This window comes from Brevundimonas sp. AVps7 (assembly GCF_058681545.1).
Genome location: NZ_CM178742.1, coordinates 1618118 through 1727220, shown reverse-complemented (window position 1 = coordinate 1727220; position 109103 = coordinate 1618118). Strand labels below are relative to the sequence as shown.

The window sequence follows — 109103 nt, the reverse complement described above, 5'->3', positions numbered from 1 at the left end:
GGCGTCGGCTGCGGCCAGGACGTCGGCGCCCCGCGACGCGTCGGCCTTGGCGTCCAGCAGCCACAGGGTGGCGTCCTCGACCGCGGCGATGGCCGCGGCGAAGCGTTCGACCGGCTTGCCGGTATAGAGCCCGCCCAGCTCCTTCAGCGTCGCCTTCATCTCGGCGATGACCGCCTTGGCCGAGGCGCCGCCGTCCTGTGACAGTTTGCGGCCGACGAGGTCCATGGCCTGTATCCCGTTGGTCCCCTCGTAGATCGGGGTGATCCGGGCGTCGCGATAGTATTGGGCCGCGCCGGTCTCCTCGATGAAGCCCATGCCGCCGTGAATCTGCACCCCGTCCGAAGCCACGTCGCAGCCGACGTCGGTGCCCCAGGCCTTGGCGATCGGCACGAACAGGTCCTCGCGACCCTTCCACTTCTTGCGCTCCTCATCGGTCCCGGCGTGCCGGGCCAGGTCGGCGGCGACCCCGGTGGCGAAACAGATGGCGCGCGCGGCCTCGATCTTCGCCTTCATGACCGCGAGCGTGCGACGGATGTCGGGGTGGTCGATGATCGGGGCGTTGGCCTCTCCGGTCCAGATCGACCGGCCCTGACGGCGCTCCAGCGCATAGGCCAGGGCATGCTGATAGGCGCCCTCGGCCACGCCGACGCCCTGGACGCCGACGGCGAGGCGGGCGTTGTTCATCATGACGAACATATGGGCCAGGCCCTGGTTCGGCTGACCGACCAGCTCGGCGCGGGCGCCCTCGTAGCTCATGACGCAGGTCGGGGAGGCGTGGATGCCCAGCTTGTGTTCGACGCCGACGGGGCGGAAGTCGTTGCGACCGCCGAGTGAGCCGTCCTCGTTCACCGCGAACTTGGTCGCGAGGAACAGGCTGATTCCCTTGGGCCCGGGAGGCGCGTCGGGCAGACGGGCGAGGACGAGGTGCACGATGTTGGGCGTCGCGTCGTGATCGCCCCAGGTGATGTAGATCTTCTGACCATTCAGGGCGTAGGTCCCGTCGCCGTTCGGGGTCGCGGTCGATGTCAGGGCGCCGAGGTCGGAGCCCGCGCCGGGCTCGGTCAGGACCATTGCGCCGGTCCATTCGCCGGAGACCAGCCTGGGCAGGTAGGTCGCCTTCTGATGCTCGGTCCCGACCTGCTCCAGCGCCTCGATCGCCGCCAGCGAAAGCATTGGGCAGAGCGCAAAAGCCATGTTGGCGGACTGGATCGTCTCATAGGCGGCCAGTTCCAGCGCCTTGGGCAGGGCCTGCCCGCCGGCCTCGGCCGAGGCGGTCAGGCCGGTCCAGCCGCCCTCGGCGAACTGGCGATAGGCGTCGGCGAAACCGGGCGCGGCCGTCACGGAGCCGTTCGCATATTTCGCCCCGGCCAGATCGCCCGGACGGTTCAGCGGTGCGAGCACTCCCTCGGAGAACTGTCCGGCGGCCTCGAGCACGGCGCCCAGGACGTCGGCGTCATAGTCGGGGAAGGCGCCGGTGGCGGCGACCTGGTCGATACCGGCGATGGCGGTCAGGCTGAAAGCGAGGTCCCGGACGGGGGCGCGATAGGTCATGGCGGAGGTCTCCGGTCGTGCTGAATCGTCTTCTTACACAAGTCACGCGATGCGTCAGACCTTCTTGCGACGATGCCGTCGCGTCAGGCAAGGGACGGCTTGGCCTGAGCCGTCCGGGGCGCCAAACTGTAGCCTACACGTTGGGGACCTGCATGGCCGAGCCGAGAAACCGCTATTCGATCGTTTCGCTGGCCTTCCACTGGGGGTTGGCTCTGCTGATCCTGGCCCAGGTTCTGCTCATCACGGCGCACGAGGCGACCGACGGACCGATTTCGCGTGAGTTCGTTCAGGTCCACAAGGCGCTGGGTCTGACGGTTCTGGTCCTGACCCTGGCGCGAATCGGCTGGCGGATGGCGAACCCCGCCCTGCCGATTCCGACCGGCACGCCGGATTGGCAGGCCTTCGCGGCGAAGGCGACGCATGTGCTGTTCTATGTTCTCCTGATCGCCATTCCGATGTTCGGCTGGGCTGCGTCGAGCGCGGGCGGGCGCGACATCGACTGGTTCGGCCTGTTCAACTGGCCGCTTCTGCCGATCGAACAGAACCGCGACCTGGCCGGGACCTTGATGGATCTGCACGAGGCAGGGGTGAAGGCGCTCTACGTCCTGCTGGCCCTGCATGTGCTGGCGGCGCTGAAGCATCATTTCGTCGATCGGGACAATGTCCTGCACCGGATGATCCCGCTGATTCCCCGGCGGCCCTGAGATGCGTCGGGCCCTGCTCGCAATCCTGATCGGGGCGGTCTGCCTCGGCACGGGCGCGAGTCGGGCCGAAATCGAACGCTGGGCCGTCGTGCCGGCTGAGTCCGTCATCACCATGCGGGTCGGAACCCCGGTCGGGGCGCGCAGCGGGCGATTCCTGCGCTGGACGGGCGATATCCGTTTCGATCCTGCAGCGCCCGAGACCGCCCATGTGGCCATCGACGTCGAGGCGGCGTCGCTGAGAATGGACGACGCCGGTCTGACCTCCACAGCGGCCGGCTCAGGGTTTCTCGACACCGGCCGCTATCCCCGCATCGTTTTCCGTCTGACCCGGCTGGAACCGGTGGGTGGCGACCGGTTCACCGCCCATGCCGACATCACGATGAAGGGCGTCACCCGGCCCGTGACCTTCCCCGCGACCTTGCGCAGCGCAGGGCGGACGGCGCAGATGGCCGGCGGCTTCTCGCTGGATCGGGCGGCCTTCGGCATTGGAACGCGTGGACCGTGGAACGGACTGATCGGGCGGCAGGTGAGGGTGGACGTGTCCCTGGCGACGCGAACGGTCGGCTGAGCTGCGTCGAAGGCGCCGTTGCGGCTCTGAAGGCCGGTGAGCTGCTGATCCTGCCGACCGAGACCGTCTACGGGCTGGCGGCCGACGCCGGGAACGCCAGGGCGGTCGCGAAGATCTTCGAAGCCAAGGGAAGACCACGCTTCAATCCATTGATTTCACATGTATCGGATGCCATCGCCGCCGAGCGGATCGCTGTCTTCGGCGATGCGGCGCGGCGTCTGGCGACGGCCTTCTGGCCCGGCCCGCTGACCATCGTGGCGCCGTGCCGGGACACGATCGCGGTCAGCGATCTGGCGCGGGCAGGGCTGGACAGTATCGCGGTGCGGGTCCCCGGGCACACAAGAGCGCGGGCCGTGCTGGATGCGTTCGGCGGACCCGTGGTGGCGCCCTCGGCGAACCGGTCCGGCCGGCCGAGCCCCACGACCTTCGCCGACGCGATGGAGGAGACGGGCGCGTTCGCGGGCGCGGCGCTGGACGGCGGACCGTGCGCGGTCGGGGTGGAGAGCACGGTCGTCTCGGTGATGGATGGGCGGGTCTCCCTGCTGCGGCCGGGGTCGGTGACCCGCGAGGAGATCGAGGCCCTGGTCGGGCCTTTGGACGGGGCGGGCGAGGGCCATCGGTCGCCGGGTCGGCTGACGCGCCACTATGCGCCTGCGTCGCCTGTGAGGCTGGAGGCCATGAGCGCCAGTGCCGGTGAAATCCTGCTCGGATTCGGACCCGGCGTCGGTGTCGGGCGCTGGAGCCTGAGTCCGTCCGGCGACCTGCGCGAGGCGGCGGCGAACCTGTTCCGGCTGTTGCGCGAAGCGGACCGCGAGCGGCCTGTCGCCATCGCGGTGGCGTCAATCCCGAGCCACGGGTTGGGCGAGGCGATCAATGACCGACTGCGGCGGGCCGCAGGCTTCGTCGGCTAGCCGAACCGGGCCTGGAGGTCGACGCTCGACCGCACCCCGACCTCAGCCGCACACGTTGCCAGCCATTCGTCGGCGGCCGCGCGGCCGCGCGTCTTGAGGTCGTTCAGGAAGGTCCATTCGGTGTTGAACTTGGACCCCAGCGACAGGTCGCCCAGCCAGCCATCCGCCTCGATGGCGTGCATCAGGATGTGGCGATACTGGTCGCGGGCCGAGGGGGTCAGGCGGCCCTCCTCGATCAGTTCCTGGACGAAGGCGACGGCGCGGAGTTCGGCGACCAGGGGCGCGTTGAAGACGACCTCGTTCAACCGGTCCATGATGTCGCCCGCAGCCTTGGGCGCATCGGCTCGCTCGAAGGCGTTGAGGGTGATCAGGAGCACGTCATCGGGCGTGTCCTGATAGAACAGCGGCCACAGCGGCGGATTGGCGAGGTAGCCGCCGTCCCAGTACGGCTCTCCGTCGATCTCCACGGCCTGGAACAGGTGCGGCAGACAGGCGGAGGCCAGCAGGACCTGGTCGGTGATCTCGGTCGAGGTGAAGACCCGCGACTTGGCGTGGCGGACGGCGGTCGCGGCGACGAAGAACTTCACGTCCGAGGCGCGAACGGCCTCGAAATCGATCGTGGCCTGCAGAACCCGTATCAGAGGATTGTGGTTGAACGGATTGAATTCATATGGAGACATGGACATCGCCAAGGTCTCGGACGCGCGCCACAGGGGCGAGTCCTTCAGCCACGTCGGCTGCAGGACGTTGGACCAGATCGAGGTGTCGCCGAAGACGTTCTTGCCGCCGGACTGGTTGGTCTCGCGCCACAGCTTGTCCAGGGCTTGCCGCGCGCCGTCAGGGCCGCCTGTGGCCAGCCCCGATACGAGCGCCGCGCCGTTCATGGCGCCGGCGGAAGAGGCTGTGACTGCCCGGATGTCGACGATGTCGGCTTCCAGAAGACGGTCGAGCACGCCCCACTGGAAGGCGCCGTGCGCGCCCCCGCCCTGTAGCGCCAGACAGATAGGGCGACGACCGCTCGCGGGCGGTTCAGGCGCTGGGGGCGCCGGGGTCGACTTGCGTTTGAAAAGCGCCATCGTCCCCCGACATCCGTCCTATTGCGCGGTCCAGCCGCCGTCGATCGAGAAGCTGGCCCCGTTGGCCGAGGCCCCCAGGTCCGACACCAGATACAGGAAGATGCCGGCCAGTTCGTCGGTCGTGACGAACCGCTTGGTCGGTTGCGCCGCGAGGATCACGTCCTTCAGGACCTGCTCCTTTGAGATGCCGCGCGTGCGGGCCTGATCGGCGATCTGCTTCTCGACGATCGGGGTCTCGACGAAGCCGGGGCAGATGGCGTTGCAGGTGATGTTGTCCTGCGCGACTTCCAGAGCCACCGTCTTGGTGAAGCCGAGAACGCCGTGCTTGGCGGCGACGTAAGCCGACTTGAACGGCGAGGCGACCAGGCCGTGGGCCGAGGCGATGTTGACGATCCGGCCGCGACCCTGGGCCTTCATGATCGGGATGGCCGCCCGGGTGGCGTAGAAGGTCGAGGAGAGATTGATCGCGATGATCTTCTCCCACTGGTCCGACGGGAACTTCTCGACCGCCTCGACGTGCTGGATGCCGGCGTTGTTGACCAGGATGTCGAGCCGGCCGAGCTGGTGCCTGGCGAAGGCGACCATGTCGGCGACCTCGTCGCCCTTCAGCATGTTGGCGGCGTGATAGCGGACGCGGACGCCGCAGCTGGCCTCCATCTCGGCGCGGGTGCGTTCGATCTCCGAAGGATCGCCCAGACCGTTCAGGACGACATCGCCGCCGCGCGAGGCGACCGCCCGGGCGAGGGCCAGGCCGATGCCGGAGGTCGAGCCCGAGATGACGGCCACCTGGCCCTTTAGGTCGTTGGGATCGCGATAGACGGGGCGCTCGGTTTCCGAGCCGTCCTTCTTGCCGGGCCACTGGAACATGGGTCGTTACTCTCGCTTCTTGCCCCTGTCCGCGCGGATCGGGCGCGTCGCGGGGTCTCTGGTTTGCCGGAACCCTAGCCTTTCGCGACTGCGAAGGCGACCCGGTCTCAGGAATTTCCCGCTCTGGTGAATATCCAGTCGGTCTCCGTCGAGGCTGCCTTCTGGAAGCGGTAGCCGTCGCGGTCGAACGCCTTCAGATCGCTCGCGGTTTCGATCCGCTCGTCGATGGCGAACCGCGCCATGGTCCCCCTGGCCTTCTTGGCGAAGAAGGAGATGATACGGCTCTCGCCGTCCTTTTCCTCGCGGAAGTGCGGTGTGACGACCGGCAGTTTCAGCGCCTTGGCGTCGACCGCGCCGAAATATTCCTGGCTGGCGAGGTTCACGAGGGTGGGGTCGGCCTGCCCCTCCGCGTCGGCGTTCAGCTGTTTCGAGATCCGGTCGCCCCAGAAATCGTAGAGGCTCGACCCGCGCCGGGTCTTCAGCCGGGTTCCCATCTCGAGCCTGTAGGGCTGGATCCGGTCCAGCGGACGCAGCAGGCCGTAGAGGCCGGACAGGATGCGCAGATGGTCCTGGGCGAAGGCAAGGCCGGCCTTGTCCAGGGTCCGGGCTTCCAGCCCCTGATAGACATCGCCGGCGAAGGCGAAGGCGGCCTGGATGCCGGTGTCGAGCGCGTCGGGTTCGAAGGCCTTGAACCGTGCCTGGTTCAGCTTCGCCAGATCTGTCGAGATCCCCATCAGGCGACGCAGATCGGCCTGGGTCTGGTTTCGAGCGGTCTTCGACAGGGTCGCCGTATCGTCGATAAAGCGCCGATGCGTCGCGGCGACGTCATGCGGGGGTTCGGTAAAATCCAGCCGCTTGGCGGGCGAAAGCACGATCAACAAGGGCGGGCGCTCCGTTCGTCAGGCGCGCGGTTTAGGCGCGTTCGGCGACGGTTTGAAGGCCGCGACCTAGAACAACACCGCCGGGTTCATGATCCGCTGGGGATCAATGGCCTTGCGGATCGCCTGCATGGTCGAAATCTCCAGCGGCGACTTGTAGCGGCGTGCCTCATCGGTCTTGAGGCGCCCCAGACCATGCTCGGCGGATATCGAGCCCTCGTAACGGGCGACGACGTCGTGGACGACCCGGGACCCGGCCTCCCAGCGGTCAAGGAAGGCGTGCAGGTCGCCGCCGGGCGGGCACAGGATGTCGTAGTGCATATTGCCGTCGCCGACGTGGCCGAAGGCGCTGACGCGAGCGCCGGGCTCGAAGGCCTCGACGGCGGCTGTAGCCTCGTCGAGGAAGTCGGCGATGCGGCTGACGGGGACAGAAACGTCGTGCTTCCACCCGCCGCCCTCGGGCCGCTGGGCCGCCGACTGTTCCTCGCGCAGCTTCCAGAAGTCGCGGACCTGGGTCTCGTTCTGGGCGATGGCGGCGTCGGTGATCAGCTCTTCCTCGAAGGCTGCGGTCAGGATCCGCTCCATCCCGGCCTCGGCCGCGCCGGGCTCGCCCGAGGTCAGTTCGATCAGGACGTACCAGGGCTGGATGCTGTCGAGCGGCTCGCGGACGCCGGGGATGTGTTTGATGGCGAACTCCACGCCGATCCGCTTCATCAACTCGAAGGCCTCGACCCCGCCGCCGGTCTCGGCCTTGGCGCGGGCGAGAAGTTGGATGGCCGAATGGGCGCTGGCCAGGCCGACGACGGCGGTGGCGCGGCTGCGCATGATCGGGAACAACTTCAGGGTCGCGGCGGTGATGACGCCCAGGGTGCCCTCGGCGCCGATGAGCAACTGTTTCAGGTCGTAGCCGGTGTTGTCCTTCCGCAGGCGCTTCAGGCCGTTGAACACCTCGCCGTCCGGCATGACGGCCTCGACCCCCAGGACCAGGTCACGCATCATGCCGTAGCGCAGGACGGCCGTGCCCCCGGCGTTGGTCGAGATGACGCCGCCGATCGTCGCCGTGCCCTCGGCCGCGAGGCTTAGCGGGAAGAAGCGGTCGGCCTTCGCCGCCAGTTGCTGGGCCTCCAGCAGGGTGATGCCGGCCTCGACGGTCATGGCGTCGTCCAGCGGAGTCACATCGCGCACCGAACGCAGGCGGCGAGTCGTCAGCAGGACCTCGCCGAAGGGGACCTGACCGCCGACCAGGCCCGTGCCGCCGCCCTGAGGGACGATGGCGACGCCGTGGCGGCCGCAGATCTCGACCACGCGCGCGACCTCGGCGGTCGAGGCGGGCTTCATCATCAGGGGCGTATGCCCCTTCCACTTGTTGCGCCATTCGGTGACCCAGGGCGCGATCTCTGCCGGGTCCTCTGTCCAGCCGGAGGGGCCGAGCGCGGCTTTCAATTCGTCGAGGGCGGCGGGGGAGGGAGAGGCCATGGCGTCTTGTCTCAAAGCGTCGCCGTCCGCGCCACTCAAAAGAGGGGCTAGGGTCGGCGCCATGAGCGATTCCCCGATGACTCCCGTGCCTGCCGTCGGCGTTGTCTGTCTGCGCGGCAACGAGGTTCTGCTGATCCGGCGAGGAACCCCGCCCCGCATGGGCGAATGGAGCCTGCCGGGCGGGCGGATCGAACCCGGCGAGCGGGCGATCGACGCTGCGCTGCGTGAACTGCGTGAGGAAACAGGGGTCGAGTCGCGAATTATTGGCCTGGTCGATGTCGTCGACGGCATCTTCGTCGAGGCGGGACGACACTATGTGCTGATCGACTACGTCGCCGAATGGACCGGTGGCGAGCCGGTCGCGGGCGACGATGCGGCGGAGGCTGTCTTCATGACCGTGGAGGCTGCAATGGCCGCGGTGGCCTGGGACCAGACGCGGCGGATCATCGCAGAAGCGGTCTCGCTTCGAAAACCCTGACGGCACTGTCAGGTCCCGTCACTTACCCAACTTGGCCGTAAAGACGACATTTTCTGGCGACGGCCCGGACGATTCTGTTCCCGGTCGCTCTCTTTTGAACTTTGGCCGGCATCCCGCTGGCCTCGGGGGACTACGAAAATGAAGACGAAACTGTTCATGGCGGCCTCGACCGTCGCCATCCTGTTTGCGACGGGCGCCGTCGCTCAGGACGTGGCTTTCTCTCTGACCAACAACAGTGAAGCGACGATGGTCTCGCTGAAGGTCGGCGAATCCTCGAACGAAAACTGGGACGAAGACATTCTGGACGGCGACGAGATCGGGCCGGGTGAGACCGCCAACATCTCGGTCGAGGACGACCTGGAAGACTGCGAATACGACCTGCAAGCCGTGTACGACGACGGCGACACCGAAGAGGTGTTCAACATCGACCTCTGCGAACTGAACGACCTCGACATCGAAGATGACGATGCGGACGAGGAAGAGGAAGAGGACGAAGAAGAAGACGAGGAAGAGGACGAGGAAGAGGACGAGGAAGAGGACGAGGAAGAGGACGAGGAAGAGGAAGAGGACGAGGAAGAGGAAGAGGAAGAGGAAGAGGAAGAGGAAGAGGAAGAGGAAGAGGAAGAGGAAGAGGAAGAGGAAGAGGAAGAAGAAGAAGAAGAAGAGGAAGAGGAAGAGGAAGAGTAATCTTCCGACCCACCTTTTGCGACGCGGCGGCTCCCGGGAGGGGGCCGCCGTTTTCGTTTGCGAGTCCGGTTTCCGTGGCGCGTCGGCCCGTGGCGGGGTAACTTCGGTCCAGGAGGATCCTGAATGACCTATTTCGCCGTCGTGCTGCTGGTTTTCGCAGTCATCTTCGTGTTCAGCATCGTCAAGATCGTGCCGCAGGGCCGTGAGCTGACGGTCGAGCGGTTCGGCAAATACACCAAGACCCTGAAGCCCGGCATCAGCATCCTGATCCCCTTCGTGGAACGGATCGGCCGGCGCATGAACATGATGGAGCAGGTCCTCGACGTGCCCCAGCAGGAGGTCATCACCAAGGACAACGCCATGGTGAAGGTCGACGCCATCGTCTTCATTCAGGTCATGGACGCGCCCAGCGCCGCCTACCGGGTCGAGAACCTGCCCTATGCGATCACCCAGCTGTGCTCGACCAATCTGCGGACCGTGGTCGGCTCGATGGATCTGGACGAGGTCCTGTTCCAGCGCGACAACATCAACTCGCGCCTCTTGACCGTCATCGACGCGGCGACCGAGCCGTGGGGCGTCAAGGTCAACCGGATCGAGATCAAGGACCTGACCCCGCCGGTCGACATCACCAACGCCATGGCCCGGCAGATGAAGGCCGAGCGTGAGCGACGGGCCGTCATCACCGAGGCCGAGGGCGAGAAACAGGCCGCCATCGCTCGCGCCGAGGGCGCCAAACAGGCGGCGATTCTGGAGTCCGAAGGCCGCAAGGAAGCCGCCTTCCGCGACGCCGAGGCCCGCGAACGCGCCGCCGAGGCCGAGGCCAAGGCGACCGCCATGGTGTCGGAAGCCATCGCGCGCGGCGACGTCAACGCCATCAACTACTTCGTCGCCCAGAAATACGTCGAGGCTTTTGCTGAACTGGCCCGGAATCCCACCGCCAAGACAGTCATCGTCCCGGCCGAGATGAGCGGCCTGGTCGGCACCATCGCCGGTATCGGCGAACTGGTCGGACTGGCGAGGGATCAGCAGCAGAACCCACCGCGTCCGCCTGCGCCGCCACGCGCCAGCCGGGCGTCCGTGCCGCCGACCACGTAGTGGAGGACTGATCGATGGACGCCATTTTCGACATCTATGCCTCCCAGCCCTTCTGGATCTGGCTTGCCGTGGGCGTGCTGCTGCTGGCCGTTGAAGCGGCCCTGTCGACCGAATGGCTGTTGTGGCCCGCGGTCGCGGCCGGGGTCGTCGCGGTGTTGACGGCGCTGGGCCTGCGAATGGGGCTGGCCGTCGAGGTCGGGCTGTTCGCGGGCCTGACCGTGCTCGCAACTGCCCTGTCGCGCCGCCTGATCCAGCGTGTCAATCCTGACGACCATCCGGACATCAACGACCGCGATCTGCGCCTCGTCGGACAGCGTGCGCGGGTGGTTCAGCCGTTCGTCGAGGGCAGGGGACGGGTCTTCGTCTCCGGCGCGGAATGGGTCGCCCTCATCGATGGTGACGCCCCGCCGGTGGGCGACAGCGTCGTCGTGGATCGGCTGGAAGGTCCGTCGCTGATGGTTCGCCGCGAGGCCTGACGGCTCAGCCGATGCCGGCGACCGCCCCGACCTCGTCGCGACAGGCGCCTGACGCGGCGTTCAGCTGGTCGGTTTCTTCACCCGCCAGTCTTACAAGCGCTGCGATGTCCTGCGCCGTGATGACGCCGGCATCCAGCACCTCGACCTGCTTGTTGTAGAGCGCCACCCGCTTCTCGCTGGCGGCATAGGCGGCGTCGCTGATCTCGTCGGGGAAGACCATCGTCATCTGCAGGTACTGTTGGTAGATCGACGTCGAGACGGCGTCACCGGCTTCCATGCGCGCGGTGATTTCGGCCCGGACGTCGTCGTCGATCGGTCCCTCGTACAGGGCCGCAGCCTTCTCGCTGTCCGACGAGGCGCGCGCGGTCAGTTCGCTGAACTGCAGGCAGGTCGCCAGCTGGGTTTCGAAGATCTTCTGCCGCGCCGCCGTCCGCGACACGTCCAGCGCCTGGACGGCGGTGAACATCGACGCCGCCGCGACGATCATCGCGGAAATGGCCGAGACGGAAGCGATCGTACCCTCGACGGAGACCCGTTGGGTCTTGCCCTTGGAGCCATTGTCGATCGGGTCGGTTTCCGGGGGAATCGGGGTCAGGTCGGTCATACATCGACCTGACCTCATCCCAAGCTTCGCGGCAAGCCGTCTATCGACGTTCGTCGGAACCCGTCAGGTCGAGGCGGCGCGCATCCGCTCGATGCCGAGATTCGCCAACTGATCCGCGCGTTCGTTCAGCGCGTGGCCGGCGTGACCCTTGACCCAGTGCCACTTCACCTCGTGGCGGGTGCGGGCGATGTCGAGCCGCTTCCACAGGTCGTCGTTCTTGACCGGCTTCTTGTCCGCCGTCTTCCAGCCGCGCGCCTTCCAGCCGTGAATCCAGCCGGTGATCCCGTCCATCACGTATTTGCTGTCGGTGTGCAGGTCGATCTTGCAGGGCCGGGTCAGGGCCTCCAGGGCCATGATGGCGGCGGTCAGCTCCATGCGGTTGTTGGTGGTCAGTTGCTCGCCGCCGCACAGTTCCTTGGTCTTGCCGGACGCCTGCAGGATGGCGCCCCAGCCGCCGGGTCCAGGATTGCCCTTGCAGGCGCCGTCGGTGTGGATTGTCACGTGACTCATTCGCGCGGACTTACAGGTTCCCTTGGCGCGTCGCCATCCGCTGGACTATAGGAGCCGTATGTTTGACGCGGGCCGCATTTGGCCCGTTCGAGGAGAGTGTGCCGTGGGCGCTATCAGCATCTGGCATTGGGCCATCGTCATCGTCGTCGTCGCCCTGCTGTTCGGCGGCAAGGGCAAGATCTCGAACCTGATGGGCGACGCCGCCAAGGGCATCAAGGCCTTCAAGGAAGGCCTGAAGGACGAGGACAAGAAGGACGGGCCGCATGACGGCGTGTCGAGCCTGCCGCGCACCGACGCTGAAAAGGAAGAGCTGAAGCGCTAGGCCTGACAGCGGAAAGAGCCTGACGCATGGGCGGCCTCGGCCCCGGGATCGGGGGCCTCGAATATCTCGTGATCGGCATCGTGGCCCTGCTCGTGGTCGGACCCGAGCGGCTGCCTGGAATGCTGCGCCAGCTCGGCAAGATGGTCGCCAAGGCGCGCGGCATGGCCAACGAGTTCCGCGCCAGCTTCGACGAAATGGCCCGCCAGTCGGAGCTCGACGAGCTCCGCAAGGAGGTGCAGGCGCTGCGTGACGGTCAGGGATCGGTCGGGCAGGGGATGGTTCGCCTCGGTGACGAGGCCAACGCCGCCTTCAAGGACATCAAGGCCGAGCTGGAGGCGCCGACCTATGTGGAGCCGCCGCCGCGCGCGGTGATGCTGGACCAGCCGGAGTTCCCGGAACCGGGGGCGACGCCTCCGACAGTGCCGGCCGCCCCGGCGAAGGCGCGCAAGCCGCGTTCGGCGGTCACGGCGGCCGCACCCGCAAAGACGCCACCCAAACCGGCTGTCGCCAAGCCCGTCGTCAAGACGCCCGCCAGGGCGGCCTCGTCAAAGCCTTCCGGCAAGGCTGCCGCCAAACCGCGCGCGCCTCGTAAACCCAAGACTGCTGAATGACGGACCGCGACGAAGCCGAGATCGAAGCGTCGCGCGCGCCGTTGATGGATCACCTGGTCGAGCTGCGCGGGCGGCTGGTCTGGTGCGTCGTGGCGTTCGGACTGGCGTTCATCGTCTGCTTCTTCTTCGCCGGACCGATCTACATCTTCCTCGTCAGGCCGTTCGCGGCGGCCAGCGCCATCTACGCCACCAACATCGGGCACAATGTTTCGCCGTTCGATCTCATCCTGGTGACGGCGGGCATCCATCCGATCCCGCCGACGACCGAAGAGGCGGCGCAGCTGATCTATACGGCGCCGCTGGAAATCCTGTTCACCAAGATGAAGCTGGCCGGCTTTGGCGCCGTGTTCCTGGCCTTCCCGGTACTGGCGTTCCAGCTCTACCGGTTCGTGGCGCCGGGCCTCTATCGCAACGAGAAGGGCGCCTTCCTGCCCTTCCTCGTGGCCTCGCCGATGCTGTTCCTGCTGGGGGCGGCGCTGGTCTATTTCGTCATGCTGCCGTTCGTGATGTGGTTCTCTCTGAGCCAGCAGATCACCTCGGACACGGTCGCGGTCGCCCTGCTGCCCAAGGTGTCGGAGTATCTGAGCCTTGTGACCGCGCTGGTCCTCGCCTTCGGCCTGTGTTTCCAGCTGCCGGTCGTGATGACCCTGCTCGGTCTGGCCGGTCTGATCAGTTCGAAATTCATGTCCGAGGGCCGCCGCTACGCCATCGTCGGCGTTGTCGTGGTGGCCGCCATCGTGACGCCGCCGGATCCGATCAGCCAGCTGATGCTCGCTGTGCCCCTGGTCATTCTCTACGAGATCTCGATCTGGTGCGTCCGGCTGATCGAACTGCGTCGCAAGAAGGACGAGGACGCGGAAGAGCAGGCGGCAGTCTAGGCCGCAGGCCTAACCATTTCAGCGAACCGGATGCTAACCGGCGCACTGGTTTGATAGCCTCATGGCCCGCCCTCGACCTCGACCCAGGTATCTTTCCCTCGGCGGCGCCGTGTTCGTCGGCGTCTTTTTGGCCACGGCGGGCGTCCTGTGGCGGACGGAAATCCAGTCCCTTGGCCTGGGCAGAACCGAACCTCCGCGCGTCTACGGCGCGCGACCTCAGCCGGCGGCTCCGCCACGCGGTCTCTTCGCGCCGCCGCCAGACCAGCATTTCCCGGGCTGCGACGCGGCTCGGGCCGCAGGACGCGTAAACATCCCCGCGTCTGATCCTTCGTATCGATCGTTCATGGATGGAGACGGCGACGGGCTGGCCTGCGAGCCGTGGCGCTAGGCCTGTGGCCATTCAACAGAAAGCCCCGGACGGCGGACCGTCCGGGGCTCTGTCTATTCGCCGATCGGGTCGATCAGCAGCTGTAATACATGTCGAACTCGACCGGGTGCGGATGGAGGGCGAGACGCATGACCTCTTCCATCTTCAGCTCGATATAGCTGTCGATGAAGTCGTCATCCATGACGCCGCCCTTCTTGAGGAAGGCGCGGTCCTTGTCGAGGTTCTCGAGGGCTTCCTTGAGCGAGCCGCAGACCTCGGGGATCGAGTGACGCTCTTCCGGCGGCAGGTCGTACAGGTTCTTGTCGGCGGGGCCGCCCGGATCGATCTGGTTCTCGATCCCGTCGAGGCCGGCCATCAGCAGGGCCACGAAGGTCAGATAGGGGTTGCCCATCGGGTCGGGGAAGCGAGCCTCCAGACGCTTGGCCTTGGGGTTCGAGGTGTGCGGGATGCGGATCGAGGCCGAACGGTTGCGGGCCGAATAGGCCAGCTTCACCGGGGCTTCGTAGCCGGGCACCAGACGCTTGTAGGAGTTGGTGGTCGAGTTGGCGAAGGCGTTGATGGCCTTGGCGTGCTTGATGATGCCGCCGATGTACCACAGACACTGCTGCGACAGGCCGGCGTACTTGTCGCCCGCGAACTGGGGCTTGCCGTCCTTCCAGATCGACATGTGGACGTGCATGCCCGAGCCGTTGTCGGCGAACATCGGCTTGGCCATGAAGGTCGCCGACTTGCCGTAGGCCGCGGCCACGTTGTGGATGACGTACTTATAGAGCTGAAGCCGGTCGGCCATGGTCAGAAGGTCGGAGAACTTCAGACCCAGTTCGTGCTGCGCCGGGGCGACCTCGTGGTGGTGCTTCTCGGGGTTGAGGCCGAGGTCGCGCATGACGCCCAGCATCTCGCCGCGCAGGTCCTGACCCGAGTCGACCGGGTTGACGGGGAAGTAGCCGCCCTTGTGCCCCGGGCGGTGGCCCATGTTGCCCTCGGTATATTCCGAGCCCGTGTTGGCCGGCAGCTCGATGGAGTCATAGCTGTAGCCGGTGTTATGCGGCGCGGTGTTCCAGCGGACGTCGTCGAAGATGAAGAACTCGGCTTCCGGGCCGAAATAGACCTGATCGCCGACACCCGAGGACTGGACATAGGCCAGGGCCTTCTTGGCCATCGAGCGGCTGTCGCGGTTGTACGGCTCCATCGTGTCCGGGTTCATCACGTCGCAGAACAGGAACATCGTGGTCTGCTGGTAGAAGGGATCGATATAGGCGGTCGTCAGATCCGGCAGCAGCAGCATGTCGCTCTCGTTGATCGCCTTCCAGCCGGCGATGGACGAGCCGTCGAACATCGTGCCCTCTTCGAGGAACTCCTCGTCGACCAGGTCGATGTCGAAGGTGACGTGCTGCAGACGACCCTTGGTGTCGGTGAAGCGGACGTCGACGTATTTCACGTCCTTGTCCTTGATCTCCTGCAGGATTTTCTTGGCGGCGCTCATAGTCGATGATCCTTCTTCGTTTCTTCTGGGGAGGAAGTTTTTTTGCGGAGTTCGGCCTAGACGGCCTGGGCTCCCGTTTCGCCGGTGCGGATGCGGATGACGTCGATCACTTCGGAAACGAAGATCTTGCCGTCGCCGATCTTGCCGGTGCGAGCTGCTGTCTGGATGGCCTCGACCACGGCCGGGGCGAGGTCGTCGGCGACCACCACCTCGATCTTGATCTTGGGCAGGAAGTCGATGACGTATTCGGCGCCGCGATAGAGTTCGGAGTGACCCTTCTGGCGGCCGTATCCCTTGGCCTCCAGCACAGTCATGCCCTGCACTCCGATGTCCTGGAGCGCTTCCTTTACGTCGTCCAGCTTGAACGGCTTGATGACGGCTTCGATCTTCTTCATGGGCGACCCCGAGGCGGCATCAGGTGGGCCAGACGCTCGGGAACCAAAGGGACATCGCATCGCAGCATAAGGCAAGGGGCGATTTGCATTTTCGTCACGGAAGGGCGTTGAGAGAAGCATGAGCGAAACCAACGATCCGACCCTGTGGCGAGACCGGATGCCGTGGCCCGGACCCGATGCGCACAAACATCAGCGTGGTCGGCTGGGCGTCGTGTCGGGCGGAATGCTCAACACCGGGGCGGCGCGATTGGCGGCGCGGGCGGGTCTGAGGGTCGGGGCCGGACTGGTGCGGATCCTGTGTCCGCCGGATGCCGGGCCTGTGATTGCGGGTGCGGTGGAGGCGGTGATGGTCTCCGACTTCGACACGCCGGAAGCGCTGGCGACCCTGGCCGGCCCGCTGGATTGCGTGGTGATCGGCCCGGCGGCGGGGCTGACGGAGGCGACGGCGCGGAACCTGAAGGCGCTGGCGGGGACGAAGGCGGCGCTGGTGGTCGACGCCGATGCGCTGACGCTGTTCAAGGGCCGGGCGGATCAGCTGTTCGCCTGTCTGGACGCAGCTGACGTGATCACGCCGCACGAGGGCGAGTTCGAGCGGCTCTTTCCCGGTCTGCTGGAGCAGGGACGCGAAGCCGCGGCCGTGCAGGCGGCACGGATCAGCGGGGCCCATGTGGTGCTGAAAGGCAGGGAGACCGTCGTCGCTGCGCCGGATGGAGGGTGCAGGGTCAACCGGAACGGCTCGCCATGGCTGGCGACGGCGGGCAGCGGGGATGTGCTGGCCGGTCTGATCGGCGGGCTGATGGCGCAGAAGATGGAAGCGTTCGATGCTGCGTCGGCGGCGGTGTGGATGCACGCGGACGCCGCCGGATGCTTCGGGCCGGGGCTGACGGCGGAGGATCTGCCGGGGCTGATGCCGGCGGTGATGCGCGATCTGAGGTGACGGCGGTTGCCTGATCCGACGGGGTCGCCTAGGTCCGTCCGGTGAGCCTTGAATCCCTTCCCGATGAGGTCGCCAGGGGCGACGTGACCGCCTATCGCAGGGCGCTGGGCGCCTTCGCGACCGGGGTCTGCGTGGTGACGGCCGACAGCACGCTCGGGCCGCTTGGCATCACGATCAACTCCTTTACCTCGATCTCGCTGACGCCGCGGCTCGTCCTGTGGTGCCTGGATGAGCGGTCGGAGCGCTGGCACGCCTTCTGCGAGGCCGAGCGATTCTCGATCCATGTGCTGGACGCGCAGTCGGAAGCGCTGGCGCGGCGCTTCGCCAAGGGCATCGGCCTGATGGAGGACCACGAGTTCCAGAGGGTCGGGGATGCGCCGCCGAGGCTGGGCGCCGCCGCCGCGCGATTCGACTGCAAGACCCATGATCGGGTGCAGATGGGCGACCACATGATGATCATCGGCGAGGTCGCGGGTTTCGAGTCCTCGGACGCGTCGACCCTGACCTATTTCCGCGGCCGCTACGGCGTGGCGGGGGGCCACACGGCATGAGGATCGGTTTCGCCGGGCTGGGCGTCATGGGCGGGCCGATGGCGCGTCATCTGGTCAAGGCCGGGCATGAGGTCGCGGGCTACAACCGGTCGCCCGACAAGGCGCGCGCCTGGGCCGAGGCCAACGGCGGACGGTTTGCCGAGTCCGTGGGCGAGGCGGCGGAGGGCGCGGACCTGTTCGTCCTGTGCGTCGGCAATGACGACGACGTGCGTCAGGTCGTGGGCGAGGCCCTGCCTGCGCTGAAGTCCGGCGCGGTGATCGTGGATCACACGACGACCTCAGCGAAGGTGGCGCGGGAAATGGCCGAGCTGTGCGGCGCCAGGGGCGTGGCCTTCATCGACGCGCCGGTCTCGGGCGGGCAGGCGGGGGCGGAGAACGGCCAGCTCAGCGTCATGGCGGGCGGCGACGCGGTTGCCTTGGAGACGGCCCGGCCGGCGGTCATGGCCTATTCAAAGGCGATCCAGCACATGGGGCCCTCGGGCTCGGGCCAGCTGACCAAGATGGTCAACCAGATCGCCATCGCCGGCGTGGTTCAGGGGCTGGCCGAAGCGGTCCACTTCGCCAAGGTGGCGGGGCTGGATACCGACGCCGCCTACGACGCCGTGTCCAAGGGCGCGGCCCAGTCCTGGCAGATGGACAATCGCTGGAAGACTGCGGCCCGTGGCGAGTTCGAGTTCGGCTTCGCCGTCGACTGGATGCGCAAGGATCTGGGACTGGTGCTGGACGAGGCGCGGGCGAATGGCGCGGTCCTGTCGCTGACGGCGCTGGTCGATCAGTTCTATTCCGAGGTCCAGGGCATGGGCGGGAACCGCTGGGATACGTCGAGCCTGAAGGCGCGGCTGAAGCCCTGAGACTGATTGGACTCGGAAGGGCCGAGTGCACAGAGTCCAAATCGCAGAGAAGAGTAACGTAGTCGACTGAAATTGTTAGACTTAGAGGTCTGAGGCAAAAGTGCGCTCCGGGCGCCTGGAGTCCAAACGATCGGCTGGAGAACGACGATGAGCCTGCGTATCGCGACGATCCTGCTGTTTCTGCTGGTCTGGTGCGGTCAGGCGAACGCCCAGACCCCGCAGACCTGGACGCCGGTTGAAGGCGATGTGGCGATCGGCGACCTGCCGATGGCGCGGGGCCAGACCCTGACCAACGCCCGCATGCACTATCGGACGCTGGGCGAGCCCCGGCGCGATGCGAGCGGCAAGGTGACCAATGCGGTGATGCTGCTGCACGGCACGGGCGGGACCGGCGCGACCTTCCTGTCTCCCCAGTTCGCGGGCGAGCTGTTCGGGCCGGGGCAGCCGCTGGATGTGACCCGCTACTACATCATCATGCCCGACAATCTGGGTCACGGGGCCTCGTCGAAGCCGAGCGACGGCCTGCGGGCCGCCTTCCCCGAATACGGCTACAACGAGATGGTCGAGGCCCAGCGGCGGATGCTGGTCGAGGGGCTGGAAGTCGATCATCTGAGGCTGATCCTCGGCACCTCGATGGGGTGCATGCACGCCTTCGTCTGGGGCGAGGCGCATCCCGATTTCGCCGACGCCCTGATGCCCATGGCCTGTATTCCGACCGAGATCGTCGGACGCAACCGGCTGTGGCGTTCGATGGTCAAGGACGCCATCCGGGCGGATCCGGCCTGGAGCGGGGGCGATTATGTCGAACAGCCCGTGCAGGGGTTGAGGACGGCGGTGGACCTGCTGCTGCTGGCCGGCGGGGCGGTGATGCCGATGCACCAGGATCTGGCCACGCCCGAGGCTGTCGATGCCTGGCTGGCGACCCAGCTGGAGCGGCGGCTGCCGACGCTGGACGCCAACGACTTCTGGTATCAGGTCAATGCGTCCTGGGACTACGACCCCTCGGCGAACCTTGAGCGGATCACGGCTCCGGTGACCTGGATCAACTCCGCCGACGACTTCATCAATCCGCCGGAGCTCGGCCTGGCCGAACGGTTCGCGCCGCGGATCGCCAACGGGACCTATCGGTTGATCCCCAACAGTCTCGACGGCAAGGGGCACGGGACTCACACCTGGGCGCGGTTCTGGAAGGACGATCTGGTCGCCCTGCTCGCGCGCAGCGAGCCCTAGGGCGTGATCCGGAACGCGTAGGCGAAGTCTCTCGACTGGCCCTGAACGCTGACGTTGCGGATCGAGACGTCGTAGGTGACGCCCGGCTGGAGGCCCTCGGCGGCGAACTGCAAACTGTTGGGCAGGCCGTAGGCGTTGTTGTCGAAAGACACGCGGCCGACTTCCACCGCGGCGCCGCCTCTCTGGCGCACCAGGACCTCGGCGTCGGCGTAGTCGACCTGTTCGCTCGCCGTCTTGTCGCGGAGATCGACGAGCACGCTGAAAGAGAGCAGCGCACGGGGGTCCCAGAACTGGGACGGATAGTCGCCGAACGGATAGGCGATGAAGCCGCCCTCAACGGGCTCGGGCACCACGCGGTTGCTGCCGATGATCCGCAGCGCGGCGCCGTCCGTGCGCCGTCCGTCGGGCAGGAGGCCGGCGACGCGGCCAAAGCTGATCGTGGCGAGGAAGGGATCCAGCAGCCAGCGCCTGTGTCCGATGCTGCCCGGGTTCATGTGGCGGACCTCGGTCATCCAGCCCGTGACCATCTCGTCCATCGAGACGAAGATCAGCCGCTCTGACGCAAGGCCGCCGAAGATGTTGCTCAGCCGCGCGCCCGTGGAGGCGTCCTCGGTGAAGCAGCGCCACCAGCTGCCCGGATAGTGCGACAGACTGCCGTTGGCGGCGAAGGTCAGGGCGGCGGCCCTGGCGGTGTCCTCGGTCGCCGGGTCGTAGGTCACCGGGGCGAGACCGTGCAGGGCCCGGACCTCATTGACCCGGGCGGTCAGGGTCGAGATCACCTCCGGCTTCAATCGACCCGGGCGGCAATGGTCGATATCGGGCGCCTCGGCATAGAGGGCGGCGGCGCGGGCGGCGAAGTCAGGGTTGCGATCCTGGGCGACGGCGGGGGCGGCCAGACAGGCGGCCGCCAGCGGCAGGGCGGCGAAGAGGCGCATCAGAAGGCCTGTTCCCGCCAGGCCTGGAGGATGGTGATTTTCGGCTCCAGCATCTGGCCGCGCATGAAGCCTTCGCCCTCGGTCGGGGAGGTGGGGCTGGCGAGGATGGCGCGGACGACGTCCATGCCCTGAACCACGCGGCCGAAGACCGCGAACCCGTCGGGATCGACCGAGAAGGAGCGTCCTGCATCGTAGGACAGGGTCGGTCCCACCGACACGAAGAAGTCGCCCGTGGCGGTGCCCGGAGCGTAGCGGGCCATCGAGACCGCGCCGTCGATATGGCTGAGGCCCGTCTGCGTCGTCGGCTCGTGGGCGATGGGCGGCAGGACCCGCTCGGGGTCATTGTTCACCCCGCCCTGGACCAGACCCATGCCGGGGCCGGACTGCATGGCGCGGTAGAAGGTCGCGCCATCGAAGCGGCGCTCGTCGACATACTTCAGGAAGTTGGCGGCCGTGATCGGGGCCTTTACGGTCTCGACCTCGATGACGATGCGACCGGCGGAGGTCTCCATCTGCACGCGGGGCAGAGGCGGGGCGGCATTGCCGGCGTCCTGAGCGGACGCGTGAGCGGGCCACAGAAGGAGGGCGGCAAGGGCGAAGAGGCCACGTCTCAGCATGGGGCTACGCTAGCGATGTCGTGGCGGACCGACAAGCGAAGGGCCTTCAGGCGGTCTCAAGACCCGGACGTCACGAGAGGGGATGCAGTCCCGGCCTCCACCGCGCCTGCTGTTGACAGGGGTTGCGCAGGCCCGTTAGCGTTGTCACCTTGGGTTGTAAAAGGGCGTGCGGATGCGGATCTTCAGCGAAGAACTCAACGCCTGGGTCCGGCACAAGCCGCTAAGCAGCATTGTTTTTTTCGTGCTGGCCATGGCGGCCTTCGGTGTGATTGGCGAATTCAGCGTGGGCTTCCTCGACGGGTTCATGGAAGAGATCACCGACGCGGACTGATCAGCCCCCCAGCAACCTCGCCGCCTGGGGCGCGAAATAGGAGAGCACCCCGGCGCAGCCCGCGCGTTTGAAGCCGTGCAGGGTTTCCAGAATGGCGCGGTCCTGATCCAGCCAGCCGTTGGCGATGGAGGCCTGCATCATCGCGTACTCACCGCTGACCTGATAGGCGAAGGTCGGGATCCTGAAGGTCTCGGACACGCGCTGGACGATGTCGAGATAGGGCATTCCCGGTTTGACCATGACCATGTCGGCGCCCTCGGCGATGTCCATGGCGACCTCTTTCAGGGCCTCGTCGGAGTTGGCGTAGTCCATCTGATAGGTCTTCTTGTCGCCCGTCAGCATCTTCGCCGAGCCGACCGCGTCGCGGTAAGGGCCGTAGAAGGCCGAGGCGAACTTGGCGGCGTAGCTGAGGATCAGGGTGTCGTGGAAACCGTTGGCCTCCAGCGCCTCGCGGATGGCCTGGACCCGGCCGTCCATCATGTCCGAGGGGGCGACGACGTCAGCGCCGGCGTGGGCCTGAATGAAGGCCTGTTCGGCGAGGCGATCCAGCGAGGCGTCGTTGACGATCTTGCCGTCCTCCACGACCCCGTCGTGGCCGTGGTCGGTGTAGCAATCCAGCGCCACGTCACACATGACGCCGATCTCGGGCGCCGCGTCCTTGATGGCCTTGATGCAGTCGGGGATCAGGCCGTCGGGGTCGGTCGCGCCCGTGCCGATCGCGTCCTTGGTCGCGGCGTCGACATTGGGGAACAGGGCGACCATGGGGATGCCGAGATCGCGGGCCTCGACGGCGGCGGCGGCGGCGGCCTTCGGCGACAGGCGGAAGACGCCGGGCATGGACGGGACGGGGACGCGGTCCTCGGCGCCGTCGTGGACGATCAGGGGCCAGATCAGGTCGGATGGGGTCAGGGTGGTCTCGGCCACCAGACGGCGCACCCAGGGCTGGCTGCGCAGGCGGCGAGGACGGGCCATGGGGAAGGCGGCGGGCGCGAAGGGGAGGGTCATGGGCGCTGCTTACCTTCCTTCTCCCATTGCGAGAAGGATGCGGATAGAAGCCAAAGAAAACGACTGACCGGGAGACACCATGGATTTCGCCCTCACCGAGGACCAGCGCGCCATTCAGGACGCAGCGCGCGCCTTCGCCGATGCGGAGCTGGCGCCCCATTCGGCCGAGTGGGACGAGACCAAACACTTCCCCGTCGATGTCATGCGACGCGCGGCCGAGACCGGATTCGCTGCTATCTACGCATCCGAGGACCACGGCGGCATGGCGCTGGGGCGGGTCGAGGCGGCTCTGATTTTTGAAGAACTGTCCAGAGGCGACGTGTCGACGGCGGCCTTCATCTCGATCCACAACATGGCGACCTGGATGATCGACCGGTTCGGGTCGGAAGACCTGCGGGCTCGCTACGTGCCTCGTCTGGCGACCATGGAGCTGATCGCCTCCTACTGCCTGACCGAGCCCGGTTCGGGGTCGGACGCGGCGGGCATGCGGACCTCGGCGACGAAGGACGGCGACGACTGGGTCTTGAACGGGTCCAAGGCCTTCATCTCGGGCGCGGGGACGTCGGACGTCTATGTCGTGATGGCGCGGACCGGCGAGCCGGGGCCGAAGGGCATCTCCGCCTTCGTGGTCGAGAAGGACACGCCGGGACTGAGCTTCGGGGCGCAGGAGAAGAAGATGGGCTGGAACTCCCAGCCCACGGCCATCGTCCAGTTTGACGACTGCCGGGTGTCGGCGGCCAACCTGCTGGGCAAGGAGGGCGACGGCTTCCGCTATGCGATGATGGGGCTGGACGGGGGGCGGCTGAACATCGCGGCCTGCTCGCTGGGCGGGGCGCGGCTCGCGCTGGAGACCGCCCAGGCCTATGTCGCGACGCGCAAGCAGTTCGGCAAGGCGCTGGCCGAGTTCCAGAATACCCAGTTCAAACTGGCCGACATGGCGACGGCGCTGGAGGCCGCCCGGCTGATGGTGCTGCGCGGGGCCTGGGCCCTGGACACCCGCCATCCGGAGGCGACCAAATGGTGCGCCATGGCCAAGCGGATGGCGACCGACGCCTGTTTCGAGATCGCCGACGAGGCGCTGCAGCTGCACGGCGGCTACGGCTATCTGAAGGACTATCCGCTGGAGCGGATCGTGCGCGACCTTCGGGTGCACAGGATCCTGGAAGGCACCAACGAGATCATGCGCGTCATCACCGCGCGGGAGATGATGCGGCAGTAGCTGCATCGCCATCCGGGTGTTATCCTGACCAGAATAATGGTCAGGAGATTACTGTGCGCACGGTTGGTGTTCTGGAAGCCAAGACAAATCTCTCGGCGCTCATCGACGAGGTGGAGGCCTCTGGCGATGAAATCGTGATTACACGCCACGGCAAGCCGGTGGCGCGTCTTTCCCCGGAGCGTTCGGGCCGCCGGATGCCGGCTGCCGGACTGGCGGAGCGCGCGCGCGTTTTTCGCACGAGGCAACCGACCGATCCGGACTGGGCCTCCCTGTCGTGGGAAGAGCTGAAGGCGATCGCGCGTGACTACCCTGATCGTTGACGCTTCGGCCGCCGCCTCCTGGCTCCTGGCCTCACAGGAGACAGGCTCCGCACTGGAACTGCTCGACCGCCTCGATTCGTTCGACCTGATGGCTCCCCACATCTTTCAGTGGGAGACCGGAAACCTGCTGGTCCGTCAGACGCGTCGTGACCCCGGGTTTGATCTGCAGGAGGCGTTCACGCTTCTCGAAGACTTCGAGATCGTCTTGGCGCCAGCCTGGGAGCGCAACGACCTGAGGCTTCTGGGCCTGTTCGCGGCGGGCCGGGGGCTCAGCCTCTTTGACGCGAGTTACCTGTGGTTCGCGATGGCGGTCGACGGGGCGATTGCGTCCCGTGACAGGGAGCTTCTGGACGCTGCGACCGCCGCCGGTCTTCCCGTATTCGATCTTCGCGATTAAGCGGGCGCCATGATCCCTGAACCTGAAATCCTGGCCCGCGTCGAGAACGGCGTCGGGCGCATCACCCTGAACCGGCCCAAGGCGCTGCATGCGCTGAATCTGGGCATGTGCGAGGCGATGACGGCGGCGCTGCTGGCGTGGCGGGACGATCCGGCGGTGATGTCCGTGCTGATCGATCATGCGGGCGAGCGCGGGTTCTGCGCCGGGGGCGACATCCGGATGATCGCCGAAAGCGGGGCGACCGATGCAGTGGAGGCGAAGGCCTTCTTCCTGACCGAGTACCGGCTGAACCACCTGATGGTCGAGTATCCGAAGCCGATCAGCGCGATCGTGGACGGGATCGTCATGGGCGGCGGGGTCGGGATTTCCGAGCCGGCCGGGGTTCGCATCGCCACGGAACGAACGACCTATGCGATGCCTGAAACGGGGATCGGCCTGTTTCCCGATGTCGGCGGGGGCTGGTTCCTGCCGAGGCTGCCGGGCGAGACCGGGACCTGGCTGGCGCTGACCGGGGCGCGGCTGAAGGCGGCGGATACGGTGGCGCTGGGGATACATACCCATTTCGTGGCGTCTGCCGGTGTCGAAACCCTGAAAGCGGACCTGCTGGCGGGCGCGCCTGACGCCGTCGCCGGCCATTCGGCGGATGCAGGGCCTTCGCCGCTCGCGCCGCATCGCGAGGCCATCGATCGGCTGTTCGCCTTCGACACGATCGAGGACATCTTCGCCGCGCTCGAAGCCGACGGGTCGGACTGGGCGCTGGCGCAGCTGGCGACGCTGAAGACCAAGTCGCCGCAGTCGATGAAGGTCACCCTGCGCCAGCTGCGGGCGGGACGGGCGATGAAGACCTTCGCCGAGGTCATGGCGATGGAGTACGGGCTCGGCGGCCGGGTGGTGCGGACCCACGACTTCCAGGAGGGGGTGCGGGCCGTCATCGTCGACAAGGACAATACGCCGAAGTGGGCGCCCGCGACGCTGGAAGGAGTCACCGACGCCGACCTCGACGCCCTGTTTGCGCCATTGCCTGCCGACGAGGAATGGACGCCGCTTCCCTGAGCGCTTGCATCCTGTGAAGCTCTCGCGCGTATGTGCGTCGAACCGCTGTTCGAGGACCGTCCCATGCTGAAATCGTCGCTGCTGATCGCCGCCTCCGCCCTGGCCCTGACGGCGTGTGCGCCCACGATGTCCGGGGAGACGCCGACCGATCCGGCGGAGCGGCCGTCGGCGACCGTCAACGACTACGCCCTGGCCATCGCCGATCCGTTGCGTCCCGCCGGCGAGGTGGCGCGGGATCCGCTGCGGAAGCCTGCCGAGATGCTGGCCTTCGCGCAGATCGACGGCGGCGAGCGCATCGCCGACGTGCGGCCGGAGGAGGGCTATTTCTCCCGCCTGTTCGCCCGCGCCGTGGGGCCGGAAGGGCGCGTCTATGCCTTCGTGCCGAACCAGACGGCGGCGCGCGAGAACGCCTTCGGCGACACCCTGGCCACCGACTATCCCAACGTGACGCGGGTCACCGGCGCACTGGAGGACCTGAGCTTCCCCGAACCGCTGGACGTGGTCTTCATGGGCCAGGAATACCACGACTTCGTCATCGACCGGTTCAATGTGGACGTGGCGGCGATGAACCTGGCGGTGTTCCGTGCGCTCAAGCCCGGCGGCCTCTATGTCATCCTGGATCACCAGGCGGCGGCGGGGGCGGGGACCTCGGTCGTCGGCACCCTGCACCGGATCGAGGGCTCGGCCCTGCGCGCACAGGTCGAGGCGGCGGGCTTCGTCTTCGACGGCGAGACCGGGGTGGTGCGTAACCCCGAGGACGACCACAGCCTGTCGGTTTTCGACGAAGCTATCCGGGGTCGCTCCGACCAGTTCGTCTACCGGTTCCGCAAGCCCGGCTGACGTCGGTCGCCGGACGCGGTAGTCTGTCCCAGCGCCGCCAGAGCACAAGGGAGAGAACCATGCGTCGTTCGCTGATCCTGGCCGTTTCGGCCGCCGTCCTGATCGCCACCGGAGGCTTCGCGTCTGCGCCCCAGGACGCCGGGGCCTATGCCGCCGTGCTGGCCGACGCGGACCGGCCCGAGGCAGACACCGCCCGCGACGCGGCACGCAAGACCGCCGAGGTCCTGGCCTTCGCCGAGGTCGGGCCGGGCGAGACGATCGGCGACATGATCATCGGCGGCGGTCATTTCACCCGCGTCTTCGCCAGCGCCGTCGGCGATGAGGGCAGCGTCGTCGCCTGGCAACCGGCCGAATTCGTCGCCTTCCAGGCCAGCTACGGCGAGGCGTTGACCGCCGCCGACGCGATGGACAACGTCTCCGGCATTCGCTCGCCCATCGGTGCGCCGGAGTTTCCGGCCGGGATGGACCTGATCTTCACGGCCCAGAACTATCACGACCTCCACCTGCGGCCCTTCCCGGAGGATACGGCGGCAAAGGTCAATGCGGCCGTGTTCGCGGCGTTGAAGCCGGGCGGCCTCTATGTGGTGATCGACCACCACGCTGCGGCGGGCGCCGGCCTCGGCGTTGCCAACACCCTGCACCGGATCGACATCGCTGACGTCAAGCGGGAGGTCGAGGCGGCGGGCTTCGTTCTGGACGGCGAAAGCGACATTCTGCTGAACGCCGAGGACCCGCTGACGGTCAATGTTTTCGATCCGTCGATCCGGGGGCGCACCAGCCAGTTCATGCTGCGCTTCCGCAAACCCGCGTGAGGGCTCTGGCGGCGGTCGGAGCGAGCGGCTAACCCCGGGCAAACGACAACGTTCAGGGAAACGCCGACATGACCGCCACCAGGATCGCCTTCATCGGCCTCGGAAACATGGGCGGCGGCATGGCCGCTAACCAGGCGAAAGCCGGCCATGCGGTCGCGGCCTTCGACCTGTCGGCGGCGGCGCTGGACCGGGCGAAGGGTGCGGGCTGCACGCCGGTCGAATCGGTCGCCGATGCAGTGCGTGACGCCGACGTCGTCATCACCATGCTGCCGGCCGGGCCGCATGTGCTGAAGGTCTATTCGGAACAGATCATCGGCGTCGCGCCGTCCTCAGCCCTCCTGCTGGATTGCTCGACTATCGACGTGGACACGGCGCGCAAGGTCGCCGGTCTGGCCAGGGAAGCCGGCTACGCCTTCGCCGACGCGCCGGTGTCGGGCGGCACGATGGCGGCGGACGCCGGGACCCTTGCCTTCATGGTCGGCTGTGACGAGGGCGACTTCGCGCGCATCGAGGCGGCGCTGGAACCCATGAGCCGGGCGACCTTCCGCGCCGGGGACCACGGGGCGGGGCAGGCGGCCAAGATCTGCAACAACATGATTCTGGGCATCACCATGCTCGGGACCTGCGAGGCGATCGCCCTTGCCGAGAAACTGGGGCTGGACCCGGTGAAGATGTTCGACATCGTCGCCAAGTCGTCGGGCCAGAGCTGGTCGACGACCACCTATTATCCCTGGCCCGGCCCGGTGCCGACCGCGCCGTCGAACCGCAACTATGACGGCGGATTCGCCACGGCGATGATGCTGAAGGATCTGAAGCTGGCGCAGGACGCGGCGGCCAAGGCCGGAGCTTCGACACCGTTGGGGGCCCAGACCGAGGCGCTGTTCCAGATGTTCGACGGCCTCGGCTACGGCGGTCGGGACTTCTCGGGCATCCTGCAGATGCTGCGCGGCAAGCTGGACGAGCTGCCCCGGCCTTGATCCATCTCAATGCGGCGCATGGCTCATGCCTCGATTGTCGCGCATGCGCACGATCGAAACTGAGAACCGTTATCAATTAGAAGGTTGCGACCATTTTGCAGCCGGCGGCGATAGACTTTCGCGGACCCGGGGCGCAAATACCGCGCGATCCAGAGAGACCACGCGAGTATCAGGGTTGTTCGACTACACCGCCGCATTCCAGTCCGCCGTCGACCAGGTGAAGGGCGAGGGGCGCTATCGCGTCTTCGCCGACCTGAAGCGGGTGCGCGGACAGTTTCCGAAGGCGGTTCGGCGGCTGGATGACGGGTCCGAGCAGGATGTCGTCATCTGGTGCTCCAACGACTACCTCGGCATGGGCCAGCATCGGGTCGTGCTGGAGGCCATGCAGGCCGAACTGGACGCCGTGGGCGCCGGCGCCGGCGGCACGCGGAATATCTCGGGCACGACGCGCTCCGCCGTGGATCTGGAGGCCGAGCTGGCGTCCTGGCACCAGAAGGAAGCCAGCCTGCTGTTCACCTCGGGCTATGTGGCCAATGAGGCGACGCTGACGACGCTGCAGCGGATCCTGCCCGGCCTGATCATCTTCTCCGACAGCCTGAACCACGCCTCGATGATCGCAGGCATCCGCAACGGCGGCTGCGAGCGTCACGTCTTCCTGCACAACGATCTGACGCATCTGGAAGAGCTGCTGGCCGCCGCGCCGGCCGATGCGCCCAAGCTGATCGCGTTCGAAAGCGTCTATTCGATGGACGGCGATATCGCCGACCTGGCCGGGACGATCGCCCTGGCGAAGAAGTACAACGCCATGACCTATCTCGACGAGGTCCATGCGGTGGGCCTCTACGGCGAGACCGGCGCGGGCGTGGCCGAGCGTGACGGCGTACTGGACGGCATCGACATCGTCGAATGCACCCTGGGCAAGGCCATCGGCGTCATGGGTGGCTATATCGCCGCCGACGCGGTGATCGTGGACGCGGTGCGGTCGTGGGCCTCGGGCTTCATCTTCACGACCAGCCTTCCGCCCGCACTGACGGCCGGAGCCCTGGCCTCGGTCCGCCACCTTAAGACCCATCCGGAACTGCGCGACGCCCATCAGGAGCGCGCCCGGACCCTGAAGGACCGTTTCGCCGCCGCCGGCATCCCGGTGATGCCGAGCGAGAGCCACATCGTCCCGGTCTTCGTCGGCGATCCGGTTCATACCAAGATGATCTCGGACATGCTGCTGGAAGAGTTCGGCGTCTATGTTCAGCCGATCAACTATCCGACCGTGCCCAAGGGCACGGAGCGTCTGCGCTTCACCCCCTCGCCGAACCACGACGATGGCATGATGGACGCCCTGGTCACGGCGATGGACAGGCTGTGGACCCACTGCAACGTCGCCCGGATGCCCGCGGCGGCCTGAGACCTCCATCCGCCACCTTGGATGACCACCCTCGCCGAATCGTGTTCGACCAGACGGGAGGGAGAACAGCTCATGCGCATCATCGGCGTCTTCACGGCGGCCCTGCTCGTCACGGCCTGCGGCGGCGAGGCGGGCGATAGCGGCGGGCCTGTCTCGCCGCTTGGCGTCTACGTCTGCGATTCCACGCAGATGATCGGTGGCATGGTGATGCCCCAGCCTGAGCCCGTCTTCATGTTCGGCGTGACCGGACCGGGCCGATATCGCGCCTTCGACGGGGGCAGCGGGCGATTCGGGATCACCGGCGGAATCCTGATTATTACGTCTGGGCCGCTGGAAGGGACACGCTATCGTCAGGACAGCGAAACCTACTTCCAGCCCATAGACGACGACGGTCAGCCGAGCGGAATCCGGTGCGTTCACAGCGCCACCAAGGACATCGACCAGCCATGGTGAGGCGAGGTCCCGCGCCGCGACTCTGCGCTGATGTCTGACGATCCGGGCGAAGTCATCATCGAGGCGATCCGCAACGGGACCTATCTGAAGGTCACGGCCGTCCATGTCGCGACCGGGCGGGAAGCGACGGCGGTCGGGCCCGCGCATGAACCGAGGGCCGTCGAACGCCTCGCCATAGCCAAGCTAAAGCGGCTTCTCGACGCCTCCTGACACAAGATGTTGTGGTGAACGGGCGCGGGGACTAGACAGGCGGCCTCCCGTTTCGTCAGCCCGGATCTGCCCGTGACCGCTCCCTTCATTCACGACGCCTATTTCTCCAAGGGTCTGGCCGAGGCCGATCCGGAGGTCTTCGCGGGCGTCACCGGAGAACTGCACCGTCAGCAGGAGCAGATCGAGCTGATCGCCTCCGAAAACATCGTCTCACGGGCGGTGCTGGACGCGCAGGGCACTGTCCTGACGAACAAATACGCCGAGGGCTATCCGGGGCGGCGCTACTACGGCGGCTGCGAATACGTCGACATCACCGAGAACCTGGCGCGCGAGCGGGCCAAGGAACTGTTCGGCGCGGCCTTCGCCAACGTCCAGCCGCACTCGGGCGCCCAGGCGAACCAGGCGGTCTTCTTCGCCCTGCTGCAGCCCGGCGACACCTTCCTGGGCATGGATCTGGCCTGCGGCGGCCACCTGACGCACGGCAGCCCCGCCAACCAGTCGGGCAAGTGGTTCCGGCCGGTGACCTACAAGGTGTCGGAAGACACCCATCTGATCGACTACGACCACGTCGCCGAGATGGCGCAGAAAGAGAAGCCCAGGCTGATCGTGGCGGGCGCCTCGGCCTACAGCCGCCACATCGACTTCGCCCGCTTCCGCGAGATCGCCGACAGTGTCGGGGCCTGGCTGATGGTGGACATGGCCCACTATGCCGGTCTGGTGGCCGGCGGCGCCTATCCGAACCCGGTGCCGCATGCTCACGTCGTGACGACGACGACGCACAAGACCCTGCGCGGTCCTCGCGGCGGCATGATCCTGTCCAACGACATCGAGCTGGGCAAGAAGATCAACTCGGCCGTCTTCCCGGGCCTGCAGGGCGGGCCGCTTGAGCATGTCATCGCCGCCAAGGCCGTCGCCTTCGGCGAAGCGCTGAAGCCGGAGTTCAAGCTCTATGCGAAACAGGTCGTCCTGAACGCCCAGGCCCTGGCCGGGGTGCTGATCGAGCGCGGCCTGGCGGTCGTGTCGGGCGGCACTGACAGCCACATCGTCCTCGTCGATCTGCGTCCCAAGAGCGTGACCGGCAAGGCGACCGAGCTGCAGCTCGAGCATGCCCTGATGACCTGCAACAAGAACGGCGTGCCGTTCGACACCGCGCCGTTCACGGTCACCTCGGGCGTTCGCCTGGGCACGCCGGCCGGCACGACGCGCGGCTTCCGCGAGGAAGAGTTCAAGCAGATCGGTCACTGGATCGCCGACGTCGTGTCGTCGATGAACGGCGGGGACGAAGCCGATCCGGCCGTGGTCGCCGAGGTCGCCGGACAGGTCCGCACCCTGACCGCCCGCTTCCCGATCTACGGATAGGGGCCCGGGATGAAGTGCCCCTTCTGCGGCAACGCGGACAGCCAGGTGAAGGACAGCCGCCCGTCGGACGACGGCGCGGCCATCCGTCGTCGCCGGTCCTGTCCCAACTGCAACGGGCGCTTCACGACCTTCGAACGGGTCCAGTTGCGCGAACTGGTGATCCTGAAGCGGAACGGGCGGAGGACGCCCTTTGATCGGGACAAGCTGGAGCGGTCGCTGGCGATCGCCCTGCGCAAACGCCCGATCCAGCCCGAGCAGATCGAACAGCTGGTGTCCCGCATCGTTCGCCAGCTCGAAAGCCTGGGCGAGACCGAGATTCCGTCCAGCGTCGTCGGCGACTTCATCATGAAGGGGCTGAAGGGCGTCGATGAGGTCGCCTATGTTCGCTACGCCTCGGTCTACAAGGACTTCCGGGCGACCGGCGATTTCGCCCGCTTCCTCGGCGACGAGGGCCTGGACGACGATCAGGGATCGTCGAGGAGCTGATGAGACCGCGGATCACCTGGAAGGTCGCCACGTCGCTGGACGGGCGGATCGGCACGTCGACGGGCGAAAGCCAGTGGATTACGGGCCCGCAGTCGCGCGAGCAGGGTCACCGGCTGCGCGCCGCGCATGATGCCGTTCTGGTCGGGGTAGAGACGGTTCTGGCCGACGATCCGCGCCTGACGGTGCGGCTGCCCGAGGGTGAAACAGGCAAGGATCCGCTCCGGGTCGTGCTGGACTCGAAGCTGCGGACGCCTTCGTTCGCGCGGCTGGCCAAAGCGGGTACGCTGATCCTGACGACGCGCGATCCGGTCCCGGTCGGCGAGGCGGAGATTCTGAAAGTGAAGGGCGACAGCCAGGGGCGGCCGAGCGTCGAGGCCGTGCTGGAAACCCTGTCCGGACGCGGCATCAGATCGCTGATGATCGAAGGCGGCGGCCGGGTCGCGGCCTGTTTCATCACGGCCGGGGTGGTCGATGCGATCGAGTGGTTCCGGGCGCCGATCCTGCTCGGCGGAGATGGCCGTCCGGGCGTCGCAACCCTGGCTCTGGCGCGGCTCGCCCACGCACCGAAGTACCGGCGCCTTGCGGCGGAGCCCATGGGTGACGACCTGTGGGAACGTTACGAGAAGGCTTGAAGCGTTGTTTACGGGAATTATCACCGACATCGGCCGCGTCCGCTCGGTCGCGCAAACGGCGCGTGATCGCCGCTATGAGGTCGAGACCGCCTGGGATGTGTCGGGCATCGACCTGGGCGCCTCCATCAGCCATGCTGGCGTCTGTCTGACCGTGGTGGAGAGGGGCGACCGCTGGTTCGCCGTCGAGGTGTCGGGCGAGACCCTGGACAAGACGACGCTGGGCGGCTGGGCCGCCGGCACGCCGGTCAATCTGGAGAGGGCCACGAAGGTGGGCGACGAACTGGGCGGCCATATCGTCTCGGGCCATGTCGACGGCCTGGGCACGGTCGTGGAGATCGTCCCGGAGGGCGGATCGCACCGGATCGTCATCGAGGCGCCCGAGCCCCTGCACCGTTTCATCGCCGCCAAGGGCTCTATCACGGTGGACGGTGTGTCCCTGACGGTGAACAGCGTGGATGGCCGCCGCTTCGGCCTGAACATCATCCCGCACACCTGGGAGGCGACGACGCTCGGCGCCCTGACGGTCGGCAGCGCGGTCAATCTGGAGATCGACATGCTGGCGCGTTACCTCGCGCGGTGGCAGGAGACGGCGTGATGACCAACACCATCGTCCTGGCCCACGACATGTTCGACAGTCCGATCAGCCCGATCGAGGATATCCTGGAGGACGCCCGCAACGGCCGTCCCTATATCCTCGTCGACGCCGAGGATCGTGAGAACGAGGGCGACATCATCATTCCTGCCCAGTTCGCCACGCCGGACCAGATCAACTTCATGATCCGGCAGGCGAGGGGACTGGTCTGTCTGGCCCTGACCGCCGAGCGCGCGACCCAGCTGCGCCTGCCGCCGATGGCCGCCGACAATCGCGAGAGTATGAAGACGGCCTTCACCGTCTCGATCGAGGCGAAGGACGGCGTCACCACGGGCATCTCGGCCGCAGACCGGGCGCGCACGATCCAGGTCGCGACCGATCCGTCGAAGGGCATGGATGACCTCGTCTCGCCCGGCCACATCTTCCCGCTGGTCGCCCGCGACGGCGGCGTTCTGGTCCGTGCGGGTCACACCGAGGCGGCCGTGGACATCAGCCGGATGGCGGGTCTCAACCCGTCCGGGGTGATCTGCGAGATCATCAAGGACGACGGCGAGATGGCGCGCCTGCCGGATCTGATCGGCTTCGCCCAGCTGCACGGGCTGAAGATCGGCACCATCGCCGACCTGATCGCCTATCGCCGCCGCACCGAGCGGTTCGTCGAACGGATCATGGATCAGCCATTCGAGAGCGTGCACGGCGGCCCGTTCCGTCTGATGCTCTACAAGAACACGATCGAGGGCGCCGAGCACGTCGCCCTGGTCCACGGCCGGATCGAGCCGGGCAAGCCGACCCTCGTCCGCATGCATCAGGTGGACTTCGCCGCCGACCTGCTGGGCCATGTCGAGGAGCGTCAGAGCTATATCCCCGACGCCCTGAAGACGATCACCGCGCATGACGGACCGGGCGTCGTCGTCTTCCTGCGCGACCCGACGCTGCAGGGCTTGGCCGAGCGACTGGCGGGTGTGGACAGGCCCGCGGCGGTCGATCGGTCGCTTAGAAACTACGGCGTGGGCGCGCAGATCCTGCTGGATCTGGGGGTCAAGGACATGATCGTCATGAGCTCCACACGCCCCGAACCCGCCGCCATCGAGGGCTACGGCCTGCGCATCGTCGGCTGGCGCGACATGGACGGAGAAGACCAATCCTGAAGGATCCCCCCCGCGTCCTCATCGTCGAGGCGCGCTTCTATGACGAACTGGCCGACGCGCTTCTGGAAGGCGCGAAGGATGCGCTGCGCTCGCAGGGCGTCGATTTCGACGTCGTCACCGTGCCGGGTGCTCTCGAGATCCCGCCGACCATCGCCCTGGCCGAGGAGGCCGGAAAGTTTCCGACCGCACCGCGCTATGACGGCTATGTCGCCCTGGGCTGCGTGATCCGCGGCGAGACCTATCATTTCGAGATCGTGTCCGATCAGTCGGCCTCGGGGATCATGCTGCTTGGCATCCGCGGGACGATCATCGGCAACGGCATTCTCACCGTCGAGGACGAGGACCAGGCCTGGGCCCGGGCGCGTCTGTCCGAGGGCGACAAGGGCGGCGGCGCGGCGCGCGCCTGCATGGACCTCATTGCGCTGAAGAAGCGTCTGCGCGTAGGGCTCGGGGAATGACCGAACCCAACTCCATTCAGGCCGTCCTCGCCCAGCTGGCCGAGAACGAACGCGCCCAGGCCGAACCGCAGCTGACCAGCCGCCAGCGCCGTGCTCGCACCGTGGCGCGTCTGGCCGCCGTCCAGGCCCTGTACCAGATGGAGCTGGCCGGGGAGGGGGTCGAGACCGTCATCACCGAGTTCTCGAACCACCGCTTTGACGCCGACATCGAGGGCGAACCGCTGGCAGAGGCCGATGAGGCCTGGTTCGCTGACGTGGTGCGCGGTGTGATCGGCGACCAGAAGGACATCGACGCGGCCGTCAAGGCGCGGCTGGCCTCGAACTGGCGGATGGAGCGTCTCGACGCGACCTTGCGGGCCCTGCTGCGGTGCGGAGCCTGGGAACTGATGCACAAGACCGACGTGCCCAGGGAAATCGTCATCGACGAGTATGTCGAGCTGGCCAAGGCCTTCTTCGACGAGGCCGAGGCCAAGTTCGTCAACGCCGCCCTGGACGGCGTGGCCCGCGACGTGCGCCCGAAGGCCTAGGTCATGGCCGCCCTCGACGCCGCCGGCGAATTCGAGACCATCAAGAAGCTGTTCGCCCCGCTGGCCCATCCGGACCACGCCTGGGGTCTGACCGATGACGTGGCGGTGATGCCGACGCGACCGGGCGCGGATCTGGTCCTGACCAAGGACGCGATCGTCGAAGGCGTGCATTTCCTGCCCGGCGACCCGCTCGACACCGTCGCGCAGAAGCTTTTGCGGGTGAACCTGTCCGATCTGGCGGCCAAGGGCGCCGAGCCGTTCGGCTATTTGCTGGCCTGTCACTGGTCGCCGCGCTGCGGCTGGCCGGAACGGGAGGCCTTCGCGGCGGGGCTGGCGGCGGACCAGAAGGCGTTCGGCATCCACCTGCTGGGCGGAGACACGGTGCTGACGCCGGGGCCGGCGTCCTTTTCCGCCACCATGCTGGGCTGGGCGCCGAAGGGCGGCCCGGTCACGCGCGGAGGGGCCAGGCCGGGGCACGGTGTCTATGTCACCGGGATGATCGGCGACGGCTGGTTGGGGCTGCAGGCCGCCAAGGGCCATCTGAAGCTGGAGCCGGAACGGATCGACGCGCTGACGGAACACTATCGCCGGCCCGTGCCGCAGCTGGCCTTCGGTCAGGCGGTGCAGGGACTGGCCACGGCCATCATGGACGTCTCGGACGGACTGATCGCGGACCTCGGCCATATCGCGGCGGCGAGCGGCGTGGCGGCCCAGGTTCAGCTGGAACTGCTGCCCCGGTCGGCGGCGGCGGCGGCCTGGTTCGAGACCCGGACCGATCCCGAGGCGGCGCTGGAGACCCTGGCGACCGGAGGCGACGACTACCAGCTGCTGCTGACGGCCCATCCGTCGGACGAGGCGGCGCTGAAGCGCGAGGCGGACAGGCTGCTGCTGCGCCTGACCCGCGTCGGCACGGTGTCGGCAGGCAGGGGCGTGACGGCCACCTATCTCGGCCAGCCGGTCGAGATCCGAAAGTCGGGCTGGACCCACGGCTGAAACGGTCCCGGATCTCCGCCTTGCTCCGTCCGGGATGACAAGGCCCTGAGCGAAGCAACGGAATCTCAATCGGTTCGCGCGATACAGGTCGCATGCGCCGCAGAGACATCTTCGCCCTTGGAACCCTGGCCCTGGCCGGAACCGCTGCCACAGCCGCTTCGGCTTCCGATGCGCCGTCCGGCGGCGGAGGCGGGGCGACCCTGAACATCGCCGGCGTCGGTCTGCCGATCATCGCGGGCGGCCGGATCCGCAACTACGTCTTCGTGACCATCAGCCTGACGCTTGGCTCCGGAACGACGCCGGAGCAGATGCGGGCCAAGGAGCCGTATTTCCGCGACGCCCTGGTCCGCGCCGCGCATCGCACGCCGTTCGTCCTGGCCGATGACTGGACCCAGGTCGACGCCCCGGCGGTCTGCGCCATGCTGATGCGGGTCGCGCCCTCGATCTCGGGAGCCGGCTCCATCGCCAGCGCCCAGGTTGCGCTTCAGGCGCCGCGCCGCCGCACGGGCGTCAGGCCTACCTGAAGGGCGCTACCGCTCACGTCGCCGTCGTTCGATGCCTGAGCGCGGGCCGCTCCATTCCTGAAAAACGCCGGTTGCGTCGCTCCGACGCAGTTGTAAGCTTCCCGGGCAATTCCCGAGGGGCGCGCTACTGCGTCCAGACTGCGCACGGGGGGACCGGAAGGCGGACAGAGGCCAAAAGGCCCGCCGCGCCAAGGGTCCGCGCGCCTATGCATTAGGTATGGAAACGCCAATGACAAACTATCTGTGGCTAGTGATAGCCGCCGGTGCGCTGGGGGTCCTGTACGGACTGATCCAGACCGCCAGTCTGATGAAGGCCGAAACCGGCAACGACAAGATGCGAGAGATCGCAGCGGCTATTCAGGAAGGCGCCTCGGCCTATCTGAAGCGCCAGTACACCACCATCGGCATGGTCGGAGTGGTCATCCTGATCGCCGCCTGGCTGCTGATCGGACAATACGCCGCCATCGGCTTCGTGATCGGCGCGGTCCTGTCGGGCCTGGCCGGGTTCGCCGGCATGCTGATCTCGGTCCGCGCCAACGTGCGCACGGCGCATGCGGCGTCGCAGAGCCTGTCGAAGGGTCTGGACCTCGCGTTCCGTTCGGGCGCCATCACCGGCATGTTCGTGGCGGGCGGCGCCCTGATCGGCGTGGCCGGCTACTACGCCGTGCTGACCGAAGGCCTGGGCCTCGAGTCCACGGGTCGCGAGGTCATCGACGGTCTGGTGGCCCTGGGCTTCGGCGCCTCGCTGATCTCCATCTTCGCGCGTCTGGGCGGCGGCATCTTCACCAAGGGCGCCGACGTCGGCGGCGACATGGTGGGTAAGGTCGAGGCCGGCATTCCCGAGGATGATCCCCGCAACGCCGCGACCATCGCCGACAACGTCGGCGACAACGTCGGCGACTGCGCCGGCATGGCCGCCGACCTGTTCGAGACCTATGCGGTGACCACGGTCGCCACCATGGTGCTGGCGGCCATCTTCTTCCGCGACCAGCCCTATGTCGACGTGATGATGCTGCTGCCGCTGGCCATCTGCGGCATCTGTATCGTGACCTCGATCGTCGGGTCGTTCTTCGTGCGCCTCGGCAAGTCCAACAACATCATGGGCGCCCTGTATCAGGGCCTGATCGTCACCGGCGTGCTGTCGGTCGGCGCGGTCTACTGGGTCATCACGACCCTGGTCACCGGACCGGTCGTCACGACCAGCGGTCTGCAGATCGAGCCTATGGCCCTGTTCTGGGCCGGCATGGTGGGTCTCGCTGTCACCGCGGCCATCGTGGTGATCACCGAATACTACACCGGCTCGAACTTCCGCCCCGTGCGGTCGGTGGCCAACGCTTCGGTCTCGGGCCACGGCACCAACGTCATCCAGGGTCTGGCCGTGTCGCTGGAGTCCACCGCCCTGCCTGCGCTGGTCATCATCGTCGGCATCATCGCCAGCTTCCAGCTGGCCGGTCTGTTCGGCATCGCCATCGCCACCACGACGATGCTGGGCGTGGCCGGGATGATCGTGGCGCTCGACGCCTTCGGTCCCGTGACCGACAACGCCGGCGGCATCGCCGAGATGGCGGGTCTGCCGGCTGACGTTCGTCACGTCACCGACGCCCTGGACGCCGTGGGCAACACCACCAAGGCCGTGACCAAGGGCTATGCGATCGGTTCGGCGGGCCTCGGCGCGCTGGTGCTGTTCGCCGCCTATACGTCTGACCTGCAGTACTTCGCCGCCAACCCGGCCGAGTATCCGTTCTTCGCCAACATGGGCGTGGTCGCCTTCGACCTGACCAATCCCTACGTCGTCGTCGGTCTGCTCTTCGGGGGGCTGCTGCCCTTCCTGTTCGGAGGCATGTCGATGATGGCCGTGGGCCGCGCGGCCGAATCGGTCGTCGAGGAGGTTCGTCGCCAGTTCCGCGAGAACCCCGGCATCATGACCTATGAGGTCAAGCCGGAGTACGGCCGGGCCGTCGACATCCTGACCAGGGCGGCGATCCGCGAGATGATCGTGCCGTCGCTGTTGCCGGTGCTGTCGCCTATCGTTCTGTTCACGGCGATCCTGTTCATCTCGGACAAGGCCAACGCCTTCGCCTCGCTGGGCGCCATGCTGATGGGCGTCATCGTGACCGGCCTGTTCGTGGCCATCTCGATGACCTCGGGCGGCGGCGCCTGGGACAACGCCAAGAAGGTCATTGAAGAGGGCTTCACCGACAAGAACGGCGTCGTCCACGGCAAGGGCTCCGAGGCGCACAAGGCCGCGGTGACCGGCGATACGGTCGGCGATCCCTACAAGGACACGTCCGGCCCGGCGGTGAACCCGATGATCAAGATCACCAACATCGTGGCCCTGCTGCTGCTGGCGGTGCTGGCGAGCGGGAACATCGGCTGATCGTCACACGTCGCTGAAACGAAAGAGGCCCCGGAGAGCGATCTCCGGGGCCTTTGTTTTTCAATCATCCCCCCGTTGGGGGAGGCGTATCAGTCCGGGCGGCGCTGGCCGGGGACGTCTTCGTCCGTGCGGGGCAGCTGGCCGCGGCCGACGTTGCCGAGCAGCTGTTCCAGGATGGTCAGCTCGCGACCGCGGGTCGGGGTCTCGCGACGCTCCATGGCGATCTGCTGGCCGTCTTCGAGGTTGAGGTTGCGGACCTCGGTGACCTTGTCGTCGGTCTCGCTGAAGGTGATGGCGGTGACGCTGCGCTGGGACACCTGCGGGCGATTGTAGGTGTAACGCTCCGTCGTCTGGGAGATGTAATACCAGATGTTGTCCTCGAAGGTCGAAACCGCCGAGGGCGAACCGAGCTGGGCCAGAACGGTGGACTTGGTGTCCGTACCCGTGACGATGTTCTTGGGATCGACGTCGATGACCTGGAAGCCGTGGTTGCCCACGACGGGCGCGCAGGCGACCGCCAGGGGCGCGAGGGCGGCCAGAACGGCAAGACGAACGACGATCTTATTCATGGAGACGGGCGCCTGGGACGAAACAAGGTCTTTGACCTAACCGGACCCGACGCCTAGTTCAACGGCGCGGCGGAAAAGGGGCCGTATACCGATGCTGAAGAACCTGTTCCGAACCCGATCCGCCGAACGCATGGGGCTGCCGTTGTATACGGCCGCCGTCGCGCAGGCCCGCGATCCGGGATTCTATACCGCCCTGGGCGTGACCGACGAGATCGACGCCCGGTTCGAGCTCTACACATTGCATGTGCTGCTGCTGATCCTGCGCCTGCGCGACGAGACGGGCGTCGAGGCGGAACGCGGCGCCGAGGCGGCGCAGAACCTGTTCGACGTCTATGTCTCCGCCCTCGACAACGCGCTGCGGGAGCTGGGCGTGAATGACGTGACCATGGCCAAGAAGATGCGGCGTCTGGGCGAGGCCCTGTACGGCCGGATGACCGCCTATGAGACGGCGCTGCGGGTCGGCGATGCGGCCGGACTGTCCGACGGACTGGCGCGCAACGTCTACGCGACCGAAGACGCCGGACGGGCGGGCGGGCTGGCGGCCTATGCCCTGACGGCGCGCGGGGTGCTGGCGAAACAATCGATCGACACGGTGCTGACCGCGCCGGTCTGGCCGGAGGTGAAGGCATGAATCCCGAGCATCGTCTGCCCTTCAGCGAAATCGTCCGCATCAACGAGATCGGCGCAGGCCTCGAACGGCATCTGGTTCCGGACGACGCGGCCAAGGCCCGGATCATAAAGGCGCTGGACCTGGCCTCCCTGTCGGCGTTCGAGGCCGATGTTAAGGTCGCGCCCGGCCGCGTGGGCTGGACCCTGACGGGCAGGGTCACGGCCACGCTGGAGCAGGTCTGCGGCATCACCCTGGATCCGCTGCCGGTCGAGATCGATGAGCGATTCTCTGTCGATCTGGTCGAGGCGGCCGAGCCCGAGCCGGACGAGATCGAGGTCACGATCGACGACGACGCGCCCGACGTGATCGAAGACGGGCGAATCGATCTCGGTCAGTACGCCGTCGAACAGCTGGCCCTGACGCTGGACCCGTTCCCGCGGAAGCCGGGCGCGGAATTCGTGCAGCCGGAGGAGCCCGCTGAAATCTCGCCATTCGCGGTCCTGAAAGCGTTTAAACCGAAAGACGACGGCGGGAAATCTTGACGTAGCGTCGGCGCCGTTTGCATACGCGCGGCGCGGCGGTATCCTGTCAGCAGCAGAACGCGTCGCAACGTCGGCGCACCGGAGTTTCCGACCCCTTGCCAACCCCCACACTTATTTCGCTCGATGCCATGGGCGGCGACCATGGCCCGCCCGTCGTCGTCGGCGGCATCCGCGACTACATCCGCCGGCATGGCGGCGAGGGGGTCACCTTCCTGCTGCACGGGGATGAGCAGGCGATCGTCGCGGAACTGGCGAAGTTCAACCTGACGTCCGAAGTCTGCGACATTCGTCATACCGACAAGAAGATCGCCTCAGACGAAAAACCGGCCCAGGCGATGCGGCGCGGCAAGGGCTCCAGCCTGTGGAACGCCATCGAAGCGGTGAAGTCTGGCGAGGCCGGGGCGATCGTTTCCGCCGGCAACACCGGCGCCCTGATGGCCATCTCCAAGCTGATCCTGCGCATGTCCGCCCCGGGTCTGGAGCGGCCTGCGATCGTGGCAAGCTGGCCGACGCTGCGCGGCGTCACGGCGGTTCTGGACGTCGGCGCCAATATCGAGAGCGACGCCGAACAGCTGGTCGAGTTCGCCATCATGGGCGAGGCCTTCCACACCGCCGTCCATGGCGTGGCCAGACCCACCATCGGCATCCTGAACGTCGGTTCGGAAGACATGAAGGGCCACGAGGAGGTGCGCGAGGCGGCGCGGATCCTGCGTGAAGGCGGTCTGGGCCTGAACTATCACGGCTTCGTCGAGGGCGACGACATCGCCAAGGGCACGGTCGACGTGGTCGTCACCGACGGCTTCACCGGCAATATCGCCCTGAAGACCGCCGAGGGCGTGGCCCGCTTCATCTCCAGCCTGTTGAAAGAGGCCCTGACCTCGAGCCTGCAGGCCAAGATGGGCGCCTTGATCGCCATGCCGGCGCTGAAGGCCATGGGCCAGAAGATCGATCCGAGCGCCATCAACGGCGGCCCGCTGCTGGGGCTGAACGGCATCGTGGTGAAGAGCCACGGCGGCGCCGACGCCAAGGGATTCGGCAACGCCATTCGCATCGCTGTCGATCTGGCCCGCAGTGACTATATGCAGACCGTCGGCGCCAACCTGGGTCGACTGGACGACGTCATGCACGCCCCCGCGGCCCCCCAATCCCAGTCTCAAGAGAGCGTTTCGTGAGCGTTATCCGTAGCGCCGTCACCGGCGTCGGCTCCTATCTGCCGGAACAGGTCGTGACCAATGCCGACCTGGCGGAGTTCGTCGACACATCCGACGAATGGATCATCGAGCGCACGGGCATCCGCCAGCGCCACAGGGCGCGCGACGACCAGCCGACGAGCGACCTCGCGGCCGAGGCGGCGAAGCGGGCGCTCGCCGACGCCGGCAAGACCGCCGCCGACGTCGACATGATCATCGTCGCCACGACGACCCCCGACATGACCTTCCCGGCGACCGCCTCGATCGTGCAGCGCAAGATCGGCGCGCCGGTCTGTATCGCCTTCGACGTCCAGGCTGTCTGCTCGGGCTTCGTCTATGCGCTGAGCGTCGCCGACGGCTTCGTCGCGCGCGGACTGGCGAAATGCGCCCTGGTCATCGGCGCCGAGGAGATGACCCGGCTGATGGACTGGACCGACCGCACGACCTGCGTCCTGTTCGGCGACGGCGCGGGCGCCATCGTGGTCGAGCCGCGCGAAGGGCAGGGGACCTCGGCCGATCAGGGCCTGCTGGGCTTCGCCCTGCGCTCGGACGGGACCAAGACCGATCTCCTCTATGTCGACGGCGGTCCGTCGAGCACCGGAACCGTCGGGCATCTGCGCATGGCCGGCAATCAGGTGTTCCGTCACGCCGTGGTGAACATCGCCGAGGCGATCACCGCCGCCTGCGCCGCCTCCAACATCACCGTGCCCGAGGTCGACTGGTTCGTGCCGCACCAGGCCAACCAGAGAATCATCAAGGGCGTGGGCGACCGGCTGGGGCTGGACGAGCACAAGGTGATCTCCACGGTCGCCATGCACGCCAACACCTCGGCCGCCTCGATCCCGCTGGCGCTGGACGCCGCCATTCGTGACGGGAGGATCAAGAGGGGAGATCTGGTGCTTCTGGAGGCCATGGGCGGCGGCCTGACCTGGGGCGCCTGCGCCTTCCGATTGTAACTTCGGGCTACAGCGGCGCGCTGGCCTTTGACTTCGCCCGCTTTTCGCCTTCTATGGTATGTCGGGATCAAAGGGGACGAACCTTGGGCGAACTGCAAACCTTGACCCGCGCGGACCTGTGCGAGGCTGTCCACGAAGAGGTCGGCCTGTCGCGACAGGAATGCTCCAGCATGGTCGAGCGGACTCTGGAACTCATCGTCGAGAGCCTTGAGCGCGGCGAGACGGTCAAATTGTCCGGATTCGGCGTCTTCCAGGTCCGTGAGAAGCGCGCGCGCATGGGCCGCAACCCCAAGACGGGCGAGCCGGCCGCGATCAACCCTCGCCGCGTCATCAGCTTCCGCGCCTCCCAGATCATGAAGTCCCGCGTCCACGGCGCCGGCGCCTGATGGCCAAGGGCCCCGACGCCTTCCGGACGATTTCGGAGGCCGCCGAGGCTGTTGGCGCGCCGCAGCATGTGCTGCGGTTCTGGGAAACCAAGTTTCCGTTCGTCGCCCCGGTGAAGCGCGCGGGCGGCCGGCGATTCTATCGCCCGCAGGACATCGTGGTGCTGAAGGCTATCCGTCGGCTGCTGCACGACGAGGGCCTGACCATCAAGGGCGTACAGCGTCTGCACAAGGAGCAGGGGCTGGCGCGTCTGGCCGCCTACGGCGATGCCGGCGCCGGTTTCAGCATGGACGCCGATGCGGGCGCTGCGCGCGCGTCTGCGCCGCCGAGCGAAGCGGCCGCACCGGCCTCGGGGGGATCCGAAAGCGAGCTGCGGGCGATTCTGGCCAATCTGGAGGGCGCCCGCGCGCGTCTCGACGCCGTTCTGGCGGGCTGAAACCGGCCATTGAAGGCCGGTTGCGTTTTCTCGTTTGCGGCGACGCGAACCCCCCGCTATAGGACCGGCCTCTCGGAGCGTGGCGCAGCCTGGTAGCGCACTTGACTGGGGGTCAAGGGGTCGCAGGTTCGAATCCTGTCGCTCCGACCATCTTCCTTTTCAGGAAAATGTGTCGGCTAAAGAGGGGTCGCTTTCGAGCGGCCCCTTTTTGGGTTTCAGGGCGCGACCGCTCGCGAAGCGATCACTCGCTGCCTGAGCGCGAGCCCTGCCGCTTTTTCAGGAACGGCTTGCCCTCGGCCCAGGACATCAACGGCAGCAGCGGCACGCCCCACAGCGTCCCGGCCAACCCGTAGAACGCCAACGTCGCGACTGGATGATCCGGCACATGGGCCCCGATGGCGATGACCAGCCAGACGTAGACGCCCAGAAAGATGACGATCCCGACGGAGGCGATCGCCCGACGCGCTCGCAGCCCCATCAGCGGGTGTTCCGGAACAGATAGTAGGTGACCAGACCCAGGATCGACCCGGCGCCCGACCACAGCACCCAGCGAAACTCGTCCATCGTCGAGGCCCCGAACACCCGCACGGCAAGGAACCATCCGCAGGCCGCGCCCGTGAAGGCCACCAGGGAGGCGGCGAACAGACCCCGTCGCCCGGTCAGCAGATCAGCGACCCAGGCCAGGACGAAGGCGCCCACGATGGCGACGACGATGTCGGCGTATTCCAGCACTGATTCCAAAAGGGCAGACTCCAGGCGGGCCGGGTTGCGACCTCGCGTCATGACTTCAGACTTTGATCTCGCCACGATCGAAGGGCATACCGCCCCGGTCGCCCCGATTAGCGACACTGTATCCGTTGGAGCGTCAGGCGTCGAATGAGCCGTTTCAGAAGTCGGGACCAGTCGAAAGCCGTCGCCATCTGGCTGTTCGTCTGCGCCGCCATGGTGTTCGCCATGGTGGTCATCGGGGGGATCACCCGGCTGACGGGCTCGGGCCTGTCGATCACCGAATGGAAGCCGATCATGGGCGCCTTGCCGCCGATGACCGCCGCCGACTGGGCCGAGGCCTTCGACAAGTACAAGGCCATCCCCCAGTACGCACAGGTCAACGCCGGCATGAGCCTGTCGGAGTTCCAGGGCATCTTCTGGTGGGAATGGCTGCACCGGCTGTTCGGACGGCTGATCGGCGCCGCCTTCGCCCTCCCGTTCTTCGCCTTCCTGGCCTTCCGTCTGCTGCCGGAACGGTCGTTCCTGGGTCGCATGGCCATTCCGACGCGCCTGATCTGGCGTTGCGCCATCCTTCTGGCTCTCGGCGGCCTGCAGGGACTGATCGGCTGGTGGATGGTGTCGTCGGGCCTGTCCGAGCGGGTCGACGTCGCCCCCGAGCGGTTGGCGACCCACCTGGGGCTGGCCCTCATCATTTTCGCCGGCCTGATCTGGACGGCCCTCGAGGCCTGGTCGGGCGAGGAACATTCGCGCTCCCCGGCCGGGTGGAGCCGGGGCGCCGCTATCCTGCTGGGCGCGATCTTCGTTCAGTGCCTGCTGGGCGGGCTCGTCGCCGGGGCCAAGGCGGGCTTCATCTACACCGACTGGCCGCTGATGAACGGCGACATTCTTGCGCCCGTCGACTGGGGTCTGGGCGGGCTGGCCTTCCTGCACGACCACGCCCTGGTCCAGTTCAATCACCGCATCTTCGCCTATGGCCTGCTGATCGGCGGGACCCTCTACGCCGTCCAGGCCTGGCGCTGGCGGCTGGCCGAGGGGCTCGGCGTTTCGGCCTTCGTGGTGGCGGGCGCCCTGTGGCTGCAGGCTGCGCTGGGGATCGTGACCCTGATCCACGCCGTGCCGATGTGGCTCGGCGGTCTGCACCAGGCGGGGGCGGCGGTTGTTCTGGCGCTGGCGACGGCCAATCTCTGGCTGGTCCGGCGCTCCCAACCCCGGCTTTTCATGTCCGGTCCGCGCCGATAGGGGTTCAAATCGTGCGGTATTTTAATACCGTTACAGGAAAGTCGTGCCAGAACAGTGATGTAGGCCACTTTGCGCACTGAAGTCGGCATTGACGCCTGTGGACGTTTCCCCTACTAGCGCGCCTTCGCTCGCTTCGGCCCGTCCGGAGCGACCCCGTTTCGCCTCCTATTTCAGGAACCACCTCATGCTGAAGAGCACCACGGCTGCCTTGAAGCCGTCCGAGGTCGAGAGGAAGTGGATCCACATCGACGCTGAAGGCGTCGTCGTGGGCCGTCTCGCGACCTTCATCGCCATGCGCCTGCGCGGCAAGCACCTGCCGACCTACACCCCGCACGTTGACTCGGGCGACTATGTCGTCGTGACCAACGTCGACAAGGTCGTGTTCACCGGCAAGAAGCTGACCGACAAGGTCTACTATCGCCACACCGGCCACCCGGGCGGCGTCAAGTCGACGACCCCGCAGAAGGTCCTGAACGGCCGCTTCCCCGAGCGCGTGCTCGAAAAGGCCGTCGAGCGCATGATGCCGAAGGAAAGCCCGCTGGCTCGCGGTCAGATGACCCACCTGCGCCTGTTCGCCGGCTCGGCCCACGAGCACGACGCCCAGCAGCCCGAGACCATCGACTTCGCCGGCCGCTCGGCCAAGAACACCCGGAGCATCTGAGCATGACCGACGTCACTCAAGAAACCGCGACCGGCTTCGACGCCCTGAAGGGCCTCGGCGTTTCGGACAACGGCTACGACAACTCCGCTCCGGTCTACGTCCGCAAGGTCGACGCCCAGGGCCGCGCCTATTCGACCGGCAAGCGCAAGAACGCGATCGCCCGCGTCTGGGTTATGCCCGGCACCGGCAAGTTCACCATCAACGGCAAGGATCAGCTGCAGTATTTCGCCCGCGAAATCCTGCGCATGATGATCGCCCAGCCGCTGGTCGTCTGCGGTCGCGAGACCGAGTTCGACGTGGTCTGCACGGTCGAGGGTTCGGGTCTGTCCGGCCAGGCCGGCGCCATCCGCCACGGCCTGTCGCACGCCCTGACGCACTTTGAACCGGCCCTGCGCCCGGTCCTGAAGCCGCACGGCTTCCTGACCCGCGACAGCCGCGTGGTCGAGCGCAAGAAGTACGGCCGCGCCAAGGCCCGCCGTTCGTTCCAGTTCTCGAAGCGCTAAGCCGTTTCGCGAAAGCGATTACGAAACGGGGCGCTTCGGGAAACCGGAGCGCCCTTTTTCTTTGGTCGGGAGACACCCATGACCCACACCATCTTCATCGACGGCGAGGCCGGGACCACAGGGCTGGAGATCCGGCAGCGGCTGGAAGGCCGGGCGGACCTGGAGTTCATCTCCCTGACCGGCGACCGGCGCAAGGACCCGGCCGCGCGCGCCGAGGCGCTGAACGCCGCCGACGCCGTGATCCTGTGCCTGCCCGACGAGGCGGCGAAGGAAGCCGTGGCCATGATCGAGAACACGACGACGCGGGTCATCGACGCCTCGACCGCCTTCCGCGTCGCCACGGGCTGGACCTATGGCTTCGCCGAGATGGACGCCGTCCAGCGCGGCGAGATCTGCGGGTCACGCCGGGTGTCGAACCCGGGCTGCTATCCGACCGGCTTCATCGGCCTGGTGCGCCCACTGGTGAGGGCCGGCCTCGTGCCCGCCGACTGGCCGGTAACGGTCAACGCGGTCAGCGGCTACTCTGGCGGCGGCAAGTCCATGATCGCCGAGTTCGAGCAGGGCGGCACGACCGACACCTACCGCGCCTATGGCCTGTCCCTGCAGCACAAACATGTGCCGGAAATGACCAAACATTCCGGCCTGAAGCACGACGTCCTGTTCGCCCCGGCCGTCGGCGCCTGGCGCCAGGGCATGCTGGTCGAGGTGCCGCTGCAGCTCGCGGCCCTGCCGGAGACGCCGTCGATCGATCGCCTGCACGGCGCCCTGGTCGAGGCCTATGACGGCTGCCGCTTCGTCGAGGTCGCCGGGCTCGACGAGACCGCAGCGATGACGGGTCTGGATCCCGAGGGCCTGAACGGCACCAACAGCATGCGGCTGCATGTCTTCGGCAACCGCGACGGGTCGCAGGCGCGGCTGGTCGCCCTGCTGGACAACCTCGGCAAGGGCGCGTCGGGCGCGGCGGTGCAGAACCTGAACCTGATGCTGGGTCTGGACGAGGCGACGGGGCTGAGCTGATCCGCCTTCCCCTCTTTCGTCATCCTCCGGCGTAGCGAAGCGGAGACCGGGGGAACCAGCGGCGCGCGAGAGCGCGAACCTGTCGCGTACACGACGCTTCCAACATCGCGTCTGAACAGATCGCCTTCGGCGCCTCCCCCGGTCCGATCTTCGATCGGCCGAAGGATGACGAAGGGTCCCCCGGTCTGCGCCGCAAGAGCGGCTTGCCGGAGGATGACGAAAGGAAGGGGTGGCTTGAAACCTCGCCCCGTCTCCCGACGTATACAGGACCATGACCCACGCCCTCACGACCTCCCGCCGGACCCTGTTGCTCGGCGCCGCCGCGACCGCCCTGGCCTCCTGCACGTCAAGCGAGGCCGACGCCTCGGAGGCCCGGTACGCCAACTCGCCGTTCCGCCGGATCACCGACGCCCAGTGGCGTCAGCGTCTTCCCGGCATCAGCTACGATGTCCTGCGCCACGAAGGCACGGAACGTCCCTACACCAGCCCGCTGAACGACGAGCACCGCACAGGGACATTCGTCTGCCGGGGTTGCGAGCTGCCGCTGTTCCAGTCGCGGACCAAGTTCGACAGCGGCACCGGCTGGCCCAGTTTCTACGCGCCGATCAACGGCGCTCTGGGCACCAAGCAGGACTTCGCCATCGGCTTTCCGCGCACCGAGTATCATTGCGCCCGCTGCCTGGGGCACCAGGGCCATGTGTTCGACGACGGCCCGCGCCCGACGGGCAAACGCTATTGCAACAACGGGGTGTCGTTGATCTTCAGGCCTGCCTAGACGCTGCGTCGGGCCTTCAGGGCGGATTCGACCGTCACCCCGGCCATGACCGAGGCGATGATGATCAGCAGGCCGTAGTCGTGGCCGGTCCAGATCAGCGGAACGCCCGCGAACAGGATGACCAGCATCGGAAAGCCGCCGGCCCAGGCGGCTGTGGCCGGGGTGTCGAGGTTGATCATCGGCGGCGTCACCCGACCCGTCCGCCCCGCCATCATGCCGTTGCCGATGACGAAGGCGACGACGCAGATCACGGCGATGACCGGGTATTTGATCGCCCCGCCGGGCGCGCCGAACACCGTGGCGGTCGTGATCAGCAGGATCAGGGCGATCAGGGTCGAGACGGCCAGCAGGAGGTTGGGCTCAAGACGCTTCAAGACTTCACTTTCACATAGGAGCCGGGGGCCGGCTCGATGGGCTTCAGCGGCCCCTTGTTGGGATTACGCGCGGGAATCATGTCGCCCGACTTGTCGGCCAGCCAGGCGGCCCAGTGATTCCACCAGCTGCCGGGATGCTCGACGGCGCCCGCCTGCCATTCGGCCAGCGAGCCCGGCAGGGCGTCGTTGGTCCAGTGCTGGTATTTGTTGGCGCTCGGCGGATTGATGACCCCGGCGATATGGCCGGAGCCCGCCAGTGTCAGGGTGACGGCCGCGTTCGAGAAGGCTCTGGCCGAGCGATAGACCGAGTTCATCGGCGCGATGTGGTCCTCGCGGCTGGCCTGGAAGTAGAGAGGGATCGTCACCTTCGACAGGTCCACCTTGACCCCGCCGATCGTGAACCCGCCCGTGCTCAGCAGGTTCTGGCCGTACATGGACCGCAGATAGTCCAGATGCAGCTTCTTGGGCATGCGGGTCTGGTCGGCGTTCCAGAACAGCAGGTCGAAGGCTGCCGGCGACTTGCCCATCAGATAGTTGGACACGAAGAATGACCAGATCAGGTCGTTGGCCCGCAGGGCGTTGAACGTCTCCGCCATCGCCGCGCCGGGCAGGACGCCGCCCGCTGCGTCCATCTGCTGCTCGACCTCGTTCAGCCAGTGCTCGTCGGTGAACAGCAACAGATCGCCGGCCTCGGCGAAGTCGTGCTGGGCGGCGAAGAAGGTGGTGGCGGCGACGCGGGTGTCCTTCTTCTCGGCCATATGCGCCAGCGCGGCGCCCATCAGGGTCCCGCCGATGCAGTAGCCGACGGTGTTCACGGTCTTCGAGCCTGTCTGCTCCAGCGTCTTCTCGACCGCGCGATAGATCCCCTTCTCGAGGTACTCGTCGAAGCCGAACCCGGCCTTGTCCTTGTCCGGATTGACCCAGGAACAGACGAAGACGGTGAACCCCTGGGCCGACAGCCAGCGGATCAGCGAGTTCTCCGGCTGCAGGTCCATGATGTAGAATTTGTTGATCCACGGCGGGAAGATCAGCAGCGGGACGGCGTGCTGTTTCTCTGTCGCGGCATCGAACTGGATCAGTTCGAACAGTTCGTCGCGCCAGACGACCTGGCCGGGGGCGGTGGCGACGTTCTCGCCGACGACGAACTTGCCGTAGTCAGCCTGGCTGATCTTCAGCTTGCCCATGCCGCGCTCGAGGTCGGCGGCGAAGTTCTGCATCCCCTTCACCAGCGATTCGCCGTTGGTGTCGGCCATCGCCTTCAGGGCGGCGGGGTTGGAGGCGAGGAAGTTCGAAGGCGAGAAGGCGTCGGTCAGCAGTTTGGTGAAGAATTCGGCCCGGCGCTTGGTGCGCGGATCGACGTCCTCGACCGACGAGACCAGCCCGTTCATCCAGTCGGAGGTGGCCAGATAGGACTGGCGCATCATGTCGAACATCGGGTTTTCGGACCAGGCCGGGTCCTTGAACCGCTTGTCCTTCGAGGGGGCTGGGGCCTCTTCGCCCGCCGCGCGGCGCGTCGAGGTGGCCCACAGGTCCATGTAGCGGTTGAACAGATCGGCCTGTGCCGCGAACAGCTTGTCCGGGCGAGACGCCAGGCTGGTCATCACCGAGTTCATCGCCGGGCCGACGTTGAACGGGTCCGCCGACAGGGCGGAGGGGCGATCCGCCTGCGACAGGGCCGCCTCGGCGATCGCCGACTGGGCCGTCATCGCCGCCCTGGCGAGGTTCAGCGACAGGGCTTCCAGCATTTCGCGCTGGTCGGCGCCCGGGAAGGCGAACGGATTGTCGGCAGGGGGCGGCGGCGCGGCCTGAGGCGTGGCGGCCCTTGGCTCTGCCAAGGGGGCGGCTTCCGCGACGACAGGCTCGCTCTCGGTCTTTTTCGCCTTGGGCGCGCGTGGCCTGGCGGAGGTCGGGCGGCCGGACTTGCGAGGGGCCTTGGCGGCCTCCAGTGGCTCGGGCGGTGTCCTGGGGGTCTTGGCCATGGGTATCCGCGCGCCTCCGCTGTGACGTCGGACGTATGCTCCGCCCTTCCGCCTGTCACGATCATGGCTTAGACCGGACCCGAAATGAACGCGTGTCTGGTGAAAAAGATATCCGGCGGCCTGTTGCTCGCCTCGATCCTGACGGGACTGGGCGGATGCGCGACCGCGTTCGACCCCCAGACGGACGAGGCCTCGCCTGTCGCGCCGCGCGTTCAGGCCCTGGTTGACGCCAATCGCACCTATCCGCGCTGGGAAGACTTCCCGCGCTCGACCGATCCCCTGCCGGAGCCGGTCGAGGTGGCGTCGCGCGTGAACAGTCTGAGAGGCAGCGGCACGGACCTGGCCGCAGAAGCCGCTCGGATCGACTGGCAGCTCGGCGATCCCGTCGCCTTCGCCACCGAGGTCAACAGCCGCGTCGACGCCCAGGCCATCGCCCCCGTCACCGCCGAGACCCAGGCGGAAGTCGAGGCCTTCGCCGCCCGCACGCGACAGCGCGGCGCGGCCCCGCCGCCCGTCGATCGGGGCCCGGCGCCCCGCTGATTATCGTCCCTATCGCCCGGTCCAGAGAATCCGGGGATCATCTCTCCTCAGGAGCATTTCGACATGGCTGACACGGCCCCCTTCGCCTCGACCCTCGCTGCAGACGCCGCCATGGTCACCGAACTGGCCGCCATCGCGTCCTGGGCCCAGATCGGCCGCGGCGACGAGAAACACGCGGACCAGCTGGCGGTCGACGCCATGCGCACGGCGCTGAACAGCCTCGACATCGACGGCAAGATCGTCATCGGCGAGGGCGAGCGCGACGAAGCCCCGATGCTCTACATCGGCGAGAAGGTCGGCACCGGCAAAGGCCCCAAGATCGACATCGCGCTCGATCCGCTGGAAGGCACCACCCTGACGGCCAAGGCCATGGCCAACGCCCTGACGGTGCTGTCGATGTCGGCCGGCGGAGGCATGCTGCACGCGCCCGACACCTATATGGACAAGATCGCCATCGGGCCTGGCTATGCGCCGGGCACCGTCGATCTGGACATGAAGCCGGGCGACAACGTCCGCTCCCTGGCCTCGGCCAAGGGTGTGCGGCCCGAGGACATCACGGTCTGCGTCATGGACCGGCCGCGCCACGAGGCCCTGATCGCGGCCCTGCGCGAGGTCGGCGCCCGGGTCATGCTGATCACCGACGGCGACGTGGCCGGGGTGATCCACACGGCCGAGCCCGAGACGGGCATCGACCTCTACCTTGGTTCGGGCGGCGCGCCCGAGGGCGTGCTGGCCGCCTCGGCGCTGAAATGCGTCGGCGGCCATTTCCAGGGCCGCCTGCTGTTCCGCAACGACGACGAGCGGGCCCGCGCCCAGCGCACCGGCGTCACCGACTTCGACCGCAAATACGACCTGCACGAACTGGTGTCGAAGGATGCCGTCTTCGCCGCCACCGGCGTGACCAAGGGAGCCATGCTGGACGGCGTCCAGATGGGCAGTGGCTTCGTCACCACCCATACGCTGGTGATGGACTCCTCGACCCGCACGGTGCGGCGCATCCGCACCACGCGCCCCCTCTGATGGCGGACGGCGCCCCGGCATCGGATCTGACGCCGGGGTTTCTTGATGTCTCGCGCTCGCTGTCCGGGCGGGCGTGGCGCCAGCGTCCGGCCGAGACCTCGGTGATCCGCGCCCACATGCAGGGCCTGGGTCTGTCCGAACCGCTGGCCCGGGCGCTCGCGGCGCGGGGTGTGGCGGCGGATGCCGGCGCGGACTTCCTCGAACCGACGCTGAAGCGGCTCTTCCCCAATCCGTCGTCCTTCATGGACATGGATGCGGCGGCCGGAGCCATCGTCGCGTCGATCCAGGCCGGTGAGGCGATCCACGTCTTCGCCGACTACGACGTCGACGGCGCCTCCAGCGCGGCCCTGCTGGTGCGCTGGTTCCGGGCCTTGGGCGCGGACCTGCCCATCTATGTCCCCGACCGTCTGACCGAGGGCTACGGTCCCAGCCCGCTGGCCTTCGACCGGCTGAAGGCATCGGGCGCCGATCTGGTCATTACGGTGGATTGCGGCGCTGCGGCCAACGAGGCCATCGCCCACGCCTGCGGCATCGGGTTGAAGGTCGTGGTCATTGACCACCACATGATGCGCGAGGAGCCGCCCCAGTGTCTGGCGGTCGTCAATCCGAACCGGCCGGGCGACACGTCGGGGCAAGGCAATCTGGCGGCGGCCGGAGTGGTCTTCGTCCTGCTCGCCGCCCTGAACCGCGAGGCGCGCAAACAGGGCCTGTTCGCCGAGCGGGCAGAGCCGGACATCCGTCAGTGGCTCGATCTCGCGGCGCTCGGCGCCATTTGCGACGTGACGGGCCTGATCGGCTTCAACCGCGCCCTGACGGGGTTGGGCCTGAAAGTCATGTCGAGCTGGGGCAATCCGGGGCTGAAGGCCCTGCTGGCCGTCGCAGGCAGTGAACCCGGCCCGGCCAAATCGAATCACGCCGGCTTCATCCTGGGTCCGCGCATCAACGCTGGCGGCCGAATCGGCCGGGCCGATCTCGGCGCCCGCCTGCTCTCGACCGACGATCCGCTGGAAGCCCAGGCGCTGGCCGAAGAACTGGACGCGCTGAACATCGCCCGCCGCGAGGTCGAGCGCGAGGTCACCGAGACCGCCACCCGCCGTGTCGAGGCCACCGGACAGCACGCCGACGGCTCGGCCGTGGTCGTCGTCTCCGGCGAGGACTGGCACCCCGGCGTCGTCGGCATCGTCGCCGGCCGTCTGCGCGAGCGGTGGCGCAAGCCGGTCATCGTCATCGGCGTCGACGCCGTCGGCAAGGTCGGCAAGGGCTCGGGCCGTTCCCAGCCCGGCATGAACCTGGGCCGCGCGATACAGGCGGCCTGGCGCGACGGCCTGCTGCTGGCCGGGGGAGGGCACGCCATGGCGGCCGGTCTGACGATCAGGCCCGACGGCATTGACGCCCTTCGAGACTTCCTCAACGTCGCCATGGCCGATGAACAGGTCGATGCGGAGGCCCTGGACTGGGTCGAGGTCGACGCCCTGATCGAAGCCGGCGCGGCCTCGCGCGCCCTGTTCGAGGATTTCGAGCGCCTCGCCCCCTTCGGTCCCGCCAACCCCGAGCCCCTGTTTGCCCTGCACGGCGTTCAGGCCCGCGAGCCGGTGCAGATGAACGGCGGTCATGTGCGTTGCCGTCTCGTCGGGGCCGACGGCGCCTCGGTGAAGGCCATCGCCTGGCGCTGCGCCGACCTGCCGACCGGCCGTGCGTTGCTGGCGGGGCAGGGCGGGCTGAACGTCGTGGGTCGTCTGAAGGCGGACGACTGGAACGGTCGCAAGGGCGTGCAGTTCGAGATCGAGGACATCGCCGATCCGCGGATGGCGACTTAAGTCGAAACGGCGCTTGCGCCCTCCGAGAGGGTTGGCTATATCGCCGCTTCCCCGCGCAGCGGTCCCTTCGTCTATCGGTTAGGACGTCAGGTTTTCAACCTGAAAAGAGGGGTTCGACTCCCCTAGGGACTGCCACGCGGGGCATTCCATCTCATCGTCATTCTTCGACCGCCTTCGCCCCGGCGATGCGCAGGATCGTGCTTTCGAGGTGTGATCTCGGCACGGCCGCACGCGAGTTCGTTGCACGTTCCGGCCCCAAGGCGGTTGAAACCGGCGTTTTTCGATTTTCCCGGGTTCACAGAACCGTGTTAAACATGAGCCGTTCGCAGGGAGTGTGCGGACGGGGGGCTTGAAGTGTCTGACTACGAGGGGCTGGACGCGACGGACACGGTCCGGATCGCCGGCCGAGTAAAATGGTTCGATGCCGGTAAGGGCTACGGCTTTATCGTGCCCGACGACCCCGGCCAGACCGAGGCCAAGGATGTCCTGCTGCACATCAGCAGCCTGCGCGACGGCGGCTGGGAATCGGCCGGCGAGGGCGCCCCCATCGAATGCGACTGTGCGCGCCGTCCCAAGGGCTGGCAGGTGGTTCAGGTCCATGACCTGGGCGAAGGCCAGGTCGAAGCCCCGGTGCGACGGTCCGGCTATGAGGGACTGAGGGCCGATACCCGGGCGATCCGCGAGCCGGTCGACGTCGAGACGTCCGGGGTGCTCGAGGCCGCGACCGTGAAGTGGTTCAATCGCACCAAGGGCTACGGTTTCGTGGTGCGCGCGACCGATCCGGGGGATATCTTCGTCCATATCGAGACCCTGCGTCGCTGCGGACTGGACGATCTGGTCCCTGGCGAGACAGTGGCGGTGCGGTTCGCCGAAGGCCCCAAGGGGCTGGTGGTCGCGGAAATCAGACCGGGCGACTGAAAGGTCGCCCTGAAAGGGCGGTCATGCTGTCGAGGCGTCTTCTCACTATGGGAACCCTGGCCCTGGGCCTGGCCCTTTCGGCCTGCGCCGGATCCTCCGCGCCGGTGGACGAGGCGGGAAATCCACTCGAGGAACTGAAGATCGTCACGGCTTCGGGCGAGCATGTCTTCCTGGTCGAGATCGCCGACGACGATCCTGAACGCGCCCGCGGCCTGATGTACCGCCCGCCGCTGGCCGACGACCGCGGCATGCTGTTCCAGTTCCCGGCCCCGGCCGAACAGGCCTTCTGGATGCAGAATACACCCAGTTCGCTCGACATCCTCTATATCGACCCGACCGGCTCGATCGTCTCGATCGCCCACCACACGACGCCCTATTCGGAAGCCCCCATCCCCTCGAACGGCGCCGCCAACGGCGTTCTGGAGCTCAGGGCCGGGCGGGCGGAAGAGATCGGCGCCAAGGCCGGCGACAAGGTCATCCACCCCTTCTTCCGCCCCTGACGCCATTCTTGCGTTGCACCACGGCGCGGTTGCTGGCAGACCCCTCCGCCGGAGTGTAGCGCAGCCTGGTAGCGCATCTGGTTTGGGACCAGAGGGTCGGAGGTTCGAATCCTCTCACTCCGACCATATCCTTGGTGGCTATCGCTCGGCGCGCGGCGCCTCGCTCCTTGAGCCACGGATTTTGTGAGACCGACCATGCTGGCCCGCATCTATCGCCCCGCAAAGACCGCCATGCAGTCGGGCAAGGCCAAGTCGAAGGACTGGCGGCTGGACTTTGAGCCGGCCTCGGCGCGCACCATCGATCCGCTGATGGGCTGGACCAGTTCTTCCGACATGAACGGCCAGGTGCGTCTGGCGTTCGAAACGAAGGAAGACGCCGTCGCCTACGCCGAACGCCATGGCATTCCGTTCCGTCTGCATGAGCCGCAGGAGCCGCCGGTGATCCTGAAGGCCTATGCCGACAACTTCGCCACCGCCCGCAAACAGCCCTGGACGCATTGAGCGGGCGGCTACCGCTCGCGCCACGGGCGTGCGCTGCCTGAGCCGCATATTTTTTGGCTACCGCTCGCGCCACGGGCGCTCGCTGCTTGAGTCCCATTCTTTTTGGCTATCGCTCGCGACGCGGTCGCTTGCTACTTGAGCCAAACGCGGCGCCCATAGCTCAACCGGATAGAGCACCCGCCTTCTAAGCGGGATGTTGCAGGTTCGAGTCCTGCTGGGCGCGCCATCTCCACCAGCAAGGGACATCCGCATGGCCGAAATCCGCAATCAGGTTCTCGAAGGCCGTCAGCTTCTGGACGGAAACACCTTCATCGACTGCGAATTCAGGAACGCCCAACTGGTGTTCAAGGGCGTGGAACAGCCCGGTTTCGCCAACTGCAAATTCACCCAAAGCCGCTTCGTGTTCGAGGACAATGCGGCTGTGACGGTGAACCTGTTGCGCGGCATGCTGCGGCCCGAGACCGGCATGCGCTCCTTCGTCACCGGCATGATGCCCGAGATCGGCGGCTAGACGAGGGCCGCCCGCCAGGCGGCCAGACCGACCTCGAGATCGTCGATCAGGTCGGTCGGATCTTCCAGCCCGACATGCAGCCGCAGCAACGGCCCCTCCAGCAATGGCGGCGCCTCGCGGAACGCCATCTGCGGCGTCTCGAACGTGATCAGGCTCTCGAACCCGCCCCAGGAATAGCCGAGGCCGAAGAGGCTGAGAGAATCCAGGAAGGCGTGGGCGGACTTTGCGTCGCCGCCCTTCATCACCACCCCGAACAGGGACGCGGCGCCGCTGAAGTCACGCGCCCACAGCGCATGACCCGGATCGTCGGCCAGGGCGGGGTGCAGCACGCGCGAGACCTCTGGGCGGCCAGCCAGCCATTCGGTCACCTGCATCATCGACCGCGCCTGTTCGCTATAGCGAAGGGGCAGGGTGCGCAGGCCTCGGAGCGCCAGCCAGGCGTCGTCCGGCGAGACGCACAGGCCGATGTCCTCATGGGTGTCGGCAATGGCTTTGATGACTGAGGCGTCGCTCGCACAGACCGCCCCCAGCATCAGGTCCGAATGGCCGCCGACGTATTTGGTCAGGGCCTGAACGCTGACATCCACCCCATGAGCCAGCGGCCTGAACGCCAGTCCGGCCGCCCAGGTGTTATCCATGACGGTCAAGACCCCGCGCGCCCTGGCGGCGGCCGCAAGGGCGGGCACGTCGATCATCTCGAACGTCAGCGACCCGGGCGATTCGATCAGGACCACCCGCGTGCGGTCGGAGATCATCGCGGCGACCTCTTCCGCGGATGCCTCTGAAGGGTGGAAGCGGGCCGTGACGCCGCGCGTGGCCATGTAGCGGGTCACGAACCTTCGGACCGGTCCGTAGACGGCGTCCGTGGTCAGGACCTCGTCGCCGGGCCGCGTGAGGGCCATCAGCGGCAGGGTCACGGCGGCCAGCCCCGACGGCGCCAGCCAGCAGCCCTTCGCACCCTCCAGATCGGCGATGGCGCGTCGCAGCGCGTCCTGCGACGCCGTCCCGTCGATGCCGTAGAGGGGCCCCAGGCTGGCGTCGCGCATGTCGCCGACGGCGTCCGACAACAGGGTCGAGGCGCGTTCGATCGGCGGATTGACCGGACGGCGTCCGCCCCCGCGCCGGGTCGCCGACGCGATCAGCCGGGTGCGGTCGGAAAGCGGATCCATGGTGGCCTCGACGGGTTGCGAACGACGCCCCAAAGGCCTCTAAAGCAGCGGGGGCGCAAGGGGTCGCGACGGGCGAGTCGTGACGACAGCGAACGCGGGACAGACCATGGGCGAACGAGCCGGGGCTTTCTGGATGCGACTGGCGGGCCTCGCGGGCCTGACCCTTCTGGCCGCCTGCGGTCGCGGCGAGCGCGAGACCGACGCGCCGACAATCGAGCCGACGACCGGCGCGACCCAGACCGCGTCCGCGCCGGTCGAAAGCCCGACTCTCGCCGCCATCAAGCGGCGTGGACGGCTGAACTGCGGCGTGAATCAAGGTCTGGTCGGCTTCGCCTACACCGACAATCGGGGAGAGTGGCGCGGCTTCGACGTGGACTTTTGTCGCGGTCTGGCGGCGGCCATTTTCGGCAATCCGGATGCTGTGCGTTTCGTGCCCCTGACGGCCGAGAACCGGTTCCAGGCCCTGGCGGACGGACGGATCGACGTCCTGTGGCGCAACACCTCCTGGACCATGGAGCGCGATTCCAGCGGCCAGCTCGCATTCGCCGGGGTCAACTACTACGACGGCCAGGGCTTCCTGGTCCGCCGTTCCCTGGACCTCAACAGCGCGTCGGAGCTGAACGGCGCCCGGGTCTGCGTCCAGGCGGGATCCACCAGCGCCCTGAACGCAGAGGACTATTTCCGCAGCCGGGGCATCGACTATCGGGCCGTGGTCCTGCCGACCGAAGAGGCCGCGCGTCAGGCCTACAGCCGTGAGACCTGCGACGCCTTCAGCGCCGATGTCTCCGCCCTGGCAGCGGCGCGCACGACCCTGGCCGACCCGCAGCAGCATGTGGTGCTGTCAGACGTGATCTCGAAGGAGCCTTTGGGCCCGGTCACGCGACGCGGCGACGAGCAATGGACCGCCGTCGTCCGCTGGACCCTCAACGCCCTGATCCTCGCCGAGGAACTGGGTGTGACCCAGGCCAATGTCGAGGACCGGACCGAGAACGCCCGCGAGCCCCAGGTCCGCCGTCTGCTGGGCGCGGACGGTGATTTCGGGCCCCGTCTGGGCCTGTCGAAGACCTGGGCGGCAGATGCGGTCGAGGGCGTGGGCAACTACGGCGAAATCTTCGAGCGGAACCTCGGTTCGCAATCGCCTCTCGACCTGGCCCGCGGGTTGAATGCACAATGGAACGCTCGACCGGGCGGCCTGATCTACGGCCTGCCGGTCCGATAATGATCTGGCGCGAACGCGGGAACGCGGTCGGCGCCTTCGGGGGACGAATGGATACGACGAAGAAGGGCGGCATTCCGCTCCACTGGCTCATGCTCTTTGGCTTCGTGATCGGGCTGGGGGCGGGGCTGTACGTCAATCAGTACGTCGGCCCCGACGTCTGGTGGGTCCAGTGGGTGACGTCCAACATCACCGGTCCGGCGGGGCAGATCTTCCTGCGCCTGCTGTTCATGCTGGTGATTCCGTTGCTCTTCTCCGCCCTCGTCGTCGGCGTGGCCGAGATGGGCGACCTGAAGTCTCTGGGCCGGGCAGGCACCAAGACCCTGCTCCTCACCGTTCTGGTGTCGGGCATCGCGGTGCTGATCGGCCTCGGCATGGTCAACTATTTCCGCCCCGGCGACGGCGTCGATCCGGTTCTGGCCCAGCGGCTGCTGGCCCAGGGAGCCGAGGGCGCCCAGGCCATCGTCGAGAAGGCGCCGGAAGGCGTCCAGTTCGGCACCTTCTTCCTCGACCTGATCCCGTCGAACGTCTTCACGGCGGCGTCCGAGAACCAGATCCTGCCGATCATGATCTTCGCCCTGCTGTTCGGCATCGGCCTGGTCATGGCGAAGAGCCCCAACACCGACAAGCTCCAGAACGTCATCGAGGGCATCCTCGAAGTCACGATGAAGCTCATCAATCTCGTGATCAAACTGGCGCCGATCGCCATCGCCTGCCTGATGTTCAACCTGGCCGCCCTGTTCGGCTGGGACCTGATGGTGCGGCTGGCGGCCTATGTCGGCGTGGCCGTGGGCGCGATGGCGATCCACATGTTCGTCGTCTATCCGCTGGTCGTCTGGATCGGCGGTCGCATGAACCCCATCACCTTCTTCAAGGGCGTGCAGCGCCCGATGATCGTGGCCTTCTCGACCGCTTCGTCCAACGCCTCCCTGCCGGTCTCGCTGAAGGCCGCCGAGGAAGAACTGAAGCTGCCGCGCAAGATCGCCCGTTTCGTCCTGACCGTCGGCGCCACCGCCAACCAGAACGGCACCGCCCTGTTCGAAGGCGTCACAGTGCTGTTCCTGGCCCAGTTCTTCCAGATCGAGCTGTCGCTGACCCAGCAGATCGTCGTGATGCTGGTCTGCATCCTCGGCGGGGTGGGTACGGCGGGCGTGCCGGCGGGCTCCCTGCCGGTCATCGCCATGATCCTGGTGATGGTGGGCGTTCCGGCCGAAGGCATCGGCCTGATCCTGGGCGTCGACCGCTTCCTCGACATGTGCCGGACCGTGCTGAACGTGACGGGAGACCTGGTGCTGGCCACCGTCGTCTCGCGCGGCGAGAAGGACGATCCGGTTGCGCCCGAGCCCGAGGCGCCGCCGACCGTGGCGTCCGTCGCCTGATCGTCAGGGGCCGGTGACGATTTCGGTGTCGTCCCGGCCGCCCCATTCGGCCCACGACCCGTCGTAGAGCACCCCCTCTCGCCCCAGCAGGGCCAGGGCCAGCAGCGGTACGGCCGCTGTGACGCCTGACCCGCAGCTGGCGATCGGCCGGTCCGCGGGTCCCAGCCCGCGCGCCGCGAACGCCGCCTCCAGCGCCCCGGGCTCTCGCATCAGGCCTTCGGCCGTCAGCAGTTCTCCAAACGGCAGGTTCACCGCCCCGGGCATATGCCCTGCACGCAGACCGGGTCGCGGCTCGGGGGCCGATCCCGCGAATCGGGCCGCCGCGCGGGCGTCGAGCACGGGCTCCCCGGCGGCCAGGGCCTCCCGGACCCGTTCCACATCGGCGATCATCTCTGACCGGGGCTCGGGCCTGAACACGGCCGGTCGGGGCGACGCCGCCCCGGTCTCCAGCGACCCGCCCATCCGGATCCATGCCGGCAGTCCGCCGTCCAGCACCTGAACCCGGTCACAGCCCATGGCACGGAACATCCACCAGGCTCGTGCGGCGGTGAACAGGCCGAAGGTGTCATAGACGACGATCCGGTCCGTTTCGGACACGCCAAGTCGACCAACCTGTTCACCAAATTGATCAGGCGACGGCATCATGTGGGGCAGTGGGTTTTCCCGGTCCGAAATCGCCTCCAGATCGAAGAAGACCGCCCCCGGGATATGACCGGCCTCGAAGATCGGTCGCGCGGGCGTGCCGTCCAGATGCCAGCTGGCGTCGAGAATGCGCAGGTCCGGATCGCCGGACGCGCTAATGAGTTCGGATGCGGAGACGAGGGGAGAGATTGCGGCCATGACCCAGACTACCACGGCCGCGACGGGCACGCTGCGTCTGGTGCTCGGCGACCAGCTATCCGACGCCCTGAGCGCCCTGAGCGATCTCGACCCGTCCCGCGACGTCGTCCTGATGGCCGAGGTGAACGACGAGGCCACCTACGTCAGACACCACAAGCAGAAGATCGCTCTCATCTTCGCGGCCATGCGCAGCTTTGCGCTACGGCTGGAGGCGCGCGGCGTGGCCGTCCGCTATGTCCGCATCGACGACCCGGCCAACACCCATTCGATCGTCGGCGAACTGCACCGCGCCCTGGAGGGGCAGCCCTTCGGTGCGGTCGTGATGACGGAGTGCGGCGAGTGGCGTCTGGCCGAGGCCCTGGCCGCCTTCGCCGGTGTCGTGGGGCTCCCGGTTGATATCCGGCCAGACGGCCGGTTCATCTGCACGCACGATCGCTTCCGCCGCTGGGCGTCCGGCAAGTCCCAGCTGCGGATGGAGTTCTTCTACCGCGAGATGCGACGCGAGACCGGCCTCCTGCTCGATGGCGCCCAGCCGGTCGGCGGCAAGTGGAACTACGACACCGAGAACCGCAAGAAGCTGACGAAGGGACTGCGCCCGCCTGCGCGGCTGCGCATCCCGCCGGACGCTGTGGCCCTCCAAGCCATCGCCGACGTCGCCCGCCTGTTCCCCGACCATTTCGGCGCCCTCGACCCCTTCGGCTGGCCGACGACGACGGAACAGGCCGAGAGCGTCCTCGCCGACTTTTTGGCCAACATCCTGCCCGGCTTCGGCGACTGGCAGGACGCGATGGCGCAGGGCGAGCCGTGGATGTGGCACGGGCTGATCTCGACCTCGATCAACCTGGGTCTGCTGGATCCTCTCGATGTGTGCCGCCGCGCCGAGGTCGAATATCGCGCCGGCCGCGCCCCCCTGAACGCCGTCGAGGGCTTCATCCGCCAGATCGTGGGCTGGCGGGAGTTCGTGCGCGGCATCTACTGGCTCAAGATGCCGGACTACGCCCGACGCAACTTCCTCGACGCCGACCGGACCCTGCCGTGGTTCTACTGGTCGGGCGAGACGGACATGGCCTGCGTCGCCGATGTCGTGTCGATGACGCGCACCCACGCCTACGCCCATCACATCCAGCGGCTGATGGTGACCGGCAATCTCGCCATGCTGCTCGGCGTCCATCCGGACGAGATCGACGACTGGTACATGGTCGTCTACGCCGACGCCTGTGAGTGGGTGGAGATGCCCAACACGCGCGGCATGGCCACCTTCGCCGACGGCGGCATCGTGGGGTCGAAACCCTATGCGGCGTCCGGCGCCTACATCGACCGGATGAGCGACTACTGCGGATCGTGCCGCTACGACGTGAAGGCAAAAGCGGGCGAAAACGCCTGTCCGTTCAATCGTCTGTACTGGGGTTTTCTTGAGCGAAATCAGAAACGGCTGCGCGACAACATCCGGCTCGCCATGCCCTACCGCACCCTCGAGAACTTCGGCCCCGACCGCCGCTCGGCGCTCCTGGCGGAGGCGGACGCGGCGCGTGAGATGCTGGGCGCCGTCGTCAGGCCTGAAAGAACCGGAAGTCAGTCGTCTTGAGTCGCTCCGCCCCGGCCGGTGATCTCCTTCAACGCCGCCAGAGCCCGGTCCCGCGCCATGGCGTGATCGACGATCGGCCTCGGATAGTCGTGGCCGAGACGGACGCCCGCGTCGCGCAGAACTTCGGGCGGCGCGGTCCAGGGCGCGTGAATCCATTTGTCGGACACGCGCGCCAGCTCAGGGACCCAGCGCCGGACATATCGGCCGGCGGAATCGAACTTCTGGCCCTGGGTGACCGGATTGAAGATCCGGAAATACGGCGAGGCATCGGCGCCTGACCCGGCGACCCACTGCCAGTTCTGCGCATTGGAGGCCAGGTCGGCATCGACCAGCGTATCCCAGAACCAGGCCTCGCCCCGCCGCCAGTCGACCAGCAGGTCCTTGATCAGGAAGGAGGCGACGATCATCCGCACCCGATTGTGCATCCAGCCGGTCGCCCACAGCTCGCGCATCCCCGCGTCGACGATCGGATAGCCGGTCAGGCCGCGCGTCCAGGCGGTGAACCCCCTGTCATCGTCGAGCCATGGGAAGGCGTCGTATTCCGGCCGGAACGCCTTGTCCGGCAGGGTCGGGAAGTGGTGCAGCAGATGGGCCGAGAACTCGCGCCAGCCGATCTCGGCGACGAACTTCTCAGCCTCTGCGGCTCTGACCTTGCCGTCGTCCGCAACCTTGCGAGCCGCCTCGATCGCCCGCCATGGGCTGATCTCGCCCCAGTGCAGATGCGGCGACAGGCGGCTGGTCCCGGCCTTGGACGGGATGTCCCGGCCCGCGCCATAGTCGGACAGCCCGCCGGCGACGAACGCGATGAGCGCCGCCGACGCGCCCGCCTCGCCCGGGGTCCAGTCGAATCCGCCGGACCAGTCCGGACGGCGCGGATGCAGGCTCCAGTCGTCCAGTCGATCGCTGTCCAGGCCGGATACACCGGCCAGTTCACGCGGCCCGGTCGTGTGCGGCGGAGCCTCGGCCTTGTCGAGAAGCGCGCGCAGGAAGGGGGTGAACACCTTGTAGGGCCCGCCCGACCCGTTCAGCACCGCGCCCGGCCGGCACAGCAGGGCGCCGTTGTAGCCCTTGCACTCCACCCCTTCAGCCTTCAGGGCGTGAGCGATGTCCGCGTCGCGCGCCCAGGCGTCGGGCTCAAACAGCCGGTTCATGAAGACGGTGTCGGCGCCGGTCTGATCGATCAGCCGCCGCAGTTCCGCTTCCGAATCACCCTGGCGCAGGATCAGGCTGCCGCCGCGATCGGCAATCGACGCGGACAGGGCCCTGAGCGACTTGTCGAGCCACCACAGGCTGGCGGCTCCGTCGCCGCGCACCGTCGAACCCTGATCGTGAATGTAGACCGCCACGATCGGCCGGCCGGTGGCGTGGGCATGCTCCAGCGCCGGATTGTCGGCGAGCCGCAGATCGCGTCGGAACCACAGGATGACGGGGGCCTCGGTGGTCACGCCTCAAATCTCCGTGGTAGGTTGCAACTTCAGGCGCGCAGGGCCACCTGACCGCCCCATAGGCGTGACATTGCCAACGCGCCACCCGCCAGATTCGTCCATCGATGTCCCAGAGAGAAGGCCCGCCCGTGAGCGCTCCGAATTCCGTCATCACCCTTTCCGGAAACGGCATCTCGACCCCGGTCGTCATCGGCGGCGGCGCCCGTATCGCCTTCATCGCCGGCCCATGCCAGCTGGAAAGCCGCCAGCATGCGCTGGAGATGGCTCATGCCCTGAAGGAGATCGGTCAGCGGCTGAACGTCGGCATCATCTACAAGACCAGCTTCGACAAGGCGAACCGCACCTCGGCCACCGCTGCGCGCGGTCTGGGCCTGAAGGAGTCCCTGCCGATCTTCGACGAGATCCGTCAGGTGACCGGCCTGCCGGTCCTGACCGACGTCCACTCCGAGGAGCAGGCCCGCGAGGCCGCCCAGACCGTCGACGTGCTGCAGATCCCGGCATTCCTCAGCCGCCAGACCGACCTGCTGCTGGCCGCCGCCGCGACCGGCAAGGCGATCAACATCAAGAAGGGCCAGTTCCTGGCCCCTTGGGACATGAAGAACGTCATCGCCAAGGTGGTCGGCGCAGGCAATCCCAACGTCATGGCCTGCGAACGGGGCGCCAGCTTCGGCTACAACACCCTGGTGTCCGACATGCGCGCCCTGCCGATCCTGCGCGAGATCGGCTGCCCCGTCGTCTTCGACGCGACCCATTCCGTCCAGCAGCCGGGCGGGCAGGGGACCTCCTCGGGCGGCCAGCGCGAGTTCGTGCCGGTCCTGGCCCGTGCGGCTGTGGCCGTCGGCGTCGACGCCGTCTTCATGGAAACCCATCAGGACCCCGACCACGCCCCCTCGGACGGCCCCAACATGGTGCCCCTGTCGGAGTTCGAGGGCGTGGCCGCCGAACTGCTGGCCTATGACGACCTGTCGAAGGCGCGGATGGCGAAGGCCGCCTGACGCAAGGACGTCGTCTGCGACCGCTTTTGGCGAAGCCATGTGCTGGAGTGTCTCAATGACGTCGACGCGGAGGGACCGACCTGGACTCATTGGACAAGCTGGACTCCCTGGACTGCTGTCCAGGCGCCCAGTCGATGGTTGTGCGAACCGCCGACGGGCTTTAGCTCAGTCTCATGGTTGACCGCACCCTGGACCTCGGCGCCCTGCAGAGCCTGCTCGATCGCGCGCGCGACCAGACGGTGGCCTGCGTCGGCGACCTGATGCTGGATCGCTACGTCTATGGGGAGGTCAGCCGCATCTCGCCCGAGGCGCCGATCCCTGTGCTCCGGTCGCGTCGCACGGTCTCCATGCCCGGCGGCGTCGGCAATGTGGCGAGGAACGTCGCAGCGCTGGGCGGTCTGGCCCGGCTGGGCGGCGTCACGGGCGCCGATGCGGCGGGAGAGGAACTGGCCCGGCTTGTCTCCGGCGAGGAGCGGATCGAGGATTTCATCGACCGGACCGGCCCGGCCTGCACCATCGTCAAGACGCGCTACGTCTCCGGCGGCCAGCAGCTGATGCGGCTCGACGAGGAAGAGGTCGTCGTCGGCGCCTTCGCCCGTGAGGACGTCTTTTCAAATGCTTCGGCCATTCTCCTGTCGGACTATGCGAAGGGCGTGGTCACCGAACGGCTGATCCGCTCGGCCCTGTGGCAGGCGCAACAGACCGGCGCCGTGGTCATCGTCGATCCCAAGGGCCGCGACTTCGCCCGCTATGGCGCGGTCGACCTGATCAAGCCCAACGCCTCCGAACTGGCCGGCGCCACAGGCCTGCCGGTCGAGACCGACGCCGAGATCGAGGCGGCGCTGGAGGCCCTTCTGGCCGCCACGACGGCGAAAGCCATCGTCGTCACCCGCGCAGGCAAGGGCATGAGCCTGATGCGGCGCGGCGAGACGGCTCAGCATTTCCCCGGCAGGGCGCGCGAGGTGTTTGACGTCTCCGGCGCCGGCGACACCGGTCTGGCCGCCCTGGGTCTGGCGCTCGGCGCCGGCGCCTCGCTGGAACAGGCGGTGCAGCTCGCCATCCTCGCCTCCGGCGTCGTCGTCGGTAAGAGCGGCACCGCCGTCGTCAGCCCCGCCGAACTGATCGAGGCCGAGATGAGCCAGCACGCCGGCGCGGTCCTGGCCAAGGTCACGGCGCTCGACGATCTCGCCGCCGAGGTCGAGGCCTGGCGCCGTCAGGGACTGAAGGTCGGCTTCACCAATGGCTGTTTCGACATCCTGCACCGCGGCCACGTCGCCTATCTGGCCCAGGCCCGGTCCTGGTGCGACCGGCTGGTCGTGGCCCTGAACACCGACGCCTCGGTCCACAGGCTCAAGGGTGACGGCCGTCCCGTCAACGACCTCGACAGCCGCGCCGTGGTCATCGGCGGCCTCGCCAGCGTGGATCGGGTGACCTCCTTCGACGATCCGACGCCCTTGGCCCTGATCGAACGCCTGCGCCCCGACGTCCTGATCAAGGGCGCAGACTATACGCGCGAGGGCGTAGTCGGCGGCGATCTGGTCGAGAGCTGGGGCGGAGAGGTTCGGCTGGCCGAGTTCGCCGACGGCTATTCCACCACCCGGACCATCGCGAAGATGACCGAAAGCGCCCTGGGAGAAGCCGGCTGATGCGGCGGATGATCGTGGTCACCGGCGGCGCCGGCTTCATCGGCTCCAACATCGTCTCGCGCCTTTGCGCCGAGGATCGCTGGGATGTCGTCGTCTGCGACCGGCTGGAGGACGCCAACCTCGGCAAGTGGCGCAACATCGCCAAGTCGCCCATCGCCGACTTCTGGCATCCGGAAGAGCTGTTCTTCCAACTGGAACGCCACGCCGAACGGGTCAGCGCCGTCGTCCACATGGGCGCCATCTCCTCGACTACGGAGCAGGACGCCGACCTGATCCTGCGCACCAACTTCAGCCTGTCGCGTGATCTCTGGGACTGGTGCGCCCTGAACGACGCGCGGATGATCTATGCCTCTTCGGCCGCCACCTACGGTGACGGCGAGGCCGGTTTCGAGGACGCCGACGATCTTGAATCGATCTCGAAGCTTCAGCCGCTAAATGCCTATGGATATTCGAAGAAACTGTTCGACCAGTACGCCGTGCGCGAGGCCTCCCGCGACCACGCCCCGCGCCAGTGGGCGGGTCTGAAGTTCTTCAACGTCTATGGCCCGAACGAGGGTCACAAGGGCGGGATGAAGTCGGTCATCGCCCAGATCTGGCCCAGGGTCGCGGCCGGCGAGACCGTCAGCCTGTTCCGTTCACAGCATCCCGACTACGCCGACGGCGGCCAGCTGCGCGACTTCGTCTTCGTCGACGACGTGGTCGATATCATCGACTGGCTGCTGTGCTCGCCCGCGGTCAGCGGAATCTTCAACGCCGGATCGGGCCAGGCGCGATCCTTCCTCGACCTCGCCAACGCCACCTTCGCGGCGGCCGGCAAGGACCCCGCGGTCGCCTATATCGACATGCCCGAGGTCATCCGCGACCGGTACCAGTATTTCACCGAGGCGAAGATGGACCGCGTCCGGGCGCTGGGTTTCGGCGGCCAGTCGACGCCGCTGGAGGAGGGCGTGCGTCGCTACGTCCAGTCCTTCCTGTCGCAACCGGACCCCTATCGGTGAAACTGCCGCGCCTGACCTTCTGGCAGGGGGTGGGCTGGCTCGGCTTCGCCCTCGTGTTCCTGATCGCCGCCGCCGTCGCGGTCTGGCGCGGCGACATCCTGAAGGCGGGACTGGATCCCCAGATTCCCTTCCAGACCTATGACCCGCCCGCGCCGCCGGACTACGCCTCGGCCGACGCCTGGGCGATGAAGGACGTGCGGGCGCCGACCTCGGGCCCGGCCGCGATCTTCTTCCTGCACTCCACCACGTTTGACGGCGGCAAGGACTGGAACGGGCCGATCGGCGACCTGGAGGCCGATGCCTATCTGGAACGGGTCGTCATCCCGAACTACGCCGGGCCATTCGCGCGAGCCGGGGCCATCAGTCTGCCGCGCTATCGTCAGGCCTCGCTCTATACCCGCCTGACCCTGAGGGACGATGCCCGGGACGCCCGCGCCTTCGCCTATGGCGACGCCCTGGCCGCCTTTGAGACCTGGCTGACGGCGCACCCGAGCGGGCCTCTGGTCCTGGCCGGGGTGGAGCAGGGCGGCGAACTGGTCGACCGGCTGGTGCGCGAGCGGGTGGCAAACGACGCAGCCCTGCGCAGCCGGATCGTCGCCGTCTATCTGATCGATGTCATCGTGGCCGCCGACAGCCTGTCGCCCGCCGTGCCCGCCTGCGCCACCGCCACCAGCATCGGCTGCATCGTCGGCTGGTCCCAGGTCGGAGACGACAACGACGGCGCCGTCTGGCGGCGCTTGCGACGCGCCCTGGTCTGGGATGAGGCGGGGCGACTGGTCGATCTGGAAGGCCGCGCGGCCCTGTGCGTCAATCCGGTCAGCGGCGCGCGCAGCGACGCGGAGGTTCCCGCACGGCTTCACCACGGAGCCGCCAATGCGACCGGTCTGGAATGGGGGGTGCGGCCCGCCTTCATCGACCGCGCCGTGGGGACCCAGTGCAGGCTGGGCATCCTGCGTCACACGGAGCTCACGACGGAGTCCTTCCGAGAGATCGGCAACTGGGCGGATCGCCGAAAAGCGCGCCCTTACAATCTATTCTACGCGGACATTGAAGCGGACGTTGAGCGTCGCCTGAACGTCTGGGAAGCCTCCCGCACGCCCTAGTCGAGACCTGTCCTGTCCGTCTTCCAGTCGAACAGCGCCTCCAGCACCTTGATCGCCTCACCCCTGGGACTGGTCAGATCGGGGTCGCGGCCCAGCACCAGCCGGGCGTCATCCGCCGCCGCCAGCAGCAGGGACCGATGCCGGATCGGGTCGGCGAACCGATAGGCCGGGAAGCCGCTCTGCCTGAGCCCCAGCGGGTCCCCGCCCCCGCGCAGGCGGAAGTCCTCCTCCGCGATCTCGAACCCGTCCTCGCTGCGTCTCAGGGTCTCCAGCCGCTCCCTCGCTGTGTCGCCCAACCCGCCGTCCTGTCCGCCGTACAGCAGGATGCAGGCGCTCGATTTCGCCCCGCGCCCGACCCGCCCGCGCAACTGGTGCAACTGGGCCAGGCCGAACCGGTCGGCATGCTCGATGACCATGATGGTGGCGTTAGGCACATCGACGCCGACCTCCACGACCGTCGTAGCGACCAGCACCGAAATCCGCCCATCGGCGAAATCGGCCATGACCGCCTCGCGCTCGGCGCCCGGCATCTGACCATGCGCCAGCCCGACCTCGATGTTCAGGATGCGCCGCAGGTCGCGCGCCCGCTCCTCTGCCGCCGCCAGATCGCTGACTTCCGATTCCGCCACCAGCGGACAGATCCAGTAGGCCTGAGCCCCGCTCTCGACCGCCGCCTTCAGCCTCTGGGCCACCTCGCCGATGCGGGCGAGCGGCAGGACCGCGGTCGAGATCGGCGTCCGTCCGGGCGGCTTCTCCATCAGCCGGCTGACCTCCAGCTCGCCGTATTGAGTCAGCTCCAGGGTGCGCGGAATGGGCGTCGCCGACATGGTCAGCAGGTGGACCCCGCCGACGCGCGGATCACCCTTGGCCTGCAGCCGCGCGCGCTCGTTGACCCCGAACCGGTGCTGTTCGTCGATGACCGCCAGGGCCAACCGGTCAAAGCGGACAGCGTCCTGGAACAGGGCGTGGGTGCCGATGGCGACCTTCGCCTCGCCGGACGCCAGAGCGGCCAGCCGATCGCGCCGCTCGGCCGGCGTGTCGCGTCCGGTCAACAGGATCGTCTGCGCGCCCGCCGCCTCCAGCATCGGCGCGAGCCGCTGATAGTGCTGGCGAGCCAGAATTTCCGTCGGCGCCATCAGGGCGGACTGGAACCCCGCGCTCGCCGCATCGGCCAGGGCCAGGGCCGCGACCGCCGTCTTGCCCGAGCCGACATCGCCCTGCAGCAGCCGTCCCATCTGTTCGCCGGACGCCAGATCGCGGCGGATCTCGGCCAGAGCCTGTGACTGAGCGCCGGTCAAGTTGAAGGGCAGGGCGGTCAGCAGCGCTTCCGATGCCGCTCCCGGCGCGATGACCGGCGCCGGCGTGATCTGCCGCGCGCGTTTCCGCCGGGCCAACGCCAGCTGGTGCGCGAACAGTTCGTCATAGGCGAGACGCTGGCGCGGCGGCGCATCCGGCGACAGGTCGACCTCGCCCCACGGCGCATGCAGGGCCTCGATCGCCGCATGCCACCCCGGCCAGCGCTGCTTCGCCAGCCAGGCCGGGTCCTGCCACTCGTCCAGCTCCGGCGCGGCGGCCAGCGCGCCCAGCGCCAGCTTGCGCACCACCCGCGACGTCAGGTTGGCGGTCGCCGGATAGACGGGCTCGACGGCGGGGATCTCCTCGCCCTGATCCAGAGGCACGATCCAGTCGGGATGGACGATCTGCACCTCGCCGTTGAACCGTTCGACCTTGCCGGACACCAGACGCCGCTCGCCCCGCGGTAGCTGCCGATCGATATGCTGGGGGCTGCCGCCAAACCAGATCAGATGGACGAAGCCGGTATCGTCGCTGGCCCGGACCTTCAGCGGCACGCCCGGGCGGCCCGGCGCAATCATCCGGTCGACGATCACGTCGAAGACCCCGACCTCGCCCTCGATGGCGTCGGCCGCGTTGGTCCTTCGCCGCGTGATCACCCCGGCCGGCGCCAGGAACAGCACGTCGCGCACCAGCGGCCCGGCCAGCTTTTTGATCAGGGGTTCGACCTTGGTCCCCACCCCCTTCAGGCTGGTGACTTCCGCGAACAGGGGAAAGAGAATCTGGGGCCGCATCGATACTGACATTAGACGGCCCCGCGCCGCTGGCGAAACGGGAAGCGGGACGCTATCTGGAAGCCACTGTTGAATGACTGGACCGGGCAAGGATTCTTGTGGCCGATAACGATGCGCGTGCCGAAACCGAACTTCGCCAGCAGCGGCTGGGCCGGATCACCTTCCGGGCGTGGCGGCGCGGCTTCCGCGAAGCCGACCTCGTGCTCGGCCCGTTCATGGAGCGCGAGGGCGCGACCCTGAGCGACGACGAACTCGACCAGCTGGAGACCCTGCTGGCCGAAGACAACGACCATGAACTCTATGCCTGGATCATCGAGACCAAGCCGACGCCTGCCGAGCACGACACGCCGTTGATGACAAAGGTCCGTGTCTTCATGCGCGCTCACGTCGCCGCGGCCGTGGCCGAGGGGGCGGGCTGATGGACGGCGCACGCATGGATCAACGCACCGATCACGAACTGGGAGGCGCGCCCGAGGGGCTGGACGCACTCGTCGTCGCCGAGCGGCTGAAGGCCTCCGGCGGCGTCGGCGTCTTCGTGGCGCGCGACTTTTCGCGCTCGAGCGCCTTCGTCCAGGCCTTCCAGTTCTTCGCCGGGGACATTGAGGTCGTCGAGTTTCCGGCTTGGGACTGCCTGCCCTACGACCGGTTGAGCCCCACCTCCGGCGTCTCCGCCGAGCGAATGGCGGCCCTGACCGCCTTGGCCAAACGCGGCCTGGACGATCGTACCCCGTTGCTGGTCGTGACGACCGTCGCGGCCGCGATGCAGCGAACGCCGCCGCGCGAGGCGACCTTCGCCGCCAGTTTCGAAGCGCGCGTGGGTCGCGACCTGGATACGCAGGCGCTGGAGATCTATTTCACCACCAACGGCTACTTGCGCGCCTCAACCGTGAACGAGCGGGGCGAGTACGCCATCCGGGGCGGGGTCATCGACGTCTTCCCGCCGGGCTTCGAAGAGCCGGTCCGTCTCGACATGTTCGGCTCCGAACTGGAATCGATCCGCACCTTCGACCCGGCGACCCAGCGTTCGACCGGCCAGCGCACCCAGGTGTCGCTGTCGCCCGTGTCCGAGGCCCTGCTGGACGCCGAAACCATCAGCCGGTTCCGCACCGGATACCTGAACCTGTTCGGCGCCCCGGGCGATGACCCGCTGTACGCCGCCATCAGCGAGGGTGCGCGCCGTCAGGGCATGGAGCACTGGCTGCCGCTGCTCTACGACCGGCTGGAGACCCTGTTCGACTATCTGCCGGACGACGCCGCGATCTTCCTCGACAACCAGGCCGATGCGGCGCGCGGCGAGCGCTGGAACCTGACCCGCGACGCCTATGAGGCCCGTCAGGAGGCGTCGAAGGCCAAGGGCGGCGCCTCGAACCGCGCCCTGCCGCCGGATCGTCTCTACCTGCCCGATGCCGACTGGAACTCAGCATTGGCCGGGCGCACCGTCCGTCGCCTGTCGCCGTTCTACGCGGCGGCCGAGGACGCAGGCGGCAATCTGGGCCGCACCTTCGGCGCCGAACGGGCCCAGGACAGCGTCAACCTGTTCGAGGCGGTCGCGGACCATGCCGCGAAGCTGAAGGCCGAGGGCAAGCGCGTCCTGTTCGCCTCCTGGAGCGAGGGCTCGTCGGATCGCCTCGGCGTCATGATGGCCGACCATGGGCTGGAGCATGTCGTCGCCGTGCGCGACTGGGCCGATGTCCAGAAGGCGTCGAAGGACCTGTTCCTGCGCGCGGTTCTTCCGGTCGAGCACGGCTTCACGACCGGCGACCTCGCTGTCATCTCCGAGACCGACATCCTCGGCGACCGTCTGGCGCGGCCCAAGCGCAAGCGCCGGGCGTCCAACTTCCTCGCCGAGGCCTCGGCCCTGACGACGGGCGACCTCGTGGTCCACCTCGATCACGGCATCGGCCGCTACGAGGGGCTGAAGACGCTGGAGATCCAGGAGGCGCCGCACGACTGTCTCGAGCTGCTCTACGCCGGTGAGAGCAAGCTCTACTTGCCGGTTGAAAACATTGACCTGTTGACCCGTTACGGGTCCGAGTCCGACGGCGTCCAGCTCGACCGGCTCGGCGGCGCGGCCTGGCAGGGTCGAAAGGCCAAGGCCAAGGCCCGGCTGCGCGACATGGCCGAGGGGCTCATCGCCCTGGCCGCCAAACGTGCCCTGCGGGTCGGGGAGGCGATCAACCCGCCTGCCGGCCTGTTCGACGAATTCTGCGCCCGCTTCCCCTATGAGGAGACGGACGACCAGCTCAACGCCATCGGCGACGTGCTGGAGGATCTCGGCAAGGGCGTGCCGATGGACCGGCTGATCTGCGGCGACGTCGGCTTCGGCAAGACCGAGGTCGCCATCCGCGCCGCCTTCGTCGTGGCCATGAGCGGGCAACAGGTCGCCATCGTCTGCCCGACCACGCTTCTGGCCCGCCAGCACTTCAAGACGTTCAGCGAGCGGTTCGCGGGCTGGCCGATCAAGGTCCGCCACCTGTCGCGCATGGTCACCGCAAAGGATGCCGCCGAGACGCGCGCGGGCCTCAAGGACGGCCAGTTCGAGATCGTCGTCGGCACCCACGCCGTCCTCGCCGAACAGGTCGGCTTCAAGGACCTTGGCCTGGTCATCGTCGACGAGGAGCAGCATTTCGGCGTCAAGCACAAGGAGAAGCTCAAGAGCCTGCGCGCCGACGTTCACCTGCTGACCCTGACCGCTACGCCGATCCCCCGCACGCTCCAGATGGCCCTGTCCGGTATCCGCGAGATGTCGATCATCGCCACACCGCCGGTGGATCGCCTGGCCGTGCGGACCTATGTCGCGCCGTGGGACCCGGTCATGGTGCGCGAAGCCCTCCTGCGCGAGAAATACCGCGGCGGTCAGGCCTTCTACGTCTGTCCGCGCCTGTCGGACCTGCCGGACATCGAGGAGTTCCTCCGCATCCAGGTGCCGGAGATCAAGTTCGTCGTCGGCCACGGCCAGATGTCGCCGACCCAGCTGGAAGACGTGATGAGCGCCTTCTACGACGGCTCCTACGACGTCCTGGTCTCGACCACGATCGTCGAGAGCGGCATCGATATTCCGACCGCCAACACCCTGATCGTGCACCGCGCCGACATGTTCGGCCTGGCCCAGCTGCACCAGATCCGGGGCCGCATCGGCCGATCCAAGGCCCGCGCCTTCGCCTATCTGACGGTCGATCCGAAGCGGCCGTTGACCCTGTCAGCCGAGCGGCGTCTGCAGGTGCTGCAGTCGCTCGACAACCTCGGCGCCGGCTTCCAGCTGGCCAGCCACGATCTGGACCAGCGCGGCGGCGGCAACCTGCTGGGCGACGAACAGTCGGGCCATATCCGCGAGGTCGGGGTCGAACTGTATCAGCAGATGCTGGAGGACGCGGTCGCCGAACTGCGCCAGAACGGCGAGGGCGGGGTGGTCGATCGCGGCTGGTCTCCGGCCATCAATGTCGGCGCAGCTGTATTGATTCCAGAGGATTACGTCTCAGACCTCAACGTCCGCCTGAGCCTCTATCGCCGTCTGTCGGACGCGGAGAACACCGAGAGCCGCGAGGCACTGGCCGCCGAACTCATCGACCGGTTCGGCCCTCTGCCGGACGAGGCGAAGCAACTGCTGCGCATCGTCGGCATCAAGGCCAACTGCAAGACGGCCTCGATCGAACGCATCGACATCGGGCCCAAGGGCTGCGTCCTGACACTGCGCGACAACTCCTTCCCCAATCCGATGGGGCTGGTCGGCTTGATCCAGAAGAACCACGCGACCTGGAAGCTCCGCCCGGATCAGAAGATCGTCGTGAAGGGCGACTGGCCCACGCCGGAGGACCGCCTGAAGGTCGCCGAGCGGATCACGACCGACCTGGCGCGGGTCGCGGGGGCTTGAGCGATTTGACAGTCCGCCCCGCGACCGAGGCCGACTGGCCGGCGATCTGGCCGATCATCGAGACCGTCGTGCGGGCAGGGGAGACCTACACCTGGCCGCGCGATCTGACGGAGGCCCAGGCCAGGGCAATCTGGATGCAGGCGGCGCCCAGATGCTGGGCAGCGCCAAGGTCACGCCCAACCAGATGGGCGGCGGCTCCCATGTCGCCAACGCCAGCTTCATGGTTGGGCCCGCCGCGCGCGGTCGCGGTGTCGGGCGTCTGCTGGGTCAGACCGCGCTCGATTGGGCGCGTGACGCCGGTTTCCGCGCCATGCAGTTCAACGCCGTGGTCGAGACGAACACGCCCGCCGTCGCCCTGTGGCGGTCGCTGGGTTTCGACATCATCGGAACCGTGCCGGAGGCGTTCGATCATCCGACGAAGGGGCTCGTCGGCCTGCACGTCATGCACCGTCGGCTCTGAGCCTCAGGCGGGCCGGGCCTGCATATCGGCCGAGGCGCGTTCCAGCACGGAGGCGGCGCCTTCGCCCGGCATCAGTTCGGCGACCCCGACGCTGAAATCGACCACGAAGGGCGTCCGGTCGGGACCGGCGTCGAAGGCTGTGCAGCCGATCACGGCCGCGATCCTCTCGACCGCCAGTCGCGCCTGCGGACCCGGAGTGGCGGGCAGGGCGAGGGCGAAGACTTCGGGGGCCAGCCGCGCGGCGGTGTCCTCGACCCGGACCAGACGCGACACCATGGCGCCGATCTGGAGCATGGCGCGATCCAGCCAGCCGCCCTGACGGGCGCGGGTCAGGCTGTCGCTGTCCGATACCCGCAGAACGCAGACCGACAGGGGGCGCCTTCGGGCCGAGGCCGCCTCGGCCACGCGACCCAGGTGGCTGGCGAAGAGGTGCCGGGTGAACAGGCCGGTGGACGGATCCATGATCCCGGCGCCGCGCGCGCCTTCCAGCGCCTTGCGGATGGCCAGGTGGCGGCGATGGGTGTGGGCCAGGTCCAGCACGCGCGCCGCGGCGTCGGGCTCCGGCGTGCCAGCCGCAGCCACTTCCGAGAAGCCCCGGTTGAAGAGTTCACTCAGATTGATCTCGCCCTCGGACCGCAGATAGAGGGCAAGGGGGATATGATAGAGGCGGGTGTTCCGCTTCATGCCCGAGGCGATCGACAGGGCCGGCGCGTGGTCCGGCGCGCCCCACAGGACCGCCGCGTCGAAGGCGCTTTCGTGCAGATAGTCGAAGGCGGTGTAGGGGGTCGGCGCCGCCACCACCTCGGCCCCGCCGGCCGTCAGGGTGTTCGACAGGGCGATGAACCGGTGATCGGGGGCCCCGGCGATCAGGATTCGCACCGGGCTGGCGTCCGGCAGGCCGGGGTCCAGCGTCGCGCCGTGCAGGGCGAAGGTCGCCTGACGCAGGCGGAACTCCTCCTCGGCGATGGCGGCGCGCACCAGCTGTTCGATGCGCAGGGCCGCCTGGGCTGGATGCGGAGGCTCGACCATCGTCAGGTCGAAGGTCCCGGCCGGCAGCTTCGCCGCATTGGCCCCGAGGGCGACGACCGGAAGCCGTCGCGCGCCGGCTGCGAGCCGCAGCGCCTCGGGCAGGGCCGAAATCTCGGGATGGTCGGCGTCAAGAATCGCGGCTTCCAGATTGAAGTCCGTCAGGGCGGCCACCGCGCCCGCGCCGGACCGCGCTGTCATCGTGCGCCAGCCCAGCGAGTCCAGCCCGCGGCACAGGTCGCCGATCCGCTCATCCGTTTCGGCGACGACCAGAACGCGTGGTTCCAAACCCAAAATCGATGACTCCCCCTGCGCGACCGGACGGCCGCGGCCCCTGTAAGGAGCGGGCGGACCATACCGACGCGCCCCGGTGCGGCGCAACGGGCCAGATGCCCGCGACAGGGGAAAACGACGAAGGGCCCCCGCTTCCCAATCGGGCGTTTTCCGCTAGAGTTCTTTGTTGGGCTACGGCGGGAACCGGCTTGAGCGGACAGACTAACGAAATGGCGTCGCCCGGCTTCTGGGCGCGGCTCTCGGGGCGGGCGTTTGCGCGCAGCTGGGGCCGGGACGTCATGCTCTACACGGGCGGGGTGTCGTTCTTCGCCCTGCTGGCGGTCTTCCCGGCCATCGCCATCCTGATCGGCTTCTACAAGGCCGTGCTCTCGATCGCTCAGGTCAGCGAGCAGGCGGCGGCTCTGGCCGACGTCATGCCGCATGCCGCGCGCGCCATCTTCCGCGCCGAGATCGAACGGCTGTCAAACGCCTCCGCGCGCGCCGTCTCGGCCCAGAGCGCCTTCGCCCTGATCGTTGGCGCCTATGCCGCGCATCGTGGATTCAAGGCGTTGCTGGCGGGACTGAACCTGATTCATGACGAGACGGAGCCGCACGGCTTCTTCAAGTTCAACTTCCTGGCCTTCGTCGTCGCGGTCGTCGCCTTCGGACTGTTCACCATCGTCTCGGGCGCCGTGGTCACTGCGCGACTGCTGGAGCATGCCGGGCCGGTCACGGGGCAGGGCGGGCTGCCGTTCAACGGCTTCCTGCCGGCGGCGGGCCTCGGCCTGGGGCTGACGCTGCTCTACCGCTACGCCATGTCGCACCGCGATCCGGTGGCCTGGGTCCCGTCGATCGCCGGCGGGGCGGTGGCGACCATCCTGTCGATGATATCATCCTGGCTCTGCGCCATCTATGTTGAGCAGATCGCCGAGCTCGGCGCGACCTACGGCTCGGTCGGCGCCGTCGTGGTGCTGCTGATCTGGCTGTCATGGAACGTCAACGCCATATTCTATGGCGGCGCCTTCGCCACCGAGATGGAGATCGCGTCGCGGTCGAGGGGCGCCCCGGACATCGCGCCTGAGGACAGCCCCTCGGTCGTCAATCTGTCGGAGCGGCGCGCGTCTCGACGGTAATTGTCAGGACCCCGTCCGCCTCCTCGACCGACACGACCCGCCCGCCCAGTTCCGTCATCAGATAAGGCACGTCGATCCGCGCCATCGGGTCGGTGGCGAGCAAAACCAGCTGCGCGCCCGTCAGACCTTCGGCCGCTTTCCTGAGACGCAGGCTCGGGACCGGGCAACGATGCCCCCGCGCGTCGACGATGATTTCGCTCACGCCGCCTCGCAGGCCGCGAGCAACAGACCCAAAGCGACCCGCACGCTCTCCAGCCGCACCTCTTCGCGCCCGTTGTCGCCGAACCGCCGGACCTCGTGCACGATGCCGTCAGATCCGGCGCAGCCGAAATGGACCAGCCCGACCGGCTTCTCCGCCGATCCGCCGCCCGGGCCCGCGATGCCCGTGATCGACACGGCCAGATCCACCCCGGCCGTCACACGCGCCCCGGCCGCCATCGCGCGCGCCACCGGCTCGGACACCGCGCCGTTGGCCTCGATCGTCTCGGCCGGCACGCCCAGCATCTCCGCCTTAGCGCCATTGCTGTAGGTCACGAAGCCCCGATCCACGACCGCTGACGACCCGGCCACGGCGGTCAGCGCTCCCGCGACCAGCCCGCCGGTGCAGCTCTCCGCCGTCGCCACGGTCCAGCCGCGCGCCGAGGCGGCGGCGATCACGGCGGCGGCCAGTTGCTGGATGTCGTCCGGGAACATGGGTCTTTCCGATCCGTGCGCGAGTCAGTCTAGGCTGACCATGGCGCGTCCGTCTGTCGATAGCACGCGCTTCAGACCGGGGACCCCATGACCGACGCAGCCCTGCCGGAAGGCGCCGCACCCTCGACCGGGAGCGGCGACCGCGTGACGCCGATCCTGTTCGCCGTGGCCATCTTCACCTCGGCGGCCCTGGTCTTCATCGTCCAGCCCATGGTGACCAAGCTGGTCCTGCCGATGCTGGGCGGATCGCCGTCGGTCTGGAACACGGCCATGGTCTTCTTCCAGACCGCGCTGCTGGCCGGCTATGCCTATGCCCACGGCCTCCAGCGGATCGGGTCCATGCGGACCCAGATGGCTGTCCATCTGGTGCTGTTGCTGCTCGCCGCCCTGTTCCTGCCGCTGAAGATCAGCGGCCTGCTGGGCGATCCCGATCCCAACGCGCCCATCGGCTGGCTGCTGGCCACCCTGGCCCTGTCCGTCGGCGCCCCGTTCGCTGTCCTGTCGGCGACCGCGCCCCTGCTTCAGGCCTGGTACGCCCGGGTCCGCGCCGGTCATGCGGACGGCCAGAACCCCTATGTCCTCTATGCCGCCTCCAACCTCGGCAGCTTCCTGGCCCTGCTGGCCTACCCACTGCTGATCGAGCCGCTGATGACCCTGTCGGGCCAGCGCGCGACCTGGAGTGGAGGCTATGCCGCCTTCATGCTGATGGTCGTGGCCCTCGCCTTCGTCGCCTGGCGTCGCGGCCAGATCGGCAATGCGCCGGTCGCCAGCCTCGAGGTCAGCCCGCCCATCCCGTGGCGCGAAAAGATCATCCTCGTCCTGCTCGCCGCCGCCCCGTCCAGCCTGATGCTCGGCGTGACCGCCCACCTCGCGACCGACGTCGCCTCGGCGCCCTTCCTGTGGGTCATCCCGCTGGCGCTCTATCTGCTGACCTTCGTCATCGCCTTCCAGGACAGGCCGTGGATCCCGCTGCCGATCACCCTGGTCATCGCGGCGGCGGTCAGTCTCGCCTGCATCAGCTTCACGGCCTTCCGGACCGGTGACTGGGTCCTGATGTTCGGCCTGCATCTGGGGGCCTTCTTCCTGCTGGCCCTGATGTGCCACCGGAGGCTGGCCGCCCGGCGCCCGCCGCCGGACCGGCTCACGGAATTCTATCTCCTCATGTCGCTGGGCGGCGTGGTCGGCGGCGCCTTCACCGCGCTTCTGGCCCCCGTCCTGTTCAACGGCGTCTGGGAATACCCGCTGGTTCTCGTGCTCGCCGGTCTGGCCCGCCCTCTGAACAAGGCCCCGATCAGGAACTGGGAAGTCTATCTGTTCGTCGGCGCGGTGCTGGTCGCCGTCCTGCCGCCAGTTCTTTCGATAGCGTTCCAGGCCGACTGGGGTTTCGCCTGGTGGTTCAACAACAATGTCTCGGACAACATGCCGGGTGTGACCCAGTTCATCATGCTGGGACCGATCCTTGCCGGCTTCCTGCTGCGCGATCGCACTCCCGCCTTCGTCATCATCGCAGGGCTGATCGCGCTTTCGACCGCCTATATCGCGCGCGGCTATGACGCCGCCTTCACCGACCGCAGCTTCTTCGGCGTGATGAAGATCGGCGTGACCCAGGACCCGCGTCTGGGCGGTCAGGTCAACATCCTGATGCACGGCACCACCCTGCACGGCGCCCAGCCGCGTAACCCGGCCTTCGCCTGCATGCCGACCCTCTACTACGCCCCGGCGAGCCCCATCGGCCAGGCCACCCAGAGGCTTCAGCTGCGCCGTCCGGCCCTGAAGATCGGTGTGGTGGGTCAGGGGTCCGGCGCCATGGCCGGCTACAAGCGCGCCGCCGACGAGATGAAGTTCTTCGAGATCGATCCGCTGGTCGATCAGCTGTCGCGCGATCCGCAGTGGTTCACCTTCATCTCCGACTGCGCCGACGGGCCGATCGAGACGGTGCTCGGCGACGCCCGCCTGACCATGGCGCGGGAGACGGCCGGGACCTACGACCTCCTGCTGATCGACGCCTTCTCATCCGACTCCGTCCCGACCCATCTGCTGACGGTCGAGGCCATCGAGGGCTATCTCAAGCTGCTGAAGCCCGACGGTGTGGTGATCCTGCACCTGTCGAACCGCAACCTCGACATCACGATGCCGGCGGCGGCGGCGGCGCAGCGTCTGGACGCGGCCAACCTGCACCAGCTCTATCAGGAATCGCCCCAGGCGCCTGACATGGCCGAGGCCTCGACCGAGGCCCTGATCCTGTCACCCACCGAAGAAGGTCTGGCCGAGTTCCGGGAACAGCATCAGTGGCGCACCCTGGCGGACACCGAGGTCCGCCCGTGGACCGACGACTATGTGAACCTGTTCGGATCCCTGTGGCGTCACTTCAGGCGGTGACGTCAGGCGATTGATCAGGCAGGCAATTCGATTGTCGCGATGGCGGAGGCGGCCAGGCCTTCCTCGCGGCCGGTGAAGCCCATCTTCTCCATCGTCGTCGCCTTCACGCTGACAGCGTCGAGCGGCAGGTGCAGGATTTCGGCCAGCCGTTCGCGCATGGCCTGACGGTGCGGCTTCACCTTCGGCCGCTCACAAATCAGGGTGACGTCGACGTTCACCAGCCGCCCGCCGCGCGCCGTCAACCGTTCGACCGCATGGATCAGGAACTGGTCCGAGGCCGCGCCCTTCCACTTCGGATCAGTCGGCGGGAAGTGGTCGCCGATATCCCCGTCGCCCATGGCGCCCAGCACCGCATCGGTCAGGGCGTGCAGCCCGGCATCCGCGTCAGAGTGGCCGATCAGGGTCTGGTCGTGCGGGATCTCGACGCCGCACAGCCAGACGCTGTCGCCCGGCCCCCAGCGGTGGGCGTCGAACCCCTGACCCACGCGGGTCTGTCTGGCGATCAATGCCTCAGCCATGGCGAAATCCTCGGGATAGGTCAGTTTCATCAGTCGCGGATCGCCCTGGACCAGCCGAACCGTCCCGCCGTCCTGCTCGACGATGGCCGCATCATCTGTCGCCGCCGAGCCATCGGGCCAGACGGCGTAGGCGGCCAGCAGTCGGTCTGCGCGAAACGCCTGGGGCGTCTGCGCCCGCCACAGACCGCTCCGGTCGACCGTCGCGTTGATGCGATCGGCGCCACGCTTGAGCGTGTCGGAGACGGGCAGGGCGGCGATGGCCCCATCCGCGCCGGGGAGGGCGTCGAGCAACCGCAGGATAACCTCGGCGGACAGCAAAGGCCGCGCCGCGTCGTGGATAAGGACGGGCCTGTCCGACGCCCCGGTCAGACCCGCCAGCCCGGCGCGAACCGAATCCGCCCGCTCCGCTCCGCCTTCCACGGCACGCCAGTTCTCCAGCCCGGCCAGCGCCTTGGCCGCGCGCTCGAATGCGTCGCCAGAGACCACGACGACGACCTCCTCGGCCCCTGCCTTCAGCAAAGCTTCGACCGACCAGCGCACCACAGGCTTGCCGCCCAGCAGTCGCCACTGCTTGTCGCCTCCGGCTCTGGAGCCCGAGCCGGCCGCCACCACGATCGCTGCGAATGTCATGATCGCCTTCTAGGGGCCATGTTGCCGGTTGACGAGGGGCCAGGCTTCGCGTGTTGACGGACGAATGAGCACAGGGATTCAGATCGGCGACGTCGCCATTCCCGGACGGGTCCTGATGGCGCCCATGACGGGCATCACGGACCTGCCGTTCCGGCTGCTCGCCAGCCGCCTGGGCGCAGCCTATGTCGCGACCGAGATGGTGGCCGCCGCCGAACTGGCCCGTGCCCGGCCCGACGTCGTCCGACGCGCCGCGGTCGGCGACGGCCTGCCCCTGACGGTGATCCAGCTGGTCGGCCGCGATCCCGCCGCGATGGCCCAGGGGGCGCGCATGGCCGAGGCCGCCGGCGCCGACATCATCGACCTCAACTTCGGCTGCCCGGCCAAGGAGGTGACCGGTTCGGCTTCCGGGTCCGCCCTGATGCGAACGCCGGACCTCGCCGGCCGGATCATGGCCGCAACGGTGGCGGCGACCTCGCGCCCGGTCACCGTCAAGATGCGGCTCGGCTGGGACGACGACACGAAGAATGCACCTGAACTGGCCAAACGCGCCGAAGACCTCGGCATCAAGGCCGTCACCGTCCACGGCCGCACCCGCCAGCAGTTCTACACGGGCGCCGCCGACTGGGACGCCGTCGGCGCGGCCAAGGCGGCCGTCTCCATCCCCGTCATCGTCAACGGCGACATCATCACCGCCGAACAGGCGCGCGACGCGCTGGACCAGTCCGGCGCTGACGCCCTGATGCTCGGCCGCGGCGTCTACGGCCGCCCCTGGCTGGCGGCCCATCTCGACCGCGCCCTGCGCGACGGCACGGTTCTGGTCGAGCCGGATCGCCGGGAGCGGCTCGACATTGTCGTCGACCACATGCGGGCCTCCTGCGACTTCTACGGCGCGCAACTGGGCCTGCGGATGTTCCGCAAGCATCTGGGCTGGTACATCGAACAGGCGCCCTGGCCCGCCGATCCTGTCGAGAGACGCGCCGCCAAAAGCCGTCTCTGCCGGCTGGACCAGCCTGCAATGGTGGCCGGGGCCCTCGCCGACTTGTGGGCTCTGCCTCCGCCTTCGCTGTATTTCAGCAACTCTGCTGTTGAAGTTTCGCCACAGGTGGTCGAAGCTTCGGTGACATGACGGACACGCCCGCCACGCCCCCGGCAACAGAAGGCGACCCCTCCTTCTGGGGACGTCTCGCGGCCGGTCGGGCGCGAGCGGCCTTCGGCGCCGCCTATGTCATCGCCTTCCTGATCACCGGCGCAGCCATCTGGCTCGTGGCCGTGGCGCCGGGCGCCAGCGCCGGCGATGACGCGCGCGCAACCGCCAGCCGCGCCATACTGTTCATCCTGCTGGCCAATCTGGTGCTGATCGTCGGTCTCGCGACCATCATCGGCGGCCGGGTCATGCGCCTGTCGCAGCGCAGGAAGGACGACCCGGGCGCACGGCTGCACCTGCGTTTCGTGGCCTTGTTCTCGCTGGTTGCGGTTGTGCCTGCCGTCCTGATCGCCCTGGTCTTCGGCCTTCTGGTCAATCGCGGCGTCGATCAGTGGTTCAGCCAGAACGTCAGTTCTGCCGTGGACAACGGCGCCTCCATTGGCAAGGCCTACGTCGCCGACGTGAACGCGGGGCTCCAGCGCGACCTCGGCACCATGGCGAACGAACTCGGCGGTGTCCGCGACGCCTTCGACAATCGAATCCAGTTCTCCACCGCCCTGACCCAGATTGCCGACTTCTTCGGATACCCCGCTGTTTATATCCTGAATGGCGAGGGCCAGGTTCTGGCCCAGAGCGATCTGCCCGACGCCCCCGCCTACGTGGCGCCGCCGCGAGAGGCGTTCGAGACCGCCGCCGAAGGGGTCAATGTCCCTCTCGCAGTCACCGAGCATCCCGACACGATCCGCGCTCTGTATCCTCTGCCTGACTATGGCGAAGCCTACCTGTACGTCGTCCGCCCCCTGGCGCCGGGGCTGATCGCGCGGATGCGCAATGGCGAGGAATCGATCCAGGCCTATCGCGTCGCCGAGGAAAGCCGCGCCCGTATCCAGGCCGCCTTCGCCCTCAGCTATCTGGAAACGGCCCTGCTGGTGCTCGTCGGCGCCGTCTGGCTGGGCATGTCTGCCGCCAGCGCCATCTCGGCGCCCATTGGCCGTCTGGTGATGGCGGCGGATCAGGTCGCGGCCGGCGATCTCAGCGCCCGGGTCGAACCCGACGGCGCCCCCGGTGAGATCGCCACCCTGTCGCACGCCTTCAACCGCATGACCGGCGACCTGCAGGCCCAGCAGGCTGCGCTCAAAACGGCCAGCGATGAGGCCCAGGACCGCAGCCGCTTCATCGAGACCGTCCTGTCCGGCGTCAGCGCCGGGGTCATCGGTCTCGACAAGCGCAGCCGGATTTCTGCGATCAATGACAGCGCCTTGCAGCTGCTTTCGATCTCTGAAGTTGAGGTTCGCGGCAAGGCATTGGGCGTCGTGGCGCCCGAGCTTGCGGAACTGGTGAAGCGCGTCGAAGCCCATATCGAGGAAGACATCGACGTCGCCCGCGAAGGCGAGACCCGGCGCCTGCGCGTCCGCATCGAAGGCGGCGTCGGCGGCGAGATGGTGCTGACCTTCGACGACATCACCCGTCTGGTCACGGCCCAGCGCAACGCCGCCTGGCGCGATGTCGCCCGCCGGATCGCCCACGAGATCAAGAACCCGCTGACCCCGATCCAGCTCTCGGCCGAGCGACTGAAGCGGAAGTTCCGTCCCGGGATCACCGAGGATCTCGAGATCTTCGACCGCTGCACCGACACCATCATCCGTCAGGTCGGCGACATCGGCCGGATGGTCGACGAGTTCTCCTCCTTCGCCCGCATGCCGGCTCCGCGGTTCACCAACGAGAACCCGGCTGAACTGTTGCGCGAGGCTGTCTTCGCCCAGCGCGTCGCGGCTCCTGACCTGCCGGTCGAACTGGTCGAACCCCTGCCCAAGGCGAAGATGAAGGCCGATGGCCGGATGGTCGGACAGGCCCTGGCCAATATCCTCAAGAACGCCGGCGAGGCCGTTGCGGCCCGGCGTCTGGCCACGCCCGCCGACGAGGATCAGGTCGCCATCATCGCCCGCCTCGAGGTCGAGGAAGGCGTCGCGACCTTCATCATCGAGGACGACGGCAAGGGCCTGCCGGTCCGCGATCGCGATCGCCTGACCGAGCCCTATGTCACCACGCGCGAGAAGGGCACCGGCCTCGGCCTCGCCATCGTCAAGCGTATCTGTGAAGACCACGGCGGCGAGCTGAAACTGTCAGATGCCGACAGCCTGCACGGCGCCAAAATCTGCCTGATCTTCCCCCTCAACCCCACCGGCAAGGCCGGGCGTGAAGCGGAGCCTCGCGGCGCCGGCGCCCCGGCGGCCGAATAGTAGCGAGGCGTCATGCGTTCCACCGGAGCCGATATCCTGGTCGTAGACGACGAGGCCGACATCCGCGACCTGGTCTCGGGACTGCTCGAGGACGAGGGCCACGCCGTGCGCGTCGCCTCCAGCTCCGAAGAGGCCCTGGCCGGCATCCGCGCCCGCAAGCCCAGCCTGATCGTCCTCGACATCTGGATGCAGGGCGGGGGCATGGACGGGCTGGAGCTGCTCGACCTGGTCAAGACGCTCGACGCCGACCTGCCCGTCGTCATGATTTCCGGCCACGGCAATATCGAGACGGCCGTCAGCGCCCTGAAGCGCGGCGCCTATGACTTCATCGAGAAGCCGTTCAAGTCCGACCGCCTCGTCGTCGTCATCGAACGCGCCCTGGAATCCGCCCAGCTGAAGCGCGAGAACCGCCGCCTGCGCGCCGTGGCCATGACCCCCACCGGTCTGATCGGTCGCTCGGCCGCCGCCCAGGTGCTGCGCACAAACATCGTCAAGGTCGCGCCGGCCAACAGCCGCGTCCTGATCTCGGGCCCTCCGGGCTCGGGCAAGGAGCTGGTCGCCCGCCAGATCCACGAGGCCAGCCCCCGCGCCAAGGGCGAGTTCGTCGCCATCTCGGCCGCCGGGATGACCCCCGAACGCCTCGATCTGGAGCTGTTCGGCGAGGAGGGTCACGACGGCCGTCCGCGCAAGATCGGCGTCTTCGAACGCGCCCACAACGGCACCCTCTACCTCGACGACGTCGGCGACATGCCGCGCGAGAGCCAGAGCCGCATCCTGCGTGTCCTGGTCGAACAGCGCTTCCGGCGCGTCGGCGGCGAACAGGACGTCCAGGTCGACGTCCGCGTCGTCACCTCGACCTCGCGCGACCTGAAGACCGAGATCACCGAAGGCCGCTTCCGCGAGGACCTGTTCCACCGCCTCAACGTCGTCCCCATCCGCGTCCCGCCCCTGTCGGAACGCCGCGAGGACATCGGCGAACTGGTTGAATATTTCATCGAGACCTTGAGCGTGTCGCAGGGCCTGCCGCGCCGCCGGCTGGGCGACGACGCCATCGCCGTGCTCCAGGTCCACCCCTGGCCGGGCAACGTTCGCCAGCTGCGCAATAACGTCGAGCGGCTGCTGATCCTGGCGACCGGCGACCTCAACGACCCGATCTCTGCCGACATGCTGCCCCAGGAAGTGGCGTCGACCGGCGGGGGAGGGATGGGCGCCGAACGCACCATCGCCCTGCCTCTGCGCGAGGCCCGCGAGGTGTTCGAGCGCGAATATCTGGCGGCGCAGATCATGCGGTTCGGCGGAAACATCTCGCGCACCGCCGCCTTCATCGGCATGGAGAGGTCAGCCCTTCACCGCAAACTCAAATCGCTGGGCGTGTCGCCCTCGCGCGGCGGGGAAGAAGACGAAGGGAGCATCGACTGATGTCGCGCGTCGCCTATGTGAACGGGGTCTATCAGCGCCACTCCGAGGCGACGATCCATGTCGAGGATCGCGGCTTCCAGTTCGCCGACGGCGTCTATGAGGTCTGGTCGGTGTTCGACGGCCGGATGGCCGATTTCGAAGGCCACATGACGCGTCTGCACCGCAGCCTCAACGAGCTGCGGATCGACATTCCCATGTCGGTCGAATCCCTGACCCGCGTGCTCAAGGAAACCATCCGCAGGAACCGCGTCCGCGACGGCATCGTCTATCTGCAGGTCACCCGCGGCACGGCCCGGCGCGACCACCCGTTCCCCGCGCCCGGCACCCCGCCCAGCGTCGTGGTTACCTCGAAGTCCCTGAGCTCTCGCAAGTCCGACGCCCAGGCCGCCAAGGGCGTCGCCGTCGTCACCCATCCCGACATCCGCTGGGGCCGCTGCGACATCAAGACCGTCGGCCTTCTCCCCAACGTGCTCGCCAAACAGGCGGCCCGCGACAAGGGCGCCTATGAGGCCTGGATGGTCGACGAGATGGGTCTGGTCACCGAGGGTTCCTCGACCAACGCCTGGATCATCGACAAGTCCGGCAAGCTGCGCACGCGCGACACCCAGGCCAATATCCTCAAGGGCATCACCCGCACGGCCATCATGGCGATGATCGAGGAGGAGGGGATCGAGCTCGACGAACGCCCCTTCAGCGTCGACGAGGCCAAGGAGGCCAGGGAAGCCTTCTTCACCGCCGCCGGCGCCTTCGTCATGCCGGCCGTCTCGATCGACGGCGTGAAGATCGGCGACGGCAAGCCCGGCCCGATCGCAACCCGGCTCCGCGCCCGCTATCTGGAAGAGGCCAAGCGGGACTCGGTCTGACCGCTACCGGACACCGCCTTGCGGTTGTCGCTCGCGCGAAATCCATCACGCGATGAAATCGGTTACCGCGACTGTTGCGACGCGCGAGCGCCGGGGGCTAAGGTGTGCGGGCCGGGCGTTCGATCCGGACCCGCGATCCTCCCCGACGCGGTGAAAACCAAGAAAGAACAGGATTAACCTGCCATGTCGCAAGACAAGCGTCAGAACCTTCAGGACACCTTCCTCAACTCCGTCCGCAAGACCAAGACCCCGCTGACCATCTTCCTCGTCAACGGCGTCAAGCTGCAGGGCATCGTGACCTGGTTCGACAACTTCTGTGTGCTGCTCCGTCGCGACGGCCAGTCCCAGCTCGTCTACAAGCACGCCATCTCGACGATCATGCCGTCGGCGCCCGTGCAGCTGTACGAACCCGAGGCCGACGAGGACTGAGGGCTCTCTTTCTCCGTCCACCCCGGCGCAGGCCGGGGTCCAGAGGGCGGATTCGGCTGCTCGTCAAAGAAGCCGGGCATTGATCCATGCCGCCTCGGAGTGTGATCTGGACCCCGGCCTTCGCCGGGGTGCACGGTGGGTTGGGCGAACCTGGGCCGTTGATTTGGCGGCCAAACCGCCCATCTAGCAACAGCCAGTCCCCAACCAACAGAGACCCTTTGAACTCCAAACTCATCGACCATTCCGTCCCGCTGATCCGCGCGGTCGTCATCCATCCCGACCTGGGCGAGCGCGCCTCGCGTCCGGCCGAGGAGCGTCTGGAGGAGGCCGCCGGCCTCGCCCGGGCCCTGGACCTCGACGTCCGCGCCGAGGAGATCGTGCGTCTGCGCAAGACCACGCCCGCGACCCTCTTCGGGGCCGGCAAGGTCGAGGAACTGGCCGCCCTGATCCGCGCCGCCGAGGCCGAGGCCGCCGTCATCGACTTCGACCTGACCCCGGTCCAGCAGCGCAATCTGGAAAAGGAATGGGACTGCAAGGTCATCGACCGCACCGGCCTGATCCTCGAGATCTTCGGCCGTCGCGCCCGGACCAAGGAAGGCAAGCTGCAGGTCGAACTGGCCCGGCTCGACTACGAGAAGTCCCGCCTTGTTCGCACCTGGACCCACCTGGAACGCCAGCGCGGCGGCACCGGCTCGACCGGCGGCCCCGGCGAGACCCAGATCGAGCTCGATCGCCGCCTGATCGCCGACCGCATCGTCAAGCTGAAGGGCGAACTGGAGGAGGTCCGCCGCACGCGCGGCCTGCACCGGAAACAGCGCAAGAAGGCCCCGTTCCCCGCCGTCGCCCTGGTCGGCTACACCAACGCCGGCAAGTCGACGATCTTCAACCGTCTGACCGGCTCCGAGGTCCTCGCAAAGGACCTGCTGTTCGCCACCCTCGACACGACCCAGCGCACCATCCGCCTGCCGCAAGGCCGCCCGGCCATCATCGCCGACACCGTGGGCTTCATCTCCGACCTGCCGCACGAACTGGTCGAGAGCTTCCGCGCGACCCTGGAAGAGGTGGGCGAGGCCGACCTGATCCTGCACGTCCGCGACATCGCCTCGGCCGACAGCGCCGCCCAGGCGAAGGACGTCGAAGATGTCCTGAAACAGATCGAACAGCCTGAGGGCAAGCCGCGCCGCATCCTCGAGGTCTGGAACAAGACCGACCTGCTCGACCCCGAGGCCCGCGAAGAGGTCGAGGGCCAGGCCGCCCGCTCGGGCAATGCCTCGGTCGCCGTCTCCGCCTGGACCGGGGAGGGGATCGAGACCCTGCGCCAGGCCATCACCGACCTGATCGACGACGACCCCGAGACCGAACTGATCCTCCAGCCCTCACAGGGCGAGGCCCTCGCCTGGCTCTACGAGCACGGCCGGGTCACGGCGCGCGACACGGACGATGAGGGGCGGATGCTGCTGACCGTGCGGCTCGACCCGCAGGCGATGGGGCGGTTCGAGCGGCAGTTCGGCACGTAGTACCTCAGGTTGTCGAACGTGGTTCTCGTTCCCATGTGCAAGCTATGGCTTATCCGATTGAAAAGAAGCTGGTGGTCGGCATCAGTTCTACCGCTCTCTTCGACCTGACGAAGGAACATCAAATATTCCTGGACGAAGGACTCGATGCCTTCCGCAAATACCAAGCGGACCATGCGTCAACGCCTCCTGAGCGGGGAGCCGCCTTTCCCTTCATTCGACGCTTGCTGCACCTCAACAAGCTCTTCCCTGAGCAGAGCCCGGTGGAAGTCGTCATGCTTTCCCGAAACGATCCCGAGGCCGGGCGAAGAATGATGAATGCGATGCCTCACTACGGTCTGGACATCACCCGCTCGTTCTTCCTCTCCGGCTCGGCACCTTATCCGTACATGAAGTCGGTCAACGCTTGTTTGTACCTGAGCACGAACAAGGACGAGGTGAAGGACGCGATCGCTCAAGGCTATCCGGCGGGTCATGTTTTGCCGTGCGCCGCCAAGGACGACGACGAGGACAATCAACTCCGGATCGCCTTCGACTTCGATGGCGTGCTGGTCGACGATGAGGCGGAGTCAAAATACGCCGACGGCGGTCTTCCGCTGTTCCACCACTACGAAGTCGCCAATAAGGACCGGCCGCTGAAAGATGGACCTCTGATGCCTCTTCTGCAGCAGATTTCAGCGATCCAGACGATGGAGCGCGACAACAGCCGGAAGGTCAACGACCCGTCAAAAGCGGTTCGGGTAGCCATTGTGACCGCGCGAAACGCACCGGCTCATGAGCGACTTTTGAACACGATGAAGAACCTGAACATCGAGCCGGATGAGCTGTTCCTGACGGGTGGGATCGAGAAGAAAAATATCCTCGACGTCCTCAAGCCGCAGATCTTCTTTGATGATCAGATTGGCCATCTCGAACCTGCCTCTGAAAGCACGCCCTGCGTCCACATTCCCTTCGGGATCCGCAATCAGTAGGCGCTGCCCCCATAGCCGATGGAGCGATTGCAAATGGAGGTGAGGGCGGTTCGCCGCCCTCTCGATCGACTCTTACTACGACCTTTTGCAATCACTCATCGCCACCAACTCTCTCGTTCTGGTTGGAGAACTGGAGCTTAATCACCCGCCGATCTAAGTAGCCAGGTTCAACGCCCGCCAATGCCTCGACGTCGGACATGTTCATACATAGCGAGCTCTCAATCTGGTCGCGTGTGAACACGCCGTGCTCGACCAGCATCTCGATACCTTGTTGCAGCACGTTCGGCTTTGCCACCGGAAAGCGATCATCCAATGGCTCGACCTTCCGAATCTTCCGCGCGTTCATCTGGCGGAAAATGTAGGAAAATTGGTTCTCAGACAGGATGTTCAAATCCCGACACCGGTAGGCCATAGCCGCGATTGCGACTCCCCACCGCTCCTTGAGGGCGAGGAAATAGTCTATCGAAGTGCCTAGCACTTCCCTGCTGAACGACTCCGCCGGCAAAAGGAATGCACTGGCGAAGCGATTGGCTTGGCGCTCGATTCGGTCGAGATTATCGATCGTGATCTCGACATCCGAGTGCATAACGAGATGCCCCAGCTCATGCGCTAGATTGAACTTGTCTCTAGGTCCGCTTGTCACCTCGGCCGACAGCAGGATGAATGCTCGTCCACCGATCCAGCAACTAACCGCGTCCATGTCAGCACATTGGACTTGCTCCCGGACCAAGATAACGCCGTGTCGTTCAAGAACGTGCGCCAAATCACGAATTGGCCCGCGACCAAGGTTCCAGTGATCCCGCAGAGCTTCGGCCGCAGCCTCGATCTCATCGACATCGTCGCGATCAGCATCGAACCACACCGCCGGTAGGCTAAGCGGTGGCAGATCGACAAACCGTCCGACCATTGTCGCAATGTCGCCGGCCCACTGAAGGCGGCGAATAATGCGCTTGCGCTCCTGCTGTTCCATTCGCTTCAGGCTGCGGAAGAACGGCGACTTTGGTTCACCCGCACGGGCCGGCACCGTCGCGAAGAACGCCATCGGCTGAGCGGTTTCGGCCACGATCTTCCTCATCACCTCTCCGCTAGGAGAGGCTTGGCCGGTCTCATACTGAGCGACGGCTTGGCGTGTGACGCCCAAGCGCTCTGCAAAGTCCTCCGCACTGAAGCCCCGCCCTTCACGGGCCTCACGGATTCTCTCCGGAATGGGCTTAGCGGTCTGCCGTTCGGTCCCCACACCGCTACTCATATTTTTCACTCAGGTTTCATTGCTTCGCCGCTGTCCTCGCCCTTCTGCAGCGATTCCTCAATGTGCTCGCGGAAGCGAAGGCGCATCGCGGCCGTGGGCGTCTCAGCGTGCGCGGCAGGGGTAGCGTTACGGGCCGCACGCTCGATGACATTGATCCGCGCCAGCCACTCGTCCCGCGATGCCTTGGGCATGCCCCAACACACGTGGGCCAGACCAGGGCCATCGACGCCGAAGGTAAGCCAAGCATAGCTTTCGACCGACGCCCTCATGCCGGGGAGCAGCACGATATTGTCGGCGAACAGGTCGAGTTGGTTGGAGAGCCGTTGATCCTGCCGCGTGGGCGTGTCTTCGGGGAAGGCGGCAGGGCCGTCCGTGCGGCAGATATGGGCACGGTAATTGGCGGACCGAAGTTCCACCCAGTGGCCGCCGCCTTTGGGCATGCGATCGATCGAAGCATCGAATGGCAGATCGCCCGTCTTACAGAGCTCGTGGATTCGGAACAGCACTGCTGCGCGCCGTAGATGCCCGCGCAAGTCCTTGCCCACCGGGGTCGAAAGGAACAATTCGTTTTCAAGGGCGGCGTTCGCCAGCAGGACCCCCTGCCGTACACCTAGTATGACGGCCGCGTCGGTCGAGGGCGGGAAAGCCGTCTCAAGTTGGGTTTGAAAGACAGACACGGCGACTCCTCTGGACGACCTGCAAGAGGATTCCCGAAAAGCTACACTCACGTCAAGTAACATTCGCAGATGGCCCGCGACCGGTTCTGACGTAGCCGCATGCCAGACTGCCCGGCATGACCTCCAGCACGCAACTCAACCCCGCCGACCTCGACGGTCTCGGCGGCGACTATTGGGACCATGCCCGGCGGGAGTATCTCGCGGGCGTGAAGGCGACGACCGTCTGCCAGCGGTACGGCATGTCGCTGAGTTCCTTCCGGCAGCATGCGCGGGTCGGGGGCTGGCGGCGCATGGACCAGCCCGGATGCGAGGCGCCGCCCGAGTTCGGCGAATACCATCCCGACGACAATGTCAGCTTCGCCGACCTGGCCGCCGAGGCCTTCCTGAACATCCGCCGGGCCCTGGGCATGGGGCGCGCGTCCGAGGCCTCGACCTGGATGCGCGTCTACGACAGCCTCGCCGACCGCGCCCGCTCCGAGGTCATGGCCGACCTGCCCGACATCACGCCGCCCTTGCTGGAGTCCAGACGCGAGCCGCTGAGGCTGGTCGCGGCGGAGGACGCGAACGTTAACGATTTAAATGCCATAGGGCAAACTTCCGAGACGGCCTCGCAGGAATCGGACTCTCTGCACCCGGTCCGGACAGAGTCCATTTCTCCCTGACGATCAGGCCCGCTCCGCCGCCTTGGCCGCGTCCCACAGACCGTCCATCTCGGCCAGATCCGACTGGTCCGGCGTCCGCCCGGCCTTCGCCAGTTCCGCCTCGATAAAGCAGAAGCGCCGCACGAACTTGGCGTTGGCCCCGCGCAGGGCGTCCTCCGGCTCGACCCCCAGTTTCCGGGCCAGGTTGGCGACGACGAACAACAGGTCGCCCATCTCCTCGCGGGCCTTGTCCAGGTCCCCGGCGGCGATCTCGGCCTTCAGCTCGGCGACCTCCTCGTCCAGCTTGTCGAAGACCTCATCCGTACTGGGCCAGTCGAACCCGACCCGCGCCGCCCGCTTCGTCAGCTTGGCCGCGCGGTGCAGGGCGGGCAGGCCCACGGGCACATCGTCCAGCACGCCATGCTGGGCCTTGGACGCCCGCTCGGCGGCCTTGATGTCCTCCCAGCGCAGCTTCTGGGCCGGGCCCGAGATCTGCGGATCCTCGTCGGCGAAGACATGGGGATGGCGCCGGACCAGCTTGTCGCACATGGCCTCGGCCACGTCGTCATAGGCGAACAGACCCTGTTCCTCGGCCATCCGGGCATGGAAGACGACCTGGAACAGCAGGTCGCCGAGCTCGGTCTTCAGCTCGCCCATGTCGCCCCGCTCGATGGCGTCGGCGACCTCATAGGCCTCCTCGATCGTATAGGGGGCGATGGTCGCGAAGGTCTGTTCGACATCCCAGGGACAGCCGCCGTTGGGGTCGCGCAGCCGGACCATGATCGCCTTGAGCCGGTCGGTCGGGGTCATGCGGCGGTCCCGTCCCGGGCCTCCAGCTCGCGCCGGATCTCGTCATGCCGGGCCGGCGTCAGCGGGTAGTTCTTCAGCAGCAGGGCCGCGCTGGCCAGCAGCAGTCCGGGCAGGGCGATGAACAGGATCTGGAGGATCAGCAGCGAGCTCTCGCTGTTTCCCCCCGCCGGCGCGATGGCCTGGAAGCCGACCCACTGCAGGATCAGATAGGGGATCAGGGCCACGACGTGCCCGACCTTGGTCGTCGCCGACAGGATGGAGAACATCAGCCCGGTCCGGTCCACCCCGGTCTCCAGCCTGACCTCGTCGCCCACGTCCGCCATCATGGCCCGCAGCAGGAACAGGCCCGCGGCATAGGGCAGCCCGGCGATGAACATGGCCGCCGCCGTCACGGCGAAGTTGCCGCCTGGGACAAGGGTCGCCCCGATGTAGAAGGCCGCGAACACCAGACTGGCCACGGCCAGGGCCTTGTCCTTGCCGATCCGCGTCGCCAGCCAGGCCCAGAACGGGGCCCCGATCAGGCCGGCCACGAAATACAGCAGCATGAACAGCGACGCCTGGGTGTGGTCGTAACCCTTGATCTGGCCGAAGAAGAAGAACAGCAGCGACCCCGTGATCCCCGGCGCGACGCCCAGCACTACGTCGGCCAGCAGCAGCTTCCTGACCGCCTTGCGCTTGAACAGCTCCAGATAGGCGCCCAGCCCGCCGTGCGGCGCGGCGCCCGCGTTGACCGGCTCCGGCACGACGAACAGGGCCAGGGCGATGGTGACGGGCAGGGCGATCAGGATGGCCCAGCCCATGATCCGCACGCCGTCGACATAGTTCCCGATGCCCGTCTGGATCACTACCGTCGGCAGGATCAGGATCAGGATCACCCCGACGATGTTGAACACCTGCCACCAGCCATAGACCCGGCTGCGCTGGTCGTACTCGGGCGCCAGGACCGAGGCCCAGCCGAGCTGGCCCAGGGTCCCCATCGAGAAGCCGAGATAGAGAACCAGCAGCCAGGCGAACAGATAGACCGGCCCCGCGCCCGGCTGGACCACCACGAACATCATGAAGGCCGCCAGCATCAGGATCGGCGTCGAGGCGACCATCCACGGGCGATAGCGGCCGAACCGCGTCTTCGTCCGGTCCATGGCCCAGCCGATGAACGGGTCGAAGGTGATGTCGATCAGGCGCACCGCCATGAACACCGCCGCCACGACCCCCAGCTCCAGCCCCACGTGGGTGGCGTAGAACTCCGGCAGGGTGACCGGCAGGGCCACCCCAAAGGCGGCCAGGGGCAGGCAGACCGAGGAGAAGGCGGCGAGCACGCCGTTGCTGCGGCGGGGCGACCTGGAGGTGTCGGACATGCGGAGATCCAGCGGCGGCGCCTCGACTCGGCGACGGCTCACCATGCCAGTTTTGATCGCGACGGGAGAGGGGCCTTGCTTGCGCCGCAACGGTGAGGCTTCCTCTCCTGATGCGCATGGGGATGGCGGGATTGATCGTGGCGGCGGCCCTGGCCTGGGGTCTGCCCAACGCCGCCTTGGCCCAGGGGCGGTGCGAGACCCAGCGGCAGGTCTGGGCCGATCAGGCGGTGGCCAACGCCATCTCCCTCTACTCGCTGGAGTGGACCCCGTTCGGGGCGACGGAGGTGGGCTGGGGCGCCTATCTGCCCCTGCTGCAGAATGAACTGGGTACGGACTGCGAGCCGGGCGCCTCCGACTTCGCCGCAGCCCTGGCGACCTTCCAGGCGCGGTACGCGCTGCCGGCCACCGGGGTCTTCGATCAAGCGACCTTCGAGGTCCTGAAGGGGGTGCTGCAGGAGCGAAGGCCGTTCGTCATGGCGCGGGTGCGCGATGAGTGCCCCGATCCGCCGCCGCTGCGCGAGCTCGGCTATCTGGAGGCGCCCGAGGAGCATGCCGACCGGCTGACCCGGCTCCTGAGGCGCGACGTGCTGGCTTCCTATCGGCGCATGGTCGCCGCAGCCCGGGCCGAGGTTCCGGAGGTCCGCAACGATCCGGAATTGCTGCAGATCTTCTCCGGCTTCCGCGATCCGGAGGCGGATGCGGCGCGGTGTGCGGCGGAGCGGAACTGCGACGGGCTGAGGCGGGCGGTCTGTTCGCCCCACAGGACCGGGACGGCGGTAGATCTCTATGTCGGCCAGTTGCTGGGGATGGGCGTCGATTCGACCCATCCGGAGAGCCGCCAGCATATGACCCAAGGGGCCACCTATCGCTGGTTGGTCAAGAACGCCGGGCGGTTCGGCTTCGTGCCCTATATCTACGAGCCCTGGCACTGGGAGTGGACCGGGGCCTCGGCGGGTTACGGCACGCCATGAGGGCTCTGACCGAAGGCGAGAAACGGCTGGCCCGGAGCGAGTTCGGGCAGGCGCTGGAGTTCGAGACCATCCGGCTGGCCCCCACACCGTGGCCGTTCGATCGGGCCTTTGTGCCGGGGCGATGGTTCGGGCGGGACTGGGTCCTGTGGCCGGGGCGGAGCCTGCCTGCGGACTTCGCCGTGGCGCCGGTGAGCCTTCAGGCCGTGCTGATCCACGAACTGGTTCATGTCTGGCAGGCTCAGCAGGGGGTGAACCTGCTGGCCGGGAAGATCAGGGCAGGGGACGGGCCCTCGGTCTATGGCTATCCCAAGGCCCCGTGCGGCTGGGATGAGCTGAACATCGAGCAGCAGGCCGTGACGGTGGAGCATCGGTTCCGGGCGGGGCGGGGCCAGCGGGTCCCCGAGGAGGCCTCGCTGTACGGAGGCCTCTGCCCCATCAGACAGCCCGGGGCTTGAACGGCGCGCCTGCATCGCCACATCTGCTACTGTAGTTGTTTCAATACGCAGGAAGCCCGTCGCCATGCGCCAGCCCGCCGTCTTCTTTGGCCACGGTTCGCCGATGAACGCCCTGGGCGGTCCCTATGCGGACGTCTGGCGTGCGGTCGGCGAGGCCATCGGCAAGCCGAAAGGCGTGGTCATGGTCTCGGCCCACTGGGAGACGCACGGGCTCGGCGTGACGGCGCAGGAGCGGCCTGAAACCATCCATGATTTCGGTAACTTCGGCCCGGAACTGCACGCGATGCAATATCCGGCGCCGGGGTCGCCCGAGCTGGCCCGGCGGGTGGCCGGGCTGGTCGGCGCGCAACCCGTCGAGATGTGGGGACTGGATCACGGCACCTGGTCGGTGCTGGTCCATGTCTGGCCGGAGGCGGACGTGCCGGTCGTTCAATTGTCGCTCAACCGCGACCTGACGGCGCGCCAGCACTATGATCTGGCCAGGCGGCTGAAGCCCCTGCGCGACGAGGGCTATGTCATCGCCGGCAGCGGCGACTTCGTCCACAATCTGCGGACCTGGAAGCGGGACGGCGGTGAGGCTTATCCGTGGGCAAACAGCTTCAACGAAGCGGTGAAATCGGCCTTCGAGCGCGGCGATCATGACGCCCTGATCGACTGGGTCGACCTGGCCGAGGAGGCGCAACTGAGCGTGCCGACGGATGAGCACTATCTGCCGCTGCTCTATGTCGCCTCCCAGGCCGAACCCGGCGAACCGGTCGCCTTCTTCAACGACGTGATCGAAGGTGGCTCGATCTCGATGACGGGGGTGCGGATCGGCTGATTACGTCCGTTCGTCCGGACGAAAAACAGGGGGACGAAACGGACGAAACGGACGAACCGGTTCGAACTCCATCCAAAATCCGCGACTTACGCAGAATACTTCAGGCTGGCATCCCGCCTGGAGCGGACGGCGCGGACACTTGTGGATACGGTTTTCAAAGACCCGGCCACGCAGATGGTTGCGGCCTCTCGCCTCCGCAAGAGCGAGACAAGAAAATATTCTCAGGCCGCTGACATGGCGGGATCAGGCCGCCTCGGCCAGATCCACCAGCGACTGGATCGCGACATAGTCGGTCTTGCCCGTGCCCAGCACCGGCAGTTCGCGAACCCTGACGATCTTCTTGGGCACGGCCAGCTCCGGAGCCCCGTGCGCTCGGGCCCATTCGGCGATCTTGCCGACGTCGGCGTCGCTGCGCTCGGTGACCAGGACCAGCTTCTCGCCCTTGCGGCTGTCGGCGATCGAGATGACCGCGTGCCGCTGCTCGGGCCAGACGGCCTGGACCAGACCCTCCACGGCGCTGAGGGAGACCATCTCTCCGCCGATCTTGGCGAACCGCTTCACCCGCCCGAGGATGGCGATATAGCCCTCCGGATCGATATCGACGATGTCGCCGGTGTCGTGCCAGCCGCCGTCCAGAGGGTCGATCTTCGTCGGATCGTCGGGCGACATATAGCCGGCCATGACGTTCGGGCCGCGCAGGAACAGGCGTTTGCCCTCGGCGATGCCCTCGACGGCCTCCAGACGCGCCTCCATGCCGGGCAGCAGTTGGCCGACGGTGCCGGGCCGGTTGCGGTCGGGATGGTTCACCGCGACCACGGGAGCCGCTTCGGTCGCGCCATAGCCTTCCAGCAGCTTCACGCCGCCGAATTTGGTGTTGAACAGGTGATGGGTCTCGTCGCGGACCCGCTCGGCGCCGGCAACCACGAACTGCAGGGTGCGGAAATCGTCCGGCGAGGCGACGCGCGCCCACTGGTTCAGGAAGGTGTCGGTCGCGAACAGGATGGAGGCCTTCACCTCGGCCAGCAGGGCGACGATCTGTTTGCCATGCAGGGGGGAGGGGTACTGGAAGGTCTTCAGCCCGTTCAGGATCGGCAGGATAACGCCGCCGGTCAGACCGAAGCAGTGGAAGGTCGGCAGGGGATTGAACATCACCCAGTCCGGATCGAGCGGTATGTGGGCGTTCACCTGACGCGCATTGGCGACGAGGTTCTTCTGGCTCAGCAGCACGCCCTTGGGCGCGCCGAAACTGCCGGAGGTGAATAGAACCACGCCGGGATCTTCGGGTTTCGTGCGGATCCGGAAGCGTTTGGGCGCGATGCCGGCCATCAGGCCGAACAGCTTGTCCTGCAGGCCGATGGTGGCGCGGACGTCGTCCAGCCATACGATCTCGGCGACCGTCTCCAGCTGGACGATCAGCTCATCGAGCTTGGCCTGTTCGACGAAGCGTCGGGCGCACAGGATCTTTTTCACGCCCGCCGCCTGGATCGCCGCCTTCAGGTTCCGCTCGCCGGAGGTGAAATTCAGCATCACCGGCACGCGACCAAAGGCGTGCAGGCCGAAGAAGGTCACGACGACGCCCATCGACGACGGCAGCAGGATGCCGACCCGCTCGGCAGGCTGGGTCATGGCCGCGATCTTGCGGCCCAGGACGAAGGCTGCGCGGATCAGGCCGGTGTAGGTGAGGGGCTTCCGGTCCTGGTCCTCCAGGATTTCCTTGTCGCCGTATCTGGCGCGCGCCGCGATCAGGGCGTCGAACAGGGATTCTTCGCCTGCCGATGGGTCGAGGCCGGGCCTAAGCAATACGCGTCTCCTCCGGAGGGCATTGGCGTCGCCCCCTCGCTGTCAGGCGCGCAAACTAGTTAAGCGACGCCACGATGAAAAGATGCGTTACACGGCGTGAGGCTTTGGGGTGCACGGGGTGCAAGCCTTAATGTCTCACGGGCGCCGATCCCAGGCTCGGGCCAACTTCCGCTTTCGACCCTTTGCGGACGTCGGAGCACAGCGCAATGATCGACTGTGTCCCCAATCGAACCCATTGTGCGACCAGTGCTGTATGCAAATATGGTTCTCCGATGTTCCAGAATTTAGCAGTCTACTTCTATCAAAATGTCGTTGCCTCTTACGAGGCTTACGTCGGAGAGCGCGAGGCTGAAACGAGTGGGCGCTTCCGTCATCTGAGAACTGCCGTCCAGTGCGCCAGCGTACTCTTTCACTTCAGAGAGCACCTCACCGCGCCAAACAAGATGACATGGCGCGATGTCTACGCTGCCTGTCCTGACTATCGGCTGATTGCCAACATCGCGAACACGACGAAACATCACGCGCTAACGTCAGACGACCCTATCGGCACGCCGTTAGTGTCGAGGGTTGAGGATCTGCAAGAGGTCAGCGTCGTGGTCTTGTATGAGGACGATCAGGGTCGCTATCCGGACGCGCGAACCGTTGTGCTTGCCACCTGTTCTGACGGCGTCGAGCGGGACGTGGATATTGCTCTGACCAACGTCCTCAACTTTTGGGGCGGACAACTACTGGCTTGGGGCGTGACCAACTATCAGGCCCGTCCAGTCCCCTATCGACCTGGGTCTGCCTTGATAAGCCGAGAGAGAGCCAAATCTCCCGGCCTCGAAGCGCTAAAAGGCATCGATTTCACGCAAAAGATGCGATTGAAGGAATGGGATGCCCAAACGGAGACTGCGAACCCGGTCGATCTTACCGGCAAGGAACTCCAGTTCCGGATGTACAAACCGTCGTACAAGCTCGGCCTCGGCTTCACTCATCCAAACTATCCGGACGACGAGCCTGTCGAAGTCGAGTTTGATCTCACGGAAGAAGAATCCGCCCGCGTTCACGCGGCTCAAAATGATGCTGAGCGCAACGCCGTCTACACGGCGCTGGCCGACGCGAGGCGGGAGGAGATTCATACTCAGGTTAAAGAGCTGATCGAGAGGAGGCGTGGAGAGGGTGATGACCGAGATTAAGGCTGCATCTACTTCTGAACGCAGACACCCCGGATGACTGCTTTCCACCCTTAGCGTCCGTTGAGCGAGTCTGTTTAAGGGCCGGTCCATTTTCGGCAGTCGGGCGTCCGCGCACACCGTCACACCCCGTGACTTGCCTTCCGAAGGCGGAACGACGACATACCCTGTTCAAGTTCCTGGAGCCCGGCCCGCCTCGATGGTCACCCTCATCGACACCCTGACGCGCAAACCGTCAGACCTGCGTCACCCGGAAAAGCAGAACCGGCCCGAGACCGCCGTGCTGCGCAAGCCCGACTGGCTGAGGGTCAAGGCTCCGGGATCGGGCCAGTACAACGCCACGAAAGAGATCGTCCGCTCCAAAGGGCTGGTCACCGTTTGCGAGGAGGCCGCCTGTCCGAACATCGGCGAGTGCTGGAGCCAGAAGCACGCCACCCTGATGATCATGGGCGACACCTGCACGCGGGCCTGCGCCTTCTGCAACGTCAAGACGGGCCTGCCCCAGCCGCTCGATCCGGAAGAGCCGGCCAAGGTCGGGCTGGCGGTGTCGCAGCTGGGCCTGAACCACGTGGTCATCACCTCGGTCGACCGGGACGATGTCTCGGACGGGGGTGCGGCCCATTTCGCCGAGGTGGTGCGCCAGATCCGCCTCCAGGCGCCCGACACCACCATCGAAATCCTGACGCCCGACTTCCTGCGCAAGGACGGCGCGGCCGAGGTCATGATCGATGCGACCCCGGACGTGTTCAACCACAACCTGGAAACCGTGCCGCGGCTCTATCTGAAGATCCGACCGGGCGCGCGGTACTTCCACTCCCTGCGCCTGCTGCAGATGGTCAAGGAGCGCGACCCCAACCAGTTCACCAAGTCGGGGATCATGGTGGGTCTGGGCGAGACCAAGGAGGAGGTCATGCAGGTGATGGACGACATGCGGTCCGCCGGCGTCGACTTCATCACCATCGGCCAGTACCTGCAGCCGACCCGCAAACACGCGGCCATTGACCGGTTCGTCACGCCCGAAGAGTTCAAGGCCTATGAGGCGATCGCCCGGGCCAAGGGCTTCCTGATGGTGTCGTCTTCGCCCCTGACCCGCTCGTCGCACCATGCCGGGGACGACTTCGCCCGGCTGAAGGCGGCGCGTCTGGCCCAGACCGGACGCTGACCGCCGCTTGGCCGTCCACCGCGTCACCCGCATCCTGCCCTGGACGCCCGCCCAGCTTGCCGATCTGGTGGCGGACGTGGAGGCCTATCCGCGTTTCGTGAAATGGGTGACGGCGATGCGGGTGTGGAACCGGCGGGAGGAAAGCCCTGGCGTGTCCCTGCTGGACGCCGAGGCGGCCGTTGGATTCTCGTTCCTGAAGGAGCGGTTCTCGACCTGGGTCCGGCATGACACCAATGCGCCGTCCGTCGAGGTCGGGCTGTTGCGCGGGCCGTTCCGGCACCTGAAGAACCGGTGGACTTTCCACGCGATTCCCGAGGGTACGCGACTGGAGTTCATGATCGACTTCGCCTTCAGGTCGCCGCTGCTGAATGCGGCGCTGCAGGCCAATTTCGACCGGGCGGTCTCCTCGCTGATCGGCAGTTTCGAGGACGAGGCGGCGCGGCGGTACGGCAGGCCGAAATGACGGGGTTCGACTTCGACGCGGTCGTGGTGGGGGCAGGGGCCGTGGGCCTTGCCTGCGGACGGGCGCTGTCGAAGCGGGGGCTGACGGTGCTCGTGCTCGAGAAGGAACCGCACATCGGTCAGGGGGTGTCCTCGCGGAACTCCGAGGTCATCCACGGCGGGCTCTACTATCCGACCGGATCGCTGAAGGCGAAGTACTGCGTCGAGGGTCGGCGGGCGCTCTACGCCTACCTCGACAGTCACAAGATCGACTACCGCAAATGCGGGAAGCTGGTTGTGGCGACGAAGGCGGACGAGGTCGGGCTGATCGAGACCATATTCCAGCAGGCGACGACCAACGGCGTCGAGGGGCTGGAGCATCTGACGGGCGAACAGGCGCGGGCGATGGAGCCCGAACTGAACGCCCACGCCGCCATCCTGTCGCCCGAGAGCGGCCTGTTCGCCAGCCACGACTATATGCTGTCGCTGGAAGGCGAGATCGAGGACGGCGGCGGGTCGGTCGTGGTCTCGACGCCGTTCGAGCGGGCCGAGCCCCTGCGGGGCGGTGGGTTCCGCATCACGGCGGGCGGAGAGGGCGGAGCGACCCTGACCTGCCGGCTTCTGGTCACCGCTCCCGGCCTGTCGTCGCAGGATGTCGCCGCGAAGATCGAGGGCTTCCCGACCGACCACATTCCAAAGGGCCATTTCGGCAAGGGCGTCTATTTCCGGCTGACGGGCAAGGCGCCGTTCGAGCGGCTGATCTATCCGCCGCCGATCGCGGGGGCGCTGGGCACCCACTATCGCAAGGATCTGGGCGGGCAGGCGGTGTTCGGACCGGACCTCGAATACGTCGAGACCGAGGACTATTCTGTCGATCCGGCCCGGGCCGAGGGGTTTGCGACCTATATCCGCCGGTTCTGGCCGGGCCTGCCCGACGGCGCGCTGACGCCGGACTACGCCGGCATCCGGCCGAAACTGCATGGGGCCGGAGAGCCTCAGCCGGACTTCCAGCTGCGCGGGAGGGACGACCACGGCATCGTGGGGCTGGTGGCCCTGTTCGGCATCGAGAGCCCGGGCCTGACGAGCTCACTTGCGATCGGTGAGGCGGTTGCGGCAATGCTTGAGCATGACTGAGCTCCTGATCCGCGACGCCGAGGCGTCGGACATCCCGGCCCTGCACGGCCTGATCGAAAGCGCCTATCGCGGCGAAGCCTCGCGCGCCGGCTGGACCACCGAGGCCGACCTGCTGGGCGGGCAGCGAACCGATGCGGAGGAACTGGGCGTCATCATCGCCGATCCGAATCAGTTCCTGCTCACGGCCTGGGACGGATCCGGGCTGGTCGCCTGCGTGCGGGTTCTGAAGCTGTCGGACGAGGCAGGGTATTTCGGGATGTTGTCGGTGCGCCCGACGCTACAGGCCTCGGGCCTGGGCGGGCGCATGGTCGCTGCGGCCGAATCGGCCATGGTCGAGCGATTTGGCGCCCGACGGTCCCGAATCCAGGTTTTTCCCCAGCGACAGACCCTGATCGCCTGGTACGAACGGCTGGGCTACGTCCCGACCGGCGAGACCGCGCCGTTTCCCTACGATGATCTGCGCATGGGGCTGCCGCTGCGGGACGACCTGAGCTTCATCATCCTTGAGAAGCCCCTGGGATGACGACGATCCGCACCGGGCGTCTCGTTCTCCGCCCCGCGCAATCTGATGATCTGGACGCCATCCACGCCGTTCTGTCGCACCCGGAGGCCATGCGCTGGTGGTCGACGACGCCGCACGAGGACATCGAACAGTCGCGCGTCTGGCTGGAGGGGATGATCGCCAATACGGCGGCGGGCGCGGCGGATTTTGTCGTCGAATACAGTGGTCGCGTCGTCGGCAAGGCCGGCTGCTGGAAGGCGCCCGACGTGGGCTATATCCTGCATCCCGACGTCTGGGGGCAGGGACTGGCGAGCGAGGCCCTCGGCGCCGTGATCGATCACGTCTTCGCCACGACGGACCTCGACACCCTCACTGCGGATGTCGACCCGAACAACGCCGCATCGATCAAGCTGCTGGAGCGGCTGGGCTTCGTCAGGACCGGCGAGGCGAAGGCGACCTGGCATATCGGCGGACAGTGGATGGACAGCCTCTATTACGGTCTCCAACGGTCTCGCTGGCAGATGCGTCGGGAGGGTTGAACTTCCGTCCGGCTTGAGGCATAAGCCCGCGCTCGCTGGCGGCTCTTTCGAAGGGCCGCCGCTTCTGTTTTTTGCGTCAGGCCCTCCCGGGAACCGGCGCCGTATACGAGATCGAGACGGACATGGCCGTTCCTAAGCGCAAAGTATCGCCCTCGCGTCGCAACATGCGCCGCGCCCACGACGCCCTGGGTACGAACCCGTACACCGAGGACAAGGACACGGGCGAACTGCGTCGCTCGCACCACATCGACCTGAAGACCGGCACCTATCGCGGCCGCCAGGTCCTGACGCCCAAGGAAGACTAGTTTTCTAGGCGAGGCCGGGCTCCGGTCTCGAGACGAAACTCTGAAGTTTACGGCGCGCGGTTCACCCGCGCGCCGTTTTCGTGCGTTTATGGCGCCTCAACCGTCGAGGAGCGTCTCCATGATCCGCACCCTAACCGCCACCGCAGCCGTCGCCCTGCTGCTCGCCGCCTGCGGCCAGCCCGAGGCCACGCCGCCCGCATCCGCGCCTGAAACCCCCGCAACGACGGCGCCGACCACGCCCGCGCCTGACGCCAACGCCCTGACGGCCGGCGGCTATGGTCCGCTGCGGATCGGCATGACACGCGCCGAGGTCGTCACGGCCCTCGGCGACGACAGCGACCCGAATTCGGTCGGCGGGGCCGAGCCCGAGGTCTGCGACCAGTGGCGTCCGGCCCGTGCGCCCGAGGGCGTGCTGGTGATGATCCAGGACGGCGTCCTGACCCGGATCTCGGTGGCCTCGCCCTCGACGCTCAAGACCGATCGCGGCTTCGGCGTCGGCGATACGGCCGCCGCCATCAAGGCCGCCTATGGCCCCCTGGCCGTCGCCACCCCGCATAAATACTCCGAGCCGCCCGCCGAGGACATCTTCGTCTGGGCCAGCGGCGGTCCGTCCACCGCGGGCGCCTGGGTCGATGACGCCGCCGCGCGCGGTGTTCGCTACGAGATCGACGGAGAGGGCAGGGTCTCGATCGTCCACGTGGGCGGCCCGGCCATCCAGCTGGTCGAAGGCTGCTCGTAACGCCTCGTCAGCCGATGGTTGGCGATTCGCAGGCGTCGCGCTAAAGCCCGACGCCTGCACTCCCTCGCACCGAAAGCCTCCCCATGACCGACATCGCCGACATCGTCGCCCGCCAGATTCTCGACAGCCGGGGCAACCCCACGGTCGAGGTGGATGTGGTCCTGGATGACGGCAGCTTCGGTCGAGCGGCCGTGCCCTCGGGCGCCTCGACCGGCGCGCACGAGGCTGTCGAACTTCGCGACGGCGACAAGGAACGCTGGGGCGGCAAGGGCGTCCAGAACGCCGTCGACGCCGTCAACGGCGAGATCTTCGACGCCCTGTCCGGCATGGACGCCGAGGACCAGCGTCGGATCGACGAGGCCCTGATCACCCTGGACGGCACCGAGAACAAGGGCCGTCTGGGCGCCAACGCCATTCTCGGCGTGTCGCTGGCGGTGGCCAAGGCCAGCGCCATCTCAGTCGGTCTGCCGCTGTTCCGCTATGTCGGCGGCATCTCGGCCCGCGTCCTGCCGACCCCGATGATGAACATCATCAACGGCGGCGCCCACGCCGACAATCCGATCGACATCCAGGAGTTCATGATCCTGCCGACCGGCGCAGAGAGCTTCTCCGAAGGCCTGCGCATGGGGTCGGAGATCTTCCACGCCCTGAAGAAGCAGCTGAAGGACGCCGGCCACAACACCAACGTCGGCGACGAGGGCGGCTTCGCCCCGAACCTGGCCTCGGCTGAGGAAGCCCTGAGCTTCATCACCAAGGCGGGCCAGGCGGCCGGCTATCTGGCGGGCGAGGATTTCCATCTGGCGCTCGACGTCGCCGCCACCGAGTTCTTCAAGGACGGGGCCTACAACATGGCCGGAGAAGGCAAGATCCTGGGCGGAGAAGGCATGGTCGCCTATCTCGCCGACCTGTGCGAACGCTTCCCGATCGTGTCGATCGAGGACGGCTGCGCCGAGGACGATTTCGAGGGCTGGAAGCTGCTGACGGATGCTCTGGGCGAACGCGTCCAGATCGTCGGCGACGACCTGTTCGTCACCAACCCGGCCCGTCTCGCGGCCGGAATCGGCGAGGGCCTGGCCAACTCCATCCTGATCAAGGTCAACCAGATCGGCACCCTGTCCGAGACCCTGGACGCCGTCGATATGGCCCACCGCGCCGGCTACACGGCCGTCATGAGCCACCGCTCGGGCGAGACCGAGGATTCCACAATCGCCGACCTGGCCGTCGCCACCAACTGCGGTCAGATCAAGACCGGCTCCCTGGCCCGTTCGGACCGGACGGCCAAGTACAACCAGCTTCTCCGCATCGAGGAACTGCTGGGCGACCAGGCGAGCTACTACGGCGACGGCATGCTGCTGAAATAGGGGCAGAGAGGGGCGGGCGTCATCGACGTCCGCCCTTCACCGCAAAACACGTAATTCTACGGCAAAGCTAGGGTTTGTTAGGCATTTCCGGTCACAAACGATCAACTGTGACCACGCTCAGAAGGAGCGTTCGTATTGCCCGAACGGATGAAGCCCTACTCGTTGTCTGCGTTCCTCTTTTTGCTCGTCATGTATCTGGGGGTCCAGGCGCTGACGGGCGAACGCGGACTCCTCAGCGGCGCGGCGCGCGATGCGCGGCTGGCCCAGCGCGAGGCCCAACTCACCACCCTGACCGAACAGCGCGCGGACCTCGAGGTTCGTGTTCGCTACCTGCGCACCGGCAGCCTGTCGCGTGACCTGCTGGAAGAGCGGGCCCGCGCCGTGCTCGGTTTCAGCGATCCGCGCGACTATGTAGTCCGCACCGTCGCCGCCGCGCCAACCACTGCGAGCGCAAACCTCTCCTGAACTCTTGTTACAGCCCAGGTAGCGTGCTTTGCCTTTGGGGAACGAAGGCTGCTACAGCCGCTTTCCGTAACGACAAGAGGCCCGCACGGCGCGTTTCGCCATGGGCTCCACCGGGAGATGCCGGATGGCGAGAGCCGCCCAGAAGACCACGGATTCCAAAGGGTCCGCCAAGATTCCCAATGCGCCGACGGCGTCAAAGGAGGATCTGCTCAGGTACTATCGCGAGATGGTCCTGATCCGCCGCTTCGAGGAGCGGGCAGGCCAGCTGTACGGCATGGGTCTGATCGGCGGATTCTGTCACCTCTACATCGGCCAGGAGGCCGTGGCCGTCGGCGTTCAGGAGAGCGTCAGACAGGGCCACGACAAGATCATCACCGGCTATCGCGACCACGGCCACATGCTGGCCGCCGGCATGGACCCGAAAGAGGTCATGGCCGAGCTGACCGGTCGCTCGGGCGGTTCGTCCAAGGGCAAGGGCGGGTCGATGCACATGTTTGACGTGCCGACCGGCTTCTACGGCGGTCACGGCATCGTCGGCGCCCAGGTGGCGCTGGGCACCGGCCTTGCCTTCGCCGGCAAATACCGCGGCGATGACTCGGTCGCCTTCATCTACTTCGGCGACGGCGCCTCGAACCAGGGTCAGGTCTACGAGAGCTTCAACATGGCCCAGCTATGGAAGCTGCCGGCCATCTACATCATCGAGAACAACCAGTACGCCATGGGCACGAGCATCGAGCGCTCGTCGTCGACGACCGAGCTCTACATGCGCGGCGCGAGCTTCGGCATTCCGGGCGAACAGGTCGACGGCATGGACGTGCTGGCGGTCAAGGACGCGGTCGAACGCGCCGTGAAGCGCGCCCGCGAGGGCGGCGGGCCCTTCATCCTGGAAGTGAAGACCTATCGCTATCGCGGTCACTCGATGTCGGATCCGGCCAAATACCGGTCCAAGGACGAGGTCGACGAGGTCAAGAAGACCCGCGACCCGATCGACCACGTCAAGATGCTGCTCGAACAGGCAAAGGCTACCGAGGACGAGCTGAAGGCCATCGACGCCGAGGTCAAACAGATCGTCGCCGAGGCGGTCCAGTTCGCCCAGGAGAGCCCTGAGCCCGATCCGTCCGAACTCTATACCGACGTCTATGTGGAGACCGCAGCGTGACCGACATCCTGATGCCGGCGCTGTCGCCCACGATGGAAGAGGGCAATCTGACCAAGTGGCACGTGAAAGCGGGCGACACGGTCAAGGCAGGCGATGTGATCGCCGAGATCGAGACCGACAAGGCGACGATGGAGGTCGAGGCCGTCGACGAGGGCGAGATCGCCGAGATTCTGGTGGCCGAAGGCTCCGAGGGCGTGAAGGTCAACACGCCGATCGCGCGCATGGCCGGTGAAGCCGGTGCGGCCGCGCCGGCGCCGAAGGCTGAGGCGCCTGCCGCCGAAGCCTCGGGCGAACCCGAGACGAAGGCCGCCGCGCCGTCGGCCGCGCCGAAGGTCGAGCTGCGCGATCCGGA

The 109103-nt window shown here is 67.2% G+C and carries 119 protein-coding genes, 4 tRNA genes and 1 pseudogene (2 of these 124 running past the window's edge); 93 read left to right on the top strand and 31 right to left on the bottom strand.

What is annotated here, in order from left to right; translation table 11 throughout:
- Window positions 1–1551 carry the 5' portion of an acyl-CoA dehydrogenase gene (locus ACW17Y_RS08580; protein WP_492035307.1) on the bottom strand. 234 nt of this gene lie to the left of the window's left edge, so only the first 1551 of its 1785 coding nucleotides appear in the window; its start codon is at window positions 1549–1551; its stop codon lies off the left edge, out of view.
- Between the two features lie 152 nt (window positions 1552–1703).
- On the opposite strand from ACW17Y_RS08580, the gene ACW17Y_RS08575 reads away from it, so the two are divergent.
- The 3 genes from ACW17Y_RS08575 to ACW17Y_RS08565 are packed head-to-tail and all read left to right on the top strand — an operon-like array spanning window position 1704 to window position 3734.
- Window positions 1704–2255: a cytochrome b gene (locus ACW17Y_RS08575; protein WP_492035306.1), complete on the top strand. Its 552-nt coding sequence runs from the start codon at window positions 1704–1706 to the stop codon at window positions 2253–2255.
- Window position 2256: 1 nt separating this feature from the next.
- A complete protein-coding gene (locus ACW17Y_RS08570) occupies window positions 2257–2823 on the top strand; it encodes a YceI family protein (protein ID WP_492035305.1) in 567 nt (188 codons plus the stop codon).
- Complete coding sequence (locus ACW17Y_RS08565; RefSeq protein WP_492038268.1) at window positions 2820–3734, top strand: L-threonylcarbamoyladenylate synthase; 915 nt, start codon at window positions 2820–2822, stop codon at window positions 3732–3734. Before ACW17Y_RS08570 ends, ACW17Y_RS08565 begins: the two co-directional genes overlap by 4 nt.
- Here the strand turns inward: ACW17Y_RS08565 and ACW17Y_RS08560 are convergent.
- The 4 genes from ACW17Y_RS08560 to ACW17Y_RS08545 form a co-directional block, all read right to left on the bottom strand.
- Entirely contained in the window at window positions 3731–4810 is a 1080-nt protein-coding gene (locus tag ACW17Y_RS08560; RefSeq protein WP_492035304.1) for a patatin-like phospholipase family protein, read from the bottom strand. The two genes, ACW17Y_RS08565 and ACW17Y_RS08560, sit on opposite strands and share 4 nt — an antisense overlap.
- Window positions 4811–4828: 18 nt before the next feature.
- The gene (locus ACW17Y_RS08555; protein ID WP_492035303.1) at window positions 4829–5677 is read right to left on the bottom strand and encodes a 3-hydroxybutyrate dehydrogenase; all 849 of its coding nucleotides are present in this window, start codon (window positions 5675–5677) and stop codon (window positions 4829–4831) included.
- A gap of 107 nt (window positions 5678–5784) precedes the next feature.
- Window positions 5785–6558 carry a peroxide stress protein YaaA gene (yaaA, locus tag ACW17Y_RS08550; RefSeq protein ID WP_492035302.1) on the bottom strand — a complete coding sequence of 258 codons (774 nt, stop codon included), beginning with the start codon at window positions 6556–6558 and terminating at the stop codon, window positions 5785–5787.
- A gap of 66 nt (window positions 6559–6624) precedes the next feature.
- Window positions 6625–8031 carry an FAD-binding oxidoreductase gene (locus ACW17Y_RS08545; RefSeq protein WP_492035301.1) on the bottom strand — a complete coding sequence of 469 codons (1407 nt, stop codon included), beginning with the start codon at window positions 8029–8031 and terminating at the stop codon, window positions 6625–6627.
- A 61-nt stretch (window positions 8032–8092) separates the two neighbouring features.
- On the opposite strand from ACW17Y_RS08545, the gene ACW17Y_RS08540 reads away from it, so the two are divergent.
- From ACW17Y_RS08540 to ACW17Y_RS08525, 4 genes are all read left to right on the top strand, one after another.
- A complete protein-coding gene (locus ACW17Y_RS08540; protein ID WP_492035300.1) occupies window positions 8093–8509 on the top strand; it encodes an NUDIX hydrolase in 417 nt (138 codons plus the stop codon).
- 138 nt (window positions 8510–8647) lie between these two features.
- The gene (locus tag ACW17Y_RS08535; protein ID WP_492035299.1) at window positions 8648–9196 is read left to right on the top strand and encodes a hypothetical protein; all 549 of its coding nucleotides are present in this window, start codon (window positions 8648–8650) and stop codon (window positions 9194–9196) included.
- A 123-nt stretch (window positions 9197–9319) separates the two neighbouring features.
- The gene (locus tag ACW17Y_RS08530; RefSeq protein WP_492035298.1) at window positions 9320–10291 is read left to right on the top strand and encodes an SPFH domain-containing protein; all 972 of its coding nucleotides are present in this window, start codon (window positions 9320–9322) and stop codon (window positions 10289–10291) included.
- A 14-nt stretch (window positions 10292–10305) separates the two neighbouring features.
- Window positions 10306–10767, top strand: coding sequence for an NfeD family protein (locus ACW17Y_RS08525; protein WP_492035297.1), 462 nt, complete (start codon window positions 10306–10308; stop codon window positions 10765–10767).
- A gap of 4 nt (window positions 10768–10771) precedes the next feature.
- Here the strand turns inward: ACW17Y_RS08525 and ACW17Y_RS08520 are convergent, their stop codons facing one another.
- Both ACW17Y_RS08520 and rnhA read right to left on the bottom strand, forming a co-directional pair.
- Window positions 10772–11371 carry a hypothetical protein gene (locus tag ACW17Y_RS08520; RefSeq protein ID WP_309629548.1) on the bottom strand — a complete coding sequence of 200 codons (600 nt, stop codon included), beginning with the start codon at window positions 11369–11371 and terminating at the stop codon, window positions 10772–10774.
- A gap of 63 nt (window positions 11372–11434) precedes the next feature.
- The gene (rnhA, locus tag ACW17Y_RS08515) at window positions 11435–11881 is read right to left on the bottom strand and encodes a ribonuclease HI (RefSeq protein ID WP_492035296.1); all 447 of its coding nucleotides are present in this window, start codon (window positions 11879–11881) and stop codon (window positions 11435–11437) included.
- Between the two features lie 103 nt (window positions 11882–11984).
- On the opposite strand from rnhA, the gene ACW17Y_RS08510 reads away from it, so the two are divergent.
- The 4 genes from ACW17Y_RS08510 to ACW17Y_RS08495 all read left to right on the top strand — a co-directional run bounded on the left by ACW17Y_RS08510 (window position 11985) and on the right by ACW17Y_RS08495 (window position 14080).
- Window positions 11985–12203 carry a twin-arginine translocase TatA/TatE family subunit gene (locus tag ACW17Y_RS08510; protein WP_309629550.1) on the top strand — a complete coding sequence of 73 codons (219 nt, stop codon included), beginning with the start codon at window positions 11985–11987 and terminating at the stop codon, window positions 12201–12203.
- Window positions 12204–12229: 26 nt separating this feature from the next.
- Window positions 12230–12814, top strand: a complete 585-nt coding sequence (tatB, locus tag ACW17Y_RS08505) for a Sec-independent protein translocase protein TatB (protein WP_492035295.1) — start codon at window positions 12230–12232, stop codon at window positions 12812–12814.
- Complete coding sequence (gene tatC / locus ACW17Y_RS08500) at window positions 12811–13692, top strand: twin-arginine translocase subunit TatC (RefSeq protein ID WP_492035294.1); 882 nt, start codon at window positions 12811–12813, stop codon at window positions 13690–13692. The genes tatB and tatC overlap by 4 nt, the downstream gene beginning before the upstream one ends.
- A gap of 61 nt (window positions 13693–13753) precedes the next feature.
- Window positions 13754–14080, top strand: a complete 327-nt coding sequence (locus tag ACW17Y_RS08495) for an excalibur calcium-binding domain-containing protein (RefSeq protein ID WP_492035293.1) — start codon at window positions 13754–13756, stop codon at window positions 14078–14080.
- A 73-nt stretch (window positions 14081–14153) separates the two neighbouring features.
- On the opposite strand, the gene glnA is transcribed toward ACW17Y_RS08495, so the two are convergent.
- Window positions 14154–15563, bottom strand: coding sequence for a type I glutamate--ammonia ligase (glnA, locus tag ACW17Y_RS08490; RefSeq protein WP_492035292.1), 1410 nt, complete (start codon window positions 15561–15563; stop codon window positions 14154–14156).
- Window positions 15564–15619: 56 nt separating this feature from the next.
- On the bottom strand, window positions 15620–15958 hold the full coding sequence (locus ACW17Y_RS08485) for a P-II family nitrogen regulator (RefSeq protein ID WP_492035291.1): 339 nt from the start codon (window positions 15956–15958) through the stop codon (window positions 15620–15622).
- Window positions 15959–16076: 118 nt separating this feature from the next.
- On the opposite strand from ACW17Y_RS08485, the gene ACW17Y_RS08480 reads away from it, so the two are divergent.
- The 4 genes from ACW17Y_RS08480 to ACW17Y_RS08465 all read left to right on the top strand — a co-directional run bounded on the left by ACW17Y_RS08480 (window position 16077) and on the right by ACW17Y_RS08465 (window position 19527).
- Window positions 16077–16895, top strand: coding sequence for an NAD(P)H-hydrate dehydratase (locus ACW17Y_RS08480; protein ID WP_492035290.1), 819 nt, complete (start codon window positions 16077–16079; stop codon window positions 16893–16895).
- 41 nt (window positions 16896–16936) lie between these two features.
- Window positions 16937–17446 (top strand): flavin reductase family protein, encoded by a 510-nt coding sequence (locus tag ACW17Y_RS08475; protein ID WP_492035289.1) that lies wholly within the window; start codon window positions 16937–16939, stop codon window positions 17444–17446.
- Window positions 17443–18297 carry an NAD(P)-dependent oxidoreductase gene (locus tag ACW17Y_RS08470; RefSeq protein ID WP_492035288.1) on the top strand — a complete coding sequence of 285 codons (855 nt, stop codon included), beginning with the start codon at window positions 17443–17445 and terminating at the stop codon, window positions 18295–18297. The genes ACW17Y_RS08475 and ACW17Y_RS08470 overlap by 4 nt, the downstream gene beginning before the upstream one ends.
- Before the next feature lie 147 nt (window positions 18298–18444).
- Complete coding sequence (locus ACW17Y_RS08465) at window positions 18445–19527, top strand: alpha/beta fold hydrolase (protein WP_492035287.1); 1083 nt, start codon at window positions 18445–18447, stop codon at window positions 19525–19527.
- Here the strand turns inward: ACW17Y_RS08465 and ACW17Y_RS08460 are convergent.
- Window positions 19524–20462, bottom strand: a complete 939-nt coding sequence (locus ACW17Y_RS08460; RefSeq protein ID WP_492035286.1) for a CAP domain-containing protein — start codon at window positions 20460–20462, stop codon at window positions 19524–19526. The genes ACW17Y_RS08465 and ACW17Y_RS08460 overlap by 4 nt on opposite strands.
- Window positions 20462–21079: a peptidylprolyl isomerase gene (locus tag ACW17Y_RS08455; RefSeq protein ID WP_492035285.1), complete on the bottom strand. Its 618-nt coding sequence runs from the start codon at window positions 21077–21079 to the stop codon at window positions 20462–20464. The genes ACW17Y_RS08460 and ACW17Y_RS08455 overlap by 1 nt, the downstream gene beginning before the upstream one ends.
- A 172-nt stretch (window positions 21080–21251) precedes the next feature.
- Here ACW17Y_RS08455 and ACW17Y_RS08450 point away from each other — a divergent pair, with 172 nt between their 5' ends.
- The gene (locus ACW17Y_RS08450) at window positions 21252–21410 is read left to right on the top strand and encodes a hypothetical protein (RefSeq protein WP_492035284.1); all 159 of its coding nucleotides are present in this window, start codon (window positions 21252–21254) and stop codon (window positions 21408–21410) included.
- Here the strand turns inward: ACW17Y_RS08450 and hemB are convergent, their stop codons facing one another.
- Entirely contained in the window at window positions 21411–22415 is a 1005-nt protein-coding gene (hemB, locus tag ACW17Y_RS08445; RefSeq protein ID WP_492035283.1) for a porphobilinogen synthase, read from the bottom strand.
- 79 nt (window positions 22416–22494) lie between these two features.
- On the opposite strand from hemB, the gene ACW17Y_RS08440 reads away from it, so the two are divergent.
- The 20 genes from ACW17Y_RS08440 (at window position 22495) to ACW17Y_RS08345 (ending at window position 39194) form a co-directional block, all read left to right on the top strand.
- Window positions 22495–23634, top strand: a complete 1140-nt coding sequence (locus ACW17Y_RS08440; RefSeq protein ID WP_492035282.1) for an isobutyryl-CoA dehydrogenase — start codon at window positions 22495–22497, stop codon at window positions 23632–23634.
- A gap of 53 nt (window positions 23635–23687) precedes the next feature.
- Window positions 23688–23954, top strand: coding sequence for a type II toxin-antitoxin system Phd/YefM family antitoxin (locus ACW17Y_RS08435; protein WP_492035281.1), 267 nt, complete (start codon window positions 23688–23690; stop codon window positions 23952–23954).
- Window positions 23935–24351, top strand: coding sequence for a type II toxin-antitoxin system VapC family toxin (locus ACW17Y_RS08430; protein ID WP_492035280.1), 417 nt, complete (start codon window positions 23935–23937; stop codon window positions 24349–24351). Before ACW17Y_RS08435 ends, ACW17Y_RS08430 begins: the two co-directional genes overlap by 20 nt.
- Window positions 24352–24360: 9 nt before the next feature.
- A complete protein-coding gene (locus tag ACW17Y_RS08425; protein WP_492035279.1) occupies window positions 24361–25404 on the top strand; it encodes an enoyl-CoA hydratase/isomerase family protein in 1044 nt (347 codons plus the stop codon).
- A 63-nt stretch (window positions 25405–25467) separates the two neighbouring features.
- Window positions 25468–26244: a class I SAM-dependent methyltransferase gene (locus ACW17Y_RS08420; protein ID WP_492035278.1), complete on the top strand. Its 777-nt coding sequence runs from the start codon at window positions 25468–25470 to the stop codon at window positions 26242–26244.
- A 59-nt stretch (window positions 26245–26303) separates the two neighbouring features.
- The gene (locus ACW17Y_RS08415) at window positions 26304–27056 is read left to right on the top strand and encodes a class I SAM-dependent methyltransferase (protein ID WP_492035277.1); all 753 of its coding nucleotides are present in this window, start codon (window positions 26304–26306) and stop codon (window positions 27054–27056) included.
- A gap of 68 nt (window positions 27057–27124) precedes the next feature.
- The gene (mmsB, locus tag ACW17Y_RS08410; RefSeq protein ID WP_492035276.1) at window positions 27125–28033 is read left to right on the top strand and encodes a 3-hydroxyisobutyrate dehydrogenase; all 909 of its coding nucleotides are present in this window, start codon (window positions 27125–27127) and stop codon (window positions 28031–28033) included.
- A gap of 175 nt (window positions 28034–28208) precedes the next feature.
- Window positions 28209–29435 (top strand): 5-aminolevulinate synthase, encoded by a 1227-nt coding sequence (gene hemA / locus ACW17Y_RS08405; RefSeq protein ID WP_492035275.1) that lies wholly within the window; start codon window positions 28209–28211, stop codon window positions 29433–29435.
- A 72-nt stretch (window positions 29436–29507) separates the two neighbouring features.
- Window positions 29508–29888: a hypothetical protein gene (locus ACW17Y_RS08400; RefSeq protein WP_492035274.1), complete on the top strand. Its 381-nt coding sequence runs from the start codon at window positions 29508–29510 to the stop codon at window positions 29886–29888.
- Window positions 29889–29918: 30 nt separating this feature from the next.
- Window positions 29919–30098: a DUF6898 family protein gene (locus ACW17Y_RS08395; RefSeq protein WP_492035273.1), complete on the top strand. Its 180-nt coding sequence runs from the start codon at window positions 29919–29921 to the stop codon at window positions 30096–30098.
- 72 nt (window positions 30099–30170) lie between these two features.
- Entirely contained in the window at window positions 30171–31457 is a 1287-nt protein-coding gene (glyA, locus tag ACW17Y_RS08390; protein ID WP_492035272.1) for a serine hydroxymethyltransferase, read from the top strand.
- A gap of 9 nt (window positions 31458–31466) precedes the next feature.
- Window positions 31467–31943 (top strand): transcriptional regulator NrdR, encoded by a 477-nt coding sequence (gene nrdR / locus ACW17Y_RS08385; protein ID WP_309627328.1) that lies wholly within the window; start codon window positions 31467–31469, stop codon window positions 31941–31943.
- A complete protein-coding gene (locus ACW17Y_RS08380; protein WP_492035271.1) occupies window positions 31943–32575 on the top strand; it encodes a RibD family protein in 633 nt (210 codons plus the stop codon). The genes nrdR and ACW17Y_RS08380 overlap by 1 nt, the downstream gene beginning before the upstream one ends.
- 4 nt (window positions 32576–32579) lie before the next feature.
- A complete protein-coding gene (locus ACW17Y_RS08375; protein WP_492035270.1) occupies window positions 32580–33170 on the top strand; it encodes a riboflavin synthase in 591 nt (196 codons plus the stop codon).
- A complete protein-coding gene (gene ribB, locus ACW17Y_RS08370) occupies window positions 33170–34315 on the top strand; it encodes a 3,4-dihydroxy-2-butanone-4-phosphate synthase (protein WP_492035269.1) in 1146 nt (381 codons plus the stop codon). Before ACW17Y_RS08375 ends, ribB begins: the two co-directional genes overlap by 1 nt.
- Entirely contained in the window at window positions 34312–34773 is a 462-nt protein-coding gene (ribH, locus tag ACW17Y_RS08365; RefSeq protein ID WP_492038267.1) for a 6,7-dimethyl-8-ribityllumazine synthase, read from the top strand. Before ribB ends, ribH begins: the two co-directional genes overlap by 4 nt.
- Window positions 34770–35300, top strand: coding sequence for a transcription antitermination factor NusB (gene nusB, locus ACW17Y_RS08360; RefSeq protein WP_492035268.1), 531 nt, complete (start codon window positions 34770–34772; stop codon window positions 35298–35300). The genes ribH and nusB overlap by 4 nt, the downstream gene beginning before the upstream one ends.
- A 3-nt stretch (window positions 35301–35303) precedes the next feature.
- Complete coding sequence (thiL, locus tag ACW17Y_RS08355; RefSeq protein ID WP_492035267.1) at window positions 35304–36293, top strand: thiamine-phosphate kinase; 990 nt, start codon at window positions 35304–35306, stop codon at window positions 36291–36293.
- Between the two features lie 92 nt (window positions 36294–36385).
- Window positions 36386–36817 carry a hypothetical protein gene (locus tag ACW17Y_RS08350; RefSeq protein ID WP_492035266.1) on the top strand — a complete coding sequence of 144 codons (432 nt, stop codon included), beginning with the start codon at window positions 36386–36388 and terminating at the stop codon, window positions 36815–36817.
- Window positions 36818–37046: 229 nt separating this feature from the next.
- Window positions 37047–39194, top strand: coding sequence for a sodium-translocating pyrophosphatase (locus tag ACW17Y_RS08345; protein ID WP_492035265.1), 2148 nt, complete (start codon window positions 37047–37049; stop codon window positions 39192–39194).
- Window positions 39195–39283: 89 nt separating this feature from the next.
- Here ACW17Y_RS08345 and ACW17Y_RS08340 read toward each other — a convergent pair whose 3' ends face one another.
- The gene (locus ACW17Y_RS08340) at window positions 39284–39763 is read right to left on the bottom strand and encodes an outer membrane protein assembly factor BamE (RefSeq protein ID WP_492035264.1); all 480 of its coding nucleotides are present in this window, start codon (window positions 39761–39763) and stop codon (window positions 39284–39286) included.
- 91 nt (window positions 39764–39854) lie between these two features.
- On the opposite strand from ACW17Y_RS08340, the gene ACW17Y_RS08335 reads away from it, so the two are divergent.
- The 7 genes from ACW17Y_RS08335 to ACW17Y_RS08305 all read left to right on the top strand — a co-directional run bounded on the left by ACW17Y_RS08335 (window position 39855) and on the right by ACW17Y_RS08305 (window position 44031).
- The gene (locus ACW17Y_RS08335) at window positions 39855–40394 is read left to right on the top strand and encodes a ubiquinol-cytochrome C chaperone family protein (protein WP_492035263.1); all 540 of its coding nucleotides are present in this window, start codon (window positions 39855–39857) and stop codon (window positions 40392–40394) included.
- Entirely contained in the window at window positions 40391–40915 is a 525-nt protein-coding gene (locus ACW17Y_RS08330; RefSeq protein ID WP_492035262.1) for a YceD family protein, read from the top strand. Before ACW17Y_RS08335 ends, ACW17Y_RS08330 begins: the two co-directional genes overlap by 4 nt.
- Before the next feature lie 128 nt (window positions 40916–41043).
- Window positions 41044–42087, top strand: a complete 1044-nt coding sequence (gene plsX, locus ACW17Y_RS08325; RefSeq protein WP_492038266.1) for a phosphate acyltransferase PlsX — start codon at window positions 41044–41046, stop codon at window positions 42085–42087.
- The gene (locus ACW17Y_RS08320) at window positions 42084–43061 is read left to right on the top strand and encodes a beta-ketoacyl-ACP synthase III (protein ID WP_492035261.1); all 978 of its coding nucleotides are present in this window, start codon (window positions 42084–42086) and stop codon (window positions 43059–43061) included. The genes plsX and ACW17Y_RS08320 overlap by 4 nt, the downstream gene beginning before the upstream one ends.
- A 92-nt stretch (window positions 43062–43153) precedes the next feature.
- Window positions 43154–43447 (top strand): integration host factor subunit alpha, encoded by a 294-nt coding sequence (locus ACW17Y_RS08315; RefSeq protein ID WP_428152634.1) that lies wholly within the window; start codon window positions 43154–43156, stop codon window positions 43445–43447.
- Window positions 43447–43881 carry a MerR family transcriptional regulator gene (locus ACW17Y_RS08310; RefSeq protein WP_492035260.1) on the top strand — a complete coding sequence of 145 codons (435 nt, stop codon included), beginning with the start codon at window positions 43447–43449 and terminating at the stop codon, window positions 43879–43881. Before ACW17Y_RS08315 ends, ACW17Y_RS08310 begins: the two co-directional genes overlap by 1 nt.
- 73 nt (window positions 43882–43954) lie before the next feature.
- A tRNA-Pro gene (locus tag ACW17Y_RS08305) sits at window positions 43955–44031 on the top strand.
- 91 nt (window positions 44032–44122) lie between these two features.
- Here the strand turns inward: ACW17Y_RS08305 and ACW17Y_RS08300 are convergent.
- Both ACW17Y_RS08300 and ACW17Y_RS08295 read right to left on the bottom strand, forming a co-directional pair.
- Window positions 44123–44359: a DUF2842 domain-containing protein gene (locus ACW17Y_RS08300; protein WP_492035259.1), complete on the bottom strand. Its 237-nt coding sequence runs from the start codon at window positions 44357–44359 to the stop codon at window positions 44123–44125.
- The gene (locus tag ACW17Y_RS08295) at window positions 44359–44613 is read right to left on the bottom strand and encodes a transglycosylase (RefSeq protein WP_492038265.1); all 255 of its coding nucleotides are present in this window, start codon (window positions 44611–44613) and stop codon (window positions 44359–44361) included. The genes ACW17Y_RS08300 and ACW17Y_RS08295 overlap by 1 nt, the downstream gene beginning before the upstream one ends.
- 144 nt (window positions 44614–44757) lie before the next feature.
- On the opposite strand from ACW17Y_RS08295, the gene ACW17Y_RS08290 reads away from it, so the two are divergent.
- The 5 genes from ACW17Y_RS08290 to msrB all read left to right on the top strand — a co-directional run bounded on the left by ACW17Y_RS08290 (window position 44758) and on the right by msrB (window position 48805).
- Window positions 44758–45849: a COX15/CtaA family protein gene (locus ACW17Y_RS08290; RefSeq protein WP_492035258.1), complete on the top strand. Its 1092-nt coding sequence runs from the start codon at window positions 44758–44760 to the stop codon at window positions 45847–45849.
- 184 nt (window positions 45850–46033) lie between these two features.
- On the top strand, window positions 46034–46510 hold the full coding sequence (gene rplM / locus ACW17Y_RS08285; protein WP_428149223.1) for a 50S ribosomal protein L13: 477 nt from the start codon (window positions 46034–46036) through the stop codon (window positions 46508–46510).
- 2 nt (window positions 46511–46512) lie between these two features.
- Complete coding sequence (rpsI, locus tag ACW17Y_RS08280; RefSeq protein WP_492035257.1) at window positions 46513–47013, top strand: 30S ribosomal protein S9; 501 nt, start codon at window positions 46513–46515, stop codon at window positions 47011–47013.
- 78 nt (window positions 47014–47091) lie between these two features.
- Window positions 47092–48030, top strand: coding sequence for an N-acetyl-gamma-glutamyl-phosphate reductase (gene argC / locus ACW17Y_RS08275; RefSeq protein WP_492035256.1), 939 nt, complete (start codon window positions 47092–47094; stop codon window positions 48028–48030).
- 271 nt (window positions 48031–48301) lie between these two features.
- Window positions 48302–48805 (top strand): peptide-methionine (R)-S-oxide reductase MsrB, encoded by a 504-nt coding sequence (gene msrB, locus ACW17Y_RS08270; RefSeq protein ID WP_492035255.1) that lies wholly within the window; start codon window positions 48302–48304, stop codon window positions 48803–48805.
- Here the strand turns inward: msrB and ACW17Y_RS08265 are convergent.
- On the bottom strand, window positions 48802–49179 hold the full coding sequence (locus ACW17Y_RS08265) for a hypothetical protein (RefSeq protein WP_492035254.1): 378 nt from the start codon (window positions 49177–49179) through the stop codon (window positions 48802–48804). The genes msrB and ACW17Y_RS08265 overlap by 4 nt on opposite strands.
- A complete protein-coding gene (gene phaC, locus ACW17Y_RS08260; RefSeq protein WP_492035253.1) occupies window positions 49176–51158 on the bottom strand; it encodes a class I poly(R)-hydroxyalkanoic acid synthase in 1983 nt (660 codons plus the stop codon). Before phaC ends, ACW17Y_RS08265 begins: the two co-directional genes overlap by 4 nt.
- A 99-nt stretch (window positions 51159–51257) precedes the next feature.
- Here phaC and ACW17Y_RS08255 point away from each other — a divergent pair, with 99 nt between their 5' ends.
- From ACW17Y_RS08255 to ACW17Y_RS08210, 10 genes are all read left to right on the top strand, one after another.
- Window positions 51258–51698 (top strand): hypothetical protein, encoded by a 441-nt coding sequence (locus ACW17Y_RS08255; protein WP_492035252.1) that lies wholly within the window; start codon window positions 51258–51260, stop codon window positions 51696–51698.
- Between the two features lie 63 nt (window positions 51699–51761).
- The gene (gene glpX / locus ACW17Y_RS08250; protein WP_492035251.1) at window positions 51762–52718 is read left to right on the top strand and encodes a class II fructose-bisphosphatase; all 957 of its coding nucleotides are present in this window, start codon (window positions 51762–51764) and stop codon (window positions 52716–52718) included.
- A complete protein-coding gene (gene recJ, locus ACW17Y_RS08245; RefSeq protein WP_492035250.1) occupies window positions 52718–54535 on the top strand; it encodes a single-stranded-DNA-specific exonuclease RecJ in 1818 nt (605 codons plus the stop codon). The genes glpX and recJ overlap by 1 nt, the downstream gene beginning before the upstream one ends.
- Window positions 54536–54595: 60 nt before the next feature.
- Window positions 54596–54670, top strand: a tRNA-Glu gene (locus ACW17Y_RS08240).
- Between the two features lie 219 nt (window positions 54671–54889).
- Window positions 54890–55453, top strand: coding sequence for a cold-shock protein (locus tag ACW17Y_RS08235; protein WP_492035249.1), 564 nt, complete (start codon window positions 54890–54892; stop codon window positions 55451–55453).
- 47 nt (window positions 55454–55500) lie between these two features.
- Window positions 55501–55953, top strand: coding sequence for a DUF192 domain-containing protein (locus ACW17Y_RS08230; RefSeq protein ID WP_492035248.1), 453 nt, complete (start codon window positions 55501–55503; stop codon window positions 55951–55953).
- A 49-nt stretch (window positions 55954–56002) separates the two neighbouring features.
- A tRNA-Pro gene (locus ACW17Y_RS08225) sits at window positions 56003–56079 on the top strand.
- Between the two features lie 69 nt (window positions 56080–56148).
- Complete coding sequence (locus ACW17Y_RS08220) at window positions 56149–56454, top strand: ETC complex I subunit (protein ID WP_492035247.1); 306 nt, start codon at window positions 56149–56151, stop codon at window positions 56452–56454.
- 149 nt (window positions 56455–56603) lie between these two features.
- Window positions 56604–56680, top strand: a tRNA-Arg gene (locus ACW17Y_RS08215).
- Window positions 56681–56704: 24 nt separating this feature from the next.
- Window positions 56705–56965, top strand: a complete 261-nt coding sequence (locus tag ACW17Y_RS08210) for a hypothetical protein (RefSeq protein WP_492035246.1) — start codon at window positions 56705–56707, stop codon at window positions 56963–56965.
- Here ACW17Y_RS08210 and metC read toward each other — a convergent pair.
- Window positions 56962–58134 carry a cystathionine beta-lyase gene (gene metC, locus ACW17Y_RS08205; protein WP_492035245.1) on the bottom strand — a complete coding sequence of 391 codons (1173 nt, stop codon included), beginning with the start codon at window positions 58132–58134 and terminating at the stop codon, window positions 56962–56964. The two genes, ACW17Y_RS08210 and metC, sit on opposite strands and share 4 nt — an antisense overlap.
- A gap of 106 nt (window positions 58135–58240) precedes the next feature.
- On the opposite strand from metC, the gene ACW17Y_RS08200 reads away from it, so the two are divergent.
- Both ACW17Y_RS08200 and ACW17Y_RS08195 read left to right on the top strand, forming a co-directional pair.
- Window positions 58241–59353 (top strand): amino acid ABC transporter substrate-binding protein, encoded by a 1113-nt coding sequence (locus ACW17Y_RS08200; protein ID WP_492035244.1) that lies wholly within the window; start codon window positions 58241–58243, stop codon window positions 59351–59353.
- Window positions 59354–59400: 47 nt separating this feature from the next.
- Window positions 59401–60729, top strand: coding sequence for a dicarboxylate/amino acid:cation symporter (locus tag ACW17Y_RS08195; protein ID WP_492035243.1), 1329 nt, complete (start codon window positions 59401–59403; stop codon window positions 60727–60729).
- 3 nt (window positions 60730–60732) lie between these two features.
- Here the strand turns inward: ACW17Y_RS08195 and sseA are convergent, their stop codons facing one another.
- Complete coding sequence (sseA, locus tag ACW17Y_RS08190) at window positions 60733–61569, bottom strand: 3-mercaptopyruvate sulfurtransferase (RefSeq protein ID WP_492035242.1); 837 nt, start codon at window positions 61567–61569, stop codon at window positions 60733–60735.
- Here sseA and ACW17Y_RS08185 point away from each other — a divergent pair.
- Window positions 61568–63154: a cryptochrome/photolyase family protein gene (locus tag ACW17Y_RS08185; RefSeq protein ID WP_492035241.1), complete on the top strand. Its 1587-nt coding sequence runs from the start codon at window positions 61568–61570 to the stop codon at window positions 63152–63154. The two genes, sseA and ACW17Y_RS08185, sit on opposite strands and share 2 nt — an antisense overlap.
- Here ACW17Y_RS08185 and ACW17Y_RS08180 read toward each other — a convergent pair.
- Window positions 63142–64599, bottom strand: coding sequence for a cryptochrome/photolyase family protein (locus ACW17Y_RS08180; protein WP_492035240.1), 1458 nt, complete (start codon window positions 64597–64599; stop codon window positions 63142–63144). The two genes, ACW17Y_RS08185 and ACW17Y_RS08180, sit on opposite strands and share 13 nt — an antisense overlap.
- Window positions 64600–64703: 104 nt before the next feature.
- On the opposite strand from ACW17Y_RS08180, the gene kdsA reads away from it, so the two are divergent.
- The 4 genes from kdsA to ACW17Y_RS08160 all read left to right on the top strand — a co-directional run bounded on the left by kdsA (window position 64704) and on the right by ACW17Y_RS08160 (window position 69341).
- The gene (kdsA, locus tag ACW17Y_RS08175) at window positions 64704–65594 is read left to right on the top strand and encodes a 3-deoxy-8-phosphooctulonate synthase (protein WP_492035239.1); all 891 of its coding nucleotides are present in this window, start codon (window positions 64704–64706) and stop codon (window positions 65592–65594) included.
- Between the two features lie 173 nt (window positions 65595–65767).
- Window positions 65768–67240, top strand: coding sequence for a D-glycero-beta-D-manno-heptose 1-phosphate adenylyltransferase (gene rfaE2 / locus ACW17Y_RS08170; protein ID WP_492035238.1), 1473 nt, complete (start codon window positions 65768–65770; stop codon window positions 67238–67240).
- 8 nt (window positions 67241–67248) lie between these two features.
- Window positions 67249–68238 carry an ADP-glyceromanno-heptose 6-epimerase gene (gene rfaD, locus ACW17Y_RS08165; protein ID WP_492038264.1) on the top strand — a complete coding sequence of 330 codons (990 nt, stop codon included), beginning with the start codon at window positions 67249–67251 and terminating at the stop codon, window positions 68236–68238.
- Window positions 68235–69341, top strand: a complete 1107-nt coding sequence (locus tag ACW17Y_RS08160; protein WP_492035237.1) for a DUF3089 domain-containing protein — start codon at window positions 68235–68237, stop codon at window positions 69339–69341. The genes rfaD and ACW17Y_RS08160 overlap by 4 nt, the downstream gene beginning before the upstream one ends.
- Here the strand turns inward: ACW17Y_RS08160 and recG are convergent.
- Complete coding sequence (recG, locus tag ACW17Y_RS08155) at window positions 69338–71428, bottom strand: ATP-dependent DNA helicase RecG (RefSeq protein WP_492035236.1); 2091 nt, start codon at window positions 71426–71428, stop codon at window positions 69338–69340. The two genes, ACW17Y_RS08160 and recG, sit on opposite strands and share 4 nt — an antisense overlap.
- Before the next feature lie 98 nt (window positions 71429–71526).
- Here recG and ACW17Y_RS08150 point away from each other — a divergent pair, with 98 nt between their 5' ends.
- The 3 genes from ACW17Y_RS08150 to ACW17Y_RS08140 all read left to right on the top strand — a co-directional run bounded on the left by ACW17Y_RS08150 (window position 71527) and on the right by ACW17Y_RS08140 (window position 75759).
- Window positions 71527–71847 (top strand): FAD assembly factor SdhE, encoded by a 321-nt coding sequence (locus ACW17Y_RS08150; protein ID WP_492035235.1) that lies wholly within the window; start codon window positions 71527–71529, stop codon window positions 71845–71847.
- On the top strand, window positions 71847–75299 hold the full coding sequence (gene mfd / locus ACW17Y_RS08145) for a transcription-repair coupling factor (protein ID WP_492035234.1): 3453 nt from the start codon (window positions 71847–71849) through the stop codon (window positions 75297–75299). The genes ACW17Y_RS08150 and mfd overlap by 1 nt, the downstream gene beginning before the upstream one ends.
- A 151-nt stretch (window positions 75300–75450) precedes the next feature.
- Window positions 75451–75759 (top strand): GNAT family N-acetyltransferase, encoded by a 309-nt coding sequence (locus ACW17Y_RS08140; protein WP_492035233.1) that lies wholly within the window; start codon window positions 75451–75453, stop codon window positions 75757–75759.
- Window positions 75760–75762: 3 nt separating this feature from the next.
- On the opposite strand, the gene ACW17Y_RS08135 is transcribed toward ACW17Y_RS08140, so the two are convergent.
- Window positions 75763–77079 carry a diguanylate cyclase domain-containing protein gene (locus ACW17Y_RS08135; RefSeq protein WP_492035232.1) on the bottom strand — a complete coding sequence of 439 codons (1317 nt, stop codon included), beginning with the start codon at window positions 77077–77079 and terminating at the stop codon, window positions 75763–75765.
- 188 nt (window positions 77080–77267) lie between these two features.
- On the opposite strand from ACW17Y_RS08135, the gene ACW17Y_RS08130 reads away from it, so the two are divergent.
- Complete coding sequence (locus tag ACW17Y_RS08130; RefSeq protein WP_492035231.1) at window positions 77268–78191, top strand: YihY/virulence factor BrkB family protein; 924 nt, start codon at window positions 77268–77270, stop codon at window positions 78189–78191.
- Here the strand turns inward: ACW17Y_RS08130 and ACW17Y_RS08125 are convergent.
- Window positions 78157–78393, bottom strand: a complete 237-nt coding sequence (locus tag ACW17Y_RS08125) for a sulfurtransferase TusA family protein (protein WP_492035230.1) — start codon at window positions 78391–78393, stop codon at window positions 78157–78159. The genes ACW17Y_RS08130 and ACW17Y_RS08125 overlap by 35 nt on opposite strands.
- Window positions 78390–78884, bottom strand: coding sequence for a CinA family protein (locus ACW17Y_RS08120; RefSeq protein ID WP_492035229.1), 495 nt, complete (start codon window positions 78882–78884; stop codon window positions 78390–78392). The genes ACW17Y_RS08125 and ACW17Y_RS08120 overlap by 4 nt, the downstream gene beginning before the upstream one ends.
- Window positions 78885–78971: 87 nt before the next feature.
- Here ACW17Y_RS08120 and ACW17Y_RS08115 point away from each other — a divergent pair, with 87 nt between their 5' ends.
- A complete protein-coding gene (locus tag ACW17Y_RS08115) occupies window positions 78972–81263 on the top strand; it encodes a spermidine synthase (protein WP_492038223.1) in 2292 nt (763 codons plus the stop codon).
- A 14-nt stretch (window positions 81264–81277) separates the two neighbouring features.
- Here the strand turns inward: ACW17Y_RS08115 and ACW17Y_RS08110 are convergent, their stop codons facing one another.
- Window positions 81278–82411, bottom strand: a complete 1134-nt coding sequence (locus tag ACW17Y_RS08110; RefSeq protein WP_492038222.1) for a bifunctional 2-C-methyl-D-erythritol 4-phosphate cytidylyltransferase/2-C-methyl-D-erythritol 2,4-cyclodiphosphate synthase — start codon at window positions 82409–82411, stop codon at window positions 81278–81280.
- 64 nt (window positions 82412–82475) lie between these two features.
- On the opposite strand from ACW17Y_RS08110, the gene dusB reads away from it, so the two are divergent.
- The 7 genes from dusB (at window position 82476) to ACW17Y_RS08075 (ending at window position 90991) form a co-directional block, all read left to right on the top strand.
- Window positions 82476–83537: a tRNA dihydrouridine synthase DusB gene (dusB, locus tag ACW17Y_RS08105; RefSeq protein ID WP_492038221.1), complete on the top strand. Its 1062-nt coding sequence runs from the start codon at window positions 82476–82478 to the stop codon at window positions 83535–83537.
- Entirely contained in the window at window positions 83534–85795 is a 2262-nt protein-coding gene (locus ACW17Y_RS08100; RefSeq protein ID WP_492038220.1) for a sensor histidine kinase NtrY-like, read from the top strand. Before dusB ends, ACW17Y_RS08100 begins: the two co-directional genes overlap by 4 nt.
- Window positions 85796–85807: 12 nt before the next feature.
- Window positions 85808–87214, top strand: coding sequence for a nitrogen assimilation response regulator NtrX (gene ntrX, locus ACW17Y_RS08095; protein WP_492038219.1), 1407 nt, complete (start codon window positions 85808–85810; stop codon window positions 87212–87214).
- Window positions 87214–88077, top strand: a complete 864-nt coding sequence (locus ACW17Y_RS08090; protein ID WP_492038218.1) for a D-amino-acid transaminase — start codon at window positions 87214–87216, stop codon at window positions 88075–88077. The genes ntrX and ACW17Y_RS08090 overlap by 1 nt, the downstream gene beginning before the upstream one ends.
- Before the next feature lie 183 nt (window positions 88078–88260).
- Window positions 88261–88506, top strand: coding sequence for an RNA chaperone Hfq (gene hfq / locus ACW17Y_RS08085; protein WP_013269198.1), 246 nt, complete (start codon window positions 88261–88263; stop codon window positions 88504–88506).
- A gap of 218 nt (window positions 88507–88724) precedes the next feature.
- On the top strand, window positions 88725–90023 hold the full coding sequence (gene hflX, locus ACW17Y_RS08080) for a GTPase HflX (protein WP_492038217.1): 1299 nt from the start codon (window positions 88725–88727) through the stop codon (window positions 90021–90023).
- Window positions 90024–90067: 44 nt separating this feature from the next.
- Entirely contained in the window at window positions 90068–90991 is a 924-nt protein-coding gene (locus tag ACW17Y_RS08075) for a 5'-nucleotidase (protein ID WP_492038216.1), read from the top strand.
- A 91-nt stretch (window positions 90992–91082) separates the two neighbouring features.
- Here the strand turns inward: ACW17Y_RS08075 and ACW17Y_RS08070 are convergent, their stop codons facing one another.
- The 3 genes and pseudogenes from ACW17Y_RS08070 to ACW17Y_RS08060 form a co-directional block, all read right to left on the bottom strand.
- Entirely contained in the window at window positions 91083–92066 is a 984-nt protein-coding gene (locus ACW17Y_RS08070) for an ImmA/IrrE family metallo-endopeptidase (RefSeq protein ID WP_492038263.1), read from the bottom strand.
- A gap of 45 nt (window positions 92067–92111) precedes the next feature.
- A pseudogene (locus ACW17Y_RS08065) lies at window positions 92112–92240 on the bottom strand (helix-turn-helix domain-containing protein); the annotation flags it as partial.
- Between the two features lie 5 nt (window positions 92241–92245).
- On the bottom strand, window positions 92246–92917 hold the full coding sequence (locus ACW17Y_RS08060) for a hypothetical protein (protein WP_492038215.1): 672 nt from the start codon (window positions 92915–92917) through the stop codon (window positions 92246–92248).
- 116 nt (window positions 92918–93033) lie between these two features.
- Here ACW17Y_RS08060 and ACW17Y_RS08055 point away from each other — a divergent pair, with 116 nt between their 5' ends.
- Window positions 93034–93579 (top strand): hypothetical protein, encoded by a 546-nt coding sequence (locus ACW17Y_RS08055; protein ID WP_492038214.1) that lies wholly within the window; start codon window positions 93034–93036, stop codon window positions 93577–93579.
- A gap of 3 nt (window positions 93580–93582) precedes the next feature.
- On the opposite strand, the gene mazG is transcribed toward ACW17Y_RS08055, so the two are convergent.
- Both mazG and ACW17Y_RS08045 read right to left on the bottom strand, forming a co-directional pair.
- Complete coding sequence (gene mazG, locus ACW17Y_RS08050; RefSeq protein WP_492038213.1) at window positions 93583–94368, bottom strand: nucleoside triphosphate pyrophosphohydrolase; 786 nt, start codon at window positions 94366–94368, stop codon at window positions 93583–93585.
- A complete protein-coding gene (locus ACW17Y_RS08045; RefSeq protein WP_492038212.1) occupies window positions 94365–95723 on the bottom strand; it encodes an MFS transporter in 1359 nt (452 codons plus the stop codon). Before ACW17Y_RS08045 ends, mazG begins: the two co-directional genes overlap by 4 nt.
- 92 nt (window positions 95724–95815) lie before the next feature.
- On the opposite strand from ACW17Y_RS08045, the gene ACW17Y_RS08040 reads away from it, so the two are divergent.
- From ACW17Y_RS08040 to ygiD, 3 genes are all read left to right on the top strand, one after another.
- Entirely contained in the window at window positions 95816–96694 is an 879-nt protein-coding gene (locus ACW17Y_RS08040; protein ID WP_492038211.1) for a D-alanyl-D-alanine carboxypeptidase family protein, read from the top strand.
- Window positions 96691–97149, top strand: coding sequence for a hypothetical protein (locus ACW17Y_RS08035; protein ID WP_492038210.1), 459 nt, complete (start codon window positions 96691–96693; stop codon window positions 97147–97149). Before ACW17Y_RS08040 ends, ACW17Y_RS08035 begins: the two co-directional genes overlap by 4 nt.
- Window positions 97150–97213: 64 nt before the next feature.
- Entirely contained in the window at window positions 97214–97969 is a 756-nt protein-coding gene (gene ygiD / locus ACW17Y_RS08030; RefSeq protein ID WP_492038209.1) for a 4,5-DOPA-extradiol-dioxygenase, read from the top strand.
- A gap of 243 nt (window positions 97970–98212) precedes the next feature.
- On the opposite strand, the gene ACW17Y_RS08025 is transcribed toward ygiD, so the two are convergent.
- The gene (locus ACW17Y_RS08025) at window positions 98213–99769 is read right to left on the bottom strand and encodes an AMP-binding protein (protein ID WP_492038208.1); all 1557 of its coding nucleotides are present in this window, start codon (window positions 99767–99769) and stop codon (window positions 98213–98215) included.
- A 206-nt stretch (window positions 99770–99975) separates the two neighbouring features.
- On the opposite strand from ACW17Y_RS08025, the gene ACW17Y_RS08020 reads away from it, so the two are divergent.
- The 12 genes from ACW17Y_RS08020 to ACW17Y_RS07965 all read left to right on the top strand — a co-directional run.
- Complete coding sequence (locus tag ACW17Y_RS08020) at window positions 99976–100947, top strand: hypothetical protein (RefSeq protein ID WP_492038207.1); 972 nt, start codon at window positions 99976–99978, stop codon at window positions 100945–100947.
- A 196-nt stretch (window positions 100948–101143) separates the two neighbouring features.
- On the top strand, window positions 101144–102106 hold the full coding sequence (gene lipA / locus ACW17Y_RS08015) for a lipoyl synthase (RefSeq protein ID WP_492038206.1): 963 nt from the start codon (window positions 101144–101146) through the stop codon (window positions 102104–102106).
- 7 nt (window positions 102107–102113) lie between these two features.
- The gene (locus tag ACW17Y_RS08010) at window positions 102114–102569 is read left to right on the top strand and encodes a type II toxin-antitoxin system RatA family toxin (protein WP_492038205.1); all 456 of its coding nucleotides are present in this window, start codon (window positions 102114–102116) and stop codon (window positions 102567–102569) included.
- Window positions 102566–103681 (top strand): NAD(P)/FAD-dependent oxidoreductase, encoded by a 1116-nt coding sequence (locus ACW17Y_RS08005; RefSeq protein ID WP_492038204.1) that lies wholly within the window; start codon window positions 102566–102568, stop codon window positions 103679–103681. The genes ACW17Y_RS08010 and ACW17Y_RS08005 overlap by 4 nt, the downstream gene beginning before the upstream one ends.
- Window positions 103674–104204, top strand: coding sequence for a GNAT family N-acetyltransferase (locus ACW17Y_RS08000; protein WP_492038203.1), 531 nt, complete (start codon window positions 103674–103676; stop codon window positions 104202–104204). The genes ACW17Y_RS08005 and ACW17Y_RS08000 overlap by 8 nt, the downstream gene beginning before the upstream one ends.
- Window positions 104201–104722 carry a GNAT family N-acetyltransferase gene (locus tag ACW17Y_RS07995; protein WP_492038202.1) on the top strand — a complete coding sequence of 174 codons (522 nt, stop codon included), beginning with the start codon at window positions 104201–104203 and terminating at the stop codon, window positions 104720–104722. Before ACW17Y_RS08000 ends, ACW17Y_RS07995 begins: the two co-directional genes overlap by 4 nt.
- Before the next feature lie 122 nt (window positions 104723–104844).
- Entirely contained in the window at window positions 104845–105027 is a 183-nt protein-coding gene (gene rpmF, locus ACW17Y_RS07990; RefSeq protein ID WP_029416334.1) for a 50S ribosomal protein L32, read from the top strand.
- A 118-nt stretch (window positions 105028–105145) separates the two neighbouring features.
- Entirely contained in the window at window positions 105146–105766 is a 621-nt protein-coding gene (locus ACW17Y_RS07985) for a hypothetical protein (RefSeq protein ID WP_492038201.1), read from the top strand.
- Between the two features lie 83 nt (window positions 105767–105849).
- A complete protein-coding gene (gene eno / locus ACW17Y_RS07980) occupies window positions 105850–107127 on the top strand; it encodes a phosphopyruvate hydratase (RefSeq protein WP_492038200.1) in 1278 nt (425 codons plus the stop codon).
- 147 nt (window positions 107128–107274) lie between these two features.
- The gene (locus ACW17Y_RS07975; protein ID WP_492038262.1) at window positions 107275–107592 is read left to right on the top strand and encodes an FtsB family cell division protein; all 318 of its coding nucleotides are present in this window, start codon (window positions 107275–107277) and stop codon (window positions 107590–107592) included.
- Window positions 107593–107716: 124 nt separating this feature from the next.
- Window positions 107717–108751: a pyruvate dehydrogenase (acetyl-transferring) E1 component subunit alpha gene (pdhA, locus tag ACW17Y_RS07970; RefSeq protein ID WP_492038199.1), complete on the top strand. Its 1035-nt coding sequence runs from the start codon at window positions 107717–107719 to the stop codon at window positions 108749–108751.
- Window positions 108748–109103, top strand: the beginning of a protein-coding gene (locus tag ACW17Y_RS07965) for a pyruvate dehydrogenase complex E1 component subunit beta (protein WP_492038198.1). It continues 997 nt past the right edge of the window; only the first 356 of its 1353 coding nucleotides appear in the window; it begins with the start codon at window positions 108748–108750; the stop codon falls past the right edge of the window. Before pdhA ends, ACW17Y_RS07965 begins: the two co-directional genes overlap by 4 nt.

What these genes read in the sequence shown, in the direction of transcription:
- pdhA (WP_492038199.1), top strand. Translation starts at nt 107,717, where the DNA reads ATGGCGAGAGCCGCCCAGAAGACCACGGATTCCAAAGGGTCCGCCAAG.
- rpmF (WP_029416334.1), top strand. Translation starts at nt 104,845, where the DNA reads ATGGCCGTTCCTAAGCGCAAAGTATCGCCCTCGCGTCGCAACATGCGC.
- ACW17Y_RS08535 (WP_492035299.1), top strand. Translation starts at nt 8,648, where the DNA reads ATGAAGACGAAACTGTTCATGGCGGCCTCGACCGTCGCCATCCTGTTT.
- mfd (WP_492035234.1), top strand. Translation starts at nt 71,847, where the DNA reads ATGGACGGCGCACGCATGGATCAACGCACCGATCACGAACTGGGAGGC.
- ACW17Y_RS08460 (WP_492035286.1), bottom strand. Translation starts at nt 20,462, where the DNA reads ATGCGCCTCTTCGCCGCCCTGCCGCTGGCGGCCGCCTGTCTGGCCGCC.
- ACW17Y_RS08575 (WP_492035306.1), top strand. Translation starts at nt 1,704, where the DNA reads ATGGCCGAGCCGAGAAACCGCTATTCGATCGTTTCGCTGGCCTTCCAC.
- mmsB (WP_492035276.1), top strand. Translation starts at nt 27,125, where the DNA reads ATGACCGCCACCAGGATCGCCTTCATCGGCCTCGGAAACATGGGCGGC.
- ACW17Y_RS08090 (WP_492038218.1), top strand. Translation starts at nt 87,214, where the DNA reads ATGTCGCGCGTCGCCTATGTGAACGGGGTCTATCAGCGCCACTCCGAG.
- ACW17Y_RS08195 (WP_492035243.1), top strand. Translation starts at nt 59,401, where the DNA reads ATGGATACGACGAAGAAGGGCGGCATTCCGCTCCACTGGCTCATGCTC.
- ACW17Y_RS08335 (WP_492035263.1), top strand. Translation starts at nt 39,855, where the DNA reads ATGCTGAAGAACCTGTTCCGAACCCGATCCGCCGAACGCATGGGGCTG.
- ACW17Y_RS08480 (WP_492035290.1), top strand. Translation starts at nt 16,077, where the DNA reads ATGAGCGAAACCAACGATCCGACCCTGTGGCGAGACCGGATGCCGTGG.
- recJ (WP_492035250.1), top strand. Translation starts at nt 52,718, where the DNA reads ATGGCGGACGGCGCCCCGGCATCGGATCTGACGCCGGGGTTTCTTGAT.
- ACW17Y_RS08140 (WP_492035233.1), top strand. Translation starts at nt 75,451, where the DNA reads ATGCTGGGCAGCGCCAAGGTCACGCCCAACCAGATGGGCGGCGGCTCC.
- ACW17Y_RS08540 (WP_492035300.1), top strand. Translation starts at nt 8,093, where the DNA reads ATGAGCGATTCCCCGATGACTCCCGTGCCTGCCGTCGGCGTTGTCTGT.
- ACW17Y_RS08300 (WP_492035259.1), bottom strand. Translation starts at nt 44,359, where the DNA reads ATGGGGCTGCGAGCGCGTCGGGCGATCGCCTCCGTCGGGATCGTCATC.
- rplM (WP_428149223.1), top strand. Translation starts at nt 46,034, where the DNA reads ATGCTGAAGAGCACCACGGCTGCCTTGAAGCCGTCCGAGGTCGAGAGG.
- ACW17Y_RS08530 (WP_492035298.1), top strand. Translation starts at nt 9,320, where the DNA reads ATGACCTATTTCGCCGTCGTGCTGCTGGTTTTCGCAGTCATCTTCGTG.
- rfaE2 (WP_492035238.1), top strand. Translation starts at nt 65,768, where the DNA reads ATGGTTGACCGCACCCTGGACCTCGGCGCCCTGCAGAGCCTGCTCGAT.
- ACW17Y_RS08330 (WP_492035262.1), top strand. Translation starts at nt 40,391, where the DNA reads ATGAATCCCGAGCATCGTCTGCCCTTCAGCGAAATCGTCCGCATCAAC.
- ACW17Y_RS08560 (WP_492035304.1), bottom strand. Translation starts at nt 4,810, where the DNA reads ATGGCGCTTTTCAAACGCAAGTCGACCCCGGCGCCCCCAGCGCCTGAA.
- rfaD (WP_492038264.1), top strand. Translation starts at nt 67,249, where the DNA reads ATGATCGTGGTCACCGGCGGCGCCGGCTTCATCGGCTCCAACATCGTC.
- ACW17Y_RS08570 (WP_492035305.1), top strand. Translation starts at nt 2,257, where the DNA reads ATGCGTCGGGCCCTGCTCGCAATCCTGATCGGGGCGGTCTGCCTCGGC.
- ACW17Y_RS08005 (WP_492038204.1), top strand. Translation starts at nt 102,566, where the DNA reads ATGACGGGGTTCGACTTCGACGCGGTCGTGGTGGGGGCAGGGGCCGTG.
- kdsA (WP_492035239.1), top strand. Translation starts at nt 64,704, where the DNA reads ATGTCCCAGAGAGAAGGCCCGCCCGTGAGCGCTCCGAATTCCGTCATC.
- eno (WP_492038200.1), top strand. Translation starts at nt 105,850, where the DNA reads ATGACCGACATCGCCGACATCGTCGCCCGCCAGATTCTCGACAGCCGG.
- ribB (WP_492035269.1), top strand. Translation starts at nt 33,170, where the DNA reads ATGACCAACACCATCGTCCTGGCCCACGACATGTTCGACAGTCCGATC.
- ACW17Y_RS08440 (WP_492035282.1), top strand. Translation starts at nt 22,495, where the DNA reads ATGGATTTCGCCCTCACCGAGGACCAGCGCGCCATTCAGGACGCAGCG.
- plsX (WP_492038266.1), top strand. Translation starts at nt 41,044, where the DNA reads ATGGGCGGCGACCATGGCCCGCCCGTCGTCGTCGGCGGCATCCGCGAC.
- ACW17Y_RS08230 (WP_492035248.1), top strand. Translation starts at nt 55,501, where the DNA reads ATGGGAACCCTGGCCCTGGGCCTGGCCCTTTCGGCCTGCGCCGGATCC.
- ACW17Y_RS08045 (WP_492038212.1), bottom strand. Translation starts at nt 95,723, where the DNA reads ATGTCCGACACCTCCAGGTCGCCCCGCCGCAGCAACGGCGTGCTCGCC.
- ACW17Y_RS08000 (WP_492038203.1), top strand. Translation starts at nt 103,674, where the DNA reads ATGACTGAGCTCCTGATCCGCGACGCCGAGGCGTCGGACATCCCGGCC.
- ACW17Y_RS08415 (WP_492035277.1), top strand. Translation starts at nt 26,304, where the DNA reads ATGCGTCGTTCGCTGATCCTGGCCGTTTCGGCCGCCGTCCTGATCGCC.
- ACW17Y_RS08100 (WP_492038220.1), top strand. Translation starts at nt 83,534, where the DNA reads ATGACGGACACGCCCGCCACGCCCCCGGCAACAGAAGGCGACCCCTCC.
- ntrX (WP_492038219.1), top strand. Translation starts at nt 85,808, where the DNA reads ATGCGTTCCACCGGAGCCGATATCCTGGTCGTAGACGACGAGGCCGAC.
- ACW17Y_RS08340 (WP_492035264.1), bottom strand. Translation starts at nt 39,763, where the DNA reads ATGAATAAGATCGTCGTTCGTCTTGCCGTTCTGGCCGCCCTCGCGCCC.
- ACW17Y_RS08400 (WP_492035274.1), top strand. Translation starts at nt 29,508, where the DNA reads ATGCGCATCATCGGCGTCTTCACGGCGGCCCTGCTCGTCACGGCCTGC.
- metC (WP_492035245.1), bottom strand. Translation starts at nt 58,134, where the DNA reads ATGGATCCGCTTTCCGACCGCACCCGGCTGATCGCGTCGGCGACCCGG.
- ACW17Y_RS08110 (WP_492038222.1), bottom strand. Translation starts at nt 82,411, where the DNA reads ATGACATTCGCAGCGATCGTGGTGGCGGCCGGCTCGGGCTCCAGAGCC.
- ACW17Y_RS08455 (WP_492035285.1), bottom strand. Translation starts at nt 21,079, where the DNA reads ATGCTGAGACGTGGCCTCTTCGCCCTTGCCGCCCTCCTTCTGTGGCCC.
- tatB (WP_492035295.1), top strand. Translation starts at nt 12,230, where the DNA reads ATGGGCGGCCTCGGCCCCGGGATCGGGGGCCTCGAATATCTCGTGATC.
- ACW17Y_RS08555 (WP_492035303.1), bottom strand. Translation starts at nt 5,677, where the DNA reads ATGTTCCAGTGGCCCGGCAAGAAGGACGGCTCGGAAACCGAGCGCCCC.
- rpsI (WP_492035257.1), top strand. Translation starts at nt 46,513, where the DNA reads ATGACCGACGTCACTCAAGAAACCGCGACCGGCTTCGACGCCCTGAAG.
- ACW17Y_RS08210 (WP_492035246.1), top strand. Translation starts at nt 56,705, where the DNA reads ATGGCCGAAATCCGCAATCAGGTTCTCGAAGGCCGTCAGCTTCTGGAC.
- ACW17Y_RS07995 (WP_492038202.1), top strand. Translation starts at nt 104,201, where the DNA reads ATGACGACGATCCGCACCGGGCGTCTCGTTCTCCGCCCCGCGCAATCT.
- ACW17Y_RS08345 (WP_492035265.1), top strand. Translation starts at nt 37,047, where the DNA reads ATGACAAACTATCTGTGGCTAGTGATAGCCGCCGGTGCGCTGGGGGTC.
- ACW17Y_RS08485 (WP_492035291.1), bottom strand. Translation starts at nt 15,958, where the DNA reads ATGAAGAAGATCGAAGCCGTCATCAAGCCGTTCAAGCTGGACGACGTA.
- ACW17Y_RS08075 (WP_492038216.1), top strand. Translation starts at nt 90,068, where the DNA reads ATGGCTTATCCGATTGAAAAGAAGCTGGTGGTCGGCATCAGTTCTACC.
- argC (WP_492035256.1), top strand. Translation starts at nt 47,092, where the DNA reads ATGACCCACACCATCTTCATCGACGGCGAGGCCGGGACCACAGGGCTG.
- ACW17Y_RS08185 (WP_492035241.1), top strand. Translation starts at nt 61,568, where the DNA reads ATGACCCAGACTACCACGGCCGCGACGGGCACGCTGCGTCTGGTGCTC.
- rnhA (WP_492035296.1), bottom strand. Translation starts at nt 11,881, where the DNA reads ATGAGTCACGTGACAATCCACACCGACGGCGCCTGCAAGGGCAATCCT.
- glpX (WP_492035251.1), top strand. Translation starts at nt 51,762, where the DNA reads ATGGCTGACACGGCCCCCTTCGCCTCGACCCTCGCTGCAGACGCCGCC.
- dusB (WP_492038221.1), top strand. Translation starts at nt 82,476, where the DNA reads ATGAGCACAGGGATTCAGATCGGCGACGTCGCCATTCCCGGACGGGTC.
- ACW17Y_RS08120 (WP_492035229.1), bottom strand. Translation starts at nt 78,884, where the DNA reads ATGTTCCCGGACGACATCCAGCAACTGGCCGCCGCCGTGATCGCCGCC.
- hemB (WP_492035283.1), bottom strand. Translation starts at nt 22,415, where the DNA reads ATGACCCTCCCCTTCGCGCCCGCCGCCTTCCCCATGGCCCGTCCTCGC.
- ACW17Y_RS08520 (WP_309629548.1), bottom strand. Translation starts at nt 11,371, where the DNA reads ATGACCGACCTGACCCCGATTCCCCCGGAAACCGACCCGATCGACAAT.
- ACW17Y_RS08495 (WP_492035293.1), top strand. Translation starts at nt 13,754, where the DNA reads ATGGCCCGCCCTCGACCTCGACCCAGGTATCTTTCCCTCGGCGGCGCC.
- ACW17Y_RS08380 (WP_492035271.1), top strand. Translation starts at nt 31,943, where the DNA reads ATGAGACCGCGGATCACCTGGAAGGTCGCCACGTCGCTGGACGGGCGG.
- nusB (WP_492035268.1), top strand. Translation starts at nt 34,770, where the DNA reads ATGACCGAACCCAACTCCATTCAGGCCGTCCTCGCCCAGCTGGCCGAG.
- ACW17Y_RS08290 (WP_492035258.1), top strand. Translation starts at nt 44,758, where the DNA reads ATGAGCCGTTTCAGAAGTCGGGACCAGTCGAAAGCCGTCGCCATCTGG.
- sseA (WP_492035242.1), bottom strand. Translation starts at nt 61,569, where the DNA reads ATGGCCGCAATCTCTCCCCTCGTCTCCGCATCCGAACTCATTAGCGCG.
- ACW17Y_RS08310 (WP_492035260.1), top strand. Translation starts at nt 43,447, where the DNA reads ATGGCCAAGGGCCCCGACGCCTTCCGGACGATTTCGGAGGCCGCCGAG.
- ACW17Y_RS08465 (WP_492035287.1), top strand. Translation starts at nt 18,445, where the DNA reads ATGAGCCTGCGTATCGCGACGATCCTGCTGTTTCTGCTGGTCTGGTGC.
- ACW17Y_RS08020 (WP_492038207.1), top strand. Translation starts at nt 99,976, where the DNA reads ATGATCGACTGTGTCCCCAATCGAACCCATTGTGCGACCAGTGCTGTA.
- phaC (WP_492035253.1), bottom strand. Translation starts at nt 51,158, where the DNA reads ATGGCCAAGACCCCCAGGACACCGCCCGAGCCACTGGAGGCCGCCAAG.
- thiL (WP_492035267.1), top strand. Translation starts at nt 35,304, where the DNA reads ATGGCCGCCCTCGACGCCGCCGGCGAATTCGAGACCATCAAGAAGCTG.
- ACW17Y_RS08035 (WP_492038210.1), top strand. Translation starts at nt 96,691, where the DNA reads ATGAGGGCTCTGACCGAAGGCGAGAAACGGCTGGCCCGGAGCGAGTTC.
- glnA (WP_492035292.1), bottom strand. Translation starts at nt 15,563, where the DNA reads ATGAGCGCCGCCAAGAAAATCCTGCAGGAGATCAAGGACAAGGACGTG.
- ACW17Y_RS07975 (WP_492038262.1), top strand. Translation starts at nt 107,275, where the DNA reads ATGAAGCCCTACTCGTTGTCTGCGTTCCTCTTTTTGCTCGTCATGTAT.
- recG (WP_492035236.1), bottom strand. Translation starts at nt 71,428, where the DNA reads ATGCGGCCCCAGATTCTCTTTCCCCTGTTCGCGGAAGTCACCAGCCTG.
- ygiD (WP_492038209.1), top strand. Translation starts at nt 97,214, where the DNA reads ATGCGCCAGCCCGCCGTCTTCTTTGGCCACGGTTCGCCGATGAACGCC.
- ACW17Y_RS08395 (WP_492035273.1), top strand. Translation starts at nt 29,919, where the DNA reads ATGTCTGACGATCCGGGCGAAGTCATCATCGAGGCGATCCGCAACGGG.
- ACW17Y_RS08115 (WP_492038223.1), top strand. Translation starts at nt 78,972, where the DNA reads ATGACCGACGCAGCCCTGCCGGAAGGCGCCGCACCCTCGACCGGGAGC.
- msrB (WP_492035255.1), top strand. Translation starts at nt 48,302, where the DNA reads ATGACCCACGCCCTCACGACCTCCCGCCGGACCCTGTTGCTCGGCGCC.
- ACW17Y_RS08450 (WP_492035284.1), top strand. Translation starts at nt 21,252, where the DNA reads ATGCGGATCTTCAGCGAAGAACTCAACGCCTGGGTCCGGCACAAGCCG.
- ACW17Y_RS08470 (WP_492035288.1), top strand. Translation starts at nt 17,443, where the DNA reads ATGAGGATCGGTTTCGCCGGGCTGGGCGTCATGGGCGGGCCGATGGCG.
- ACW17Y_RS08200 (WP_492035244.1), top strand. Translation starts at nt 58,241, where the DNA reads ATGGGCGAACGAGCCGGGGCTTTCTGGATGCGACTGGCGGGCCTCGCG.
- ACW17Y_RS08545 (WP_492035301.1), bottom strand. Translation starts at nt 8,031, where the DNA reads ATGGCCTCTCCCTCCCCCGCCGCCCTCGACGAATTGAAAGCCGCGCTC.
- ACW17Y_RS08055 (WP_492038214.1), top strand. Translation starts at nt 93,034, where the DNA reads ATGACCTCCAGCACGCAACTCAACCCCGCCGACCTCGACGGTCTCGGC.
- lipA (WP_492038206.1), top strand. Translation starts at nt 101,144, where the DNA reads ATGGTCACCCTCATCGACACCCTGACGCGCAAACCGTCAGACCTGCGT.
- ACW17Y_RS08420 (WP_492035278.1), top strand. Translation starts at nt 25,468, where the DNA reads ATGCTGAAATCGTCGCTGCTGATCGCCGCCTCCGCCCTGGCCCTGACG.
- ACW17Y_RS08350 (WP_492035266.1), top strand. Translation starts at nt 36,386, where the DNA reads ATGCGCCGCAGAGACATCTTCGCCCTTGGAACCCTGGCCCTGGCCGGA.
- nrdR (WP_309627328.1), top strand. Translation starts at nt 31,467, where the DNA reads ATGAAGTGCCCCTTCTGCGGCAACGCGGACAGCCAGGTGAAGGACAGC.
- ACW17Y_RS07985 (WP_492038201.1), top strand. Translation starts at nt 105,146, where the DNA reads ATGATCCGCACCCTAACCGCCACCGCAGCCGTCGCCCTGCTGCTCGCC.
- ACW17Y_RS08425 (WP_492035279.1), top strand. Translation starts at nt 24,361, where the DNA reads ATGATCCCTGAACCTGAAATCCTGGCCCGCGTCGAGAACGGCGTCGGG.
- ACW17Y_RS08525 (WP_492035297.1), top strand. Translation starts at nt 10,306, where the DNA reads ATGGACGCCATTTTCGACATCTATGCCTCCCAGCCCTTCTGGATCTGG.
- hfq (WP_013269198.1), top strand. Translation starts at nt 88,261, where the DNA reads ATGTCGCAAGACAAGCGTCAGAACCTTCAGGACACCTTCCTCAACTCC.
- mazG (WP_492038213.1), bottom strand. Translation starts at nt 94,368, where the DNA reads ATGACCCCGACCGACCGGCTCAAGGCGATCATGGTCCGGCTGCGCGAC.
- ACW17Y_RS08070 (WP_492038263.1), bottom strand. Translation starts at nt 92,066, where the DNA reads ATGAGGAAGATCGTGGCCGAAACCGCTCAGCCGATGGCGTTCTTCGCG.
- ACW17Y_RS08220 (WP_492035247.1), top strand. Translation starts at nt 56,149, where the DNA reads ATGCTGGCCCGCATCTATCGCCCCGCAAAGACCGCCATGCAGTCGGGC.
- tatC (WP_492035294.1), top strand. Translation starts at nt 12,811, where the DNA reads ATGACGGACCGCGACGAAGCCGAGATCGAAGCGTCGCGCGCGCCGTTG.